87 protein-coding genes, 2 pseudogenes and 1 riboswitch (1 of these 90 only partly in view) are annotated in these 111,742 nt (G+C 51.9%); of the genes and pseudogenes, 59 read left to right on the forward strand and 30 right to left on the reverse strand.

Annotation, left to right across the window (positions count from 1 at the left end):
* From AR333_RS17460 to AR333_RS17485, 6 genes are all read left to right on the forward strand, one after another.
* On the forward strand, nt 1-227 hold the 3' end of the coding sequence (locus AR333_RS17460) for an NAD(P)/FAD-dependent oxidoreductase (RefSeq protein ID WP_068776652.1). It extends 955 nt beyond the left edge of the window; only the last 227 of its 1,182 coding nucleotides appear in the window; its start codon lies off the left edge, out of view; the stop codon is at nt 225-227.
* Nucleotides 228-572: 345 nt separating this feature from the next.
* Nucleotides 573-1,184, forward strand: a complete 612-nt coding sequence (locus tag AR333_RS17465; RefSeq protein WP_068776653.1) for a DedA family protein — start codon at nt 573-575, stop codon at nt 1,182-1,184.
* 299 nt (nt 1,185-1,483) lie between these two features.
* Entirely contained in the window at nt 1,484-2,104 is a 621-nt protein-coding gene (locus AR333_RS17470) for a YitT family protein (protein WP_068776654.1), read from the forward strand.
* A 217-nt stretch (nt 2,105-2,321) separates the two neighbouring features.
* Nucleotides 2,322-4,202 carry an ABC transporter ATP-binding protein gene (locus AR333_RS17475; protein ID WP_068776655.1) on the forward strand — a complete coding sequence of 627 codons (1,881 nt, stop codon included), beginning with the start codon at nt 2,322-2,324 and terminating at the stop codon, nt 4,200-4,202.
* A gap of 154 nt (nt 4,203-4,356) precedes the next feature.
* Nucleotides 4,357-6,144, forward strand: a complete 1,788-nt coding sequence (locus tag AR333_RS17480) for an ABC transporter ATP-binding protein (protein WP_253735899.1) — start codon at nt 4,357-4,359, stop codon at nt 6,142-6,144.
* A gap of 242 nt (nt 6,145-6,386) precedes the next feature.
* Nucleotides 6,387-8,894: an ATP-dependent DNA helicase gene (locus AR333_RS17485; protein ID WP_068776656.1), complete on the forward strand. Its 2,508-nt coding sequence runs from the start codon at nt 6,387-6,389 to the stop codon at nt 8,892-8,894.
* A gap of 59 nt (nt 8,895-8,953) precedes the next feature.
* Here the strand turns inward: AR333_RS17485 and AR333_RS17490 are convergent, their stop codons facing one another.
* Nucleotides 8,954-9,415 (reverse strand): DUF4385 domain-containing protein, encoded by a 462-nt coding sequence (locus tag AR333_RS17490; RefSeq protein WP_068776657.1) that lies wholly within the window; start codon nt 9,413-9,415, stop codon nt 8,954-8,956.
* Between the two features lie 245 nt (nt 9,416-9,660).
* Entirely contained in the window at nt 9,661-9,918 is a 258-nt protein-coding gene (locus tag AR333_RS17495) for a GlsB/YeaQ/YmgE family stress response membrane protein (protein ID WP_068776658.1), read from the reverse strand.
* Between the two features lie 380 nt (nt 9,919-10,298).
* Between AR333_RS17495 and AR333_RS17500 the strand changes: the two genes are divergently transcribed.
* Entirely contained in the window at nt 10,299-10,499 is a 201-nt protein-coding gene (locus tag AR333_RS17500) for a cold-shock protein (protein WP_016423690.1), read from the forward strand.
* 169 nt (nt 10,500-10,668) lie between these two features.
* Here the strand turns inward: AR333_RS17500 and AR333_RS17505 are convergent, their stop codons facing one another.
* Both AR333_RS17505 and AR333_RS17510 read right to left on the reverse strand, forming a co-directional pair.
* A complete protein-coding gene (locus AR333_RS17505) occupies nt 10,669-11,211 on the reverse strand; it encodes a hypothetical protein (RefSeq protein ID WP_068776659.1) in 543 nt (180 codons plus the stop codon).
* Entirely contained in the window at nt 11,208-12,503 is a 1,296-nt protein-coding gene (locus AR333_RS17510; protein ID WP_068776660.1) for a hypothetical protein, read from the reverse strand. Before AR333_RS17510 ends, AR333_RS17505 begins: the two co-directional genes overlap by 4 nt.
* Nucleotides 12,504-12,839: 336 nt before the next feature.
* On the opposite strand from AR333_RS17510, the gene AR333_RS17515 reads away from it, so the two are divergent.
* The 8 genes from AR333_RS17515 to AR333_RS17550 all read left to right on the forward strand — a co-directional run bounded on the left by AR333_RS17515 (nt 12,840) and on the right by AR333_RS17550 (nt 21,819).
* Nucleotides 12,840-13,160: a PadR family transcriptional regulator gene (locus AR333_RS17515; RefSeq protein WP_068776747.1), complete on the forward strand. Its 321-nt coding sequence runs from the start codon at nt 12,840-12,842 to the stop codon at nt 13,158-13,160.
* Complete coding sequence (locus AR333_RS17520) at nt 13,157-13,831, forward strand: DUF1129 family protein (protein ID WP_253735896.1); 675 nt, start codon at nt 13,157-13,159, stop codon at nt 13,829-13,831. Before AR333_RS17515 ends, AR333_RS17520 begins: the two co-directional genes overlap by 4 nt.
* Nucleotides 13,832-14,084: 253 nt before the next feature.
* Entirely contained in the window at nt 14,085-14,825 is a 741-nt protein-coding gene (locus AR333_RS17525; RefSeq protein WP_367584683.1) for a glycerophosphodiester phosphodiesterase, read from the forward strand.
* Entirely contained in the window at nt 14,822-15,505 is a 684-nt protein-coding gene (locus AR333_RS17530; RefSeq protein ID WP_068776661.1) for an MgtC/SapB family protein, read from the forward strand. Before AR333_RS17525 ends, AR333_RS17530 begins: the two co-directional genes overlap by 4 nt.
* Nucleotides 15,506-15,530: 25 nt before the next feature.
* On the forward strand, nt 15,531-16,088 hold the full coding sequence (locus tag AR333_RS17535) for a glycerol-3-phosphate responsive antiterminator (RefSeq protein ID WP_068776662.1): 558 nt from the start codon (nt 15,531-15,533) through the stop codon (nt 16,086-16,088).
* A gap of 219 nt (nt 16,089-16,307) precedes the next feature.
* Nucleotides 16,308-17,945: a glycerol-3-phosphate dehydrogenase/oxidase gene (locus AR333_RS17540; protein ID WP_253735900.1), complete on the forward strand. Its 1,638-nt coding sequence runs from the start codon at nt 16,308-16,310 to the stop codon at nt 17,943-17,945.
* A gap of 224 nt (nt 17,946-18,169) precedes the next feature.
* Nucleotides 18,170-18,634, forward strand: coding sequence for a MarR family winged helix-turn-helix transcriptional regulator (locus AR333_RS17545; RefSeq protein ID WP_068776664.1), 465 nt, complete (start codon nt 18,170-18,172; stop codon nt 18,632-18,634).
* Entirely contained in the window at nt 18,631-21,819 is a 3,189-nt protein-coding gene (locus AR333_RS17550) for an MMPL family transporter (protein ID WP_068776665.1), read from the forward strand. Before AR333_RS17545 ends, AR333_RS17550 begins: the two co-directional genes overlap by 4 nt.
* A gap of 97 nt (nt 21,820-21,916) precedes the next feature.
* Here AR333_RS17550 and AR333_RS17555 read toward each other — a convergent pair whose 3' ends face one another.
* From AR333_RS17555 to AR333_RS17575, 6 genes are all read right to left on the reverse strand, one after another.
* Nucleotides 21,917-22,471 (reverse strand): chorismate pyruvate-lyase family protein, encoded by a 555-nt coding sequence (locus tag AR333_RS17555; RefSeq protein ID WP_068776666.1) that lies wholly within the window; start codon nt 22,469-22,471, stop codon nt 21,917-21,919.
* 620 nt (nt 22,472-23,091) lie between these two features.
* Nucleotides 23,092-23,247 (reverse strand): hypothetical protein, encoded by a 156-nt coding sequence (locus AR333_RS24735; protein ID WP_156430947.1) that lies wholly within the window; start codon nt 23,245-23,247, stop codon nt 23,092-23,094.
* Between the two features lie 12 nt (nt 23,248-23,259).
* Nucleotides 23,260-25,206 (reverse strand): ABC transporter ATP-binding protein, encoded by a 1,947-nt coding sequence (locus AR333_RS17560; RefSeq protein WP_253735901.1) that lies wholly within the window; start codon nt 25,204-25,206, stop codon nt 23,260-23,262.
* A gap of 43 nt (nt 25,207-25,249) precedes the next feature.
* Nucleotides 25,250-26,989 carry an ABC transporter ATP-binding protein gene (locus tag AR333_RS17565; protein ID WP_068776668.1) on the reverse strand — a complete coding sequence of 580 codons (1,740 nt, stop codon included), beginning with the start codon at nt 26,987-26,989 and terminating at the stop codon, nt 25,250-25,252.
* A 32-nt stretch (nt 26,990-27,021) separates the two neighbouring features.
* Nucleotides 27,022-27,474, reverse strand: a complete 453-nt coding sequence (locus tag AR333_RS17570; protein ID WP_367584686.1) for a MarR family winged helix-turn-helix transcriptional regulator — start codon at nt 27,472-27,474, stop codon at nt 27,022-27,024.
* 259 nt (nt 27,475-27,733) lie between these two features.
* Nucleotides 27,734-28,105 carry a helix-turn-helix domain-containing protein gene (locus tag AR333_RS17575; RefSeq protein WP_068776669.1) on the reverse strand — a complete coding sequence of 124 codons (372 nt, stop codon included), beginning with the start codon at nt 28,103-28,105 and terminating at the stop codon, nt 27,734-27,736.
* Between the two features lie 132 nt (nt 28,106-28,237).
* On the opposite strand from AR333_RS17575, the pseudogene AR333_RS17580 reads away from it, so the two are divergent.
* Nucleotides 28,238-28,864 (forward strand): annotated as a pseudogene (locus tag AR333_RS17580) (FMN-dependent NADH-azoreductase); the annotation flags it as partial.
* Nucleotides 28,865-28,957: 93 nt separating this feature from the next.
* Here AR333_RS17580 and AR333_RS17585 read toward each other — a convergent pair.
* The gene (locus AR333_RS17585; RefSeq protein ID WP_068776671.1) at nt 28,958-31,102 is read right to left on the reverse strand and encodes a YhgE/Pip domain-containing protein; all 2,145 of its coding nucleotides are present in this window, start codon (nt 31,100-31,102) and stop codon (nt 28,958-28,960) included.
* Between the two features lie 225 nt (nt 31,103-31,327).
* Complete coding sequence (locus AR333_RS17590) at nt 31,328-32,683, reverse strand: dicarboxylate/amino acid:cation symporter (protein ID WP_068776672.1); 1,356 nt, start codon at nt 32,681-32,683, stop codon at nt 31,328-31,330.
* Nucleotides 32,684-33,173: 490 nt separating this feature from the next.
* Between AR333_RS17590 and AR333_RS17595 the strand changes: the two genes are divergently transcribed.
* Nucleotides 33,174-34,199, forward strand: a complete 1,026-nt coding sequence (locus AR333_RS17595; RefSeq protein WP_068776673.1) for an EAL domain-containing protein — start codon at nt 33,174-33,176, stop codon at nt 34,197-34,199.
* A gap of 151 nt (nt 34,200-34,350) precedes the next feature.
* On the opposite strand, the gene AR333_RS17600 is transcribed toward AR333_RS17595, so the two are convergent.
* The 3 genes from AR333_RS17600 to AR333_RS17610 form a co-directional block, all read right to left on the reverse strand.
* On the reverse strand, nt 34,351-35,667 hold the full coding sequence (locus AR333_RS17600; RefSeq protein WP_068776674.1) for a deoxyguanosinetriphosphate triphosphohydrolase family protein: 1,317 nt from the start codon (nt 35,665-35,667) through the stop codon (nt 34,351-34,353).
* Between the two features lie 136 nt (nt 35,668-35,803).
* Complete coding sequence (locus AR333_RS17605) at nt 35,804-36,160, reverse strand: group 1 truncated hemoglobin (RefSeq protein WP_068776675.1); 357 nt, start codon at nt 36,158-36,160, stop codon at nt 35,804-35,806.
* Between the two features lie 383 nt (nt 36,161-36,543).
* Nucleotides 36,544-37,881: a condensation domain-containing protein gene (locus AR333_RS17610; protein ID WP_068776676.1), complete on the reverse strand. Its 1,338-nt coding sequence runs from the start codon at nt 37,879-37,881 to the stop codon at nt 36,544-36,546.
* A 297-nt stretch (nt 37,882-38,178) separates the two neighbouring features.
* Between AR333_RS17610 and AR333_RS17615 the strand changes: the two genes are divergently transcribed.
* Together AR333_RS17615 and AR333_RS17620 are read left to right on the forward strand one after the other, a co-directional pair.
* Nucleotides 38,179-39,342 carry a YhgE/Pip domain-containing protein gene (locus AR333_RS17615; RefSeq protein ID WP_068776677.1) on the forward strand — a complete coding sequence of 388 codons (1,164 nt, stop codon included), beginning with the start codon at nt 38,179-38,181 and terminating at the stop codon, nt 39,340-39,342.
* Between the two features lie 79 nt (nt 39,343-39,421).
* Nucleotides 39,422-39,952: a PadR family transcriptional regulator gene (locus tag AR333_RS17620; RefSeq protein WP_068776678.1), complete on the forward strand. Its 531-nt coding sequence runs from the start codon at nt 39,422-39,424 to the stop codon at nt 39,950-39,952.
* 182 nt (nt 39,953-40,134) lie between these two features.
* Here AR333_RS17620 and AR333_RS17625 read toward each other — a convergent pair whose 3' ends face one another.
* Nucleotides 40,135-40,758, reverse strand: coding sequence for a DUF3298 and DUF4163 domain-containing protein (locus AR333_RS17625; protein WP_068776679.1), 624 nt, complete (start codon nt 40,756-40,758; stop codon nt 40,135-40,137).
* 65 nt (nt 40,759-40,823) lie between these two features.
* Nucleotides 40,824-42,200, reverse strand: coding sequence for a peptide MFS transporter (locus AR333_RS17630; RefSeq protein ID WP_068776680.1), 1,377 nt, complete (start codon nt 42,198-42,200; stop codon nt 40,824-40,826).
* A gap of 486 nt (nt 42,201-42,686) precedes the next feature.
* Here AR333_RS17630 and AR333_RS25785 point away from each other — a divergent pair, with 486 nt between their 5' ends.
* Together AR333_RS25785 and AR333_RS17640 are read left to right on the forward strand one after the other, a co-directional pair.
* Nucleotides 42,687-43,031 (forward strand): hypothetical protein, encoded by a 345-nt coding sequence (locus tag AR333_RS25785; RefSeq protein WP_068776681.1) that lies wholly within the window; start codon nt 42,687-42,689, stop codon nt 43,029-43,031.
* A gap of 74 nt (nt 43,032-43,105) precedes the next feature.
* Nucleotides 43,106-43,205, forward strand: a riboswitch (purine riboswitch).
* Nucleotides 43,206-43,283: 78 nt separating this feature from the next.
* Nucleotides 43,284-44,726, forward strand: coding sequence for an NAD(P)/FAD-dependent oxidoreductase (locus AR333_RS17640; protein ID WP_068776682.1), 1,443 nt, complete (start codon nt 43,284-43,286; stop codon nt 44,724-44,726).
* 226 nt (nt 44,727-44,952) lie between these two features.
* On the opposite strand, the gene AR333_RS17645 is transcribed toward AR333_RS17640, so the two are convergent.
* Nucleotides 44,953-45,648, reverse strand: coding sequence for a class I SAM-dependent methyltransferase (locus AR333_RS17645; protein WP_068776683.1), 696 nt, complete (start codon nt 45,646-45,648; stop codon nt 44,953-44,955).
* A gap of 126 nt (nt 45,649-45,774) precedes the next feature.
* A complete protein-coding gene (locus AR333_RS17650) occupies nt 45,775-46,746 on the reverse strand; it encodes a methyltransferase domain-containing protein (protein WP_068776684.1) in 972 nt (323 codons plus the stop codon).
* A 386-nt stretch (nt 46,747-47,132) separates the two neighbouring features.
* Between AR333_RS17650 and AR333_RS17655 the strand changes: the two genes are divergently transcribed.
* The 3 genes from AR333_RS17655 (at nt 47,133) to AR333_RS17665 (ending at nt 54,052) form a co-directional block, all read left to right on the forward strand.
* Nucleotides 47,133-48,665, forward strand: a complete 1,533-nt coding sequence (locus AR333_RS17655; protein WP_068776685.1) for a bifunctional ADP-dependent NAD(P)H-hydrate dehydratase/NAD(P)H-hydrate epimerase — start codon at nt 47,133-47,135, stop codon at nt 48,663-48,665.
* Nucleotides 48,666-48,819: 154 nt separating this feature from the next.
* Nucleotides 48,820-52,032, forward strand: coding sequence for a S8 family serine peptidase (locus AR333_RS17660; protein WP_068776686.1), 3,213 nt, complete (start codon nt 48,820-48,822; stop codon nt 52,030-52,032).
* A 358-nt stretch (nt 52,033-52,390) separates the two neighbouring features.
* Nucleotides 52,391-54,052 carry a glutamine--tRNA ligase/YqeY domain fusion protein gene (locus tag AR333_RS17665; RefSeq protein ID WP_068776687.1) on the forward strand — a complete coding sequence of 554 codons (1,662 nt, stop codon included), beginning with the start codon at nt 52,391-52,393 and terminating at the stop codon, nt 54,050-54,052.
* Nucleotides 54,053-54,171: 119 nt separating this feature from the next.
* Here the strand turns inward: AR333_RS17665 and AR333_RS17670 are convergent, their stop codons facing one another.
* From AR333_RS17670 to AR333_RS17680, 3 genes are all read right to left on the reverse strand, one after another.
* Nucleotides 54,172-55,230: a permease gene (locus AR333_RS17670; RefSeq protein ID WP_068776688.1), complete on the reverse strand. Its 1,059-nt coding sequence runs from the start codon at nt 55,228-55,230 to the stop codon at nt 54,172-54,174.
* Nucleotides 55,231-55,414: 184 nt separating this feature from the next.
* A complete protein-coding gene (locus AR333_RS17675; RefSeq protein ID WP_068776689.1) occupies nt 55,415-56,971 on the reverse strand; it encodes a phospholipase D family protein in 1,557 nt (518 codons plus the stop codon).
* A 221-nt stretch (nt 56,972-57,192) separates the two neighbouring features.
* Complete coding sequence (locus AR333_RS17680) at nt 57,193-58,092, reverse strand: LysR family transcriptional regulator (protein ID WP_068776690.1); 900 nt, start codon at nt 58,090-58,092, stop codon at nt 57,193-57,195.
* A gap of 485 nt (nt 58,093-58,577) precedes the next feature.
* On the opposite strand from AR333_RS17680, the gene AR333_RS17685 reads away from it, so the two are divergent.
* From AR333_RS17685 to AR333_RS25790, 5 genes are all read left to right on the forward strand, one after another.
* Nucleotides 58,578-59,606 carry a YeiH family protein gene (locus AR333_RS17685; protein ID WP_068776751.1) on the forward strand — a complete coding sequence of 343 codons (1,029 nt, stop codon included), beginning with the start codon at nt 58,578-58,580 and terminating at the stop codon, nt 59,604-59,606.
* 637 nt (nt 59,607-60,243) lie between these two features.
* Complete coding sequence (locus AR333_RS17690) at nt 60,244-60,930, forward strand: metal-dependent hydrolase (RefSeq protein WP_068776691.1); 687 nt, start codon at nt 60,244-60,246, stop codon at nt 60,928-60,930.
* 210 nt (nt 60,931-61,140) lie between these two features.
* Nucleotides 61,141-62,415, forward strand: a complete 1,275-nt coding sequence (locus tag AR333_RS17695) for a DUF445 domain-containing protein (protein ID WP_068776692.1) — start codon at nt 61,141-61,143, stop codon at nt 62,413-62,415.
* 553 nt (nt 62,416-62,968) lie between these two features.
* The gene (locus AR333_RS17700) at nt 62,969-63,823 is read left to right on the forward strand and encodes a DUF72 domain-containing protein (protein WP_068776693.1); all 855 of its coding nucleotides are present in this window, start codon (nt 62,969-62,971) and stop codon (nt 63,821-63,823) included.
* 192 nt (nt 63,824-64,015) lie between these two features.
* Nucleotides 64,016-64,573, forward strand: a complete 558-nt coding sequence (locus AR333_RS25790) for a CHY zinc finger protein (protein ID WP_367584695.1) — start codon at nt 64,016-64,018, stop codon at nt 64,571-64,573.
* Nucleotides 64,574-64,745: 172 nt separating this feature from the next.
* Here the strand turns inward: AR333_RS25790 and AR333_RS17710 are convergent, their stop codons facing one another.
* Entirely contained in the window at nt 64,746-65,084 is a 339-nt protein-coding gene (locus AR333_RS17710; protein ID WP_068776694.1) for a LysM peptidoglycan-binding domain-containing protein, read from the reverse strand.
* A 200-nt stretch (nt 65,085-65,284) separates the two neighbouring features.
* Between AR333_RS17710 and AR333_RS17715 the strand changes: the two genes are divergently transcribed.
* The 23 genes from AR333_RS17715 to AR333_RS17825 all read left to right on the forward strand — a co-directional run bounded on the left by AR333_RS17715 (nt 65,285) and on the right by AR333_RS17825 (nt 98,193).
* Entirely contained in the window at nt 65,285-67,774 is a 2,490-nt protein-coding gene (locus tag AR333_RS17715; protein ID WP_068776695.1) for a S1C family serine protease, read from the forward strand.
* Nucleotides 67,775-67,916: 142 nt separating this feature from the next.
* Complete coding sequence (locus AR333_RS17720; protein ID WP_068776696.1) at nt 67,917-68,804, forward strand: ROK family protein; 888 nt, start codon at nt 67,917-67,919, stop codon at nt 68,802-68,804.
* A gap of 213 nt (nt 68,805-69,017) precedes the next feature.
* Entirely contained in the window at nt 69,018-70,025 is a 1,008-nt protein-coding gene (locus AR333_RS17725; RefSeq protein ID WP_068776697.1) for an iron ABC transporter permease, read from the forward strand.
* A complete protein-coding gene (locus tag AR333_RS17730; RefSeq protein ID WP_068776698.1) occupies nt 70,022-71,077 on the forward strand; it encodes an iron chelate uptake ABC transporter family permease subunit in 1,056 nt (351 codons plus the stop codon). Before AR333_RS17725 ends, AR333_RS17730 begins: the two co-directional genes overlap by 4 nt.
* A 126-nt stretch (nt 71,078-71,203) precedes the next feature.
* Nucleotides 71,204-72,043 (forward strand): ABC transporter ATP-binding protein, encoded by an 840-nt coding sequence (locus tag AR333_RS17735; RefSeq protein WP_068776699.1) that lies wholly within the window; start codon nt 71,204-71,206, stop codon nt 72,041-72,043.
* Between the two features lie 300 nt (nt 72,044-72,343).
* Nucleotides 72,344-73,693 carry a sodium-dependent transporter gene (locus tag AR333_RS17740; protein ID WP_068776700.1) on the forward strand — a complete coding sequence of 450 codons (1,350 nt, stop codon included), beginning with the start codon at nt 72,344-72,346 and terminating at the stop codon, nt 73,691-73,693.
* Nucleotides 73,694-73,806: 113 nt separating this feature from the next.
* Nucleotides 73,807-74,079 (forward strand): hypothetical protein, encoded by a 273-nt coding sequence (locus AR333_RS17745; RefSeq protein WP_068776701.1) that lies wholly within the window; start codon nt 73,807-73,809, stop codon nt 74,077-74,079.
* Nucleotides 74,080-74,266: 187 nt separating this feature from the next.
* Complete coding sequence (locus AR333_RS17750; protein WP_068776702.1) at nt 74,267-75,097, forward strand: aldo/keto reductase; 831 nt, start codon at nt 74,267-74,269, stop codon at nt 75,095-75,097.
* A gap of 121 nt (nt 75,098-75,218) precedes the next feature.
* Nucleotides 75,219-76,346: an ABC transporter substrate-binding protein gene (locus AR333_RS17755; protein ID WP_068776703.1), complete on the forward strand. Its 1,128-nt coding sequence runs from the start codon at nt 75,219-75,221 to the stop codon at nt 76,344-76,346.
* A 247-nt stretch (nt 76,347-76,593) separates the two neighbouring features.
* A complete protein-coding gene (locus AR333_RS17760) occupies nt 76,594-77,967 on the forward strand; it encodes a cytochrome ubiquinol oxidase subunit I (protein ID WP_068776704.1) in 1,374 nt (457 codons plus the stop codon).
* A complete protein-coding gene (locus tag AR333_RS17765; protein WP_068776705.1) occupies nt 77,964-78,995 on the forward strand; it encodes a cytochrome d ubiquinol oxidase subunit II in 1,032 nt (343 codons plus the stop codon). Before AR333_RS17760 ends, AR333_RS17765 begins: the two co-directional genes overlap by 4 nt.
* A 615-nt stretch (nt 78,996-79,610) precedes the next feature.
* Complete coding sequence (locus AR333_RS17770) at nt 79,611-81,365, forward strand: ABC transporter ATP-binding protein (protein ID WP_068776706.1); 1,755 nt, start codon at nt 79,611-79,613, stop codon at nt 81,363-81,365.
* A 6-nt stretch (nt 81,366-81,371) separates the two neighbouring features.
* Entirely contained in the window at nt 81,372-83,465 is a 2,094-nt protein-coding gene (locus AR333_RS17775) for an ABC transporter ATP-binding protein (protein ID WP_301336127.1), read from the forward strand.
* A 276-nt stretch (nt 83,466-83,741) separates the two neighbouring features.
* Nucleotides 83,742-84,050: a hypothetical protein gene (locus AR333_RS17780; protein WP_068776708.1), complete on the forward strand. Its 309-nt coding sequence runs from the start codon at nt 83,742-83,744 to the stop codon at nt 84,048-84,050.
* Nucleotides 84,051-84,329: 279 nt separating this feature from the next.
* Nucleotides 84,330-85,277, forward strand: coding sequence for a UV DNA damage repair endonuclease UvsE (gene uvsE / locus AR333_RS17785; RefSeq protein ID WP_068776709.1), 948 nt, complete (start codon nt 84,330-84,332; stop codon nt 85,275-85,277).
* 199 nt (nt 85,278-85,476) lie between these two features.
* Complete coding sequence (locus AR333_RS17790; RefSeq protein WP_068776710.1) at nt 85,477-87,792, forward strand: S-layer homology domain-containing protein; 2,316 nt, start codon at nt 85,477-85,479, stop codon at nt 87,790-87,792.
* A 202-nt stretch (nt 87,793-87,994) separates the two neighbouring features.
* Nucleotides 87,995-91,369: an efflux RND transporter permease subunit gene (locus tag AR333_RS17795; protein WP_068776753.1), complete on the forward strand. Its 3,375-nt coding sequence runs from the start codon at nt 87,995-87,997 to the stop codon at nt 91,367-91,369.
* A gap of 227 nt (nt 91,370-91,596) precedes the next feature.
* A complete protein-coding gene (locus AR333_RS25795) occupies nt 91,597-91,791 on the forward strand; it encodes a DUF6199 family natural product biosynthesis protein (RefSeq protein ID WP_068776754.1) in 195 nt (64 codons plus the stop codon).
* 132 nt (nt 91,792-91,923) lie between these two features.
* Nucleotides 91,924-93,180 carry a threonine ammonia-lyase IlvA gene (ilvA, locus tag AR333_RS17805; protein WP_253735897.1) on the forward strand — a complete coding sequence of 419 codons (1,257 nt, stop codon included), beginning with the start codon at nt 91,924-91,926 and terminating at the stop codon, nt 93,178-93,180.
* Between the two features lie 271 nt (nt 93,181-93,451).
* Nucleotides 93,452-94,504 carry a BMP family ABC transporter substrate-binding protein gene (locus tag AR333_RS17810; RefSeq protein WP_068776755.1) on the forward strand — a complete coding sequence of 351 codons (1,053 nt, stop codon included), beginning with the start codon at nt 93,452-93,454 and terminating at the stop codon, nt 94,502-94,504.
* Between the two features lie 117 nt (nt 94,505-94,621).
* Nucleotides 94,622-96,157 (forward strand): ABC transporter ATP-binding protein, encoded by a 1,536-nt coding sequence (locus tag AR333_RS17815; RefSeq protein ID WP_068776712.1) that lies wholly within the window; start codon nt 94,622-94,624, stop codon nt 96,155-96,157.
* The gene (locus AR333_RS17820) at nt 96,154-97,233 is read left to right on the forward strand and encodes an ABC transporter permease (protein ID WP_068776713.1); all 1,080 of its coding nucleotides are present in this window, start codon (nt 96,154-96,156) and stop codon (nt 97,231-97,233) included. The genes AR333_RS17815 and AR333_RS17820 overlap by 4 nt, the downstream gene beginning before the upstream one ends.
* Nucleotides 97,234-98,193: an ABC transporter permease gene (locus AR333_RS17825; RefSeq protein ID WP_068776714.1), complete on the forward strand. Its 960-nt coding sequence runs from the start codon at nt 97,234-97,236 to the stop codon at nt 98,191-98,193.
* 165 nt (nt 98,194-98,358) lie between these two features.
* Here AR333_RS17825 and AR333_RS17830 read toward each other — a convergent pair whose 3' ends face one another.
* The 4 genes from AR333_RS17830 to AR333_RS17845 all read right to left on the reverse strand — a co-directional run bounded on the left by AR333_RS17830 (nt 98,359) and on the right by AR333_RS17845 (nt 101,845).
* Nucleotides 98,359-98,706 carry a hypothetical protein gene (locus AR333_RS17830; RefSeq protein WP_068776715.1) on the reverse strand — a complete coding sequence of 116 codons (348 nt, stop codon included), beginning with the start codon at nt 98,704-98,706 and terminating at the stop codon, nt 98,359-98,361.
* Entirely contained in the window at nt 98,703-100,115 is a 1,413-nt protein-coding gene (locus tag AR333_RS17835) for a radical SAM protein (protein ID WP_068776716.1), read from the reverse strand. The genes AR333_RS17830 and AR333_RS17835 overlap by 4 nt, the downstream gene beginning before the upstream one ends.
* Before the next feature lie 3 nt (nt 100,116-100,118).
* The gene (locus AR333_RS17840; RefSeq protein WP_068776717.1) at nt 100,119-100,895 is read right to left on the reverse strand and encodes a prolipoprotein diacylglyceryl transferase; all 777 of its coding nucleotides are present in this window, start codon (nt 100,893-100,895) and stop codon (nt 100,119-100,121) included.
* Nucleotides 100,896-100,987: 92 nt separating this feature from the next.
* Nucleotides 100,988-101,845: an AraC family transcriptional regulator gene (locus AR333_RS17845; protein WP_068776718.1), complete on the reverse strand. Its 858-nt coding sequence runs from the start codon at nt 101,843-101,845 to the stop codon at nt 100,988-100,990.
* A gap of 186 nt (nt 101,846-102,031) precedes the next feature.
* Here AR333_RS17845 and AR333_RS17850 point away from each other — a divergent pair, with 186 nt between their 5' ends.
* The 3 genes from AR333_RS17850 to AR333_RS17860 all read left to right on the forward strand — a co-directional run bounded on the left by AR333_RS17850 (nt 102,032) and on the right by AR333_RS17860 (nt 105,948).
* Entirely contained in the window at nt 102,032-103,204 is a 1,173-nt protein-coding gene (locus tag AR333_RS17850) for a galactokinase (protein ID WP_068776719.1), read from the forward strand.
* A gap of 64 nt (nt 103,205-103,268) precedes the next feature.
* The gene (gene galE / locus AR333_RS17855) at nt 103,269-104,261 is read left to right on the forward strand and encodes a UDP-glucose 4-epimerase GalE (protein ID WP_068776720.1); all 993 of its coding nucleotides are present in this window, start codon (nt 103,269-103,271) and stop codon (nt 104,259-104,261) included.
* A gap of 79 nt (nt 104,262-104,340) precedes the next feature.
* Entirely contained in the window at nt 104,341-105,948 is a 1,608-nt protein-coding gene (locus AR333_RS17860; protein WP_068776721.1) for a UDP-glucose--hexose-1-phosphate uridylyltransferase, read from the forward strand.
* 175 nt (nt 105,949-106,123) lie between these two features.
* Here AR333_RS17860 and AR333_RS17865 read toward each other — a convergent pair whose 3' ends face one another.
* Nucleotides 106,124-106,546: a hypothetical protein gene (locus AR333_RS17865; RefSeq protein WP_068776722.1), complete on the reverse strand. Its 423-nt coding sequence runs from the start codon at nt 106,544-106,546 to the stop codon at nt 106,124-106,126.
* Nucleotides 106,547-106,774: 228 nt separating this feature from the next.
* Entirely contained in the window at nt 106,775-107,569 is a 795-nt protein-coding gene (locus tag AR333_RS17870; protein WP_084783782.1) for a bifunctional 2-polyprenyl-6-hydroxyphenol methylase/3-demethylubiquinol 3-O-methyltransferase UbiG, read from the reverse strand.
* An 82-nt stretch (nt 107,570-107,651) separates the two neighbouring features.
* Between AR333_RS17870 and AR333_RS17875 the strand changes: the two are divergent.
* The 4 genes and pseudogenes from AR333_RS17875 to AR333_RS17890 all read left to right on the forward strand — a co-directional run bounded on the left by AR333_RS17875 (nt 107,652) and on the right by AR333_RS17890 (nt 111,050).
* Nucleotides 107,652-108,511 (forward strand): annotated as a pseudogene (locus AR333_RS17875) (carbon-nitrogen hydrolase family protein).
* Between the two features lie 76 nt (nt 108,512-108,587).
* Nucleotides 108,588-109,280, forward strand: a complete 693-nt coding sequence (locus AR333_RS17880) for a GNAT family N-acetyltransferase (RefSeq protein ID WP_068776724.1) — start codon at nt 108,588-108,590, stop codon at nt 109,278-109,280.
* A 53-nt stretch (nt 109,281-109,333) separates the two neighbouring features.
* On the forward strand, nt 109,334-110,005 hold the full coding sequence (locus AR333_RS17885; protein WP_068776756.1) for a GNAT family acetyltransferase: 672 nt from the start codon (nt 109,334-109,336) through the stop codon (nt 110,003-110,005).
* 25 nt (nt 110,006-110,030) lie between these two features.
* Complete coding sequence (locus AR333_RS17890; protein WP_156430949.1) at nt 110,031-111,050, forward strand: GNAT family N-acetyltransferase; 1,020 nt, start codon at nt 110,031-110,033, stop codon at nt 111,048-111,050.
* 74 nt (nt 111,051-111,124) lie between these two features.
* On the opposite strand, the gene AR333_RS25040 is transcribed toward AR333_RS17890, so the two are convergent.
* Nucleotides 111,125-111,286, reverse strand: coding sequence for a hypothetical protein (locus AR333_RS25040; protein WP_172798889.1), 162 nt, complete (start codon nt 111,284-111,286; stop codon nt 111,125-111,127).
* Nucleotides 111,287-111,742: the final 456 nt, after the last annotated feature.

Raw genomic sequence — 111,742 nt, forward strand, 5'->3', positions numbered from 1 at the left:
GTGAGACAATCGGCTACAACCTGTTCGCACATTTCAACGGCGCTCCAATGGACAGCTTTACTCCTGTATTCTCCGGTACGCTCGGAAGTCTGGGCCGTAAAGATGCGATCGGTTCGATCGGTGCTAACCAGACCCGCCTGAAGGGTCTGCCTGCTTCCCTCATGAAGGAAGCAAGTAACATCCGTTACCTGTCGCACATTAAAGGCCTGTTCGCACTGGCTTACTAGAACCGGCCAACCCTTCTTGCGAACCTGCCGCTTGTGCCTGGCAGGATGAACTTTCCAAGCTCTCCGAACGGTCATGTAATGATCGTTCGGAGAGCTTTTTTATATGAGATAAAACTAGCTGGTCTCCCTATAAGGAATCTGAATGTGTATATCCGGCGGCTTAGATTATTTAAACAAAGTGGACCCCGGCGCATAATTCCGTTATGATCTTTTCTAGAGTCGGTTATTTAAGCGGTTTACATAATTGTTTACAGCTTGCCTGATTGGAACGTATCTATAATAAAGATGGGGCCGCGCTGACTTTATCGGATTTGGTTCGTCTATAGTTGTAAAGGAGTGGTGTATTTGGAGTCCTGGATTACAGAAATCATGGAGCAGTTCGGGTATTTTGGTATCTTTTTTCTTATTGCCGTTGAGAATTTGTTTCCGCCTATCCCATCCGAGATTATCCTGACATTGGGCGGGTTTATGACCACATACACGAGTCTCAGTGTGACCGGTGTGGTGATTGCAGCTACGCTGGGATCGGTCATAGGAGCGGTGATCCTTTATGGAGTCGGTCGTATCCTGGAAGTCCGCAGATTAGAAATTATCGTAGAAAAGTATGGTCGGATCCTTCGTTTGAAGAAAGAAGATATTCATAAGGCGAACGACTGGTTTACAAAATACGGCGTATGGGCAGTCTTCCTATGCCGGCTTGTTCCGCTGATCCGAAGCTTGATTTCGATTCCAGCGGGCGCAACCAAAATGAATTTTTCGTCCTTCCTTATTCTGACTACCTTGGGCTCGCTAATCTGGAACGTGGTTCTGGTTAACGTCGGCGCCGCGGTCGGAGCTTCATGGGAAACAATCGTTCATTACATGGATATTTACTCTAACATCGTCTACGCACTAATAGCTCTTATTGTAGTTGTAGGCGCAGCCGTGTTCCTGAAGAAAAGGTTTAAAAAACAGTAAATGCCTGACTGCCTATAGAACGAATGAAAAAGCAGCCCCTTTCATAGAAGGAGGCTGCTTTGTTTAGGAGCTTCCCGGATGTGAAGTTCGGTGCCGACGACCTCAATTTCAGCCTTTAAGATCTCCGAGAGGAAAGAAAGGGGCACATACAGGTTTCCGTCTCATGGATTACAGCCGCCCGCTGATGTACCACAGCTGTTCCTCTTGACAGGCATAGCCGAGGTGAAGCACAATTACCCGTGAGTCCGTGCGTAACTTCTTTTTCTCTACTTACCAGACCCCGACGATAGGAGTTCAATATGAGACAAGTTGCTTCCAAAATCGCTTCTTATATTCTGGGCATGGCGCTCATATCTTTCGGAGTTGTCATGATTATCAGAGCTGATGTCGGCGCCGCACCCTGGGATGCACTGAATGTCGGCCTCCAGCAGCAGATCGGCTTGACCATCGGCTCCTGGGTTTTTATTGTAGGCTTTATCCTTATCCTCATTGCGGCTGCCGTTAAGCGGACCTATCCTCAATTGTTGAACTTTATTCCGGTTGTGCTTGTCGGCTCGCTGATTGATTTCTTCAACGGGTACGTCCTTACGTCCTTAAATCCCGTGCAGCCGTTTGCCAAGTATGGAGCCTTTCTGGGAGGTCTGCTTGTGCTAGCAATGGGCATTGCCATTTATTTGAATACCAAGGTGCCGATCAGAACTCCGCACGATGATTTAACGCTGGCTTTGAACAAGAAGCTCAATTGGAGCGTCGGCGCTGCCAAAACTTTAACGGAGATATTGGGGCTCGTTCTTGCTCTGCTGGCAAAAGGTCCGATCAGCTTCGGGACCCTGATCAGTGTCGCTCTGCTGGGACCGCTGATCAATATGTTTATCTTCCTCTTATTTCACCGGACCCGGAATTCCGGGGATGCATCTTGAATCTAAGCCTGTCCAGCGGAAAATATTCCGGAAGGACAGGCTTTTTTAATCTCATCTTAGGTTCAGTGGTTGTGTACAGACGGGGTGCCTTGCTGGATTTTGCGATTCAATAGAGTGCAAAGCTAGTGACTTTTAAAGAACATAGGAGTATGTTGGAAGAAGGGAATGCACGCAATTTATTACAGTTCAGCTGAGTGAGACGGGGTGTGGGATAAGAATGCCTATTGATGGAAAATACATACGCAAGTATTGGAAGCCGTTCAGTGTAGCGGTCGCATTCTTGACGCTTGAGGCACTGTGCGACCTGATGCTTCCGACTCTGATGGCCCACATTATTGACGTGGGTGTCGCTGAGCGGAGGATGGACTATGTGTGGAAAATCGGCGGCCTGATGCTGCTCATTACTGCGCTTGGAGCCGCATCGGCGTCTATCCGTAATGTCGTATCCAGTCACGTGTCGCAGAATTTCGGCGCGGAGCTGAGATCCGATCTGTTCCGCAAGATCCAGTCGCTCTCCTTTGCGGATATCGACAAATTCGACCGGGCTTCGCTGGTAACCAGGCTGACTAATGATGTCACGCAGGTTCAGATGTTTGTGAACGGGCTCATGAGAGTGTTCGTCAAAGCCCCGCTGATCTGTATCGGCAGCCTCATTATGGCCTCCCGGCTCAATCCGCCGCTGGCTGTTATTCTCGTCGTCGTTGTTCCCGTGGTCGCCCTGCTGATCGCACTTAATATGAAAATCGGGTTCCCGTACTTTATTAAAGTCCAGCATGCGCTGGACAAGGTCAACGGCTTGATGCGGGAATATTTATCCGGGGTCCGGGTGGTCAAGGCATTCAACCGCTTTGATTACGAGGTGGATAAGTTCGGTGCAGCCAACGCGGAATACAAGAACCGTTCTGTGACCGCAATGCGGGTCATGTCCGTTTTTAACCCGGGTATTATACTGACTGTGAACTTCGGAATTGTCGCCGTACTCTGGCTGGGAGGCCTCCGGGTGGACCAGAACCAGATGCAGGCGGGAGATATTATCGCCTTCGTTAATTATATGACACAAATTTTGTTCTCTTTGATGCTGATCTCGATGGTGTTCAATATGTTTGTGCGTGCCAGAGCTTCAGCCGGCAGGATTGCCGAAGTATTTTCCCAGGGGAATTCAGTGGAATTGGAAGAAATCCATGTTCATTCTGGCAAAATAGATAGCGGCGCAGGGACAACTGCCGCCAAGAACGGCAGCACTCAAGAAGCTGCTATCCAGACACGAGGCTCAGAACCGGCTGCCGGAAGCGTACGGCACCTTGGAGCCGCCCCGGGTTCTGCCCAACTGCACGAAGATGCAGAACCTGCGGCGGGAGGCAGGGTCGACTTCGAGAACGTCACGTTCGCTTATGAGGGATCGTCCGGCGATCCCGTCTTGAAGAACATTACGTTCTCGTGCCTGCCCGGGGAGACGGTCGGCATCATCGGCTCGACCGGTTCGGGCAAGAGCACGCTGGTCAGTCTCATCCCGCGCTTTTATGACGCTGCTTCGGGCTGTGTCAAAGTGGGGGGAGTGGACGTCACGCTGCTGGACCCGCAGGAGTTGCGGGAGAGAATAGCGGTCGTTCCCCAGAAAACGGTCTTGTTCACGGGAACGGTGGCGGACAACCTCCGCTGGGGCAAGGAAGACGCCACTGCGGCGGAGATAGAGCAGGCCGCGAGGATGGCCGAGGCGCACGGGTTTATCGACGCTTCCCCGGAAGGTTACGAGACGAGGCTCGGACAGGGCGGGGTCAATTTCTCCGGCGGGCAGAAGCAGCGGCTGTCGATTGCAAGGGCTATTGTGCGCAAGCCGGATATCCTGATTCTGGATGACTGCACCAGTGCCGTGGATGCTGCGACAGAAGCCAGAATCAAGGCATCCCTCAAGCAGTATGCACAGGGGCTTACCTGCCTGCTGATTGCCCAGCGAATCACTTCCGTTATGGATGCGGACAAGATCATTGTGCTGGATGACGGCGTAATTGTAGGCATGGGCAAGCATGATGAACTGCTGGCGGGCAGCAGGGTGTATCAAGAAATCTTCCGGTCTCAAATGGGAAAGGAGGCAGATTAGCATGTCCGGTTCCAAGGAAAACTCCGTAAGAGGCCCGGTGAATCCCTCTGCCGGGCATCCGGGCAGTTCAGAGCATCCGGGAAACCCAGGCGCTTCGAACACTCCAGGCAGTCCTCCCGGCAGTGCGGGCCGCCCCGGTTTAGGACACGGGGGCATGAGGGGCAAAGGCCCGGTCGTGAAACCCAAAAATTTTAAAGCAACGCTGCGCAGGCTCTGGGCGTACTTCGGCAAAGAACGCAAGCTGCTGACGCTGATCACGCTCTTTATCCTGGCAGGCTCCGGATTAACTCTGGTCGGGCCCTATCTGATCGGGTCCGCGGTAGATGCCATGTCCGGTTCAGACGGTACGGTAGACTTCGGCCTGCTTGAGATTCTGGTCATCGTGCTGGCTGCCGCTTATGCGGCCGATGCCGTACTCACCTTCCTCCAGGGCTGGCTCATGGCTGGGGTGTCGCAGCGGATTGTGATGCGTCTGCGCGGAGCGCTTTTTGAGAAACTGCAGAAGCTCCCGGTTTCGTATTTCGATACCCGGCCTCATGGGGAAGTGATGAGCAGACTGTCCAATGATATTGATAATGTCAGCAGCACAATCTCGCAGTCCACGACTCAATTAATGAGCGGGGTCATTACGATAATCGGCTCTCTTGTGATGATGCTCGTGCTGAGTCCGTTGCTGACGCTCGCCAGTCTGATTACGGTGCCGATCTTGTTTGTGCTGACGCGTACCATTACGAAGAAAACCAGCGTGCTGTTCAGACAGCAGCAGGTTGAGCTCGGCAAACTGAACGGGCATATCGAAGAAACGATTTCCGGCTTGCAGGTGGTCAAGGCGTTCAACCATGAGGAGAAAGCGATTGCCGAGTTTGAGGAAGTGAATGGGAAGCTGCGCGAGGTTGGGCTCAAGGCGCAGATCCGCTCGGGTTTTCTGATGCCCTTACTTAACGTCATTAACAACATCGGGTTCGTTGCGGTTGCACTCGTAGGCGGGCTGCTGGCAGTCCGCGGGGAAATCGGGGTTGGAGTCATAGCCAGCTTCCTCAGTTATTCCCGTCAGTTCGTGCGGCCTTTGAATGATTTGGCTAATATTTTCAACATTCTGCAGTCTGGTGTAGCCGGAGCCGAACGTGTCTTTGAAGTGCTTGACGAGCGTGAGGAGCAGGAAGACAAGGCTGGAGCTGTGGAACTGAACAATTCGAGGGGGCACGTGGTTTTTGAAAATGTCAGCTTCGGCTATCGTCCGGACGTTCCGATCCTGCGGAATATCAGCTTCGATTCGGCGCCAGGAAGCAGCACCGCGCTTGTGGGACCGACTGGAGCGGGTAAAACGACGATCGTCAACCTGCTGACCCGGTTCTACGATGTGACCGGGGGCCGCATCCTGATTGACGGCCGCGATATCAGGGAATACACCCGCGACAGTCTGCGCAGGACGTTCGGAATTGTTCTGCAGGATACGTACTTGTTCTCCGGGACGATCAAGGAGAACATCAAGTACGGCAGACCCGGGGCCTCTGATGCGGAAGTGGAAGCGGCTGCGGCTATGGCCAACGCAGATGTGTTCATCAACCGGCTGCCTGCCAAGTACGAGACAATGCTGGCTGAGAACGGCGGCAACCTGAGTCAGGGGCAGAGGCAGCTGTTGGCAATAGCACGGGCCATTCTGGCCAAGCCGTCGATCCTGATCCTCGATGAGGCGACCAGCAGCATCGATACCCGCACAGAGCTTCACATCCAGGATGCGCTGCTTAAGCTGATGGAGGGGCGGACAAGCTTTGTAATCGCGCATCGGCTGAATACGATCCGGGATGCGGACACGATCATGGTGATCGACAAAGGCCAGATCGTAGAGAAGGGTGCGCATGACCCGCTTATACAGGAGCAGGGAACGTATTACCGGATGTTCTATAACCAGTTCAAGAACGTGGATATGGCGGCGGAATAGGTATACACGAAAACACGCACGCAATAAAAGCTCTTCCGCGCGTCGCTATGATGCGGGACCGGGAGAGCTTTTATTGCGTATAGAACTTGCTGCCGGATGCAATGATTCGGCACAGGCATCGCGGGCACCCATTGATGAGGTTGGGTTAAGGCGATCCCACATGCTATAATACTGCAAAGAACGCACGTTCGCTGCACTAGAGCCGCGCTGCGTGCGATAACCGAATTCCGGCAGGTGAGGGTATGTCTGATCTTATTAAAATCTCAGTAAGAGCTTTAGTGGAATATGCCTATCGCAGCGGCAGTATAGAAACGGGCTTCCGGACCGCCACCGCGCTGACGGAAGGAACGAAGGCTCACCAGAAAGTACAGCAGACTTACGGAGAGCAGGACCAGAAGGAAGTTTTTCTGCAAATGGAAATTCCTTATGGAGAAATGGTATTTGTCCTGGAGGGCAGATGCGACGGCCTGCTTTTCGACGGGAATGAGATCACCATAGATGAAATTAAATCATCGGCAGGCGACCCTCATTTGATTGAGGAGAACCGGTATCCCGTCCACTGGGCGCAGGCATACTGCTACGCTTACATGTATGCCAGTCAGGAGGGGCTTGGACAGATGCGTGTCCAGTTATCCTATGTGCAGGTGGGGACCGATGAGAAACAGCAGTATGTCCGGGTCCTGTCTCTTGAAGAACTGGAAGCTGCGGTGCTGGAAGCTGTCAGGCGTTATGCGCCGTATGCGGACATGCAGCTTCGCAACCGCAGGAAGAGAGACCTCAGCATTAAGGAGCTGGCATTTCCTTATAAGACCTACCGGGAAGGCCAGCGTAAGTTCGCCGGCGCAGTCTATCAGACCATTGCCGAGGAACGGAAGTTATTTGCCAATGCCCCGACAGGAACAGGCAAGACGATCTCGACGCTGTTTCCTTCCGTCAAGGCGATCGGTGAAGGGCTTCTGCAGCGGATCTTCTACCTGACGGCCAAGACGCTGACAAGAACGGCCGCTGAGGATGCTTTCGCTCTTATGAACGCCCAGGGGCTTCAGATGAAAGTCGTCACCCTGACGGCCAAGGACAAGATCTGCTTCCGTGAGGAAGGACTGTGCAGTCAAGAATCGTGTGAGTTTGCCGAGGGGTATTACGATCGGGTCAACGGGGCTATTCTGGATATGCTGAAGCATGAGACACAGATGAACCGTACCGTGATTGAGACATACGCCCGCAAGCACAAGGTGTGTCCGTTTGAATTCTCTCTGGATGCGGCTTACGCGGCCGATGCCGTTATTTGCGATTATAATTATATTTTTGACCCGAAGGTGTTTCTGAAAAGAATGCCGGAGGAGCTCAAAAAGCAGACGGTGCTGCTGATTGATGAAGCGCACAATCTGGTCGACCGGGGCCGCGAGATGTTCTCGGCCGAGCTTACCAAAGCTCCGTTCCTGCAGCTGCGCAGAGAGTTCAAGGAAAGGAGCCCGGGTGTGTCCGGTGCGGCGAAGGCGGTGAATGACTATTTCATCGCCTTCCGCAAAGCCTGCGGCGAGCAGCGCAGCGCCGTGCTGAAGGAGCTGCCGCAGGAGCTTCTGCCGCTCCTGGAAGCTTTTGTCCAGCATGCGGAAAGAGAGCTCGCCGCGCCCTCAGGAGCCGGTGATGCAGAGCTTCTGCTGGACATGTTCTTCACCGCACAGAGGTTTCTGCGCACAGCCAAGTACTATGACGACAAGTTCGTCACCTTGGCGGAGCTGCAGAAGAACGACGTGCGGCTCAAGCTGATGTGCCTGGATCCTTCGCTGCTGCTGGCTCATATGGGCAGAGGCTTCCGCTCGCATATTTACTTCTCCGCCACGCTTGCCCCATTCTCGTATTATATGGATATGCTGGGGGGCGGAGAAGACGATTACACCATCGCGATTCCGTGGCCGTTCCGGCAGGAGCAGCTCGACGTCTGGATCGAGCCGCTGTCCACCCGCTACAAGGATCGTGAGAAGTCCCTGGAACCGATCGTCGGGATGCTGAACAGGCTGCTTCGCGACAAGCCTGGTAATTACCTGATTTTCTTTCCCTCCTACGATTACATGAGGGAGGTGGCGGCGCTGTTCAGCAGCCCTTATGCCGAAGCTGTCCGGCATGAAGAAGGCAGCGTCCGGCTAGAAGCGTCGCTGCCGGATAAATTGGGCAATGCGCCCGGGGACCGGGACGAAGCTCCTTCTGAAACGGAGCCCTCCGGCGCGTCTCTTCCGCATCTGAGTGAAGAGGCGGAACCGCGGGATACCGAGGCTCCGCTCCAGGAGGAGGGCGGCAGCCGGAGCCAGCTCCTCCGGCTTGCTCCGGATCTGGACATGCTCGTTCAGGAGCCGTTTATGTCCGAAGAGATGAGAGAGAGCTTCCTGTCTGCTTTTCAGGAAGACTCTCCCCGCACCTTGATCGGCTTTGCTGTGATGGGCGGGATTTTCTCCGAAGGAATTGATCTTCGGGGAGAACGTTTAACGGGGGTAGTAGTGGTCGGCGTCGGCCTGCCTCAGATCGGACCGGAGCGGGATAGGATCAAGGAGCATTTTGACCTCGAAGGCCGCAGCGGTTTTGATTATGCATATGTATTCCCGGGAATGAACAAAGTGATGCAGGCAGGCGGGCGGCTGATTAGGACGGAGAACGACTACGGTACGCTCGTGCTGGTGGATGACCGCTTCTTACAGAAGCGTTATCAGGCTCTTCTGCCCCCGGAATGGCGGCATTTTACCGTTCATTATTAGAAGAGTGTGTTATCAAAATTCAGCAGCCCTTGGAGCAGCGGCTGTTTGTCTGTCCGGCCTTATTCCTGTTCGAATTTTTGCTGATGAAGCTGCTTCATTTTCTTGTAATCTTCATCGGTTTTAGCGATTTCCCATTTTGCTTTAAAGATCGCAGCGGCTTCAGCCTTCACTTCATCATTCTGATAAGGCAGAATCGAGCCGTCCTTCTTCGAATATTTGCGTCCGCCCTTGTGATTGGCATAGCGTCTTGCGCGCGTATAGCCCATCTGCAGAAACTTTCTAGCCATATCCATGCCGATAAAGTCGCCTTCTTTCTTATAATTAAGAAATAGCTCATAAATCTTGTTGGATGATTCTTCGGCAATTGCGGGTGTTTTGAAGCGCCAGTGGGGCAGGATTTCACTTTTATAGGGCTGCACAAGCAATACTCCCTGCTCACCGCGCCCTACTGTATACAGTTCGGGGTGTTTGCGCAGATCCAGCTGCTCGTAGTCCAGCGAATAATCAAATTTTTTAGCCATGGTGCTGCTCCTTTACGAAGATTGTTTAACAAATTATTACCCGGATAGGCAGGCATTGGGACACAGCTTACGTACATTTTGTATAGAAAAAGCATTAGAATTGTCGTTGACGGGATCGCAAGAAGCGGATAGTAATCAGGGCAGGCGCCGGAATCGGGATGGGGCACGGAGAAGGACATTTGAACGCAAAAAAAAGGATCGTCTCAGGGTTTTCCCTCAGACGATCCTTTTCTTCATCCTATACGTTACGCTCTTTTACTTCCCATAGAACGAAGGATCAGGCTCACGATAAATACGAGCACGATACCGCCGATCAAAGCCGGGAAGAAATAGAAACCGCCGACTTCGGGACCCCAGCTGCCAAGCAGCAGGCCGCCAAGCCAAGCACCCAGGAAACCAGCGATAATGTTACCGATAATGCCGCCTGGGATATCTTTCCCGATAATCATTCCAGCTAACCAACCGATGATACCACCGATAATTAAAGACCATAAGAAACTCATTCTAACTACCTCCTATTGTTCCGATGTTTTTTTGTTGTAACTCGTGGTTGTTTAGTATTAACCTCGATCTTGTTACTTTAATCAGGTTGGAGAAAGTTACTACAAAAAGATTGTTGCGAGGAAACCTTCTACAGTACGATTTTACAATGTATTATATGAAAGCATTTTTATTTCCAAAAAAATGCATCTCAAAATAGGAAAATAACTTGCCTTTCACAATTGGCTATGATAAGATGAAATCAATCGAGTATATGTCAACCTGGATTCACTTATTATAAAGGGTTAACATTTGTGCGATGGAGCCTTTTATAATATGTGAATTTTTATTTGCTTTAAGAATAAAGAGAACATGTTAAATTTAATTTTTGGAGGTAACACACATGCAAACAGGTACAGTTAAATGGTTCAACGCTGAGAAAGGCTTTGGCTTTATCGAAGTTGAAGGCGGCAACGATGTATTCGTACACTTCTCCGCAATCCAAGGCGAAGGCTTCAAATCCCTTGACGAAGGACAACGCGTTGAGTTCAACGTTGTTCAAGGCAACCGTGGACCACAAGCTGAGAACGTTGTAAAACTGTAATTAGCTAAGAGAAGCTGTTCACAACTTTATGTTGTGAACAGCTTCTTTGTTTTATCCGAGGAAATTTACGGCTAGTCTACAATGGCCGCTTAGATTGATTTTTTACAAAATCCTCAATCCTGTTCAGGATTGAGGGTTTTAAATTTTTGTGCCACCAAGGAACTTTCTCTTAAGACTCCGGTGTGAACGTGTACGTATAACTGTCCAATTCCTGGCTGGAATAGACTTTATCTATTTGTTTCTTCTCATTCGGGTTCAACACGACGTTATCGTATGTCTTTTCATGAATTTTCTTGCCTTCCTTATTCAGGGTAGTTACCAGCAGCTTGCCTCGGAATGTATAGGAATCGCTGTAGTTTCCTGCATAAATTAGAATATCGGCGGATGTGTCGTCCCAGAAAGCAAAAGTACCCGCAGCGAGCTTGTTATTCTCCTCAAAGGGTTTTCCTTTTCGCTGGGCATCGTTAGCCCGTTCGTTGTAGTGAAGATCCATCTGAGCGATTGTTTTCTGCTCTTGGTCATGGATCTCATAAGAAATAACTGCGATTGGAATGGTCGTAATGATGTACAGAAGAAGAGCGGCACCGCCCCCGCTGCGAAGAATCGTTCTTTTGTCATAACCTCCGATATAGAGGGAAGTGATAGCCAGGAGGATCAGACCGAGTGTAATCAGATGCCACTTGGATGCAAACATATCCAGCACTAAATTCATTCGGCTTTTCTCCCCTCTAGTTTGGATGGTTGGCCATGCTCATCTGTGGCCGGTATATACTTCCGTACGAGCCAGATGAGCAGGAATGGGAGCCATATCGTAAACGGAAGCAGGAGAGCGGCCCCTACCGCATTTTCATAAAAAAGCGATCCGATGCCTTCGTCTGTCTGCGGCATCATAGCCCCGGTCATGACCCAGCCGATGAAGGCGATTATGCAGTATCGCAGGGCGAGCATGAATCGCAGCCGCTCCGCAAGAAGGAAATAGACTGCGCCTGCTGCAAGCAGGAAAAGGAGTGAGATGCCCATATTCTCCGGATGTATCCTGCCTTCGATCACCATTAGAACGAGCAGGGGCAGCGAGCCGAACAAGAGACCGAAGATGAAGAAGGAAGAGAGCTTCCAGCTGTCGCGGTTCTGCTTGCCGTAGGGACCCGGCCGGTGGGTAGTGGTTCTCCGCAGTCCGCCGGAAGCCGAGACAGGAGCACTAACTTTGCCTCCGGAGGCCTTGCCCCGCCTGGTTTTTGCAGCTGCGGTCTTTTCCCGCGGGGCAACCAGTCCTAATCTTTCCCGGCGCTTCAGATCGAGCTCTTTCATAATCGAATCGAGTCTTTTGCTGAAGCCTTTGTCCTCCACACTGAAGGGTCTTGCATCTTCCTCCCGATCAAAGGAAAGCAGCTGCTCTTCCTCGGTTCTTTCGGCCAAAAGAAGGTCGGTTGCCCAGACGGGCATCTTTAGCTTGCCGAAGTATTTCAGCCATTTTTTCATCTCAATCAGATTGTGGAAAGGAATTTGCAAGACTCTCGTTTGAGCCGCCTGCTGGTACCGGATGAAGAGCATGGGAAGAACCTCAAAGGTAGGTAGTTGCTTCTTCCAGCGCACTTTTGGCTCATAGGCATAATGGCTCGGCGCAATATAATAGCCCACATATACACGGTTAATTTCTTTCATAGAGATGGAACCTTCCCGTCGGGCAACTCCCTCATAATAAGCAAAGCGGATTTCATTCTCATACAGCTTGTACTCATTCAAATGGTTGTTTTTCCAGACGGCTGCTTTCAGCGTTCGGAACGAGAACCGGACTAACCACAGACCCGGCAGAATTAGAAGTAAAGAAATGAAAGACCAGGCGGTTCCGGAGGTAAAGGTCCAGTATACGGGACCAGCCGCGATAGCGGTTCCTGCGAGCAGAACGATAACCATACATTCAAAGGTAAGAATCCAGAAAAAAGGATTCATTTTCCGATCGCTTCGTTCTTGTACGAGCTTATAATTTGATAACGCATCATCCAATGGGAAATTCCTCCTTGTCGGCTTCTCGTTATGTAAAAATTCTATTACGGACGATATATGATGCGGTTTCATCCCCTTTTCTCCTCTAATGATAAGTTCTGAATTGCATACCCATAAAGAGAAAAAATGAAACAAAAACAATAGTTTTAGGGGCGGCGGCTGATGGCTGATTGACAAAACTTGAAACAGTGGATAGACTAACTTATATAACAAGGTAGTTATCGGTAGTGTGGTGAAGGGAAGGTCCTCGTCCTTTTTTATATTACTAGCTTGTAATGCAATATAGTTACCGGAATATAGTGAAGAGTGGTGAACTGTTTGTCGACGTATACGCAAATGCTCAAAGGTATCCTGGAAGGCTGTATTCTGATGATTATTTCGCAGGATGAAGTGTACGGATATGAGCTATCCAAAAAACTACAGAATAGCGGGTTTGATTTTGTGAGCGAGGGGAGCATTTATCCGCTGCTCCTGCGTATGCAGAAGGAAGAATGGATAGAAGGCTATATGAAATCCGATTCGAAGTCCGGCGGCCCTCCGCGTAAGTATTACAAGCTAACCGGTTCGGGAGAAGAAGTGCTGGTGCAGTTCCGGAATAATTGGAGCCGGATGAAACTTAGCGTGGATGACATACTAACAGGGGGAACGCAAGCATGAGCGTATCAATGAATATTGGGGAAATGGTTGCACACAATACACAACTTCAAAGACAGTTGAATACGAAGAACAAAAAATATTACGGGGATATGATTGTCTATATCCGTTCGAGCGGGATAGATGACGGCCGCGGAGAGGAACTGCTGCTGGAGCTGCTGCTTCATCTGATTCAGGCGCAGAAGGAAGGGCGCTCGGCTCAGGATGTATTCGGCAGCGACCCTTCCGGTTATTGCCGTGAACTCGTCTCTCAACTGCCGCGTCCGAAGATGGCGAGCCGGTTGTCCATGCTGGTGATGATCCCATGGATCGCTGTCACTTGGCTGTTTCTGGCTGAAGGCCTGATGGGCCTCTTGCTGCTCATAACCGGTACGCCTGACGGATACTCGAATCAGATGAGCTTAACTATCCTGCTGGCCGTAGCTGTGACCTCACTCCTGCTGGTGAAGCTGGTTATGCTCCTTATGAATAAAACAGCTTTTACAGAACATAATCGTAAATTCTACGTATTGTTTCTTCTAATTTATATCGTCAGTATTGCTGCTGTTGTCGCAGCCGGATTCTTCCTGAAGTCTTACCTGCCGGTCTTCTCCGTCTCTCCTTGGGCAGCTATTGCAATTTTTGCAGTTGGCTATGCCGGACAGAAATTCTGGCTCCGGTCTGGAGCGAAATAGATAAGGAAAAATCTTGTTGACTCGTCACCCTGCGGCAAGGAACCGGATGAGCTGTCGGTTAAATAGTGAAATATTGGTGGAAAATCCGTTGACAGCAAGTTGAAGCCGTTCTATGATAAGAACAAGTTAATAAAATGTGGCGGAGAACAGGAGAGTCACATAAATTGCGGGTCGGGAGACTGTGCAATTTATGTGATTTTTCTTTTACCCGCCGGGGCGTGTCACAACACCGCCTGGGAAAGGAGTTATTCATATGATGAAAGCAAGTAAACCTATCATTATTGCACACCGCGGAGCCAAGGGGCTGGCACCCGAGAATACGCTGGGGGCCTTCCAGCTGGGGCTCGAGCAGGGATGCGAGGCCATCGAGCTTGATATACACTTGTCGGCTGACGGTGAGCTGATCGTCATCCACGATGCGACACTCGACCGGACAACGGACGGTCAAGGAGAAATCTCGGCGAAGTCCTTAAGTGAAATTAAGGCAGTGGATGCTGGTTCCTGGTATAGTGAAGCCTACAAAGGGGAGAAGATTCCAACACTTGGCGAAGTCTTTGATCTTGTACCTGAATCTGTCATGATTAATGTAGAGCTGAAAGTAGATGGCGCTATCGAGCAAAAGCTGGTTGATTTCGTGCGTGAGCGCGGCTGCTTCCAGCAAGTCGTGGTGTCATGCTTCGATCACAAGTGCCTGCGGAGAATCAAGCAAATGGAGCCGCAAATCAGAATCGGCCTGCTGTATGGCAACAAGATGTGGGATCCGGTTGGTTACGCGCGCTCGTTCGATGTAGACGTATACTCTCTTCATCCATATCACCAGATAATTGAGGCGGAAGATGTCGAGAACGCTATCAAGCACGGCCTTCAAGTCTATCCTTACACAGCCAACACCGAAGAAGAGCTGCACAAACTGATTCATGTAAATGTCTCGGGTATCATTACAAATTACCCTGCCAGACTGAAAGATTTGCTCGATAGGAACGTAAACTTATGAGCCTGATATTCTTACAAAAGCTGTGCATGGCGATGCTGCTCGGTGCAGCCATCGGGATTGACCGCCAGCTCAAGCACAAACCGCTCGGTCTCAAAACAAGCATGGTTATCTCCGTTGCCAGCTGTCTGATTACGATTGTATCCATTGAATCCGTTCACCGGTATGCAGTGCCGGGACTGACCACGATGGACCCGATGCGTCTGGCCGCACAAATTATTAGCGGCGTCGGTTTTATCGGAGCCGGTGTCATTCTGCGCCGGAGCAATGAAATTATATCGGGCCTTACCACGGCAGCGATGGTCTGGGCGGCGTCGGCGCTCGGCATTGCGGCAGGAGCCGGATTCTACAAAGAAGCCTCAACGGCTGTGTTCCTTATTATTATGGCGATTAATATCGTCCCGCTGTTCTTCAAATGGTTCGGGCCCAAGAAACTCAGTGAACGGAATCTGTCGATTCTGATCATCGTAGCCTCGGATAGTGACTTGTCTTATGTTATTGACGAGATGCAGCAGGAATTTATCAAAGTGAAGCATATTAAAATCAAGGATTTAAAAGATGAAATGAAACAAATTCAGCTGGTTGTGGCTGCACCGGAAAGGCATCGAACGACCGTCGTCTATTCGAAAATCAAAAAAATCAAAGATGTAGTTGCGGTGGAAGTGGAAACAATCAGCACGTAATTAAAAAGTAAGGGAGCTGCGGTTCATGCCATTTAACAACCAGAAGGTCCTGCCTGCGGTCCGCAAGATCAAGGATTTGGAGAAGTTGTTGTTCTCTCCGTTTGAGTACATCGTACTGCTTGATTGTCATATCGGTATGCTCAAAAGTCTGGTCGATCTTGCGAAATCGCACGGAAAGAAGCCCCTGCTGCATGTTGATCTCGTGGAGGGGCTCAAGAATGACGAGTACGCAACGGAGTATCTGTGCCAGCACATTAAGCCGACGGGCTTGATCTCTACGCGTGCCAGCGTCATTCTGAAAACAAAGGAAAATGGGCTTCTGGCTATACAGCGGTTGTTCCTTCTGGATTCGAGCGCACTCCGTAAAAGCTATGCGCTGCTGAAACGCACGAAGCCGGACTACATTGAAGTGCTGCCAGGCGTCATGCCGCACATTATCCGGGAGGTCGGGGAGAACACGAATATCCCCGTGGTGGCTGGCGGACTAATCCGCACCGTGGATGATGTCGAGAACGCTCTGGCGGCCGGCGCGACGGCTGTAACCACTTCGGATATGAATTTATGGAAGCATTTTAACGCATAATGATATAAATTGGCATTACGGCTTCCAACAAGATGCAGACTATGGTAAACTGATTGTAACAAGTTCATACATTTGGTTGGAGATCAGGAGAAACCACAACAGCCGTTACGTCCTATTTGGGCGCGACCGGCGTGTTTGTGGTTTTTTTGCTATCTCAGAGGGGAGCACAACATGGAAACGACATTTTCGGGGGATACAAGAAAAGAACTGTTATATAGAATGGAGGATCCGGTCTACGATCTGCTCGTGATCGGCGGAGGGATTACCGGAGCAGGTATTGCACTGGATGCGCAATCCCGCGGCCTGAAGACAGCGCTAGTCGATATGCAGGATTTCGCACAGGGAACATCAAGCCGTTCTACAAAGCTGGTCCATGGCGGACTGCGTTATTTGAAACAATTGGAGTTCAAGGTTGTGGCAGAGGTTGGTAAAGAGCGGGCGATCGTCTATGAGAACGGTCCTCACGTAACAACACCGGAATGGATGCTGCTGCCGTTCTATCAGGGAGGAACCTTCGGTTCGTTCTCCACCTCGATCGGCCTGCGCGTCTATGATTTTCTGGCAGGCGTTAAGAAAAGCGAGCGCCGCACGATGTTCAGCCCTGCGGAAACCCTGGCGAAAGAGCCGCTTCTCAAAGAGAAGAATCTTAAAGGCGGCGGCTACTATGTAGAATACCGCACCGACGATGCTCGCCTGACGATTGAAGTCATGAAGAAAGCCATCTCCTTCGGCGTTCATGCGGTTAACCACGCGAAGGTTGAAAGCCTCGTCTATGACAATGGTCGGATCGTCGGCGTACAAGTCGTGGACCAGCTGACAGGCGAGACGCACCAGATCCGCGCGAAGAGAATCGTCAACGCTGCCGGCCCTTGGGTCGATACGCTTCGTGAGAAGGACGGCTCCAAGCAAGGGAAAACTCTCCGTCTGACCAAAGGTGTCCACCTTGTGTTCGACAGCTCGCGTTTCCCGCTGCGCCAAGCGATTTACTTCGATACACCGGACGGACGGATGGTATTCGCGATTCCGAGAGACGGCAAAACCTACATCGGTACGACGGACACGAACTACAAGGAAGACATCGCCCGTCCGGTCATGACGTCGGAGGATCGCACTTACATTGTCCGTGCGGCGAACGAAATGTTCCCTAGCCTCAAGCTGACGGAGCAAGACGTGGAATCAAGCTGGGCCGGCTTGCGTCCTCTTATCCACCAGGAAGGTAAAGATCCTTCCGAGATTTCGAGAAAAGACGAAATTTTCGTCTCCAACACCGGATTTATCTCTATCGCAGGCGGTAAATTGACAGGCTACCGTAAAATGGCGGAGACGGTTGTGAATCTGGTAGTATCTCAGCTTCAAGCGGATGGCGGCGTCAACGTATCCGGCTGCCAGACCAAGACCATGACAATCTCCGGCGGGGATGTAGGCGGATCCGCGCGTTTCCCGGCTTTCCTGGAGTCCAAAGTAGCCGAAGGCAAGAAGCTGGGCCTGTCGACTGATGAGGCCAAGGTACTTACACACCGTTATGGCTCTAACATTGATGCTATATATAAGCTGATCAAGAGCCGTAAAGCAGAAGCGGAAGCTAACAAAATGCCGGTTTCCCTGTTTGCCTCTCTCGTATATTCCATTGAGCAGGAAATGACATTGAAGCCATCTGACTTCTTCGTACGCCGTACGGGCGCAGTATTCTTCAACATCGATTGGGTCAGAACATGGAAAGAAGCGGTTATCACCTACATGGCTGCACGTTTCAAATGGTCTGAAGACAAGCGCCAAGCCTACACGCAAGAACTGGAACGCGATCTTCACGATGCTGTCGTGCCGATTGACGAGAAGGTTCCGGCAGGCGTCCGCTAAGAAAAGGATACACACAAATGCGAGAGGCTCTTCCCGATTGAGTGGGAAGAGCCTTTATTTGTCGGCCGGGCAACGAAGAGCTATAGAGGTGAAGCTCGTCAGTTGACTGGGCAGGTAATATTTGCTATAGTTCTTCTGTTGAATAATTCTATAGTAGAACTATATGATTGTCGAACAATCTGTATAACCGTATGCATCTGACAGAAAGACAGGAAGGAGAAGTTATGGACGAGAAAATATTAGCCGATGTTATTGTCCGGTATGAGAACGCCTCTTTTACCGTGAACCGCCGGATCAATGCCATGATCAAGGACGGGATGCCGGAGGGATTGACGCTGGAGCAATATGGTACGCTGAAGTATCTGCAAGGCCATGACAGAAGTACCTCCTCCGAGCTTGCGAGTATTTTTTGCGTCGGTAAAAGCTCGATTACCGCAATAATTACGCGCTTATTCGATAAGCAGCTCATCACCAGGCAGCCGGACGATAAAGACCGCCGCGTCACGTATCTGTCTCTGACCGATAAAGGCGGGGCAGCTGTTGATGCGATGCATGACAAAATCAAAGAGATGCTGGGGACTGTCATTCAGCATTTTGAGGAACACGAAGCCATAGCCTTTGTAGAGACATTCGAGAAGCTGGCTCAAGTATTGGTTCAGCCGGATGAGGGGGATATAGAGAAGAAATGAGAACCGTATTGAAATTTAAGTGGCTGGTGCTGGTGCTTTGGATTGCCGTGGCGGCAGGGTTGTTCCTCACCGCACCGAACATGGAGAACCTGGTACGTGAGAAAGGGCAGATTACCGTACCGGATGGGTACTCTTCTACTACTGCCTCCAAACTGATTGAAGAAATGAAGAAGGGCACAAAGGAAGTGGCGGGGGAAGAATCTTCTGTGCTCGTGTTTCATAGCGAGAATAAACTGACGGACGCCGAGCTGGCTGAGATTAAGCGGGGGACGGAGAAGCTTAAGAACGCCAAGGATTCGGCGGGCGTCACTACGGTGAATACGCATTTTGATAACAAAGAGCTGGAAAAGCAAATGGTGTCCAAGGACGGGAAAACAGTTCTTGTTCTGGTGAACACAACCCCGAATGACCGGGAGCCTAAAGAGATCAGCGAGGCGCTGTACAAAGAGGTCTCTGACATTAAGGTAGAGCACTATTACACCGGCAACTGGCTCATTCAAGAGGATGTTATGGCGAGCTCCCAAGAAGGGCTCAAGAAGACAGAATTTATTACCGTATTTTTTATCCTTGGTATTTTGTTTGTGGTATTCCGCTCGGCAGTAGCTCCTTTCATTCCGCTGCTGACGGTCGGATTCAGCTATCTGGCCTCACAATCTGTTGTAGCATTTCTTGTGGAATACGCGGGTTTCCCGCTATCGAACTTCACTCAAATTTTCCTTGTCGCCGTATTGTTCGGTATCGGAACGGATTATTGTATTCTGCTGATCAGCCGGTTTAAGGAAGAATTGGCACATCACCAAGGCGATACGACAGAAGCGATTGTCGCTACGTATAAAACAGCGGGTAAAACGGTATTTTTCTCCGGTCTTGCCGTACTGGTCGGGTTCGCTTCCATCGGCTTATCTACGTTTGTTCTCTACCGCTCCGCGGTGGCGGTTGCCGTAGGCGTTGCGGTCATGCTGGTGGCGCTCAACACTCTCGTGCCATTCTTTATGGCAGTGCTAGGCAAGGCGATTTTCTGGCCTGCCAAGGGCTCACTGGAGCACAAACCAAGCCGATTGTGGGGCGCGGTAGGTAACTTCTCGCTGAAGCGTCCGCTCTGGGCGCTGGCCATTCTGGCGGTTATTATCGTGCCGTTCCTGGTGGCGTATAAAGGAACCACATCTTTCAATTCGCTTGATGAAGTCGGAGACAAATACGATTCCGTCAAAGCGTTCAATATAATCTCCGACAGCTTCGGACCAGGGGATTCTCTCCCATCAACGGTCGTGGTGAAGACCGACAAGCCGCTCGACAATGCGGACGGACTGGCAGCAGCCGAGCAGGTAACGCGGGAGCTTGCCAAGGTCGACGGCGTCAAAAGCGTACGAAGCGTGACCCGTCCAACCGGCGATGCGCTGGATGACCTGCAGGTCACGAAGCAGGCGCAGCAGCTGGAGGACGGAATCGGCAAGAGCGGCAGCGGTCTTGGCGAGATCGGCAAAGGCCTCGCCGAGGCAAGCAGCGCGCTCAGCGCCAATGCGCCGAAGCTGAATGAAGCCGCCAGCGGCGCCGGCAAGCTTGTCGAGGGCACGGATGCCCTCAAGGCGGGCGTCGTCCAGCTCGGCGACGGGCTGAAGCAGCTCGAGCAGGGACTGCGCAGCGGTTCCGCCGGAGCGGGTGAACTGCGCTCGGGTCTCGCGCAGGCCAAGGCAAGCGCCGATCAGCTGGCGGCTGCAGCAAGCGAGCTGCTCGGCAGCTACAAGCAGATCGGCGGCGGTCTGAGCGACCTGTCCAAGGGATACGGGCAGGTTGCCGCGCAGGCATCCGGTCTCGCTCAAGGGCTGGAGGGCGTAGGTCAGGGACTCAGCGGCCTCGCGCAGAAATATCCGGAGCTGCAGAATGACCCTGACTACGCGAAGACTCAGGGTACTGTGACTCAGCTGCAGGCAGGGGCTGTGCAGCTCGGCGAAGGCCTCAAGCAGCTGAATCAGCAGCTCGCGGGTGCGGCGGGCGGTCTTCAGCAGGCGAACGCCGGCTTCGAGAAGGCCGCTGGCGGCCAGACTGCGCTGGCTCAAGGGCTCGGCGAGCTCGTGAACGGCATCGCCAAGCTGCAGGCGGGCATCGACCAGGCCGCTAATGGCCAAGGCCAGATCGTCTCGAAGCTGCCCGCGATGACGAAGGGCTTCGACGAGCTGTCCGCCGGGCAGAAGGAGCTCCAGCAGGGCTTCGCGCAGGTCAATGGCCAGCTGGGCGAATTGACAGGCGGGCTGCAGCAAAGCGCGGATGGCCTCTCACAGGTGGAGGGCGGTTTGAAATCAGCTCAGGATTATTTGAACGAGCTGGCGTCGGCCCCGAACAAGCAGCTTAGCGGCTGGTTTATTCCGAATGAGGCGCTGCAGAATGCCGACTTCCAGTCTGCGCTGGATGCTTACATGTCGGAAGATCGCAAGATTGCCAAGTTCGACGTCGTGTTCGAAGGCAATCCGTACGAGATCGAGACGATGGAGCAATCCGCCCAGCTGACCGCGGCAGTGGAGCGGGCGCTCAAAGGCACGGGCCTGGAGAATGCCACTTACGCGGTAGATGGCGTAACGAGCATGAACAACGATTTGCGTAATATCTCTGCAGCGGATTATTCCCGCACGGCGATTCTGATGATCATCGGAATTGCGCTGATTCTGATCGTGCTGTTCCGCTCTATCGTGATGCCGATCTACCTGATCCTGTCACTTTTATTGACCTTCTACACGTCGATGGCGATTACGGAAGTGATTTTCGTCCGTATGCTAGGCTATTCGGGCATCAGCTGGGCCGTGCCGTTCTTTGGCTTCGTGATGCTGATGGCGCTCGGTATCGACTACAGTATCTTCCTGATGGACCGTTTTAAAGAATACAAGCATTTGTCTCCGCAGCAGGCTATTCTGGAAGCGATGAAGAACATGGGGACGGTTATTATGTCCGCTGCTCTTATTCTCGGCGGTACGTTCGCCGCCATGCTTCCGTCAGGTGTTATGTCCTTGCTGCAGATTGCTACAATCGTCTTGTGCGGGCTGTTCATGTATGCGCTAATCATGCTGCCGTTGTTTATTCCGGTAATGGTCCGTATGTTCGGGCCTGCGAACTTTTGGCCGTTTATGAGCAGTCGTGACCGCGAGAGCGGCACAGGGGATCATTCGGATTCTCACACGCACGGAATGCATTAGTTTTGTAAGTTAAAGAAGCGTCTTTCCCGGTCGGGGAAAGGCGCTTTTTAAATAATTCTCGACAGACTTATTGATCCGTGAAAGTAAGATCCGGTTGTCAGCTTGGAAAAAAGGCGGAAGAAATGCGGGAAGCGGAGCGGACAATCGCATCACGGTCAAAATATTCGATCAGGTAAAACCAGCACGAATCTCCCCCCATAATTTTATATTTTTTCATAAGGTAGGTGGGAGCGCTCAGGGGATGCGCGGAAAATGCCTCCATGTTAATTCTGTGCTCGATTCCTGTCTCCGTTATTTCCCTCCGGGTCGGATAGTCCGCCAGCAGTTTGCCGAGCGGAAACTGCCGGTTATCGAGCTGCCGGGCCAGATCGGCGGGGAGCGCCAGCAGGTTCGCATATACAATATTGTAAGATAACACACTGCCGTACAAAGTTAAGCTTGAAAGGCGTCTGATGAATTGCCTGCCATCCGGAAAAGCTTGCCGGACTTCCTCCGGAATGCATTCCGGAGCTGCCCGGTCATGTTCATAGACATGAATATTGACCTGATTACGGACTATAATCTCAATTGTGCGGGTTGTCGTTCCGTCCGTATGTAATAGAAGATCTGTAATTAAGCTCTGTTCCTGCTCATTGTCCGTGTAGATTGTCATGACCCTCCTTTGCTATCTGTTTCTTACTATTGATTATATATAAAATAGTTAAATTTTCAAATTATTAGTAGGTATCTAGGGAGCGATATTTACTTTTATTAACAGAGAAGCTAATGAGGAGAGGGCACCCATAGGTTTATCATAAATTTTTTGTAAGATTGAGCGCTGAAAAGGTTAGAATATGAGGCCTCCGCCGACTTCATACGGGTGTGGTTTGTATGATTTATCGCGGGGTATTGCCAGAGAGGACTGTTGATAATGAGCGGGTACCCTCTAGCTTTTTAAGAATTTATTAACTCGTGTGAGATTGATAGTTGCGGTCCGTTTATACAATAAAATATTATATTATCCTGGAAAATAATAATTTTATCTATGCATGCAGGTAAAAAGGAGGGATGAACCATGGACACTCCGGCGGGACCGAACGAATTGAATAATTCGAAGTTTCGCTTCTAGCTGCAAAGGAATTCTGGCTCATCTCTTAGCTGCAGGATTTGGTGCTTTTATACATGTGCTTGGGCTTAATGCGAAATTTTTCGCATCGCTCCTCATTATTACCGGGATTAACAAAAAATGACCCGCAAGAGGGTCACTTTTGTTCAAAGTGTTCTTCTTACGGGTCACAGTTCAACCGGAGGGGTTGCGCTTGCTTGTATCCGGTTAAAGAAAAGCTCGTCCGGCACGAGCAGAACTTCTGAGGTCTTGGCCGCGGGTAGAGCAGAGGCAAGTACGAATGAGTCCGGTCTATGGGGCTCTAGTTTAGCTATAAAGGACATTTTTCGCGCATCTTACACGACTTCACGAAATTGGCTGCTATAGAGGTCATAGTAGAATCCCCGGGCGTTCAGAAGCTCTTCGTGAGTGCCCCGCTCGATGATTCTCCCGCTGCTTAGCACCAGAATCAGATCCGCATCGCGGATCGTGCTGAGCCGGTGGGCGATGACGAAGCTGGTCCGTCCTGTCATCAGTAAGCCCATCGCTTCCTGGATGTGCATCTCCGTGCGGGTATCTACGCTGCTTGTGGCCTCATCCAGGATGAGGATAGCCGGATCGGCGAGAATAGCCCTCGCGATCGTGATAAGCTGCCGCTGTCCATGGCTCAGGTTGCTTCCCTCGGCAGAGAGAACCGAGTCGTATCCCTGCGGCAGCTTGCGGATGAAGCTGTCCGCGTTAGCCAGCCTGGCGGCAGCTTCTACCTCTTCGTCGGTGGCATCGAGCCGTCCGTACCGGATATTCTCGCGCAGCGTGTCGGAGAAGAGGTAGGCGTCCTGGAGGACGATGCCCAGCTGGCTGCGCAGGAAGCTTTTATCCAGATGGCGGATATCCTCATCGTCGATAGTAATACTGCCCTGGTCAATGTCGTAGAACCGGGTGAGCAGATTGACAATCGTGGTTTTGCCTGCTCCGGTCGGTCCCACTAATGCGATGGTATCTCCGGGATTTGCCGTAAAGGTCACATCAGAGAGAATAGGTGATTCCTTGTGATAGGAGAAGGAAACGTTCTTGAACTCGACTTTGCCCGCCAGCGGCTGTAACGGAGCGGCCGTACCAGTCGGTGCTTTTCCGTTCTGCACCTCACCCATCCCTGTGGTAAGTGCCGCGGACCGGCCGTCAGCAGACTCTGTAATCGGCTTCGAATCCCTTCCCGTTAATTCCCTTGAGACCGTTCCAGTGTACGTATCTGCTCCGCTTTCACCGCTCGTATATTCCGTCTTTTCATCCAGCACCTCAAAGACTCTTTCAGCTCCCGCAATTCCGGATTGGATCAGGTTGTATTGATTCGCCAATTCGTTGATGGGACGTGTAAATTGCCTGGAATAGTTGAGGAAGCTGACAATGATTCCAAGCGTCGTCCAGCCGTTGATAACCATCCAGCCCCCTATAGCCGCGATGAGTGCGAAGCTGAAGTTGTTCACGACGTTATTGAACGGACCGACCATGCCCGAATAAATCTGGGCTTGAGTACCCGCTTTGCGAAGCGCTGCATTGATAGTATTAAACTGGGCAGCCGCCTGTTCTTCCCGTCGGAGCACTTTAACGACTTTTTGGCCGGATATGATTTCTTCGATAAAGCCGTTCAGTTCTCCTAAATTCTTCTGTTGGCTTTTAAAATGGCTCCGCGTCCGCTTGGAAATTTGTCCCGTGAGGAAAATAATGAGCGGAATAGAAGCCAGGCTGACAAGGGTCAGCCATACATTCATCGCCAGCATGAAGGCCAGAGAGCCGATAATGGTAACCACGCTGGTCATCAGCTGAATCAGGCTCTGGTTCAGAGTATTGGATACATTCTCGATATCGTTCGTCGTCCGGCTCATAAGCTCTCCATGCGTTCTGTTGTCAAAAAACTTAAGCGGCAGCTTCTGAAGATGGGTGAACAGGTCTTGCCGGAGGCTTCCTACGGTACGCTGCGTGACTCCGGCCATCACATAGGCCTGGAACCACAGCATGGCGCTGCTGAACACATAGAGGCCCAGCAGCAGGAAGCAGAGCCGGAGAAGTCCGGGGTAATCCCGGGGAATGATGTAGGCGTCTATGGCTCTGCCGAGCAGATAAGGGGCGATTAAGCCCGCACCGGCACTTAGCACCGTTAGAATGATAACGGTAATCAGACCTTTACGCTGGCGGCCCAGATACCGGCTCAGCCGGCTGAGTGTCGCACCCGTATTCTTGGGGCGGACTTTGGGCAGCACACGGGAGCCGCCGTGAGCGGAGCCGCGCCCGGGTCCGCCCCCCATAGCGTCTGCCGAACTGCCGGATTCGGAGCGGCTGCGGTTAGTTTCATCCGCCATGAATAACTTCCTCCTTTCCCTGCTGGGATTTGTAGATATCCCGGTAAACGGTGCTGGAGCGCATCAGCTCGGCATGGGTGCCTTGAGCCGCAATGCGTCCGTCTTCGAGCACGATAATGTTGTCCGCATCGATAACCGACGAGATGCGCTGCGCGATGAGCAGGCAGGTGCTGCGGCTCATCTGCTCTTTAAGCGCCTTCTGGATGCGCGCTTCCGTTGCCAGATCGACGGCACTTGTGCTGTCGTCGAGAATGAGAATCGCCGGGCGTACAAGCAGGGCGCGCGCGATGGAGATGCGCTGCTTCTGGCCGCCCGACAGGTTGACGCCCCGCTGGCCGAGCAGCGTGTCGTAGCCGTCCGGAAGGCTCGCAATGAAGTCGTGAATCTCAGCAGCCCGGGCGGCTGATTCCATCTCCTCCTGCGAGGCATCCGGCCTGCCGTAACGGATGTTCTCGCGGATTGTCCCGCTGAACAGGATGGCCTGCTGCAGCACAATGCCGGTGCGGCTGCGCAGGTGCTCCAGCGCTATGCCCTTGACGTCTGTGCCGTCGATGAGAACCCGTCCCTCGGTAGGGTCATACAGGCGGGGAATCAGATGGACGAGCGAGGACTTGCCCGATCCCGTGGCTCCCAGAATGGCCAGCTTCTGCCCGGGCCGGGCGATAAAGCTGACATTCCGGAGAGCCAGCTCGCTGCGGTCCTCGCCGTATGCGAAGGAGACGCGGTCGAACACGACTTCTCCCGACTGAATTGCGTCCACTGAAGCGTCCTCCTTGTCCGTAATTTCCGGTTCGGCTTCGAACACTTCATTAATCCGGTCGGCGGATGCTCTGGCTCGCGAGACGAACATCATCATCATGCCGACGGAAAGCAGCGAAGTAAGCACTTGTGTCACATAATTGAGAAAAGCGATCAAATCGCCTACCGGGAGGCTGCCGTTCCAATTCTCGGCACCCCCGTACCAGAGGACCGCGATCAGAATCACATTCATAATGAACGTCATGACCGGCATGTTGATGGCAAGGGTCCGGGCCGCTTTTAGCGCGATTTCGGTGTAGTCGCGGTTAGCCCTGCCGAAGCGGCTCTTCTCGAAAGAGGCACGGACGAAGGCTTTGACGACACGAATCCCGCTCAGATTCTCTTGGAGAACGGTATTTACACCATCAAGCCGCTGCTGCACTTGTACGAACAGGGGCTGGGACAGCCGGATCAGGACGAATAAGACCAGGAACAGGACCGGAACAGATGCGGCGAGAATAAGTGCCAGCCTGGGACTGATGATGAAGGCCATAATAACGCCGCCAATCGCCAGGAAAGGGGCGCGTACGAGCACGCGCAAGGTCATCTGTACAAGGGTCTGGACCTGGACGACATCACCTGTCAGACGGGTAATGAGGGAGCCGGCTTTAAACCGGTCCAGGTTACGGAAGGAAAATGTCTGCGTCTTGTGGAACAGGTCTGCCCGCAGATCGGTACCGAAGCTTTGCGAGGCCATGCTGGAGAAAATCGTGCAGCCTGCTCCGCCGATCAGCCCGATCAAGGCCACGCCGAGCATGAGGAGTCCGGTGCGCTGAATATAGGCAAGATCCCCGGATGCTACCCCGTTATTGACGATATCGGCCATCAGTTTGGGCTGCAGCAGATCCATATAGACTTCAAGCAGCATAAGGAGCGGCGCCAGAAGTGCGGCCTTCCAGTAAGGCCTGATATAACGGCTGAGTTTAAACAGAGCGGTTCACCACCATTTAGTTAGTCGGCTATCTAGTCTAGGCTTTCATCTAATTCGTTTAAATTATCATATACGTGCAGCAAAAAACGCCGGAATAGCAGTCTTTCTTCCAGTGTGAATTTTTCCAGGCTGACGTTCTCGATCTTGGCGAGTGTTTTTTTGACGGCTTCGGTAGCCTGGTGGCCTTTGGACGTCAGATACACCCTTGAGATCCGCAAATCTTTACTGTCTGCTCTGCGCTCCACAAGGCCTGTCTTCTCCATGCGGCTGATCATGACGGTAAGAGTTGCAGGCTTAACGCGCATCTGTCCGGCTAATTCATTCTGGCTCTGTCCGTCTTTCTCGTCCAGGCGGATCAGCAGAGGAGGCTGGCCTGGAAAGACTTCATAGTCCTGAAGCTGATTATGTAAATGTCTGCGGTGAAGCTTGATCACCCGGGACATAATCTGCATCATAGAATCGGATTCATGGATATTCATAGACATAGCAGCCCTCCTTATTTAGTTAGTCGGCTAATGATTATTGTAAAACCGGCGCGGCCGGCAGTCAACGGGAAGTTGTGCAAGACAGCAGAAAAGCCAGCCCGGGGATTTCCGCGGCTGGCTTTGTCACAGCGAATGTGGTTCGAGTATTCACTGCTTTTGTATCAGTGGGGAGATTCAGATACTCGGTGTGGTACCTGCCTGAACTCGTTACGAATCTAAACAGTAGATTCCGTTCCTTTCTACTTACCTACCCCTTATATTATCCCTCGCTTGCAGTCAATGTGTAAGATTCAATTTCTTGCTGTTTGATCCGCATGTGTTCTACATGGGTGGAACCCCATTCATGCATCATTTTCAAAACAGGTTCAAGTGTTCTGCCGTAAGGGGTCAGGGAATACTCGACTTTGGGCGGAACAATCGGGTAGACGACACGCTGCACGATATCCTGGCTTTCCAGTTCGCGAAGCTGGGTGGTCAGCATTTTTTTGGTTATACCAGGCAGGGCATGCTGGAGTTCGCTGAACCGGTTCGTCCCGTTAAAGAGCAGATGGAGCAGAATTTTACACTTCCATTTGCCTACGATAATCTCCAGCGCCGGCTGAACCTGGCAGGATTCTGCATCGGATGACATTGGAATTCCCCCTTAGGTTACTTTTAAGATACTAGGATACTTTAATGTGTCTACTTCCTTCTATTGCACCTTTATGTCATACTAACACAATTAGAGTATTTTCTAAAACCTATCCCAACATTATGGAGGATTACCATGTCACAAGTTCTATTTATCAAAGCTAACGACCGTCCGGCTGAACAAGCTGTCAGTGTTCAAATGTACGAAGCCTTTGTAAAGGCATATAGAGAGCAGAATCCGAACGATGAGATTACTGAACTGGATCTGTTCGAAGCGAACCTTCCGTACTTCGGCAATACGGCCATCACGGCTTTGTACAAAATCAATCAGGGTTTTGACCTGACTGCCGAAGAGCAGCAAATGGCGGACACTGTGAATTCCTACTTGGATCAATTCCTGGCAGCGGATAAAGTTATGCTGGCATTCCCGCTATGGAATTATACAGCACCGGCACCGGTGATCACGTATTTGTCCTACCTGGCGCAAGCGGGCAAAACGTTCAAATACACAGCTGAAGGCCCGGTCGGTCTTGCAGGCGACAAGAAAGTGGTTCTGCTAAGCGCCCGCGGCGGTGTTTATTCTACAGAGCCGATGAGCTCCTTTGAATCCGCAATCCGTTATGTGAAGGCAAATTTGGCTTTGTGGGGAATCAACCCTGAGGAAGTCATCATCGAATCCCATAACCAGTTCCCGGACCGTGCGGGTGAAATCGTTGAACAGGGCTTGGCTGCAACCGTTCAAGCAGCTGTCAAATTCTAAGAATTTGATTCCAGTTTGTTCGTAATACTTGCCACAGAACCGTCCCTCTTTTTTAAGAGAGAGACGGTTTTTTGTGTTTTTTCAGCCGGTTATTTAATGGATCAGCTTACTGTCCTTTGCCTTCTTGACAAGGTTACTGCTGGCCGTGTTGATGGTTTTCTTCAAAGCCAGACCGATTAAAAGTGTAATCCCCACATAGACGGCCATCATGAATAAATCGGAATATACTTTATCCCATAGAATGCCGCCGACGGCTTCGCGCATCAAATCGATCGCATAGGTGAAAGGGAGGTAGGGATGAATCGCTTGGAAAAAAGGCGGTGTAACCTGGATCGGGAAGGTGCCGCCTGATCCGGCCAGCTGGAGCACGAGAAGTACAATTGCCAGCGCTTTGCCCACGTTACCGAATACGGACACAAGGGTATAGACGATGAGCATAAAGACGGCGCTGAGCAGCACCCCGAAGCTGACGAACCCTAGTTTATCCGCCACATAGGCGCCTAGAATATAAACGTCCCCCAATGTCACCATAAGCGACTGCAGGATTGCTAGCGTAAGGAATGTCAGGTAGCGGCCAAAGAACACCTGATAGCTGCGGTAACCCGGCTCATGGACGTCCACGGTAAGCAGGGAGACGAGCAGCAGAGCTCCGACCCATAGCGATAAGGTCGTGAAGAAAGGCGACATAGCGGAGCCGTAGTTGGGGATAGGGAACAGTTTGTTTTCTTTTAACAACACAGGCTCTGCGAAAAATTCGCTTTCTTTCTCGAAATTGTTTTTGAGCAGATCAATAATTTCAGCCAGGTTGCCCTCCTTCTCAAAAGAACGGATGCGTTCAGCCAGTCCTTTGACCTTGGCTTCCACCTCCGGCAGCTGGCTCTGGATCGCATGCAGCTCCTGATCTCCGAGTGTCAGGCCCTTGGCGGCGTCCTGCAGGATCTTCGTCAGATCCGGGATGCTCTTATTCGCTTCGGCCAGCACGTTATGGGCATTCTGGGCCGCGGTGTTGGCTTTTTCCAACGCTTGCAGGATCTGCGGCTGAATCTGGCCGTCATACTGCTGGAGAATATCCCCGAGAAGGCTGTCAGCCTCCTTCGACAACCGGCTGAGGTTATCAACGAGCTCCTTGGCAGGCTGCTCTCCTTTATTGAGCTCTGCTGTTATTTGGTTGACTGCACTCAGCATCTGCTGAAAGCGGTTCTTCGTTTGTTGGAGCTTCCCTGTGACGGCAGTGAGCACCTGTGATCCGCCGGAGCTGTTGAGCTGCCCGAACAAATCGGTCATCCGGTCTGCTGCCCCGACAGCAGATGCTAACCTCCCCGCAGTCCGGTCCAAGGCCGACTTAACGAGGGCAGGGTCAGCCGCGGCATCCTGCAGAATCCCCGTCAGCTCTTCCGCTGATGCGGCGGTATGCCGGAGCAGGACCAGATCCTGCTTGATATCCGGAGCCGCGGCTTTGACCGCCTCAGAGCTTCTACTGAGGTAATCCCCGAGCCGGCTCGTAAATTGTTCGCCGTCTTGGGCCAATCGGGATACGACGGGGAGGTTGTCCTGCGCTTTGCGAATAATCTCATTAGATTTCTTCACATCGGTGAGGGCTGTGGTTAAGGCTGTATTCAATTCCGGGAAAATCGTTTCAAGCTTGAACACAAGAGTCCTTACTTTCTCGATCGTCGGCAGCTCATTTTCCAGCTCTATACCGATCTCATTAAAAATCCGAAAGATTGTTCCGTTCGCCACTTTGACAAAATTGCCGCTCACCTCTTCAATTACACTGGAAGCTCCTTTAGAAGTGATTTTGGGCGCCACTGCATTGATTTTCTCGTTCACGGTGTACAAAATCTCCGCTTTTTGCGGGTCATCCGTCAGCACAGTGGCGATTTTGGCTGAGAAGTCGGCTGGAATAACGAGGCTGGCGTAATAATCGCCGTGCTCAACTCCCCGGAGCGCAGCCTCTTGATCGACGAAGGTCCAGCCGATTTTGTTGTTCTTCTTCAGAGAAGCGACAATTTCCTCACCCAAATTAATTGCTTGTCCGCGCAGATCGGCTGCCTGGTCATTGTTCGCGACCGCAATGAGGACCCCGCTTGTCTGTCCGTAAGGGTCCCACGAGGCTTTAATATTGAACCAGGCATACAGCGAAGGAAGGAAAACAAGTCCCAGTATGACGACAGCCGCGGCCCAGTTGGTCACGATATTCCGGATATCACGGCTATAAATGCTCCCGATTTTGTTCATGGCGTAGAATTCTCCTGTCCAGGTAGGAATGTCCTGTTAGTATGGCATGGCACTCTGCCAGGCATACCCCAGCATCCGCAGATGCGCGGGGCGCCGGGGCGGCCGGCAAATGCAGAAAAAGCGCAGGGTCTATCTGTTCGTTCCAGATAGACCCTACGCTTTGTATTGAAAAGATGATTACAATGCTGACAATGGGCAGCAGTATCTGCCAAGATCAGCGGCTTCTTAAGCCGGGTTCAGTTCCAGTTCATCTTCTTCGTCGCGGTCAAACGAAGCGCGGTCGAATTCGCCTTCGGAATCGGCTACAAGAAGAGTGGATACGGTTGTGCCTGTTGCATTGACAGCTGTACGGCCCATATCGACGATCGCGTCGATGGCAAGCGTCAGGCCAAGTCCTTCCAGCGGAAGGCCGAGTGCGGTTAACACGACAGTAGTCGAGATGGCGGCAGGTCCGGGAACACCGGCTACGCCTACGGAAGAGATCATGCTGACAAGGACGATCAGAATGTAGTCGGACACGCCCAGCTGAATGTTGTATACGCCAGCGACGAAAATAGCTACCATGGCCGGCCACACACCGCCGCAGCCGTTCATATTGATCGTTGCGCCCAGCGGAGCCACGAAGCTCGCGATACGTGGGGATACACGCATGCGCTTGGTCAGAACTTCAAGGTTAACCGGCAGCGTTGCATAGCTGCTTCGTGTTGTAAAGGCAACCGCAATGGTCGGATAAGCTTTACGCAGGAACTTGAGCGGATTGACTCGTGCTACGAAAGTTACAAGGCCTCCGAATGTGATAACGAAGTGGAGCAGGAGTGCCGTATAGGTCGCAATAATCAGCATGATCAGCGGCTTTAAGGTCTCAACGCCGTACCGGGCTGCCATAGCGGCGATTAGTGCATATACGCCGTAAGGTGTTAAGCGGATCACATACTTGATGACCTGGTGAAGGACACTTGCGAGCGATTCGATCAGCTGTTTCACCGGTTGTACAACTTCGGGCTTCTTGGAGCCGATATGCACGATTGCTACTGCGATAAAGATTGCGAAGATAAGAACGGGAACGACTTTGCCGGTCGCCATCTCATTAATAGGATTCGCAGGTACGAGATCCAGAATAACCTGGGAGAAGGTTGGAATCTCTTTGGGCTTGAAGTTCTGGGGCACGCTTTGGGCAATGCCGGAACCCGGGTTGAAAGCCAGAGCAACAAGCAGTCCGATCAGCGCTGCGACACCTGTAGTAGCCAGGAATAGGGAGATTGTCTTGATCCCGATTTTGCGCAGCTGACCCAGATTGGAAATTCCGGCGATGCTGTTGATAACGAGCACCACAACAAGCGGAATAACCATCATTTTAATCAGATTCACATAAATGCTTCCTATAGTTGACACGCTTTTGGCGTCAAGTTTGAAAGCATTCAGGAAAATACCGACGACAAGACCGATTCCGAGACCGATCAGGACGCGATAGCCGAAGCTGACACGTTTTTTGCCGAGAAAATAAAGAAAGCCGATGACGACTAGAGAGATGACTAAGCTGACCCAGTTCGTCTGGAAGGCTTGAATCAAATTGTTGTTCATGGTAATCCCCCTTAATGCCTATGTTTATAGTCGGAAATGATGTATGTATCGTACTACCAGCAGTGATAGGTGTCAAGGCACAAATTTTATTATAGTTGTATGCTGGAAAATAAGGATTTAGAAGATAAGAAGTGAAAATAACTTTTTTTTCCAAATTTTAAGAAAAAATAAACCGGATAAAAACAGGATAAAACTCTCTGATTCGGTGTTGCAAAGAGTTTGCGGGACTCTGTGAATATTTCGTCCGGAGGAGATTGAGAAATGCTTAATTTGGAATAAGTATGAGCGGATTCGAAATATTTAATGGAAGGAAAAGGGGGATTTTGTAGAGGAAGTAAGAAGGAGCGGGGGCAGATCGGGCGGATCGTTATAATCAACGGCTGAATGGCTCATTCCGGACAAAAATATGCTGACATGGCTTGTAATTTATAGCCAATGTTCAGTAATATAAACGAGTATCCATCCAATTTGTGACTTGAGGAGAACGTTCATGGCAATCACTTGCTCAAACTGCTTCGTTGGGGAGCGCGGTTACACGGTCTACTTCAGTCAAAATGAATCTTCCGCGTTTCTGGATGCCTATTTGCCGGAATATCCGCCAGATCATTGGTGCAAAATTAATCCGCGATTATTCTGGATGCACGAATCATTATTTAATGCGATGCTCGATTATATAGCGGTACATCTCCAAGCCAATGGCATTCTTGCTGTGGAGACTGCAAAACAGGATCCGTATAACGGTCTGGATAAACTCAAACCGATCCTGTCCTTTAAAGAAGCAAGGGACGCCCACTGGATCGACGATATTATACGTAACCGGTCTATCCGCACCTTTTACCAGCCGATCGTTTCCTATAATGGAAAGAACAGTTCCATCATAGGCTATGAACTTCTATCCCGTGGAACGTCACAAGCGGGAGAGATCATTCCTCCGGTGCAGTTGTTCCAGGCCGCCAAGGCAAGGGACCGCTTGTTTGCGCTGGATCGTGCCTGCAGATTGGAAGCGGTTAAAAATGCCGCGGGTTTAGGGGATGGACTGGTGTTTATCAATTTCCTGCCGACGTCCATCTATAATCCGCAGCATTGCCTCCAATCTACCGTTGATATGGTAAAACGATCGGGTATCCGTCCGGAGTCTATTGTGTTCGAAGTTGTGGAGAGCGAAGAGATAAAGAATAAACAGCACCTCCGCAGTATTCTGGAATACTACAAAGCACACGGATTCCGTTATGCGCTTGACGATGTAGGAACGGGCTTCAACAGTCTGCAGGTTCTGGCGGAACTGGAACCGGATGTCGTGAAGCTGGCTATCGAATTCAGCCGCGGAATCGCCAAAGATAAAGGCAAGCAGCGTGTCGCCAGAGCCGTGGTGCAGATGACCCAGGAGCTGAATTCACGCGCGCTTGCCGAAGGGATTGAAGACCGGGATGACCTGGAATGCTTAAGGGATCTCGGATATGAGTGGTTTCAGGGATACTATTTCGGCAAACCGGAGCCGGAGCCCCTGCGTGCCTGATACTGCGGTCTGCTCTGCACTTCTTAACGCCGCTTCTGCAGGGTACTGGAGGTGCAGCTCTAGTCTGTCAGGAATCAGCGAGGCTTTATTGATACGCCCGCCTGCTTGACTGCCGGGCTGACGGACTGCCCGAAGCAGAGTGAGAAGCTGGTTAGTCCATCTCATAAATGGTGCCGCTCTTGCTGGCGTAGAGCTCTGCGGCGACTTTCTCCGCGTAGGCATCCGTCATGCCGGAGATATAGTCGGCAACGAGGCGGGGCCATGGCCATACGCTGCGGTGGCGCTCATAATTCTCTATCCAGTCCGGCGGAATGATCAGGCTGCCCTGATCTTGAATCTTGAAGCTGTCCCACAAACGGCGGATGATAATCTCGCTGCGTTTCTGCAGGCGCTGAACCCGGAAATCTTGGATCAGTGTCACCCAAGCGAGCTTCTTGATGATTTCCATTGTCCTCAGCAGATCCAGATCCTGCCGTCCATCCTGTACGAAAGTGACCCGCTTCCAGCCCTTATCCTGATCGTCGATAACCCCGACTTTCCCTGCGAAAGTGCTGACCCAGCGGGCCTTCATCTCTCTGCGCGTCCGTGAAGGCTCACGGTCACACTGGGCGTAGATCACTTCCCACTGTTCCAGGTAAGAGGCAAGCACCCGCTTGACCATAGCCGGAATGTCCACCTGCTCCCAGCCAACCTCCAGATTCCCCTGATCGTTTACAATTTCCTGAACCAGATGTCCGACAAGCCGGTCGTCCTCGAAGAAGGAACGGTTCATTTGGATTTTACCTGCGCGGATTCCGTCTTCGATATCATGCGTAGAGTACGCGATATCATCACACAAATCCATGAGCTGGGCTTCCAGCGTAGAGCACCCCGCAGGCATGTTCCACATATGCCGGAGCTGCGCTATGCCCTGCCATTCCATCCCGTACACACCCTTGAGCCGGCCCGGCTCATCCAGACTGAACGGGTATTTGTTGATCGCCAGCAGAACAGCCGCCGTCAAGTCCAGACCGCTGTCGCTGCCTGCCCGCTTCTCCAGGAATGTGAGAATGCGGAAGTTCTGCGCATTCCCTTCGTAGGCGAAGCCGTGCTCCTCCGCCAGCAGGCGGTCCAGCACTTCCTCGCCCTTGTGTCCAAAGGGCGGATGGCCCAGGTCATGCGCCAAAGATGCGCACTCTACAACCGCGGGGTCTACGATCAGCCCGGGATGTTCGCCCGAAGAGCAGAACGCGTACTGTTTACGCATCCGCCGCGCGACTTCCCGGGCGATTTGCGATACTTCCAGCGAGTGGGTGAGACGAGTCCGGTAGTAATCGCCAGTTCCTGCGCCGAATACTTGTGATTTGCCCTGGAGCCTGCGGAACACAGGAGACTGGATGAGCCGGGCATAGTCCCGCTCATATTCATCCCTCTCTTCACTGAACGTGCCGAGTACAGGTTCGTCCAGCCGGTATTTTCGCAAATCCATATCATGACCCCCTCTTTATATGTAACGTAATCTGACATGATACGTTCCCCAAATTGTAGCACATTCTTTTTTGACACGAAAAGGGGATATTGCCCAGAACAGCAGCAAATAACCCCTAATTGTTCTTGGCTTCTTCTTACTTGTATAGAATATCGTCTTGGAGCGTCGCAACGGTACTTACGACCTGTTCGATATCCTCTTGACCGACCCCCAAATGTTTCAAGGACGCTTTCAAATGAGTTACAATTGCGTCAAAATGCTGCGGCTGCAGGTTCATTCCTTTGTGGGCTTCCGCCATAGATCTTCCGCTATAAACAGCTCCCCCCAGCGCATAGGAAATAAACGCGGTCTGATGGCGCCGTTGCTTGTCCATATCCGTGTGCAAGAAATATGAATTCACCGTTTCATCTGCCAATACCCTTTTATAGAAATCCTCCACGACCTGCGCAATCGCTTCCTTGCCTCCAAGCTTATGGTACAAAGAATCTTTCATAATAAATTCCCCCTTATTTCGGTTGTTTTATAGTATGGACTATTCTTAATCTTACTCCTCATGATCTGCGGTCTGCAAAAAAATGCAAATTTCCCATCATCCAGTCTTGAAACAGACACAAGCGGACTATTCCGGCAGTAATTGTGTGTTCCGGTCCGTAACTTTGCACATGTTCATCCTCACAAATTAACCCGCAACCCGACCCTAGAAACCGAACAAGTATTTTTTGAATAGAAAATCTGAATTTCTGCCTATCTTCGCACAAAAAGTTCGCACAAAAAGTTCGCACAAACGATTTCAAACACAAAAAGCTTCTCCTTCTTACGTGAAATCACGAAAGGGGAGAAGCCCTGAAGCCTGTAAATCCGCAGGCACTCGGAGGATTAACGAAGCGCGGCAAGTTCTTCTGTAAGATCGTCGAGAAAGCTCTCCACCGTCCGGGTGCTTGTAGCGGATTCATAGTATCCGATGGTCAGAGTGAGAACATCCCGGTATGTGCTGGCTCCGAGCGCAAAGTTAGGCGCGTATTGGACAGGCGAGAGCATATAGGCCCGGTAGGCTTCCGCCGATCCGAAGGAGACCGCAGAAGCGGAGAGTCTGCCGAAATTAGTGAGGCCGGGAATCGCTCTGCCCGAGGTTGCTCCCTGCAGGGCCTGCTCGCGGAGCCACTGCAGAGCTCCTTCGTACCCGGCCTGGGCTATCAACTCCATGGAGATCGCGGTCTGAATACCCGGCAGGTTCTGCTTCCACTGCGTGAGCTGGCTCGAAACACGCAGCAGTGTATCCGCGAATGGCTCTGATTCGCAATGTTCCAGCGTCAGGTAGCCCATTCCGGACAGATTGCTGACCGCAGCCATTGTCCCGGAGGGAACGAACCGGCGCAGATCAACGGTGACGCTTGCCGTCTGCGGGAGGCTGCGGTCATAGTCGGCCGTCCGCAGCAGTCCGCGGAACAGTGCTGCGGACAGCAGGTCGTTGACCGTGGCCCCGTGCCCCTTGGCATAGGCGCAGATGCGCTCCAGCCGCTCGCCCTCGAGTTGGCGTATGGCTACACGAGGGCGGACGGGCTCTCCGGGCTGCGAAGGAAACATCCAGGCGGCTTGTTTCATCTGCCCGGGATCGAAAGCCGCATGGATGTCCCGGATGCCGAGTGCGCTGAAGAGCGGCCCGTGATCACGGCATTTGCCGCGTGCTTCTACCAGCCGCTGTTCAGTGCCGGACTGTTCTGCGGCAAGGCCGGAATAAACTTCCGCGAGCAGGGCGATGTATGCTTTCAGGCCGGCACCGTCCGAACAGGCGTGGAAAATCTTCACGCACAGCGTATCTTCCTCGCCGCGGATGAGCCGGGCTTGGACGAGGGGGCTCTGCCGGCGGTCAAACGTTTCGGTGAAATAAGCACAGACGGCTGACCGGCTGCTTTCACCGGCTGCAAGCTCCAGAATTGTACAAAGCTGCAAATCTTCGTCATCATCACGGACCTGCCAATAGGGCTGGTGCGGATCTTCAACGAACCGGCAGCCGAGAACAGGCTCCAATTGAACAGTGATTTTCATCGCTTCTTCCAGAATATGCGGATCGATCCGTTGCCTAAAGTGAAGGATGTATCCGATCTGCTGCTCCGAAACGTGATAGCTCGCTATGTAATTAAATAGGTCGGACGGTGTTACGGGGTAACGTGAAGGTAAAGAACTCCTGTCACAATCATTAAGGGTAAGCGACACAAAGACATCTCCTTTTTATAAACAAAAATAAATTAAATCTACTATATATCAAACATTGTATTAAAAAGTTTGGTAATAAGTCAAATAAAATCAAACAAATTACTGATTTGTTTGTATGTGAGCAATCAGGGAAATAAATCGTTAGAATCTGTTCCTCTGGCAGTAATAGGAAACACAATACAAGTTCATGAGAAAGAGTTGACAAGAGGATCTGAATGAGAGTAATATTTCTAATCAGATTACTTTGTTTAGAGTAATTAAATTGTATTATAAAATTTGTATAGAGGTGGACCGTATATGAAAAGTTTTGTTACCCTGTTAAAAGATAAGAGCGTGATCGGCGGTATTGTTATGGCGCTGTTCTACCAAATTGTGTTCATTAGCGTGTTTATGTATGGATACAGCGCGGTACCCAAAAATATAGATCAATTGTCCGTTTCGATTGTTAATGAAGATACAAAGGCCGGCAAAGACATTGCAGAACAGCTGCAGAAGCAGCTTCCATTTCAAATAACTAGTGATTCCTCTCTTGCTGAGGCCAAAGAAGAGCTGAATAACCGCAAGACCCATATGATCGTCCACATCCCGTCTGATTTCACGGAGCAGCTGTCGAAGCAGGGAGAGCAGGTTAAGATGGATTTCCTGATTAACCAGTCCAATCCCGCGATGGTGACAAGCACCATGCAGCAGGTGGTTTCGCAAATTACGGGAAGCCTTAACCAACAGTTCGCTGTCCAAGGTGTGCAGGGAATTTTACAGGGAATGAACGTACCTGATGAACAGGCCAAACAGCTCTCGGAGCAGGTTCCGGCCAAGCTGGCTGCCAATGTAATCAACAGCAACGAAGTGCCCGCGGGCATGCATAACCAGATGGCTCCTTTCTTCTTATCGATGGTCAGTTATGTAGGTGCGATGATTTTCTCCATGCTGGTAGTCGGGGCGACTCTTGCGCGCAGGAAGGAACTCGGTACTTGGCAGGCGTTCTGGTCGGCACAGGGCATCAATGCCCTGGTGTCGCTGGTAGCTCCGGTAGTCGGATTAACGATTTATTTCCTGGTGCAGGGCGGCTTCGGCGGGGAAATATTTATGAAAGCTTGGATGCTTCAAGCGTTAGAAATGTTTGCCGCTATTGAGTTTATGTCGATTTTCTGCTTGCTGCTCGGCGACAAAGCGATTTTCGTCAACATCACGCTTTTGCTTATGCAAACGATCAGCAGCGGTGCCGTAATGACGCAGGATATGATGCCGGGGCTTTTCAAAGCACTGAGTTATGTATCCGTGATGTTCTACAGTGTCCAGACCAGCTTCAGCATTCTGTTCGGAGGGGGACAGGCGGGTGTCCATTTGCTGGGACTCGCACTCATGGCCGTTATTTCGCTGTTGGTTGGAACCGGTGTTTATACGTTGAAGAACTCCAAAGCTCTTCGCAAACCCGCAGTCGTTACGGATACTGCTTCCTGAGGCATTTTGATGTACACTAGGGTAGGGAGTCCGTGTTCTGACCGGCTCTCTCGATATGCTTCTACAGGAGGGACTTTAAGTGTCACTTCAAGTGTTTATTCTGGGAGTCCTATGCGCAGGCAACCATCATCCGTATGACATCAAAAAAATGTTTAAACGGAAAAATATCGACGAAATCCAGAAGATTAACGATGGAACCTTGTACTACAATTTTGATGTGCTGCTGAAAAAAGGGTACATTGAGAAAATCGAGGTTACGCGGGACGAGAACCGGCCGCAGAAAACCACGTATGGCATTACAGATGCAGGGCGCCAAGCGCTGGAGCAGGAAATTTATACGAAGTTTAAAAATTTTACCGATGTTGAATCCTTGTATTCGGCAGCCCTGTTCATTAAACATGCAGACCCGAACAAGCTGGCCTTTCTTATTGAAGAAGGCATTGAGAAGCTGCAGGGGAAAATTCAGCATCATCACGAGATCTGGCTAACCATCCGGGACGAATCGCCTCCGATCATTCATCTGATTCAGGACCACACGCTCAGCCGGATCAAGCTTGAGCTGGACTGGTTGGAGAAGCTGCTTGTACATGTGAAGAATGAGAGGCAGTAGGACGGGGCGGGCGGACCGCAGTTCGGGAATATAACCGTAAGGATAGCGCTGCAGCGCCGATTTGCGCGAGGCAGGACAGTTCTCCATCTGGTGAGAACAAGCAGACAAAAAGGCAGGCTGAATGTGAATTCAGACTGCCTTTTTGTTATGTCTGTACGCCCTCCGGGGGTCTGTCCGATGACTTAGGCTAAATCCGCTGCCAGTTTCTCGAGCGGTCCGCCTGGTAATGCGATGTTTTGCAGGTCGTAGACCGAGATAGGGAACATCGGGAAACCGACATAATAGGGAGTAATATCGTACAACCGAAAGTACAGCACGAGCGATTTGTCCGCCAGATAGTAAGACTGATCGGGCCAGATCGCATCGAATTTATCAAGCAGGGGGATTTGCCTTTGCCTGATCTGTTCAGCTACGTGCTTAGACAAGACCTCAACGTAGTCGCTTCCGGGCTTAAATAAGTCGGCGAGGCTGTACACCTTGCCGGTGGTCACATCCAGTGACAGGGAATCCGCCACGGTGTAACCGTGAGCCATCGGAGAGGAATAGGCGTAGTTGCTCGCTATGAAGCTGAGCAGTCCTCTCTGATTGTTTTTCAGCTCGTAGTGACCGATCATTTCCTTGAATGTACCGGTCTGGTATTTCTTTTGTTCCTGAGCCAGCGACGTCACTATCTCGGTGATCTTCTGGTTGATCTGGTTCTGTACGCGTACCGGCTTAAGTCCGGTTACGCGGGGATAGTAAATCGTAACGCCGGGAGAGGACACGGATTCGCTCTGTATGTGCACGGGAAGCTCGAAAAGAGCCATTAGTCTTCTTCCTTTCCGGTTGCCGTATTGCTACAGCCTATTGCAGCCGGATGGAATTTAGAAGACTAATCCATGAGCCTCGTAATCTTGCGGCTGAACACGAGAAGGAAACTACCGAGTACAATTGCCATGGTTCCGATGAGAGCAAACACTTCGAAATACCCGAGTGTTTTTGTGAAGGACGCCAGCTGTCCTCCCAGAATATTCGCTACTCCTGTGCTGGCGAGCCAGACACCCATAAGAAGCGAAGCAAGCTTGGCCGGTGCAATACGGCTGACCATGGATAGTCCCACCGGGGATAAGAACAATTCTCCAAGTGTGTGAAACAAGTAGGTGAAGACGATGAACAGCAGATTTGCCCGTCGCTGCACGGATTCGGGATCTTCACCCGTCTGAGAGACGGCAGTGAGGAGAACCATATAGCCGAGTCCGAGCATAATCATTCCGATCGCCATCTTGACAGGCACGCTCAGATCGCCGCGTTTGGAACGCGCCAGTCTGGTCCACAGCATAGACACTAGCGGAGCCAGCAGAATAATGAAGAACGGGTTGACGGACTGGAACCAGGAGGTCGGAATTTCCATTCCGAATACTTCACGGTCCACAAACCGGTTCGTATAAATCGTCAGCGAGCTGCCGGCTTGTTCGAAACCGGCCCAGAAAAAGACGACGAAACTGGCCAGAATCACGATTACGGCCGTACGCCGCTTCTCCAGAGGAGTGAGCGGGGTATCGGACGTCTGGCCGCTGCCGTCGGCCGAAGCCGCTTTTCCGACAGGATCTTTGCCGATATTCCCGAGGTAGCGGGGGCTGAACAAGGTGAAAATCACTTGTCCCAACACCATGCCCAGAGAGGCGGCAAGGAAACCGTAGCGATAGCCGTAGTGAATTGTTCCGTCTATCGTGGTCTTAAAGAGGTCTTCCGCCAGATATCCGGTAAGAAGCGGAGCAAAGAGCGCCCCCAGGTTAATCCCCATATAAAAAATTGTAAAAGCGGAATCCCGCCTTTTGTCATTCTCGCTGTACAACTCTCCCACCAGCGTCGAAATATTCGGCTTAAAGAAGCCGTTTCCGATAATAAGCAGAGCCAGACCCGTATACAATCCCCACTGGCTCTGCTCCGCAAAGAGCAAGAAGTTACCGATCGCCATAATTATACCGCCGATCGTAATGGCCACACGTCTCCCGAGGAAGCGGTCGGATAGATAGCCGCCTATAGTAGGGGTGAAATAACAAGCGCCCGTATAGATGCCGTAAACCATATAAGCGGTCTGCTCCTCGAATCCGAGCCCTCCGCTGACCAATGAAGCCGTTAAATAAAGTACCAGCAGGGCACGCATGCCATAGTAGCTGAAGCGTTCCCACATTTCGGTCAGAAAAAGCAAATACAAACCCGGAGGATGTTTTTTAGTTTGTTCTGCTGCCTTATGTGTAGTTTCCATCCTGCTGCCCCCCTTAGAATCTCTATTCTTGCAGACAACTTCTGACGTAGAAATGAGCAAAGTTGCCACTCGATAGTTTAACCCCTTTATGCACGTTTTTAATCAGTCAATTGCATGTTCGAATTCAATTATTATCCAAATAGTCTGTGCCCTATTTAGTCATTTCCCGGATGTGTGAAGTAAGTATTACGCAGCCCTTTATTCAATTCATCCAGTGAAGCAAACGCATAGGAATTGTGCTTCCAACCGTCCATTCCGTCTGCTTGATCTTCCTTGCACGAATTGTTCGATTTGGCGGGCAAGAGAAATGGACGAGGTTTTGTCCAGCATCCATTCTATATCGGTCATTGGCCGAACACCTAACCCCTTTAAGATTATAAGTCTATTGCACAAATTGGTTGGTCCTTCATCCAACTAATTGGATGAAGGACCAACATCGCCGGACCGTTAAGATAAGAAGATGAACTTATAACGGGAGGAAGCATCATGACCTTCGCTGCCGTACATGGCTTTATTATGGCCCTTGAGCTTATTGTGCCCCTTGGCGTACAGAATGTGTTTGTTTTTAATCAGGGAGCTTTGCATAAGAGATTCAGAGACGTTCTTCCGGTCGTTGCGACTGCATCACTATGCGATAGGCTGCTGATTGCTGCGGCCGTTATCTGGCTGAACAAAGTCTCCGCCATACTCATGTGGGATCGGATCTCCATATCATGTCAGGGATTTAATGTTCGGTTTTTAATGATTTTTTCTGTTTATTCTATAAAATTCAGATCAATAAATAAAAAAAACCGAATGTTTAAAGGAGCGTTCCTTGACAATGGGGCATGAATTAGATAATCTACCTAAGGGGATATTGCTGCCCCGCTCAACACTTTGCAACTGAGAATATACAACGTGTAACTAAACTTCATAAGACAACTATTCGTATATCTTCGGCAATAAGGGCCGGAGGTCTCTACAAGGAACCGATAATTCCTGGCTACGAATGGACGGATTTTCCGTACCATTCGCAGGCCGGGTTTTTTTGCGCGTAAATGGCCCGGAACTAGCAATCATTCGCACTCACTGGGGGATAAGATAATGAATAACCGATACGACGTGATTATTGTTGGAGCTGGACCCGCTGGTATTTTCGCTGCTTATGAATTCTCATTGAAGGCACCGCATCTGAAGGTGCTGCTTGTAGACAAGGGCCATGACATTAACCGCAGAAGCTGCCCGATTCTGGAGGAGAAAATAAAGCTTTGTCCGCCTGCGGCAGGCCGTAAAGAATTCTCGGGCTGCATCCCGGCCTGTTCGATCACAGCCGGGTTCGGTGGAGCGGGTGCTTACAGCGACGGCAAATTCAACATTACTACTGAATTCGGCGGCTGGCTGACCGATTATCTGGCACCATCGCGGGTGCTGGAGCTAATCAAGTACGTCGATGCCATTAACCTGCGCCATGGGGCTCAGCAGACATTGACAGATCCCCTCACAGATGTGGTGGCTGATATTGAAAGCCGGGCGTACGCAGCCGGACTTAAGCTGCTTAGGGCGCAGGTACGCCACTTGGGTACCGAGCAGAATCTGGAGATTATGCGCGACATCAACACGTATCTGAAGACGAAGATTGATATGCGATTTAAGACCGAAGTGGCCGATATTCTGACAACCAAGAGCACAGACGGTTACAAAGTGAGCGGGATCGTTCTGAACAACGGCGAAGAAATCGAAGCGGATTCGGTCGTTGTCGCTCCGGGACGTGACGGTTCGGCCTGGCTGACAACCATTCTGCGCAAGCGGAAGCTGAAAATGTACAACAATCAGGTCGACGTCGGCGTACGGGTCGAGACATCCGATGTAGTCATGCAGGAGATCAACAAGCACTTATACGAAGGTAAATTTATCTATAATACATCCGTCGGCACACGGGTGCGTACATTCTGCAGCAATCCTTCGGGCCATGTCGTGGTAGAGAATCACAGCGGCGTTATGGCTGCAAACGGCCATGCTTACAAAGATCCCGCACTCGGGTCGCAGAACACGAACTTCGCGCTGCTCGTCTCCCACCAGTTCACGGAGCCGTTCGACAAGCCGAACGAATATGCCCGGGAGATCTGCCAGCGCGCGAACGATTTGTCCAACGGTGGCATCATCGTTCAGAAGTACGGGGATATCGTACGCGGGCGCAGGTCTACGGAAGCCCGGATCAAAGAGGGATTCCTGGAGCCGACATTGAAAGAAGCCGTGCCCGGAGATCTGGGGCTTGTGCTGCCTTACAACACGATGAAGAGCTTGGTGGAGATGGTGGAGGCTCTGGAAAAAGTAACGCCCGGTATCGCTTCCGAACATACGTTGTTCTACGGCGTAGAGGCAAAGTTCTACTCGGCCCGCCCAAAACTGACGGAGCAGCTGGAAACAGAGATTGAAGGCTTATTCTGCGGCGGCGACGGTGCCGGCGTAACGCGCGGTCTGGCCCAAGCCGGCGCAGCCGGTGTCTGGATTGCCAGAGCCGTTACAGACCGTATCGGCAGCCGGTAATAAGCGGCGGTCATACGATCCGTATGTTACGCATCTTTACTTGAAGCAAAAGAGAGACCCTGACAAACCGGAGCCAATCCGGTTGTCAGGGTCTTTTTTGCTTTTTAATGAGACAAAAATGAAGAATGAAGCGTCTTATACATAACCGCATAATCAGGAGACGCTCATTTGGCCTCATTTAAAGACAGCTTCCAAGCCTTATCGGCTGATGGCACGGAATACGGAATTAGGTAAGCGGGACATGCAGCCACCAGACTCCGGCGCACTCCGGCAGCTGAGAGAGCTCTTCCCGCCGTACACGAGCCGCAAGTTCGTCCCCGAAGAAGAAAGAGGTTAGCTCTCCCGCCTGCTCCAAGCTGTCGAAGTGATAATCGAGCCGGAATGTGTCATGGCACAGCCCGAATTCTTCGCTCAGCATGGCGTAGTAAGGCCTTAGTGATTCGGGCGGATCAGGCACCTCAGTACCCGTGCCCATTGTCTCGAATACGATAGCGGTCCCCCCGGGGCGCAGTACTCGGGTGATCTCGCCTATGATCCGGCGCAAGTTGTCCTGCCAGCCTTGCACGCCCGAATGCGTGAGGTAGCACATACTCCAGCCGGCAACTACAAGATCGGCGGAGCGGGTATGCAGGGGGAGCTGCCGGAGATCGCAGACGGCGCACTTCCAGTTAGTAAGCCCTGCACCCTCCAGCTTGCGTGAGGTAATATCCAGCATAGCGGCAGAAGCATCCAGCGCCAGGACGGAACGGGCTCTGGGGGCAAGTATGGTTGTTAATCTGCCGGTACCCGCACCCAGATCTACGATATCCAGGCCGGCATAGGGCCGGATACGCGCAATGATGTCTGCAAGACTTTGCTGCTTGGAGACCATCAGGTCGTATTGTAAAGCACCATTCTTGTAAATTTCGGTATGATTTGGCATGTGACCCACCCTCGCTTGTATAGTAGTAGAGAAGATATCTTTACGATAGAGGTTTACGCAGCGTGAAGGTCAATAGTTATCGGCGTTTGTTTGCAGGATGGTTTGTAATAGGCCGTGCAGTATTTACTAACGTTTGCAGGAAACAATCAACACCAGTCCCGGCGTTAGTTCACGGCAGCGATAATCGAATCCATGGGAACCGAACCAGCCGAGATAACCGGGCAGCTCTGTTTCCGTTCCGCTGGTGACAGACGTCCGATCGACTAGACCGATCCGGCCCTGCGGTTTGAGAACCCTTTCCATTTCCGCCAGGGCAAGCAATTGCTGCTTATCGGACAAATGATGGAAAGAAAAACTCGACGCAGCAAAGTCGAACTGCCCGTCCGTATAAGGGACCGCGAGAAAGTTGCCGATTTTGGTAGTCATGTGAGGGTACTTGGCTCTGCAAATGCGGAGCATTTCCCTGGATTGATCGACCCCGGCGATGACAGCGCCCGTATTCTGCAGCAGGCCTGCCAGATTGCCCGTACCGGTGCCCAGATCAAGCCCGTGTTCTCCCGGTTTCGGATTTATTTCCTTAACCAGCTCTTGCAAAGATTGGCTGTAGTGGGGGTACTCGGTGTCCCCGCCGTACACACGCTCATCATGGGTGGAAGCAAGCTGGTCGAAGTTCCAGGCATCCCGCCAATTCAGCCGCAATTCTCTCTGAGATTTGGAGTTGGCCGCAAGCCGGTAGAAATCATCAAGAGGCATTGAACGGTTCTGCTTCAGCAGATGAATCATATGATCCGTCGTGTCCAGTGTGTGCCGCGTATCGAGCCACTGCCCGAACAGCACGGCCCGCTGAAGCTCCAGATAGTGAAGCAGCTCGTCATGATCGCCGCACTCGATCTTATCCAGAGCTCCTTGAATGTCGCTGAGCGTCATACCGGATTCCCGCAGGGCAACGATCGTCTGAAGCCGCCACAATTCCCGCTCCGTAAAAGTCCGGTAGCCGTTATGGCCGCACTTGTAAGGGGAAATCAGCCCCTTTTCTTCATAAAAACGGATCGTACGCGTAGAAATCCTCAGACGCTGGGCCGCATCCTTAATTTGCATGGACATGCTCCTTGTTTTTCTGTTTATCGTAAACCTTTCCGTTACGTAAAGGTAAAGTTTTTTTTGCGAAGAGAGTTGGAAGAGGATACGAAATTACTAGACTCATAGGAAAAGGATGCAGACGGAGCCGAGGATTTCGCAGTACAATAGGGGCGCGGAGATCATAGGGATTCATGACCACGCTGTAGGCGGATAAATAATTTTCTTATTTGATTTTTCTTGCAGCAAGACAAGGGGCTGTCAGGAAGAATCCGGTAGCGATCCGGAATATAACGGTAATATTGGTGTGATAGGCTGAACAGAAGAGCGAAGTAAAGCTCCGCACGATAAGATAGGGTGCCCAAATAAGAGCTTCTTTTCCTGAAAAGTGAAAGGGGATGCATCAGATGCGAATAGTAACCGCTGAAGAGATGTATGAGATTGACCGTAGAGCTGTTCATGAGATCGGAATACGTGAGGATACGCTGATGGAAAGCGCAGGACAAGCCGTGGCCCGTGTGCTTATGGACCGGTTTCCGGCTGAGGCGCGGATTGTCGTGCTGGCGGGAGCGGGAAATAACGGGGGAGACGGCATCGTCATCGCGCGCGTGCTGAAGAGCCACGGGCGCTGTGCCGAGCTGTGGCTTGTGCCGCCCAAAGACAAGCTGAAGGGGGCCGCCGCAGCCGCCCTGAACGTGTATGAGAAGTCTGGATATGACTTCCGCGATTACAATGAGGAGGAAGCTTTGCTGGACCGGGAGCTGGAGCGGGCATCACTCATCGTCGATGCTCTGCTGGGAATCGGCGTCAAGGGTGAGCTGCGCGAACCGTACCGCACGCTGATCTCCAGCCTCAATGGCCGGCGTGCAGCCGTGTACGCGGTTGATCTGCCGAGCGGCGTACCGGCGGACGGCGGCGCTGTGGAGAAGGCCGTGCGGGCGGATGCGACCGTCACGATCCAGTACCCTAAGCTCGGGGCGTTCACGCACCCGGCTGCTTCGTATTTCGGCGAGAGAATCATCGCCGATATTGGCATTCCGCCGGCTGCCGCCGCTGGCCTGCCAAGCCGCCGAAGCACGTGGAGCCTGGCGGATGTGCGGCGAACGCTGCCCCGCCGGACAGAGGCTTCGCACAAAGGCACGCATGGCCGCGCCCTGGTGGCAGGCGGCTCCCGGACGATGCCGGGCGCGGTGGTGCTCGCATCGAGGGCAGCTCTGCGCAGCGGAGCGGGCCTCGTCACGACGGCGCTGCCGGATGCGGTCCACGCCATTGCGGCCGGGCAGTACCCCGAAGCGATGTATATGCCGTCTCCATCGACGGAAGATGGCTTCTTCCGGGACAAGCTGCCGCTTGAAGACGCCGGGGACTTCAATGCCATTGCAGTCGGCCCCGGCCTCGGCAGGACAAGAGGTGCCCGGGCTGTCGTAGAGCAGGTGCTGCGCCAAGAGACTGTCGTCGTCCTGGACGCCGATGCGCTGTTCCACGCGGCGGATCTGCTGCCGCTTCTCCGGCAGAGGAACCGGCCGCTGGTACTGACTCCCCATCCGGGCGAGATGGCCCGGTTGACAGGCCGCACTATCGAGGAAGTGGAGCGCGACCGTTTCGGCGTCTCTGCGCGGCTGGCGGCGGACACCGGCGCATACATCGTGCTCAAGGGACCCTACACGATCGTGACGGGCCCGGACGGTACCCAGCATGTGAACACGTCAGGCAATGCCGCCCTCGCCAAGGGAGGGTCGGGTGATGTGCTTACCGGTATCATCACGGCTTTTGTGATGCAGCACGCGAGTCCCATGGAAGCGATCAGCAACGCCGTGTTCGTGCACGGCCGGAGTGCCGAATTGCTGACGGCCGGGGGTCATTCGCTGCTGGACGTGCTCGCATCCGATGTGATTGAGGGCATTCCGGCTGTTCTTCGTGAAATTCTGGCTGGGATTTAAAGAGCCCCTTTCCTCTTCTATTTAATCTGCTGTTAATCTTTCTCTCAATTTGAATTATTCCGGAAATTTACAGAAGTGGAGGGAAAAGCAGGATATTGCGGGGGAGGGGCGAATGAAACTAGAGATTAGTGATGTGAGGTTTGGAGGTTTTTTTATGCGTAAATGTTGTCTGATAATCGTTGTCTGTCTGATAGTTGGTATTTTTCCATTATCCGCATACGGAGCAGAAACACCTACTCTCAAAAAAGAAGGAGCCTCCCTAAACTATCAACGAAAAGCCGTAACCGATGGGGCCATACCCGGACAAGTGCTTGTTAAATACAAGGACAGCCGGAGAGCTGACTCTATGGGGATTCGGGGCCTGGCTGAGAAAAGCGCACCTGCCTCTCACGATTCTAAATACATACAGCGCGTAGGTCCGAAAGGGCTTGTAACGATGGAGTTTCCGCAAAGCGAACCTGTATCAGACGTTCTCCATGAGCTGAGTCAGGACCCAGATGTCGATTACGTTGAGCCCGTGTATCCCGTATATGCGGCAGGCATCACACCTGGAAACGGTGCTCCGAACAGGGCTTCAACGGATTCCGCAGCCGCGGATATTCCTGTCAAAGCCGCTACCTACCTGAGTGATCCGCTAATTGAACAGCAGTGGTGGTACCGGGCTATTCAGGCGGATTTGGCGGGTACGCCTGCAACTGACGAAGCCATGGCAGGTACCGTGATTGCCGTGATTGACACGGGCGTAGATACCTTTCATGAAGATTTGAAAGAAAGCCGCATCGAGGGGTACAACCTCATCGGCAATAACACCGATACCCGCGACGATAATGGGCACGGCACGAATGTAGCGGGTATAGCGGCCGCTCTCAAGAACAACAAGATCGGAATTGCCGGGGTTGCCAGCGGCGCTAAGATTATGCCGGTTAAGGTGCTGGACAGCGAAGGCTTCGGCAGAAGCGATATTATAACGGAGGGCATTTACTGGGCTGTGGATCACGGAGCGGACGTGCTTAATCTGAGCTTAACCTCTTCAAGCAGTTCGCGTGCCATGGAAGAAGCGATTCAATATGCCTTGCAGAAGGGCGTTGTCGTTGTGTCCGCCTCCGGTAATGACAGCAACCACTGGATCGGCAACGATACGGGCGAACTCGATCATATCAAAGGCAGTGACGATCCGCTGGCGCACAGTTTCGTTAAGGATGTTGCTTTTCCTGCCCGTCTGCCGGGTGTTCTGGCGGTTGGAGCGGTGGACTGGTACCCGCATACCGAATTCATAGCGGCCGATTTCTCGAACACGGGCAACGCCTTAAGCGTTGTCGCTCCAGGTGTAGACATTAATAGTACGGACAAGGGAAACTCGTATACGCATAAAAATGGAACCTCATTGGCGGCCCCCATGGTTTCCGGCTTAGCCGCCCTTATTCTGGCGGCCGATCCGGAACTGCGCAAGCTGCCAGCCGGGGAGAAAAGTGAGCGGATTTCGCGGATTATCGCTGAAACAGCGGCTGATCTCGGTGCTCCGGGATTTGATTCTACCTTCGGATCGGGACTTATCGATGTGAAAAAAGCTATGGAGACCCCGCGGCTGATCTTGGAGCCCCGTAATAACTCTATGGCGAATGCAGCAGGTGAACTGGTGGCAGATATCCGTCTGGTCAATAAGGACGGTACTCTGGCTTCAGGCGCGGCAGGTTCTGGTAAAATAGATGTGTTTGCCTATTCGTCCGGGAACGGACAGCCGCAATTTGTGCGGACGTTAACTTTCAGAGTGAGCGGCGGCAAAGCCAGTTTTACTTATAAACCTGAGAAATCCGGGAAATACTTGCTGGCTGCTTATAATGATGAGCAGACTCCGCTCTGGGTAAGCGGGGAATCTCTCTTCATCAAGCCTCCCGCAGCTCCGGCCGCAAGCATACAAGGAGGGACATACAGCGGTCCTCTGACCGTCTCCCTGTCTTCATCCGAGCCGGGGGCCAAGATTTATTACACGTTAAGCGGCGCGGCTCCTACGGAACAGTCGGCTTTGTACACAGGGCCGCTTGTTCTCTCACAAAGCCGGACGCTCAGTGTCATGACAGCTGTCGGCGGCGCAGTTAGCGAGGTCAGGACCTACCGGTATGAGATTACGGCCGGTACGGGCGGCAGCGGCAGCGGTTCATCTTCAAACGGAGGCGGCAGTACGCTGCAGCCCCTGCCTGCGGGTACGGAGCGATTCGTGAATGCCACTGCGGAACTGGTTCAGGAGAATGGTTATCCCATTCTTATACTGAAAGTCGCGGACAGCGAAATTCAACCGCTGCTGACGGATGCGGCGGTTAAAGAAATCGGCATACGGGCACTTCCGGCTAAGGATGGCGTTCAACTGGGCACTAAAGTACAGCTCCCTCCCGCTTTGTTCGCTGCCGGCCAGAAAAAGCCGGTTGTGATTATCACCGATGAAGCGTCTGTCCGTCTGGAACCGGGCTCTCTGAAGGTTAATTCGGATGAGACTGTGACGGTATCCCTGGTCCGGGCCCACGCTAACGAGAATCTGACAACGGCATATCCGGTCGGAGGCTCGCCGAAATCTCCTCTTCTGCAGATTGGAATTACGGCGGGTCAACGCCAGATAGCCGAGCTTCAGAAGCCGATGACCGTAACGATGGCTCATCAGCCTGCCGACGCCGGGTCAGATCCGGAGAAGATGGGAACCTTCCTGTATTCGGCGGACGAACAGCGATGGTCTTATACAGCCGGCTATGATGCAGACAATCGCACCACTTTTACGGTCAGTGAACTGACCTACGCAGCGGTCTTTGCCGTTAATCGCACATTCATCGATATGAGCGGCCACTGGGCCAGAAGAGCCGTTGAGGTGCTCGCTGCCAAGCAGATCGTCGACGGGATGGACGAGAGCCGTTTCGTCCCTCAGTCGGGAGTGACGAGGGCTCAGTTCGCGGCCATGCTGGCACGGATGCTCCAGCTCCCGGAAGCGCCGGTACAGGGTAACCAGACTTTCCGGGACGTTGCGCAGCGGGACTGGTTCGCGGATGCCGTCGCGCGGGCCTATAAGGCCGGACTCGTCTCCGGCGTGGCCGATGACCGGTTTGCGCCGAACGACCCGATTACCCGGGAGCAGATGGCTGCGATGCTGGTGCGGGCCTACGCCTACCGCAGCGGAATGGAACCGGGCGCAATCGGCGTACCGCCGCACGCGGTCTTTGCCGATGAGCAGTCCGCCGGCGGCTGGGCCGTGCCGTTTCTGCGGCAAGCTCATATGCTGGGACTGATTGACGGCTACGAGAACGGCATGTTCCGTCCGCTTGGCGGCGCTACGCGTGCCGAATCGGCAAGTGTCATTTACAGGCTCGACAGCCGTGCAGATTAGATGCGGAATCTATGTGGTTAAAGCTCTTCTCCCGAAACGGAGGGAGCTTTTTTTCTTTTTGCCAATAAGGAATCAAGATACATCCTGAAGTTAACGCAAGAGCTGTGCTTGCAGATAAAGGGAGGGAAGGCTGAGCATGGAGGAAGCGGATACAAGGGATTCTTTTGAATAAGGGAAGAAGAATTACGCGGATTAAGAGCCCTAAGTGTGCGCACAAGCCGTAAAAAGCTCTGCTAAAAAGGAGGACGTGAAACCTCTTTGCAGGTTGAACTCTCCCTTTGTTATGGGTATGATGGAATACAAATACCAAAATGGAGTACGACAACGATTCCCGGCCAATACAGAAAGGTTGATCCGTATGGAGAACAAGACGAATATCAACACGAATTTTATTAAAAGCATCGTGACCGATGATCTCAAGGAAGGCCGTGTTAACAGCGTTGTGACCCGGTTTCCTCCGGAGCCTAACGGTTACTTGCATATCGGTCATGCCAAATCGATTTGCCTGAATTTCGAGCTGGCGGACGAGTTCGGCGGTAAGACGAACCTGCGATTTGACGATACCAACCCGCTTAAGGAAGACGCGGAGTTCGTAAAGTCCATTAAGGAGGACGTCGAGTGGCTCGGTTTCGAGTGGGACGGCCTGTTTTTTGCATCGGATTATTTTGATTTTATGTATGAGAAAGCCCAGCTTCTGATTCGTAAAGGGAAAGCTTACGTATGCCAGCTGAATGCGGATGAAATTCGCGAGAGCCGCGGTACGCTGACTCAGCTCGGCAAAGAAAGTCCTTATCGCAACCGCCCGGCGGAAGAAAGCCTTGATCTGTTCGACCGGATGCGCAAAGGGGAGTTCAAGGACGGCGAAATGGTGCTGCGCGCCAAAATCGACATGGGCTCGCCGAACATTAACCTGCGTGATCCGATCCTCTACCGTATTTCGCATACGCACCATCATAATACCGGGGATGCCTGGTGCATTTACCCGATGTATGCGTTCGCTCACCCGCTCGAAGATGCCCATGAAGGGGTGACGCACTCGATTTGTACGCTTGAATTCGAAGATCAGCGTCCTTTGTACGACTGGGTGATCCAAGAGTGTGAGACGGAACATGTACCTCATCAATATGAGTTTGCCAAGCTCAAACTGACTGACACTATCATGGGCAAAAGGTACCTCAAGCAGATGGTGGATGAAGGTGTAGTGGACGGTTGGGACGATCCGAGAATGCCAACGGTTTCGGGGCTGCGCCGCCGCGGATTCACGCCGGATTCTATCCGCAATTTCTGCCGCGAAATCGGTGTGACCAAGAGCGACAGCACCGTGGATGTGAAATACTTGGAGCATTTTATCCGGGAAGACCTGAAATTGAAAGCCCCCCGTACCATGGGTGTGCTGAAGCCGCTCAAAGTTGTTATTACGAATTACCCGGAAGGTCAAGTTGAAATGCTGGATGCGGAGATTAACTCCGAGAATCCAGATATGGGCATTCGTCAAATTCCGTTCTCCCGTGAGATTTATATTGAGCAGGACGATTTCATGGAAAATCCGCCGAGCAAATATTTCCGGTTATTTCCCGGCAATGAAGTACGCCTCAAGCATGCGTATTTCATCAAATGCGAGGAAGTGATCAAGGATGAGGCGGGCAACGTGATTGAAATTCGCTGCACCTATGATCCCGAGACGAAGAGCGGAAGCGGATTTACAGGCCGTAAAGTAAAAGGCACGATTCACTGGGTTGAAGCGACGAAGGCGCTTCCGGCCGAATTCCGTCTTTACGAGCCGCTTGTTCTCCCCAAACAGGAAGATGCGGGAGAGGAGCAGTCGTTCCTTGACCGGATCAACCCGAACTCGCTTGAAGTGGTGCAAGGTTTTGTGGAACCGAATATGAAGGATGTTGCTCCGAATGACAAGTTTCAATTTTTCCGTCACGGGTACTTCAACGTCGATCCTAAGTCTACAACGGAAGATAAGCCGGTCTTCAATCAGACGGTTTCCCTTAAAAGCTCTTTCGTTATTTAAGGAACTGTGCAATTCCGATATGCTGCTATAGACAAAAGCCTTGTGACTCCGCTCCCGAGAGACGGACACAAGGCTTTTTCTGCATGATGGGAATCGATTTGAATCGTCGGCGCGGCCGATTATAGGAAGGTCATCGCGATTAATCCGGTGACAATACCGATTAAAGCGACCATGCCTGCCACAAACCACAGCACCCGTGCGGGGAAGGCTTTGCGGACCATGAAGAGTGAAGGCAGACTGACAGCGGGGAGTGTCATCATCAGAGCGGCTGCGGGTCCGCTGCCGAGTCCGAGGGACATCATCGTTTTGGCGATGGGAATCTCGGACGCCGTCGGAATGACGAACAGGGTACCTGCGAGTGCAAGACCGATCAGCACGAGAATGCTGCTGCCGATTGCGGGATCGATGGCCGGGAACAGCCACGCGCGTACAGCGCCGAGCAGAAAGACGGCAATGAAATACACGGGAATGACTGTCCAGAACATCGACCACAATGTCTTCATCCAGCGGACGGCAACGGAGCCGCTATATGGTTTTGGCCCCGGGGTTTGCGGGAGTTCGGCCGTTATTTTGTCGTCGTCTTTGACCAGACGCCCCGCCCAGTGCGAAACGCCGAAGACAAGCACAATCCCCGCAAGAATACGCAGGGCCGCGAATTTCCATCCGAGCACGAAGCCCATGAAAATAATCGTAGCGGGATTCAGCACCGGATTGCCGATCCAGAATGCCAGCGCAGCGCCGACGGAGCCGGACTGCCTGCGCATTCCTACCGCAACCGGAGCCGCGCAGCAGGAGCACATCATGCCGGGCATGGAGCTGATGCCGCCGGCCACCGTGCTTCCGAAGGTACGTTGGCCGAAGAAACGCTTCATCCAGTCACGCGGGAGCAGCACCTGGATCAGCGAGCCGAGGAGGATACCGAGAATGGCCGCCTTCCATACGGCTTTGAAGTAAACAACCGAGTAGTCCCAAGCTGCGGCCAGCGAAGGCTCAGGGGTCTTGGCAAGAATCGAGCCGCCGATGTCGTGATTCGTCGCGGCCAGAATGGCTTTGTGGAAGTAGGGCTCCCACTTCACATAGAATAAGCCGCCTATTAAGACAGCCAGGAACAATAACGGCTTCCAGTAGGCAAAGCGCGGTTTGCCTTCAGGAGAAGCCGGTAGAGGATTTGTATTCACGTAACGTCCACACCTTTCTAGAAAAAACCTGATAGCAACTATAGCATAATTCCGGAGGGAAAAGAACGAATCAGCCAAGGGTAGAATGGGTTTAATAAATGGGAATTCACCCGGTAATCAGCAAGCCCCCAAGGATTTGGAATCCATTGGGGGCTTGCTTTAGTTGGGGCCGCTTTATTCAATTTCAATAAGTCGTGAAGCCGAACATATCCTGCAGACGGTAAAGACCCCGCTTGATCCACACCGTTTTGTCTTCGTAAGCTTCATATTCAAGCGAGTACTCCGCATCCCGGTTGTTCCATATCCGGTCCCAGTACTGATCGAGATCCTGGACGATTTTACTGCCAGCCGGAGCCGTGATTTCCACGTTGGTCTCGAGATTCAGATCGTCCAGATTCCGCGGTGTAAAATTCGCGGAACCGCCGTTGATGACGGCTGATCCGGTTTGGCTGCGGATGTACATCATTTTGGTGTGGAACTGCTCTTCCTTCGTGTTGTACCACTTCACTTCGATTTTACCCTTCGATTTGCGGAGCAGCTCAGCGGCAACCGGACGGTTCGGAATGCCGATCTTGCTGCGGCCGAACGCATTCTCATTGGGATCGAGCAGCAGCTGCACATGGGCTCCGCGCTCGGAGGCGCGAAGCAGACGATCCATCACTTGGCGGTCCGCCAAATAGAACATGCCCATGCGGATTTCATCCCCCGGCTGCGCTTCTTCGATTGATTTCAGCAGGCGGGAGTATATTTTACCTTCGGTCAATAACCGCGCGGTAACCGGATTGCCTGATTCCGCCTCGGCCCGGCTGCTGGAAGCCCCGCCGCCAGATTTATCGCCGCCGCTTACTTTATCCAGAACAGGAAGTTTAGGTCCCCCTGACATATCGGATGCGGCCTGCTCGGTTGCCAGTACCTCGGCAATAAACCCGCTGCTGCCCTTAATTTCGAAGCCGATGTTCGAATTGTTGAAGCTGGCATCATGCGGATTGGCCGAGAGCAGGAGGACTGTCTGGTCCGTTGCGACAACTTTCCGGTGGTTCGCCTTGACGTTGAACAATTTCAAATACGAACGGAGTGTTACCTTAGGTGCATTATCGGCCATCGGATTCGGCAGCCAGCCTTCTCCCGACTGGCCGAACCACTGCAGGCCGATCCGCCAGAAAGCGGAATAAAGAGGCACGGAGTCCCGGAGCGGTACCGTATCCGTGTAGACTACACTAATGCCGGCTTCCTTAAGCCGGTCGATTTCCGGAGCCTGGTGCGAACCGTACGTCGTGTTTACTTCGTCCGTAACGACGGCGATTTGCAGGTCCGGGTTCTTTTGCTTCGCTTCCAGGAGCTGATTCGCCAACTTGTCGCTTAAAGGAGGGAAGGACTGATCCTCGTGGTAGTACCCGTTGAAGAGAAACATGTCGATCACAACAAACTTCTTCGCTTCGGCAATGGCCCGGCCCACTCTATCGAAGATCATCTGTTCCTGTTGATACCCGCCGTCTTTTTGAAAAGATAAATCATACAGAAAGTCCACGTTGTCCACCTGGTGCGCCTCTCCTTCGAATGAAAGTCCGGGCGGCAGAGGTTTATTGGTATGAATCGTTGCTACGATACCGCCCCAAATGCATAAAATCAGGACGACGATACCGATCCACAGCCATTTTGAGGCCAGCCAGCTCGTGCTCTTATCCTGAGAAGGGACAGGCGGATTGCCGGATTGAGGCTCCGTTATTTTAGTAGGCTGCATATGTCTTTACTCCCCGGTCACAGATTGGATAGCGGAATCTGCCCATTGAAGCGATTGAGCCTGCGAGCAACCACCTGGCACGGATTGATGCAAACCCGCGATTCGCTGGTTGAACACTGGCGGTTTCGGTTCAGGGCAGACTAAGCGCTATATATTACCGAGTACTTACCGCAGCGGGGCCACATTGAAGCAGGGGAGTTGTGGAAATTCACAGAAACGTGCTAGTTCTGGAATGGAATCGATTCCGCGGCATGGCGTACCTTTTGTACAAAAACCTCCACTGCCTTGGAACCTTCTAACGATGCAGAACGGACAATCGCGAACGAACGGGTCAGTTTGCTGCCCCCGATTCCGATATTGACAATTTCTCCTGCCTCAAGCTCCCTGCGGACAATCCAGCGGGACAAAAAGGCGATACCCAGACCGGCCGCCACGGCTTCCTTGATGCTCTGGCTGCTGCTGAACATGAAGGATCTTCTGACACGAAGGTTCCACTCGGCGATTAACTGGTCGCTGAAATTGCGAGTGCCCGATCCCGTCTCACGCCATACCCACGTCTGATCCTGCAGAGCATGAAGATTAAAGGGCTTATGGGCAAGCGGGTGATCATGCGGCGCTACGAGAATCATCTCATCTTCCATGAAGGGCTCCACGGACAGATCGCTTGCATCTGTATGGCCTTCGATCAACCCGATATGAAATTGATCGTGCCGGACTCCATGTACGACTTCAACGGTATTGGCGATGGTCGAGTGGATATCGACTTGAGGGTACTGTTTGGCGTAATCCGCGAGCAGACGAGGCAGAATATATTCACCGATGGTAAAACTCGCGCCAATGCGCAAAGAGCCTGTCACGACGTGCTTGAGCGCATCAATCTCTTGGCGTGCCTCATCGTAGAGGCGGAGGATCTTGCGGGCACGGGTGTAAAGAAGCTCGCCGGCTTCTGTTAACTGGACGCGTTTGGGAGAGCGGTTAATCAGTTTCGAATCGAATTCCTGCTCCAGGCTCCGGATATGCTGGCTAACGCCCGGCTGTGAAATATTAAGGGCTTCCGCAGCCCTGGAAAAATTCCTATGCTCGGCAACCGCTGCAAATACGCGCAGATGATCGACAATCATGCGTTCCTACCTCCGTTCGTAAGGCGGGTCCAGCTTTCCTTAAGAGAACTTCCTGTCAAAAGGAAGCCGCCGCTCTTCATAACGATATTGTATCATAAGTAAATGTAATGATTGAGATTGTGTATTCGTATTTCCTATTCCTGAGGAACGCTTCTATAGTTAAGGTATGAAAGACACGAGAAACGCAGAACATCCGGCAGCCAGTCACAAGAATGGAGTGAGTCACCATGAAAACAACGATACAGGTCCGGGCTCTTGGGCTAAAAATAAAAAATGGCATCTTGCACCCTAAGGATGCTGAACATGAAGGCAGCCTGCCTTCAGAAAACAGAGATGCCTGCAAACCATCCGCTCAGGCATCACAGGAACAGTCCGATTCCGGCATCCGCCCGCAAGCGGACCCCGCGGATTCGACAGCGGGTGTCACAGGCCGCTCCCCGGACGGGGACGCCTCTGCTTCCTCGCCGCGGAGCCCGCTGAAACGGATGACCGAGCTCCTGCCCGGAATCGGCATGACCCTGATTATCGCCCTCGTGGCCAAAGCATTGGCACAGCTCCCTGGAGCAGGAATGATCGGGCAGCTCGTTCTGGCACTCCTGCTCGGTATTGTCTGGCGCGCTGCGCTGCCCGTTCCGGCTCCGGCCTCAGCCGGTCTTGCATTCGCCAACAAGAAGCTGCTCCGCTGGGGAATCATCCTGCTCGGCATGAGGCTCAGTCTTGCCGATGTGGTCCAGGCAGGTCCCGCCGTGTTCGCCGCGGCGGCAGTCAACATTGTCTTCGCCATCGCGGTCGTGTACGCCATCGCGCGGCGGATGAAGGTCGGGCCGGAGCTGGCCATGCTGGCGGCCTGCGGGACCGGAATTTGCGGCGCCGCGGCTATAGCCGGCGTATCTCCGCAAATCAAGGCCAGTGACGACGACACGGCTGTCGGCGTCACGGTCATTGCCTTACTCGGCACGCTGTTTACGGTCGCGTATACCCTCGCGTATCCGCTGCTGGGCTTCACGCCTGCCGAGTACGGGCTGTTCTCCGGCGCGACGCTTCATGAGATCGCGCATGTAGTAGCCGCAGCCGCACCGGGCGGCAGCGCTTCGGTCGACGCCGCGCTCGTCTCGAAGCTGACGCGCGTTGCCCTGCTGGCGCCGGTTGCCCTAGCGCTGGGTGTGTGGGCGGCCCGGCGTGAGCGCCGCAGCAGTGCAGGCGGAGCAGGCGCCGCGGGCCAGCCTGACGGCAGACCGCGCAGAGCGGGCGTGCCGGTGCCCTGGTTCATCGGCGGCTTCCTGCTCGCCGCCGGATTGAACACGCTCGGCATCGTGCCGGCCGGAGCTGCCGAAACCGCCGTTCAAGGCGCGTATCTGCTCATTGCGATGGCGATGGCCGGTCTTGGCCTTAACGTAAACCTGGCGGTCTTCCGCCGCCATGGCGTACGCGCCGCAGGTGCCGTGCTTCTCGGCTCGGTGCTGTTGTCGGCGCTCGGCATCGCGGAAGTGTATATCCTGCGAATGGTCGGCTAGACGGGCAGGATGTACGGTTTAGAGCTCGATGTGTCTCGGCAAGAGCCTCATCTGGCGGAACTTTACCGGGCATGCTAATCCTGAGTGTACCGGTGGCGCTGCATGGAGGGGATCGAACACCTATGCGAAGCGGCGTTAAGCTTCAATAGCAGATTGCCGGCATGACAAATTCAGGATGAACATTCCTTTTTATTTCATAAGGGACCTCCCTTTGATGGTAAGACCCCATGTAGAGCAGCGGCGGCAGACTATGAGCCGGATTCTGAGCGGGTCAGGAATACCGGATAAGGGGCGTCTCTTTTTTAACCGAAATTTACCGGTTGTAACTAAGCAGGAAGTAGTGGCTCATAGTGGCTCATCTATCTTCCTTTTTAATTAACAAGTTAGCTGAAATAGTCTATAATTACATATTATACCTTTTTGGCTGTTTGGAATGAAACTCAAATAGATTCTTTGTAATCCTTGCAAGCCCCTTTCGTTTATTGCTGCGGACAGTTGGGAACACTTTCATTGGATAGAGGAAGCTGTAAGACGGGTTTCTATAAACAATTCTTATTTGATAATTAGATCAAAGCTTGTTTCAAATACTCCCTATCTGGGTATAGATCTAGTTGATACTATAAAGGAGGCGTTCAGGTTGCAAATTACTTATCACGGACATTCTTGCTTTTTGGTGGAAAACGATGGACACCGACTGCTTATTGACCCTTATTTAAGTGAAAATACGCAGGCTGTAGCTAATCCGGAAGAGATTCAAGCGGACGCGATCCTGCTTACACACGGACATCACGATCACATTGCAGATGCTGCTGATATTGCGAGAAAAAATGACTGCGTCATTATTGCCAATTATGAAATTGCCGCTTATTTTGCTTCTATGGGGCTAAAAACGTTCGCTATGAATGTGGGCGGAAGTGCTAAATTCGAATGGGGAATCATTAAATATACGCTTGCTTTCCATACATCCGCTATCGAGATTGAGCCCGGCAAGTTTATTAATGGGGGCGCTCCGGCGGGAATCCTGCTGACGATGGGCGATAAAACGTTCTATCATGCCGGGGATACCGCGCTGTTCGGGGATATGAAGCTCTATGGTGAGATGTATAATATTGATGTTGCTGCACTGCCGATCGGCGATGTGTTTACGATGGGACCGGAGGAAGCGGTGCTTGCGGCGACCTGGCTGCGTGCCAAGAAGTATATTCCTATCCACTACAATACGTTCGATGTGATCAAACAGGACGCAAGCGAATGGATTCAAAAGCTGAAATTGGCCTATCAGGATGGAGTACGCCTGGCGCCGGGGGAAACATTAGACGTCTAGTCATCGCCTGAGCCAGCATCTTGCCGGCCGGCCGGGGCTGCCATGTACTTATGAGTACAGAGGCAGCCTTCCTTGTTTCTGTTCTTGATCTGTCCTTGATAAGGGTAGAGAAAACTTGTCGCAAAACTGGTAAACTAAAGAGATCACAAAAGGAAGAAACCGCCATTCACGGTAGACGCGGCAGGTGGCTCTTTCGGAGGAGAATCATACATGTCACCACAATCAGCAGTTAAAAAACCAAGGGAAACCAAACATATTGCGACAATCTCGCTGGGCGTTATGGGAGCGGGCTTCCTGGCCACGCTTCCATTTGCGCCTCACACGGCCGGAGCTTTTCTCCAGAGTGGATTTGAAGCGGGACTTGTCGGAGGTCTCGCGGACTGGTTCGCCGTCACGGCGCTGTTCCGTCATCCGCTGGGAATTCCGATCCCGCATACCGCGCTGCTGCCGAACAACCGGGCGCAGCTTACCAATGCGGTCGTGAACGCGGTGGAAGAGAATTTGCTCGGCAAGGAGAGCATTGCCCTGCGCATCGGACAGATGCGCCTGGTCGAGATGATGCTTGCCAAGGCGGAGGAGGCGCTGCGATCGGAGGGAGCCCGCGAAGCGGTGGGCAATGCCTGCCGGTACGCGCTGGAGCGGCTGCCGGTAGAGAAGACGGCGGCTTTCGCCGCCCAGCAAGTGCGCCGGGCTGCCGGGGAGATTAACCCGGAAGCGGCCATTGCGCTGGTGGTCGATCAGGTGCTGACGCACGGCTATGAGGAGCCTGCGTTCGACTTCCTGATCGACCGGGCTGAGCGCTGGGCTGTACGCGCGGACACGCGGCATATGCTCGGCGAAATCGCCGAGGGGGTGATCCATGGCATCGAGATGAACGGGCTGATGCAGTTCGCCAAGAACGCCTTCCTCGGATTTATGTCCGGGGAACGCCTCGGCGCCCTGCTGCAGAATGCCCTGCTCGATAACTTGGCGGCTATGCGCCTGAACGGCCACCGCAACCGTGAGGCGCTGCTCGGTATGATTCGTCAGGAGCTGACGAATATGAAGGAGAATGAGCGCCTGCATGCCGGAATCGCGGCCTTCGTCCGGGAGCTGCCGGACAAGCTCCAGCTGGAGGAGCGGCTGGAGAAGCTGATCTCCGGCTGGCGTGACAAGCTGCTCCTAGAACTGCAGAACGGCCGCCTGCTTGATGACACCATCATGCCGCTGCTGGAGGAGGGCATCCGCAAGCTCCGCAGCGATGAGGCTACTATCCATAAGCTGGAGGAGTGGCTGAAGATGCAGATTACCGAGTTCGTCGAGCGGAATCACTCCAAGATCGGTGCGCTTGTGCGCGAGAATGTGGACAAGATGGACAACGCTATGCTGATTGAGTTTATTGAGAACAAGGTGGGCAAGGATTTGCAGTGGATCCGGGTCAACGGCGCGGTCTGCGGTTTTGTCATCGGACTGGGGCTTGAAGGAATCCGGATGTTGTTCGGTTAATAGGCCGTTGTTATAGGGTGTGGACTTTCCGTAAAGACTCCTGTGGAAAAAATCATCTTTGTGTAGGCAAAAGAACAGGCACGAATGCCTCTCCTTCCGTATGCTAAATCAGAAATAACCGAAGGGAGAGGTTCGATATGAGTCACCATCATCATCAACACCATAATAAATGTCTCTGTCCGGAAAAACAGGTATTTGATCCGCCGACAAGAGTCTATCGTGATTTCTACCACCCTCAAATCGTAGAGGTTGTTCATCCCGTTGAAATCGTGAATCGTCATCACTGTGTTCCGGTACCCAAACACGTTTATTGTTATACGGTAAGAGATGAGTTCTGCCCGTCTCCAATTCGTTAATGATCACGGGTCCGCTTCTTTAACATCGAACGAAATCCGCCTCCGTGTTTACCCGGACGTGGATTTTTTTTACTTATTAAAAGGAACGGGGAATGTTTCATGAGACGCCGGAATGGCTTAGACTATTAGTAAGGCAGGCTTTAACGGAACTGGAAAAAGAGTGCTTAACGGTGGAATAAGACAAGGAGGAACGCGTCATGATACGGATCGGTTTAGCCGGGTGGGGGGATCATGATGATCTCTATACGACTCCTTCTGAGAAAAGAGACAAACTCCAGACTTATGCGGGGCATTTCCCGGTGGTGGAGTTAGACAGTTCCTTCTATGCCGTCCAGTCTACCCGCAATATGGAGAAATGGGTTCAGGAGACTCCGGCCGGATTCGGCTTTGTCGTGAAAGCTTATCAGGGCATGACAGGACATTTGAGAGGCAAAAATCCGTTTGAACATGAAGAAGACATGTTCCGCGCATTTGTGCAGTCTTTAGAGCCGATGCGACAGGCGGATAAGCTGAAAATGGTGTTATTCCAATATCCGCCCTGGTTTGATTGCAGCCGTGAGAACGTGGAGATCCTGCGCGAAGCAAGGAGCCGGATGCAGAATCTTCCCGTTGCCGCTGAATTCCGGCACCAGAGCTGGTACAGCGCGGATATGCAGGAGAAGACGCTCCGCTTCCTGAAGGAAGAAGGCTGGATACATACGGTCTGCGATGAACCGCAGGTTGGCAGCGGGTCCGTACCCATTGTGCTGCAGGCTGCCAACCCGGACGTCACCTTAGTGCGTTTCCACGGCCGCAACGCGGGGGGCTGGGTAGGGGCTCCACCGGGGAAAAGCTGGCGCGATGTCCGCTACCTCTACCGCTATAACAGAACGGAATTGCAGGAGTGGGCGGATCGTCTCAAGACGCTGGAGCGCAGCAGCAAGGAAGTCTGTGTGATCTTCAACAACAATTCAGGCGGCGATGCGGCGGCGAATGCCAAGGAATTGTCTTCTATGCTGGGGATTAAGCCGGAGGGATTAGCTCCCAGACAGCTGGATCTTTTCGAGGGATAGCTTTCTTGTACGCGGGCAATAAAATAGATTAATTCATAAATAAGAGGCATGCTGCTGCATGGCTCTTATATTTTTGCAGCTTGAATTAGGATGGGTTATTATCCAAATATGTCCAAACGGGGAAGGTTGATATAAGATAGAGCTGAACCTGGTTTTATTAGGATAGGTGAAAAAATCGAGGGGTGTAAATTTGTGATTGCTCTCATTACTTTGACTACTTTTATCGGATTATTGGCTTTAGCGATTTTTGCGGGACCTCCCGGAGGCTTGATTATTGTATCTCTTCTGCTTGGAATCGCATATGCGACTTACCGGAAGGTTCTTCAAATCCATAGCGATCTGCAACGGATCAAGGAGACGTTAGGATTGGCGGAAATCGCGGGAGATAAGCTGCCAGAACCAATCATGGAAAGAAAACTGGAACGGTTGGAGCCTATAGTTACTGTGACAGGAGCGATTGATCAAAACGCAAGGTGCAGGCACTATCACGCAGATAACGATATCGTGGGAATTAAGTTTAAATGCTGTGATACGTATTACGGGTGTTATCAGTGTCACCAGGAGCTTGCGGGCCACCCGTCTGTAACCTGGAAAAGAAGCGATAGGAATGCAAAGGCCGTCTTATGCGGCAATTGCGCATCTGAGATGAGTATCCGCAGCTATTTGGAATGCGGAGATACATGTCCTTACTGCCGAAGCCTGTTTAATCCCGGCTGCAAAAAGCATTATTCGCTTTATTTTGAGGAATAAAACCGGGGGCGGATTGGATAGCTCGTTAACTATCGGCTGCGGCTATGGCGGGGTGATCTGTTTTGAATGGAGATTGGGGCTGTGGGAGCCCTTCATTCAGCAACCCAAAAGCCTGTAGATCCGGCTCCTTACGGAACTTGATCTACAGGCTTTCTTGTGCGGATAGACCTGCCTACCGTTCCAGACGGTTGACCCGCTGCTCCAGACGGTCGATGCGCTGGTCCAAGCGGTTCACTTCGCGGGTCAGACGGTTGACTTCCCTGTCAAGCTGGTTAAACTCGCGCTCCAGGCGCGACACCCGCTGCTCCAGTCCGCCTCCCGGCCCCGGACCGGGTCCAGGTCCAGGTCCAGGTATCGGGCCCGGACCGTACACCGGAATAAGGAGCCGCTGACCCACATAAATGTTCAGGCTTGTTAAATTATTGGCACGGAGTATGGCTTCCACGGTTGTATTATAGCGGTTCGCTATATTGAACAATGTGTCACCGGGCTGCACGACATAAGTAATCATGTAACGTTCCTCCCCATCACGGAGTTGTTGAGATGCCTACCCGCATTGTATGCCGGATATAGGCATCTGGCCCCCGGCATGTGCCCAATCTCAGCAAGAAATATAGGCCCAAAATTTCCATTGCCGACTTGTGGACATTTATGCTAGATTGAAGCGACAGAATTGATTTCCAAATATTTCATGGAAGATGGGGTCTACAAATGATGAAGCGTCATACACTCCAGATGTACCTGCTAGCATTCCTGCTTATCTTGTCTACGGTAGGCATGGGGGCTGCATCCCCGGTTCAAGCCGCCGAGACAGATGAACTGCCGCAAATCATTGCGCGCACATCTCCCTCCGTTGTTGCCATAATAGGCAAGCCCAGCAGCGGGAAAGCCGATAAGGATACAGATAAAGACCGCTATAACTTAGCGCACGGTACGGGAGTTATTATTAAATCAAGCGGAGTTATTATCACCAATGCTCACGTCGTCAAGAGTATGTCCAATCTGGTCATCGTCACCTCCGACGGTAAGTCGCACAACGGCAAAGTGACACACTTGGATGAACAGAGTGATCTTGCGCTGGTCAAGATCGAGGCAACCGGACTCCCTGCGGCTGCATTCGCTAATCCCAAAGACGTTCATGTCGGAGAGACCGTTGTTGCCATCGGCACGCCCGTTTCTTTTGCTCTCCGCAATTCCGTCACCGTGGGGATTGTCAGCGGCATCGATCGCTCGGTGAACAACCAATACCAGCTGATCCAGACGGATGCGGCCATTAATCCCGGCAACAGCGGGGGCGCGTTAGTGAATAAAAAAGGCGAAGTTGTCGGAATTAATACCCTTAAATACGCAGAGTTTGGGGTGGACAACCTCGGTTTCGCCATACCGGTTGATACCATTAATTATGTACTCAAACATTTTGAAGCATATGGCAAGGTGAAACGTCCTTACCTGGGGCTTAAGCTGGAAGAAAGCTGGGAAGCAATCGTGGGCTTGCCCTCTGATGACGGCTTAAGCGTCGATTATGTCGAGCCGGATTCCCCGGCAGCCAAAGCCGGCTTCAAAGAAGGAGACAACCTGATCTCCCTTGGCGGGACTTCTGTGACGACGGCCGTACAATACAACGAGCTGCTCAAACAGTATCTTCCCGGCCAGAAAATCAGCCTGACTGTACAATCAGGCGGTTCTACGGTGAATCGGGAAGTTACGCTTGGCGAAGAAGCTGACAGCCCAGCCAAGGAAACTGTAATTAATGAAGATTCAGGGCTAAATACGGATCGCGGGAAAACAAAGATCGGTGACAGCGTTCAAGGCTGGTCGATGAAATATCCATCAGGACTAAGCAAGCAGTCTCAAAGTGCTGAGGGAGAGAAGGTGCAGTTTGCGGATGCGAAGGGCGAATTCTCTCTGGCCATCCAAGTCGAGTCTCTCGAGGGAAGAGAGTTGTCATCCGCTGCGCTCCTTAAGATGGCCTCCGAAGCTAAGTTTGGCACAACACTGGAGAAGCAGTATGTCAAGAACGGAAACCAGCCTTATGCCAAAGTGGCAGGTAAGCTTGGAGACAGCTATTATCAGATCCGCCTTCATCAGCATAAGGACAAGCTTTATATGCTGCTGCTGACCTATTATCAGGATCCGGAAAGCGGTACTAAGGTAGGAGCGGCCAAGTATAACGACCTGCTCGATAGTTTCAAGACTTCATTTGACAGCAAAGACACGAAGCTTAAAGATATCGCCAGACCATCCGGCAGCAGCGGGCAGAACATATCCAACGATTTTGGAGTGGCGCTCACGATACCGGACAAATGGCGTCAGCTCCCGTATTCTCCGCAAGCCCAGTTCTATAATGATTCCATGACACAAAGCCTGTCGATTGATGTCACTTCATTGACGGAGGGAGATACTCTGGAGGCTTGGATATCTCGGGACAAGAAGAACTTTGAAGAAACTTATACGTCCAAATACAGGGAGATCTCGGATGTCAGAGACGGTAAGATCGACGGAATGATTTCCAAGGAGCAGACCTTCTCATCGACCATGGGAGATAAGTGGGAAAGCGAACACCATATTTATGTAGTCAAGGACAGCTATAAATACAAATTTTCAATTTATTATCCCAAAGACCTGAACGCGGATGAAGCTGACCGTCTGAAAAGCTCCGTGATTGCTTCCATTCGTATAGACGGCAAAAGCATGGACCCTGCTATTGGAATTATTCAGGACGAGAATGAGCTGCTGGACAAAGACAAAACAACAACGGTTGTAAACAAGGACTACGGCTATTCCGTGAAGCTTCCGGAAACTTGGACCGAGGAATATGCTTCCGATTATGAAGATTCTATTCTGGAGAATGGAGAATCGTTCTTGTATAGCTTTGTTGGCGGTTATCTGGCTGTGGATGCGGTTGAAGGAGATGATTGGGAGACGGCTGCAGACGAACGCTCCACAGAGCACGAGGATAGTTCGCAAACCGATTCTGATTACAAATACACATCCAAAGACATACAATTGTTCGGGACAACGGCCCGTAAGCTCACCGTGAATTATTCGATCCGCAAAGTGGCTTACGAAGAGACGGAGTACATTTTCTCCCGGAACGGATACGTTTACCTGGTCAGAACCCGAATCAACGATGCTGTACGGACGGATGCAAATAAGGAACGCCTTGAGAAAGCCCTGCAATCACTAGAGTTTCAGAAATAGACGGCAGGAGCGAATAGAAGAATTGGGATTGCATGTCTATTCCCCTTCTTTTACAATGAGCTTACCAGGAACAGACGGCGGAGAGACGCGTTCTCCCGGCCGTCTGTTTTTCATTTATCCGCATGAAGAGGGGACATAGGACATGCATACACTCGGAGCTATCGAAGCGGGCGGGACTAAATTTGTTTGTGCGGTGGGAAGAGAAGACGGTACAGTTCTAGAACGCATCAGCTTTCCGACAACAACGCCGGAAGAAACGATGGCCTCCGTCATTCATTTTTTCGAGGACAAGGAAGTTGAAGCGATCGGGGTAGGCTCTTTCGGGCCGGTTGATCCGAATAAACAAAGCCCGACTTATGGATATATCACCACGACCCCCAAGCCTCATTGGGCTCATTACGATATGCTTGGCGAGCTGCGGAGGCGCTTTAATATCCCTATGGAGTTCGATACGGATGTAAACGGCGCAGCGCTTGGCGAGATGACCTGGGGGGCAGCCCGCGGGCTGCATAACTGTCTGTACATTACGGTCGGAACGGGCATCGGGGCCGGGGCTATCGCAAACGGCAGGGTCATCCATGGTCTGGCACACCCGGAAATGGGGCACCTGCTGCTCCGCCGGCATCCGCAGGACCCTTACGCGGGCAGGTGTCCGTACCACGGTGACTGCCTGGAAGGTCTTGCCGCCGGGCCCGCGATCGAAGCGCGCTGGGGTGTGAAAGCCAGCGAACTTGCCGCGGATCATCTGGCGTGGGAGATTGAAGCCGATTATTTGGCGAAAGCATTGATGAGCTACGTGCTGGTCTTGTCGCCGGAGAAAATTATTATGGGCGGCGGAGTCATGAAGCAGGAGCAGCTCTTTCCGCTTATCCGCGGCCGCTTCCAGCAGCTGATGAACGCTTATGTCCAGAAGCCGCAGGTACTTGCGGATATTGATGCTTACATTGTGGCTCCGCAGCTGGGAGATAACGCGGGTATTTGCGGCGCTCTGGCGCTTGCTTCCAAGGCGCTCGGATTAAAAATCGGATAGACACAAGGTATTCCGCACCTGTTCCTTAACCGGGACAGGTATTTTTTTATCCTACTTAAGAATGAGTACAATCGTCCTAAATATTGTCACGGGTTAAAGTGATAATGATTATCAACTTCATTGACAATAGTCTGGGCGTATCTTACACTTAGGGTAGAATTGACGGTCATCGGTCTATCCGATACGGCCGTGACAGCAAAGGGGTTTGCCGTCTTGCCTCTCAGAACGAATACCGCCAGAACAATAGGACTTATTGCAGGTGTCGTGCTGCTCATTCTGGCAATGGGCTGCAGCATCGTATACGGATATACAGGAACTACATGGCGGACCGCATGGGATGCTTACCAATCTTTCAATGGCTCTAACGAACATCTGATCATCCGGGAAGCCCGGATGCCCAGAGCGCTGATTGCAGCGGCTGTCGGCTCCAGCCTGGCAGTTGCAGGCGTGCTTATGCAGGCGCTGACCAAGAACCCGCTTGCTTCACCCGGACTGCTCGGCATTAATGCGGGCGCGGGACTGCTGATTGTGATCGCGATGTCCATCTTGTCCATCAGCTCCATGACCTCACTGGCCTGGATCGCCTTTCTGGGGGCCGCCCTCGCTGCGGCTGTTGTGTTCATGCTTGGTTCTGCCGGACGCGAAGGGCTCACGCCGATGAAGCTCACACTGGCGGGTGCCGCAATCGCCGCACTTGCGAATTCGTTGACGCAGGGTGTCCTGCTTTCCAATGAAACACGCATCCAGGATGTGCTCTACTGGCTCGCAGGTTCGATTGAAGGCCGCAAGCTGGATGTGCTGCTGCCGGTTCTTCCTTATCTGGGCGCTGCTTGGATTGTGGCCCTGCTGATCTCCAGTCAGATTAATGTGCTGATGATGGGCGACGATGTGGCCGTAGGTTTGGGACAACGGACCGCGGCTATCAAGCTTACTGCCGCAGTTGTCGTCGTGTTCCTTGCTGGCGGGTCTGTCGCCGTCGCGGGTCCGATCGGTTTTATCGGCATTATTGTGCCGCATTTGGTAAGGTTCATGTCAGGCGTGGATCACCGATGGGTGATTCCTTATGCGGGAGTATTCGGAGCGCTGCTTCTGGTTCTCGCCGACACGCTGGCCCGTTTCATTATTATGCCGCAGGAAGTGCCGGTCGGAGTAATGACCGCATTCATCGGTACACCGTTCTTCATCTATATCGCACGGAGGGGGTTTAAGGCTTCCTCATGAGTCGTTACAAACATATTCGGTTGAATAAGCCTCCCATTTCGTTTGTTCTTGATAAACGCGCTCTTCTCGTTACGGGCGTACTTCTGGCCATTCTCATCTTGCTGATGCTGGTCGCTACTGGAACGGGCGAGATCAAGATGAGTCCGCTTCAGGTCCTGAAGACTCTCCTGGGTATGGGGGCGCCGCAGGATGAACTCATTATCCACACGTTCCGGCTGCCACGTGTCCTGGTAGCCGTCCTGGTCGGAGCGGCCCTGGCTATGTCCGGGGCGATCATGCAGGGCGTCAGCCGCAACCCGCTGGCGTCCCCGGACATCATCGGCATTACCGATGGTGCCGGCGTGTTCGTCGTCGCCTTCATCGTGGCGACGGCCGGTACCGGCAGCGCCTTCCTGGCGAAGGCCGAATACCTGCCGCTTGCGGCATTCATCGGCGCTTCGCTGACGGCACTGGTCATTATGGCGCTGGCCTGGAAGAACGGGCTGCCGCCCGTCAGGCTGGTGCTGATCGGCATCGGTATCGCGGCTTCACTGGCCGCACTGAATACGATGCTGATCCTGATGGCACCGCCGGTCCTGACCACCCAGGCCATCACATGGAAGGTCGGCAGCGTGTACGGCTCCAACTGGAGCCATGTCGGCACGCTGGCTGCATGGATCGCCGTCCTGACGCCGATTCTCGCTTACATGATGCGAGGCATGAACGTGCAGGCGCTCGGCGATTCGGTCGCTACCGGCGTCGGCAGCCGGGTGAACCGGCAGCGCGTCGTGCTGATTCTGCTCAGCACCGCGCTCGCGGGTTCCGCCGTTGCCTTCGGCGGCGGTATCGCCTTCGTCGGGCTGATCGCGCCTCACATGGCGCGGCGGCTCGTAGGCAGCGCGTACGGCGCGCTGCTGCCGGCTTCAGCGCTGTTCGGCGCTCTGGTCGTGCTGCTGTCCGATTATATCGGACGCACGGCGTTTCCGCCGCATGATTACCCCGCAGGTATTTTTACCGCCTGCGTGGGAGCGCCCTACTTCATCTACTTACTGTACAAATCACGGAACATGTAAGGTTGGTTCCCGTCATATAAAATCTACACACGAGACACTGCCGCTACAGACAATAATCGGGGGCGTCATTATTTTGACAGCACCGTCCGCAAGGCCCATCTTTACTTGGCAAAGGAGATTGAGCGTATGTATGGAATCGAAACCAAGTCGCTGACGCTATCATATAATCAAACGGATATTATCGAGGATCTCGATCTGGAGATTCCTAAAGGTCAAATTACCGTCTTGATCGGCTGTAACGGCTGCGGTAAATCGACCCTGCTCCGCTCCATGGCCCGTCTGATGAAGCCAAAGGACGGAGCGGTGCTTCTCAACGGACAGGAGATCGCCAAGCAGTCAACTAAAGAAGTAGCCCGTCAGATGGCTATTCTGCCGCAAGGTCCGACTGCTCCCGAGGGTATGACGGTTTTTCAGCTCGTCAAACAGGGCCGCTATCCTCACCAGAACTGGCTGAAGCAGTGGAGTAAAGAGGATGAGGCCGCTGTTAACCGCGCGATGGAAGCAACAGGCATGGCCTCACTTGCCGAGCGGCAAGTGGATTCTTTGTCTGGAGGACAGCGCCAGCGTGCCTGGATCGCGATGACGCTGGCACAGGGTACGAACACGATTCTGCTCGACGAGCCGACTACGTATCTCGATATGACTCACCAGATCGAAATTCTGGATCTGCTGTGGGAACTGAACGAGCGTGAGAACACGACCATCGTTATGGTTCTTCACGATCTTAACCTGGCGTGCCGTTACGCTCATCACATTGTAGCGCTGAGCGACAAGAAGGTATATGCCGCGGGCAAGCCGGAGGAAGTTGTAACCGAGGAATTGATCCGTAATGTGTTCGGGCTTAACTGCCGACTTGTGCGCGACCCGATTTTTGGTACACCGACTTGCGTACCGTTCGGCAAGGGCCGCAGAGTTCCCGGCTGCGAAGAGAACTGCGAACAGCCATGTATTGAAGTTGCGCTTTAACCTTCACGGGGAATATTTTCTGAAAGCCAGCCTTCCTAATTAAAGGACTGCTGGTTTTTTTGCGTTTAAGTTCACAGCTTATAAGGCTGAAGAGGCAATTACTTAGGCCCGGGTAAGGATATACTATTCATTAGATATCCACCGTTCTTTTTTAAAAGTTGGATAAGGCTTTACCGGAACGGGATGTCCTTCAAGATCTAATCAACCTCCGGTTAATAATACTGGACAGGCAGAATCTTTTTCGTATAGAATAAAACCTTGTTTCCAATAAGGACATTCTTAACATAAGCAGGTGACAACATGAGTGACGTGAGTTCAGACAAAGCAGCAGGTAAAGGCGGCGGGGAACGTTTCTCTTCCCTCGGGTTCATTATGTCCGCAATCGGAAGTGCGATCGGCCTCGGGAATTTGTGGAAATTTCCTTACATTACAGGACTGTACGGTGGCGCAGCCTTTGTGCTGATTTTCATCTTTTGCCTTCTCATCGTAGGCATGCCGGTACTGCTGGCGGAAATGGCAATCGGACGGGCAGGCAGAGGGAATGCTTCTTCTTCTTTCCGCAACCTGGCCTCATCCGGACGCTGGGGCTTTTTTGGCTTCATCGGTGTGTTCGGTTCGTTTATGATTACTTCGTTCTACTCGGTCATTGCGGGATGGACGCTGCATTATGCGTTAAATTCTTTTACAGGCAAGCTCTACAATGGGGTAGACTATAATGTCCAGTTTGAAACCTTCACCTCAGGATACAGCCCGCTCGGCTGGCAGTTTCTTATTCTGGGGCTGTCAGCGTGGGTAATTGCCCGCGGGGTTTCCGGCGGAATCGAGAAATTTAATAAGGTGCTCATCCCGGCACTGGCAGTGGTGCTGCTTATTCTGATGGGTCGCGCACTGACGCTGCCCGGATCGGGTGAGGGCGTCGAATTCTTCCTGATGCCGGATTTTAGCAAGCTGACAGGTGAATCGATACTGGTGGCACTCGGACAAGCGTTCTTCTCCATGTCAGTGGGTATGGGGGTCATGATTACCTATGGCTCTTATGTGCAAAAAGAGCAGTCGCTTGGCAAGGCAACCGTCGCTGTAACCGGCGGGAACCTTCTGTATGCGATTATCGCCGGTCTGATTGTATTTCCCACCACCTTCTCGTTCGGATTGGAGCCTGCGCAAGGACCCGGCCTTGTGTTCGTCGTTCTTCCGGCTGCTTTCTCAGCCATGCCTCTGGGTGCAGCCTTCGGCGGCTTATTCTTCGTACTGCTGGCGATAGCGGCCTTCACTTCGATTCTCTCTCTGCTCGAAGTGCCGGTTGCGTTTGCTATGGATCGCTGGAAGTGGACACGGGCTAAAGCGACTGCATGGACAACAGCTGTCTGTTTTATTGTCGGTGTGCCTTCGGCTCTTTCCGTTGGGGGGGTACTAAGCGGGATTACGATCGGCGGGAAGAATATTTTCGATTCTCTGGACTTTGTGACCTCCAACGTTCTGCTGCCGGTCGGCGGTCTGGTCGTGACCTTGTTTATCGGGTACAAATCCAAACGGGCTATGGAAGAGGCGGGACTAAATGGGCCTATCTTGAAAATATGGGTCTTCCTGCTCCGGGTTATCATCCCGCCAATGATTGTGCTTATTTTCTTGTACTCGATCGGTGTCATTTGAGTGGTGATGTAAATCTGCTCATTTCTTTAGCATAAAGACATTGATGTTGCTTCATCCTATAGGGGTCTCTGACTAGGAATCCAGAACCAAATCAGACCGAGGGAGGCCCCAACATGGCAGACGAAGTACGTGAATACGACTCCAGCTTACAGTCGCAGAATCCAATTTCTCAAGCCCAGAATTCACTGGAAAAAGTGCACAACGCTGTTTCCCAGGCGTTGACGCATCCGACCGAGCAGTTGGAAGCGCAGGCTCATGCGGCAATCGGACATGCGGAGAGAGCTGCCGAGACGGCATCGCTCAGTCTGAATCAGCAGGCTTATGACGAAATAGAAGCCGGATTGCAGCAGGAGAAAGAGGATCTTCAGAACGGTACCCGCTCCTAACTGTCTGTTCTCCCGTGTTCCTTCTGCGCAGGATTCTCTGCCGGAAGGAACACGGGAGATTTTTATAGAAACGTGCTTTAGCTACTGCGTGGTACGTGGCGGGATTTTAGTTCGCGCCCGCTTTTATGATATGATTAAAGGAAGAAGTGTCCAGCAAAACCATCACTTATTGGGAGGGTTTATGAATATGCCTAAACATTTATCCGATTCTACCATTTTGAATAACGACGTCCGCATGCCTTGGTTCGGTCTTGGCGTCTGGAAAGCGACGGAGGGCGGTGAAGTGGAACGCGCTGTCCGTACCGCTATTGAGCTTGGATATAAAAGTATTGATACGGCTGCCGTGTACGGCAACGAAGCGGGTGTCGGCCAGGCGATCAAGGATAGCGGCGTAGCCCGTGAAGAGCTTTTCGTGACCACCAAAGTGTGGAACAGCAATCAAGGGTACGACACGACGCTGCAGGCATTTGAAGAGAGCCGCAACAAGTTGGGGCTGGATTACATAGATTTGTATTTGATTCACTGGCCGGTCAAAGACAAGTACAAAGAGACTTGGAAAGCGCTCGAAAAGCTGTACAGAGACGGAAGTGTCCGCGCCATTGGCGTCAGTAACTTCCAGGTGCATCATCTTGAAGACCTGATGCAGGGCAGTGAAATCGTGCCGGCCGTCAATCAGGTTGAATACCACCCGCGTCTGTCGCAGCGTCCGCTTCACGATTTCTGCCGCAAGAACCGCATTCAGCTTGAGGCCTGGAGTCCGCTTATGCAGGGCCAGCTGCTGAATAACCCGCTGCTCATCGAGATTGGCGAGAAGCACGGCAAGAACCCGGCGCAAATTATTTTGCGTTGGGATCTGCAGAACGAAGTCGTGACCATTCCTAAGTCCGTGACACCGGAGCGGATCGCGCAGAATGCCGATGTTTTTGACTTCGAACTGTCATCGGAAGACATGGAGCGCATTCATACGCTTAACCTGGATCAGCGTGTAGGCGCAGACCCGGACAACTTTAATTTCTAATTGAATTACATTTGCTTCACAGAGCTGCTTGGAGTCTTCGTGACTCAGGCAGCTTTTTTTGTTGCAGATATAAATTCATTTACAAAAAAGGTAAAATGTAGGTATGTCTAGGTGGGCTCGCTTGGAGGGAATTCAAACTTTGCTGATACAAGAAACTAAGAAGAAAAGAGGGATTTTTATTCACCTAAATAAAAATATTTTGTTTGTTCAAGTGCATGTGATTTGTACGATCCTGATTCTTATGAGTACAATCGGCTGCGCCAATCATGTTAATGATGAGCCGCAGCGAGTCCTGCCCGATTCGAATGTTCCCAAATCCAATCCGCCCATTATTGATAATGATGTAAGAATTGAAGGTAAAGCGACTCCTTATCCTCTTAATGTCCAGGACGCCTGCGGTTCAAACTTATTTATTGAGCGTGAGCCTGAGCGTGTCGTGATCCAAGGTGTCCGTGAAAAGGAATTTCTTATCGAAGCAGGGGCAGAGGACAAAATGATTGTTTTTGAAGGAAAAGGGATTGGCGGGTCTATTCATGAGACCGAGAGGAGAATTGCGGCGGAAACAAAGCCGGACCTTGTTATTCTGATCGGTGGAGAGGGTTCGTGTGAAAGTGCAGGCGCACTTGCTAAGCTAGGCATTCCCTCCTACGTGTCCGATCAATCTACCGTTAAGAGAATAGCCCGGGAGCTGCTGACAACCGGTATTGTACTGAATACACGAGAAAGTGCTGAGGAAGCCTCGGATCGGCTGCTGGAATCCATTCGTAACGTCGAAGAATCGGTATCCTCTGTAGAACAGGTATCCGTATACTGGGAGACTGGATTACAAATTGAATTTGAAGAAATCAAAGGATATTCAGCCCTCGGACCTGGCGCACTGGAGCATGACATGCTGACACTTGCGGGAGGAATTAATATAACGCAGGAATCGGCTCGGAATCCGTACAGGATTATAAAGAACCTGGATTCTATTATTCAGTCGGACCCGGATCATATCCTGATTTCGGGTTATGAACGACAGGCTTCCCGTGAATTTAAGGAAGTTGTACAACGTGAAGGATGGGATTCTTTACAGGCCGTTAAATCCGGCCGGGTGAAAGAACTTCCGGCTTCTTTTGGGTCTGTCCGCACACTTTCGTCGGACCTTTGTTTGTTATCGGAAATCCTTCATCCGCAGATCAGCCCGTCATCGGCTCAACAGAATCTGTTTAAGGATAACAATGGAAAACAAGACACCATGAAGAAATAATCCTACTGAGTAAGCTTGTAGAGGATACGGGTAGGAAGGACGGCCTTCTATATTGAGAAGAACAGGCATCCGCTCTTTGGCGTGCATCCCTGCTTGGCAAGAGCTGTGGCGCATATGAAATCCCTCTGTCGCAGTAATAGCATTCGCCCCGCTCAGCGTAACTTTCCGTAAGTGCATAGTTCCCCCTTTTTTGACTCATATTACAGGAAGCAATTGGTCCTATCGTCTAAAAAAGGAGTGTGACTCTATGGATACCGTTATGATGGCCAGGGCACTATTCGGTACGTCGATGGCGTTTCATATTATTTTCGCGACGCTCGGTGTCGGGCTGCCGATGATGATCGTATTTGCGGAGATCATGTATCATGTCAAAAAAGACCGCGATTACGTTCATCTTGCAAGAAGGTGGACGAAGGCTTCCGGCATCCTGCTCGGCGTCGGCATTCCGTCCGGCACGATCGTCGGCGTCATGCTGTCGCTGCTCTGGCCCGGCTTTATGAAGATCGTGGGCCAGGTGATCGCACTGCCGTTCCAGATCGAGATGTGGGCGTTCTTCTTCGAAGCGCTGTTCATGTCGATCTACCTGTATGCGGCTGATCGCCTGCCTCCGGTGATCCGCGTCATCAGCGTGATCTTCGTCGCAATCGGAGCAAGCGCCTCGGCTGTAATGATCACGGACGCGCATGCGTTCATGAACACGCCGCAGGGCTTTAACTTGACTCCGAACGGGGAGATCGTCGATGTGCAGCCGTGGGTGGCGGTGTTCAATCCGAGCCTGTGGTCCACTGCGCTGCATGTCCTCTCGACAGCCTACATGACGGGGGCTTTCGCAGCAGTCTCCGTAGCGGCTTACAGGCTGCTTAAGGCCCGCAGCGCGCCGAGGGAGGCCGCCTATCACCGCAAGGGATTGTTCCTGGCGCTGATCTTCGGCGGAATCATGTCGGCGTTCACAGGTCTGAACGGACATGCCACCGCCCAAATGCTGCATCATCACATTCCGGAGAAGCTGGCCGCAGCCGAAGGATTGTTCGTGACGCAGTCGCATGCGCCGCTTGCGATCTTCGGGAAAGCGAATCCGGATACGCAGATGATTGAGGGGGGCATCGAACTGCCCGGCTTTCTGAGCCTGCTCGCAGGCAACCGGTTTGACACTGTGGTGCGGGGCTTGAACGATTTCCCGCGTGAGAACTGGCCCCCGCTGTACATACACACTCTGTTCAACCTTATGGTGTTCATCGGGGTGTTCCTGCTCGCGCTGGCCTTCCTCGCGCTGCTGTACCGGATATGGCTGAAAAAGCCATATCCGAGGTGGCTGCTCACGGTGCTTGTAGCTGCAGGTCCGCTTTCGATGCTTGGCATCGAACTCGGTTGGATTTTTAGCTGCACCGGCAGACAGCCGTGGACCGTATATCATGTCCAGAAGACAAGTGAAGCGGCGCTCCAAACAAGCGGCATCGGCACCTTGTTCCTGATGTTTATATCCGTCTATGTGTTCCTGCTTGTGGTGACCAGTCTCGTCATGTATGTCTATTTCAAACGGCATCCGATCGGAGATGTGCTGGACAAAAGCGATTCTGCAGCAAGGACTCCGGCCGCTGAAGGGGAGGGAGCAAGCACATGAGCGACGTTACACTGGCGGTGACCGTGCTGTGGGTCTTCCTGTTCACCTACTCGATTCTCGGCTCCATTGATTTCGGTGCAGGCTTCTGGTCTATGCTTTACGGAGGCAAGCATCACTCCAAAGCCGGGGCGCTGGCGAACCGCTACCTGTCACCGACTTGGGAAGTCACGAACGTCTTCCTCGTTCTGTTCGTCGTGGCGCTTGTCGGTTTCTTCCCGCACGCGACTCATATACTCGGCGGTGCGCTTCTAGTGCCCGTCTCGCTCGTACTCCTGCTGCTGCTTATCCGCAGCACCTTCATGGTCTACGCTTACTCGGTCGCCAAGTACGGAAGGCTGCTGAACGTAGTCTCGGGTATTACCGGCCTGCTGATCCCCGGCCTGCTCGTCAGTGTCCTGCCGATTACATTAGGCGGCTTCGTAACCCTGACGGATGGTGTGCCGGAGCTTCATATGCTGGAGCTGTTTACCAGCACGACCGAGTACGCGCATCTGGGCTTCGGCTTGTCCACCGAACTGTTCATGTCGGCGTTGTTCCTTGCCGACTATTCCCGTGAAGCGGGGGATGAGGAGACTTACCTGGACTACCGCCGGCTGGCCATGATCTGGGGGCCTGTCAATCTGGTTATGGCGCTCCTTACGGTCAGCACCTTGTCTACACATGCGCCGTGGATCGTCGAAGGCTTCAAGCGCAATGGGCTGTGGTTCGGTTTCTCGGTCCTTGCGTTCATAGCGGCCTATATACTGCTGCTGATCAAACGGGAGGACGGCCGCAGAGGCTACCCGCGCGCCTCAGTCATCGCCGTTGTTATCCAATACGGGCTTGCGAGTTATGCTTATTTCTCGGCCCATATGCCTTATATGGTGTATCCGCATTTAACTTTTGACGAGGGGATAACCAATCCGGCGATGTTCCGCTCCCTCTTTATCGGGTATATCGTGAGTTCTGCGATTCTGGTCCCGGTGTTCTATATGTTCTGGAGGCTCTTCCTCAAAGACAAGCGGTATCTGCAGCCGGAAAAAAATTAGGAAAGAAAACAAGCTCATATCCCTTGTTTTCCCAAGTGTTCCAAAATAAATAGTATGCGCGGCAGCGGGGTTATGGGTTCGAAAAGGGGCATTACCGACCCGTTTTATGAGCTCCGGGACAGTTGAATTATAATGATTTTCTCCGGTTTGTTCGGTTGACAGTCCTTTCCAAGCGGTGTTACAATCACACCAAGCTAACGCGAGAGCGTAGGAAAATGACCGGAGATGAAAGGGGGGATATCCATGTTTAGAATGTTGCCTGTTTACGGACATATGCATCTGTTCGCAGATCATAAGGGCACAGCTAAATATACGGTATCCCCTTTAAACCGCAATTCCGTGTAATATCGGCTGACATCGGCCGCTTACCTGCCGGAATGTATGCTTTAAGCTGGTTTAAATCAGTGCAGGATTCTTTTGTGCTGTGAGGACGTACCGTTTTGTTTCTGAAAACGGTGCGTCCTTTTTTCATGATCGGATGCAGGGACTCATTTTTCCATACAAAAGAGATAGAGAGTACAGGGTTGGTCGAAGCCCGGTACAAAGCTCTATGTGCAGCTTGCCTGAAATTTATGAAAAATGCTTTTACAAAGAAAAGAAAGAAGGTGACCCCGGTTGTTCAGTATTTTAGGTAAACTCGGCTGGTTCTTCAAAGAAAATTGGATTCGGTACACGGTAGCCGTTACGCTGCTTATTGTGGCGGGCATTGCCGAAATCATCCCTCCCAAAATTCTCGGCTATGCCGTCGATGAAATTCAGATGGGCTCTATTACGGCGGAACGTCTGGTAAGCATGATCGTGTGGACTCTCGTTATTACCCTTGGTATTTATCTGATTACTTACGTCTGGATGTACCAGTTGTTCGGCGGTTCCTTCCTTGTGGAACGCATCTTGCGTTCGCGCTTTATGCGGCATCTTCTTAAGATGACCCCGACTTTTTTTGAAAAATACCGCACCGGCGACCTGATGGCCCGCGCGACCAATGACCTCCGGTCTGTCGCCGGAACAGCCGGATTCGGAATTCTGACGCTGGTCGATTCCAGCGCTTTTATGCTCACGATCTTGTTCACCATGGGTCTCACGATTTCTTGGAAGCTGACATTTGCCGCTCTGCTTCCGCTGCCTTTTATCGCGCTGGCCATGAAGTTCTACGGGAAGACCATTCATGAGCGGTATACGATCGCCCAAGATGCCTTTGGACAGATGAACGATCAGGTGCTGGAAGCGACGGCAGGTGTCAGAGTGCTGCGCGCTTATGTTCAGGAAGCCAATGAGCAGGAGCGCTTCCGGGAGCTGACCGATGATGTGTATCGCAAGAATATTTCGGTTGCGAGAATTGATGCGCTGTTCGATCCCACCATCAAGCTGCTGGTCGGCGCAAGTTATTTGATCGGTCTGGGCTACGGGGCTTATCTGGTGTTCCAGACCGAGCTGACGCTGGGACAGCTGCTTTCCTTCAACATCTACCTCGGGATGCTGATCTGGCCGATGTTCGCTATCGGCGAACTGATCAACATCATGCAGCGGGGGAATGCCTCCCTCGACCGGGTAAACGAGGCGCTCGGCTACCGGCCCGATGTGCAGGACGATCCGCAGCATACTCGTATGGATGCAGGGCCCGGCACAATCGCCTTCGAGAATGCCAGCTTCCGCTATCCTGCGTCTGAAGTCAGCAACCTCGAAGGCATCAGCCTGACACTTCGCCGGGGCGAGACCCTCGGCGTCGTAGGGCGCACAGGCAGCGGCAAATCCACGCTGCTGAAGCAGCTGCTGCGGCAGTATCCGGTCGGCAGCGGAACGATTACGATCGGCGGCGTGCCGATTCAGCAGATTCCGCTTGACCGGCTGCAGTCCTGGATCGGCTACGTGCCGCAGGAACAGATCCTGTTCTCCAGAACCGTGCGGGAGAACATCCGCTTCGGCAAGCCGGGCGCGAGTGATGAAGAGGTGCTTGGAGCCATCGAGCGGGCTGCATTCGCGCAGGATATTCACACCCTCGCAGACGGCCTCGATACGCTGGTCGGCGAGAAGGGTGTGGCGCTGTCCGGCGGCCAGAAGCAGCGGGTATCGCTGGCGCGGGCGCTGATCGCCGACCCGGAAATTCTGCTGCTCGATGATGCGATGTCCGCGGTCGATGCCCGGACGGAAGCGCGGATCATCGAGAACATCCGGCGTGAGCGCGCCGGCAAAACCACGCTCATCACGACACACCGGCTGTCCGCTGTCGAGCACGCGGACCGGATCCTCGTCCTTGACGAGGGCCGGATTGTCGAGTCGGGGACGCACGAAGAGCTGCTGGCGCACGGCGGCTGGTACAAAGAACAGTACGAGCGCCAGCAGGTTGAATCTAATTTGACGGAAGCGGGGTGATGGACCTTGCAGGCAAGTACAGGAAAAAGACTGGTGCAGTATGCACTTCATCATAAGAAACTTTTTATTATCGCACTTATTATGCTTACGATCGCCGTGGCGGCCGAATTAACCGGCCCGTTTATTGCGAAGAGAATGATTGACACACACATCCTCGGGATTGAAAAATCCTGGTACAAAGCACAACCTGGAAGTGAAGATACAGTCTCGTACGGGGGCCAGGTTTACAAACGGGGCGACCGTTTCAGTGAAGGGGAGACGCGCGGTGACGAAGTGAGACTCCTTCAAGTAGGCACGAAATTTGTTTTCGTGGATGGCCCTATCCGTTTTGACGGGGAGCGCTCCCTCCAAGACGGGCAGCTGACGATCAAGAGGGGCGGAGATACCGCCGCGTATGCAGCCGCAGTCTTAAGTCCGTCAGAGCTGTACGCGTTCTACCAGCCGGAATTGATCAAATTGGTCGAACTGGCACTCCTTTATTTTGCTCTACTCGTGGTTTCGTCGATTTTCACGTTCGGACAGCGGTACGCTCTGCAAGTATCCGCCAACCGGGTTATCCAGAAGCTGAGGCTGGACGTATATGCACAGATTCAGCGCCTGCCGATCCCTTACTTCGATAATCTTCCCGCGGGTAAAGTGGTCTCCCGGGTTACGAATGATACCGAGGCGGTGCGGGATCTGTTCGTGACGGTACTGGCGAATTTTTTTACTGGAATCGTCTATATGGCGGGCATCTTCGTAGCTTTGTTCCTGCTGGATCCGAAACTGGGCGCCATCTGTCTGCTCATTGTTCCGATCCTTGTCGTCTGGATCATTGTGTACAGGAAATATGCGTCCCGTTATAACAAAATCATCCGTTCCCGCTTAAGCGATATTAACGGAATGATTAATGAATCGATTCAGGGCATGACCATCATTCGTGCTTTCCGCCGGCAGCGGGAAACATCCGAGGAATTTGAGGCTTTGAATGAGGATTATCTCAAGTATCAGCAGAAGCTGCAAAGCCTGAACTCCTTTACTTCCCATAACCTGGTAGGGGTTCTGCGGAACCTGACTTTTGCCGTCCTGCTCTGGTACTTTGGCGGTCAGGTGACGGGAGTCGGCGCCGTAATTTCTTTCGGTGTGCTGTACGCGTTCATTGATTACTTGAACCGGCTGTTCCAGCCGATTGTAGGAATCGTCAACCAACTGGCTACCCTCGATCAATCCGTGATATCGGCCGGCCGTGTATTTGAGCTGATGGATGAACCGGGCGAAGATATCGAGACGGGCCAGCTGCCTCGGTACAAGGGAAATGTTACTTTCGAACAAGTTTCCTTTGCTTATAAAGAAGATTATGTGCTCAAGAATATTTCTTTCGAGGCCAAACAAGGCCAGACAGTGGCGCTCGTGGGCCATACGGGTTCCGGCAAAAGCTCGATTATGAACCTGCTGTTCCGGTTCTATGACCCGCAGAAAGGAACGATACGTGTCGACGGCCAGGATGTCACGAAGCTGCCCAAACAGCTGCTGCGCCAGCATATGGGGATTGTGCTGCAAGATCCATTCCTGTTCACAGGCACGATCGCGAGCAACGTCAGCCTCGGCGACGATACGATCTCCCGCGAGAAAGTCGATGCGGCTCTGCGGGATGTAGGCGGGCAGCGGATCTTTGCGAATCTTCCGAAAGGCTTCGATGAGCCGGTGCTGGAGAAGGGGAGCACGCTGTCTGCCGGACAGCGCCAGCTGATCTCGTTCGCACGTGCTCTGGCCTTTGACCCGGCCATCCTCATCTTGGATGAGGCGACTGCCAACATCGACACCGAGACGGAAGCGATCATTCAATCGGCACTTGATGTGGTGAAGAAAGGGCGCACCACGTTTATTATCGCGCACCGGCTGTCTACGATCCGCAGCGCGGACTTGATCCTCTTGCTGCACCGGGGCCAGATTGTCGAGCGCGGTTCTCATGAGGAGCTGCTGGAGCTAGGCGGACGATACGCCCAGATGTACCGGCTTCAGCAGGGAGGCGGTTCATCCGCTCCTGCTTCCGGACCGGCGCAGGCTGATCGCTCAACGGTGCGAACCGGTTCCGTTACGTCAGGAAACGCAGTGACTTAGCACCATAACGGGCAGGTATTTTTTCGAAAAGATGGAATATATAGAGGAAACAGGCGGCTGGATGTGAAACGGGATTAATCATCATGCGTATGATAAGATAACCAACCGGAGCCGGGGAGGGCGATTGCCGGATGATAACCAGCTGTTTCACCTGACTGTCATCCGTGTATGTAAGGTTTGTTCTTATGCAGGCGTGACTCCAGGCGGTTTTGGCAAAAATAGAGGAAGAGAGCGTGGGACTTGCGCTTCTCTTATCCAGCGAAAGGTGAGGGTGACATGAGTTCGGATACAAAACGAATTTTGGGCACTGTGCAGCTGATTGTTGAAATTGGTATCGTGATCGGCTTTATTGTCGGCTTAATCCCATTCGGGTTCTTGTGGTCAGGCAGCTGGGTAGTTCCGCTCGTATTCGTCAGCGCCGTTATTGGTCTGATTACAAGTAACGGCACGCTGCTGGCGGCATTGGCCAACATCGTGATGGCTCTGCTTAGCTACGTACCGGTACTTGGCTACGTTACACGTATTGTCGGAATCTTGATTTCGTTCTTTATCATGACCCGTGCCCGGGGAACATCGCGTTACTAAACTGACGGCGATGATTGGCATCTGCTTTAAGATCCTTATGGAAGACCCGCGAATCTTGATGATTTGCGGGTCTTCTTCTGTATGGCTGAGAGTACCGGATGGATACTGGACTGCCCGCAAGATATTTAGCGGGTTGAATAACCGGATGTATGGCAGTGCAGCCCATTAGTTAAGTAATAGACGCATCACAAGCGAAGGAATAGGAGGGGGAAGATTATAACTTCCTTTATAACGGGTAAAAGGCCGCATCAGGGAATACTTCCAAAGGGGGTGTCGTCTATGGAAATTAGAATCGGATATGTATCTCAGTCGTTAGCCATCTTTCATAATACACCGAGTTCGACGTTTACCTTTAAACGGTTCAAAGAAGGGGGATACGAGAGCTCGCTTGCTAAAGCTATCGAAGTAGGACGCCGCAATCTGGAGGCTACCCGCCGGATTCTGTACTTTAATGCCGCCCATGGCATCCGGCTGTACCGGCTCAGTTCATCACTGATTCCCCTGGCTACACATCCCGAGGTCGGCATCGCCCCATCTGCCGTCTACGAGCGGGAACTTGCCGAACTCGGGGAGTTCGCCCGGGGCCATGACATCCGTGTGTCCATGCATCCGAACCAGTTTACCCTTCTCAACGGATCGGAAACTGTGGTGGAAGCCGCCATCCGCGACCTGGAGTATCATGCCGATATTCTGGATGGGATGGGGATGGGCACGGAATGCAACATGAATATTCATGTCGGAGGAGCTTACGGCAATAAGGCGGCATCCGCGGATAAGCTTGTCGCGAATCTGCCCGGCGTTCCGGAGCGGGTCCGGAGACGGCTGACGCTGGAGAATGACGACAAGACCTACACGGCCGAAGAAACATTAGCCGTCTGTGAACAGTCAGGCATTCCGATGGTCCTTGACCTGCATCACGACTGGTGCAATCCCTCCGCTGCGGCTGGAACGGAACTTCTGCCCCGGATTGCAGCGACATGGGGAGAACGACCGATCAAAATCCACGTGTCGTCTCCCAAGAGCGACAAGGACTTTCGCGCGCATGCGGACTATGTAGAACCTGAAGCGGCGCTCGGCTTCCTCAAGGTATGCAAAGCATACGGGCTTCAGCGCGTTGATGTCATGGTGGAAGCCAAACGCAAAGATTACGCTTGCTTGAAGCTGGCGGAAGATCTTGGAGCCGTACGGGGCATCCGGCGTATAGACGGCGGAGTTCTGCATATGTAAACTCCTTCTGCCACACTCCGGTTAAGGCGAATCGGCAGGCGCTAATGCGAGTTTTTCTCCTTGTGATTGTTGAGGAATTTATTTCCTGTGGGGACGTGAATTCCGCAACTTTTCTGCCCATGAGTCCGTCTCAAATGGTGAGAACTGGAATTCCAGATAATTCCGTTCGAACCCTATACTTTTAAGGAGGCAGATCCGGTTGAAAATTATTCGCAAAGCAGGCACGGCGGTGATGACTACTGCACTGCTGCTTGGCTCGGTTACACCCGTTATGGCGGACAAGGCGGTGCCCAGTACATCACCTGCTTCTACGGTCAACTCAAACTCAGTTCAAGGAAAAGAGCAGCTTGATCTCACTCAGGTAGAGCCTAAGATTACGAAGGATAAAGCTATTCAGCTCGCTAAAGGTTACATACCCCAGCCTGAAGGCTACACATTGCAGAGCGCTAATTTATACGTGAACAATGGACCTGACGGAAAGCAGAGGAAGACGTGGAACCTGGAATATTCGCTGAAAAAAAATAAAGAGTCGCTCGGGTACATGAATTATTCACTGGATGCCGATTCCGGCAGCCTGCTGGGGTACAATTTTTATGATAATAACCCCGACCGCAAGCCATCCTATCCGCCTAAGACAGATCTGAATCTGGCCAAATCCATCGCTGTCGATTACATAACGAAGCTAAGCCCGGATTTGCAAAAGCAGGTCAAGTACAATGATCTCCGGGAGGCTTCCTACAAAGTGCCTCTTAATGGCTTGATATCGTATCCGTTCGGGTTTGAACGTGTGGTAGACGGAGTTCCTTTCCCGCAAAACGGCATCCAAATCCAAATCGACGGAGAAGGACGTTTAACCGAGTATCGGGTAAATTGGAAGGAAGATATCAAATTCGATAAGAACGAAGGCGTTATTGCTCAAGAGAAGGCCGCAAAGGCGCTAAATGAGGCTTCCGAGCCTCTGCTTCAGTACGTCATTCCTTATCAGATGAAAGAGAGAAAACCTGTTATTGCTTACACGATGGCCGCTATTCAAATTGACGCGAAGACCGGTAAGCCGGTCCTGCAAAGTGGTACGGTTAAACCTGCGGATCTCCAAACGCTGACGGAGAAGCCGCAGCCTTCTTCGGGACCGATTGCAAATAAAGAAGCTGCGCTCAAGAGAGTACAGGCACTTATTCAAATTCCGGCTAATGCCAAGCTGGAAGAGGCCTCGTATGGCGAGAACAACAACGAAGAAACGAAGCAGTCGGAATCGACCTGGAATTTCCGGTGGTCGCTGCAAGATGAAGAGGGCGACAACAACGGAGCGATCTCCTTGGCCCTTAACGCGAACAACGGTGAATTGAATTATTTGAGTCAATACAACAATTCTGTCCGTAATCCGTTTAAAGCGAGCGACGTGAAGGTTTCTTATGCAGAAGCCAAAGCGAAAGCTATCGAGTTTGTTAAGAAAACTATTCCGGGCAGTACTCATCAGCTCGTACTGGACGAATCCTCAGAGCCGGAAGTAGATCCCAAAGCAACGGAAATTCCGCGCGAGTATTCCTTTAATTTCAGCAGGTATATTGACGGGGTCCGGGTAGAGACCGATCAGGTAGCCGTTTCTGTGGACAAAGGCACCGGCGTGATCTCGAATATGTACAAGAATATCAATACACTTCCTTTCCCTGACAAGAAACCGGAAGTGCTCGGTACTGATAAGGCGAAAGAAAAGTTGTTGTCCCAGTACCAGCTGCGCCTGATTTACCAGACGTCAATGGGTGAGATTCCGCAGGGTATTCCTATTGAAAAATATAAACTCATGATTGCCGCCGGTGATATTGGCGCTATTGATGAAATGAGCAAGAATGCCAGCCTCGTGTATACACTGGAAAACAAGTATAGCAGACAGCAGTATTTCCTGGATGCGGTAACGGGCCAGTGGCGTAATCGAGAGAACGGTGAGGTCATTTCTCTTGAACCGATTAAAGTATCCGATATTGCCGGCCACTGGGCACAAAATGAGCTGCAGTTAATGCTCGATTACCAGGCTCTGGAGGTCAAAGACGGCAAGGTGAATCCGGATCAGTCTATCAAACGGGGCGAGCTGATCAAAATGCTCGTTCTGGCAGACAGTGGCGGCGGTTATTATCCGACAGCGGCCATGAAAGATCGTGCGAACTCATTCGCGGATGTAACCTCATCCAATGAGTATTTCTCTTATGTCGAGACGGCGCTTGACCGTAAATGGATTGACCGCAATTCCGAAGAGTTTAATCCGGATCAGCCGATTACGCGCGAAGAGATGGCCTCTCTTATTGTCCGTGCTTTGAATTACAAGAAGCTGACGGAATATGAGGCGATTTTTAGCCGTAACTTCACGGATGCAGCGGATATCAAGAACATTGGAACGGCCGCGATTGTAACCGGTATGGGTATCATGAGCGCAGAGAACGGCAAGTTTAATTCGAAGGCTGAAGTTACCCGCGCTCAAGCGGCAACGGCATTTTATAGATTTTTGCAAAAGCGGTATTAGAACAATTGGAAGAAAATATATGGAAAGTGGAAGAGACTGCCGATTCGGCAGTCTTTTTTTTGGTAAAAATAGAGAGAAGGATAAATATTAGCTCTATTTTTCCTTGCTAAGGGCAATATTTGATTTTTGCCTATGCGGATAGGTAACATAAAGAGAAGAGTTTGTTCTACAAACATCTAGATCCAGACAGGAGTGGGGAATGGTGAGGGGCATCATCCGGTATTCGTTAAACAACAAACTCGTCATATGGCTGCTCACGATTATTGTGACGGCGGCCGGCATTTATGCAGGCTTGAATATGAAGCAGGAGACGCTTCCCAACTTGGAAGTGCCGATTCTGACTGTAACTACAGTTTATCCCGGTGCTTCTCCGGAGGAGGTAGCTGATCAGGTAACGAAACCGCTGGAACAGCGGGTGAGGAACCTGGAAGGTGTGGATGTTGTCAGTTCTACCTCTATGGAGAATGCTTCGTCCATAATGATGGAGTATTCCTACAATAAGGATATGGACAAAGCCGAAGCGGAGGTTAAAGAAGCCGTAGCGGATTTTAAACTTCCGCGGGGTGCACAGGAAGCTAGTGTCTCAAGAATTAACATAAACGCGTTCCCGATCATATCTTTGAGTATTTCGGGGGACAAGCAGTCTCTGGATGAACTGACGAAGATGGTCGAGAGTGATTTTAAACCATCGCTGGAGGGAATCTCAGGAGTGGCGAGTGTCGCTATTTCGGGACAAAAACAGCAGGAAGTACAGCTGACCTTTGACAGGGATAAGCTGAAGGCTTACGGTGTCAGCGAAGAGACGGTCAAAGGAATCATACAGGGAGCGGCGATCCAGATGCCGCTGGGTCTGTTTGAGGTCGGCCGCACGGAGAAGACGATCGTAGTGGACGGCAACGTGCGGAGCCTGGAAGACCTCCAAGCGCTGGAGATTCCGCTGGTTCCAGGCGGAGCCGGATCTGTCGGCTCCGGCGCGGCCGGCGGCACGGGCATGCCAGCGGGCAGTGGAGCAGCAGGAGGCACGGATGCAGGTGCAGCCGGTGCAGCGGCTCCGGGCGCGTCAGCCGTAGTGCCGGGCGCATCAGGAGGCGCTGCGCAGGGCGGTACAGGCGCAACCGGCGCTACTGGCGCAGCGCCGGGGGTTAACGCGGTACCGCCTGCGGGCGCAGCCGCATCGGCAGCGGGACTGCCGACCGTGAAGCTCAGCGAGCTCGCGAAGATTGAGCTCGCCGACCATGCCGATTCGATCTCGCGCACGAACGGCAAAGAGTCCATCGGTATTCAGGTGGTCAAGTCCACCGAGGCGAATACCGTAGATGTCGCCAGCGCCGTCAAGGAGAAGGCGGCGGAGTTCGAGAAGGCAAGCAGCGGAGTCAGCATCGTAACGATGCTGGATCAGGGTGAGCCAATTGAAGAATCGGTCAACACGATGCTGAGTAAAGCGGTGTTCGGCGCCTTGTTCGCCGTTCTCATCATCATGCTCTTCCTTCGCAACTGGCGGACGACCCTGATCTCGATCGTGTCGATCCCGCTTTCTCTGCTGATCGGCGTGCTGCTGCTTCAGCAGATGGACATCACGCTGAACATCATGACCCTCGGTGCGATGACCGTGGCCATCGGGCGGGTCGTCGATGACTCCATTGTCGTCATCGAGAATATTTACCGCCGCATGATGAGCCCTTCGGAGCCTCTGCGGGGCAAAGTCTTGATCCGCGAAGCAACGCGGGAGATGTTCATGCCGATCTTGTCCTCGACCTTGGTCACGATCGCTGTGTTCCTGCCGCTGGGCTTTGTCAGCGGACCTGTAGGCCAGCTGTTCATGCCTTTTGCGCTGACCATGGTATTCTCGCTTCTGGCCTCCCTGCTGGTAGCGATTACGATTGTACCGCTGCTTGGACATACGATGTTCCGCAAGCGGCTTGACCGGATGGGCGGCAAGGAGACTTCGCAGCCATTGGTCCGGTCACAAGGGGACTCAAATACTGCTGCAAGTGCAGGTGCATCCAAGGATTCCGCCCATGTTTCCGCGGGCCATGATGAAACCGGCCGCCTGGGACGCTTTTACAAGAAAGCTCTTAACAGCACTTTGAACCATAAATTAATTACGTTCGGAGTGGCAATGCTGTTGTTCGTGGGCAGTCTGCTGCTGGCGACTCAGGTTGGTGTCAGCTTCCTTCCGGAGGAAGAGCAGAATTACGTCATGGTGACGTACACGCCTTCCCCTGGTGAAACGCTCGAAGCCGTACAGAAGAAAGCGCAGGATGCGGAGAAATACATTCTTGCACGCGAAGGTGTAAAGAATATGCAGTACTCGGTAGGCGGTCCGAACCCGATGTCTGCCGGTAATTCCAAATCTGCGCTGTTCTATGTGGAATACGCCCCTTCTTTTAAAAATTTTGCAGAGGAAAAAGAGAAGCTTGTAGAGGGGATTGCCAAGGCTTCCCCTGGTGAGTGGAAACCGCTGGATATGGGCGGTGGTTTCGGTGGAAGTAAATTAAGCTTGTTCGTATACGGAGAGAAGCTGGATGAAATTCACGGCGCAGTGGATCAGATTCAGCAGCTGATGACGAAGAATCCCACTTTCGATAAGGTGGATTCCAGTCTTTCCGAAGCTTATGAGCAGTATAAAATTGTTGCGGATCCTGCCAAGCTGAGCAAGCTCGGACTTACCGCGGGACAGGTCGCAATGGCATTCAGCCAGGAACGGGAACGTCCTGTTCTCACGACAGTCCGTGTGGAAGACAAAGACTATGAAGTGTTTGTGCAGGCGGATAAGAAGACCTTCGCGGATATTTCCGCTATTGAGAATACAACCATTCAGTCGCCGCTTGGTATTCAAGTGCCTCTCAAAGATGTGGCTGAGGTCCAGGAAGGCGAGTCACCTAATACCATCACTCACCGCGATATGAAGCTGTATGCGGAAGTAACGGCAGATATTACCGCCAAGGACGTAGGGGCAGCTTCAACTGAGCTCAAGGATCAGATCGATCAGCTCAGTCTGCCTTCCACGGTGCGTGTTGATTTTGGCGGAGTAACCGAGCAGATCAACGAGACTTTCTCCCAGCTCGGACTGGCTATGATTGCGGCTGTTGCAATCGTGTACCTGCTGCTGGTGATGTTCTTCGGCGGGGCATTGACGCCATTCGCCATCCTGTTCTCGCTGCCGTTCACCATCATCGGGGCGATCGTCGCCTTGCTGGTAACCGGAGAGACGTTGAGCGTATCGGCTATGATGGGAGCGCTGATGCTCATCGGCATTGTAGTGACTAACGCTATCGTGCTGCTCGACCGTGTTATTCATAACGAGAAGGCGGGGCTCGGTACCAGAGAATCCTTGCTGGAAGCGGCCGGAACGCGGCTGCGCCCTATTCTGATGACAGCACTGGCTACAGTAGGGGCTTTGCTGCCGTTGGCGTTCGGTTTTGAGAGCGGCGGACTTATCTCGAAGGGACTGGCCGTGACCGTTATCGGAGGCTTGATCAGCTCCACGCTGCTCACCTTGATTATCGTACCCCTGGTGTATGAATTCCTGGCGAGGTATCGTCGCAAACGTCCTATTCTGGATACAGAAGAGTAATCAAACTTAAATCGAAACCTAAATCCAAACAAAAAAGCCGCTGAGAAGCGGCTTTTTTGTTTGTCGAATAAGGGAGTATATTCACTAACAAGTTCTCCTTTCGCTCTCCGTATGAATGGCAGCTGGCCAAAGTACAGCCCAGTGAAACAAAGTTGAGGTATTATACGTATTAGCGGCTAAGGGTTATTTTACCATTTGCCTGTAGGGGGTCAAAAACGATGTTATGGATGGGTTTATTTCTTGTACTTCTGGGGGCATTGATGGTTTTTAAGGCTCAGTTAATATGGCAACTTACGGAGAAGTGGAAATCTAATGACGGTACAGAGCCTTCGGACTTTTATATGCTTAACACGCGCGTTGGCGGTGTAATTTTTACTCTCGTAGGCTCGGCCCTATTCTTGGTTGCTATTTTGTTAGGATAGGGAGGCTTGTAAAGCGGTTCGTTATCGCCTCAGGCCTCTATTATTTTGTAACGCCAAGGCTCTCCTCTTCAACGAAAGTTGTGCTACAATGGTCTGATAAGCATGACCACAGGAGAAAAGGAGATAGCCGACGTGAGTACTGAGAATGGAAGAATCCTTGAAGATATCATCCGCGCGCACCATGCGCTGAGCCGGGTCATTGAGCCTTCGCCGCTCCAGCGTAATGAACTTTTGTCCAGACAGTATGACTGCAATATTTATTTGAAGAGAGAAGACCTCCAGGTCGTCCGTTCTTTCAAAATTCGAGGAGCGTACAACGTGATTCAGAGCTTGTCGGCTGAAGAGCGGAGCAGGGGAGTGGTGTGCGCCAGTGCAGGCAATCACGCTCAAGGTTTCGCTTACTCCTGTAATCTGCTCGGGATTCACGGCAAGATTTTCATGCCTACGACAACGCCCCGTCAGAAAATCTCACAGGTCAATATGTTCGGAGGCTCGTTTGTTGAGGTTGTACTGATTGGCGATACCTTCGACGATTCTTCCGCCCAGGCCAAGGTATATTGCGAAAGTGAAGGCAAAGTATTTATTCATCCGTTTGACGATCTGCGCACCATCGCAGGGCAAGGGACGGTAGGGCTTGAAGTGCTGAATCAGATGCCGGTAACCCCGGATTATGTGTTTGCCTCTATCGGCGGCGGCGGTCTTGCTGCCGGGGTCGGCACCTATATCAAGGGCGTGGCTCACGAAGCTTCTATCATTGGTGTCGAGCCCGAAGGGGCCGCGGGCATGCAGCGCTCGATGGAAGCGGGGCACGTTGTTACGCTGGATACGGTGGACAGATTCGTGGACGGGGCTGCGGTTAAACAGGTCGGTGAGCTTACGTTTGAGATCTGCAAACGCGTCCTCGATGACATTGTATTGGTGCCGGAAGGCAAAGAATGTACGACCATTCTGGATCTTTACAATAACAATGCCATTGTCATCGAGCCGGCAGGAGCGCTGTCTGTGGCCGCACTCGATGCTTACCGCAGCCAGATCGTAGGTAAGAATGTGGTGTGCATTATCAGCGGAGGCAATAATGATATTGACCGTATGCAGGAAATTAAAGAACGCTCGCTTATTTACGAGGGACTCAAGCATTATTTCATCGTGAACTTCCCGCAGCGTGCGGGCGCACTTCGTGAATTTCTTGAGGAGGTGCTCGGCCCTACGGATGATATCACGCGTTTTGAATATATGAAGAAGAATAACAGGGACAATGCTCCGGCACTGGTCGGCATTGAATTGAAGAATAAAGATGATTATGAGGGGTTAATCACCAGGTTATCTCAGAAAGATTATCCTTATATCGAAATTAACGATGATCCCAAGCTTTTTAACCTGCTGATCTAAATAGAAGGGAGCTGAGTCAACATCCGTTGACTCAGCTCCTTTTTCTTTTTGTGTATGCGATGAGAGAAACTTTTCAGCTACTTAGTTTACGCAATAAATAATTAATTAACCTAAGTATAATTAATTATAGATTTTGAACCAGCCAAGAGGTATAATCGTAACGCGGCAATGCTAAATCTGGTCCGGATTTACATTTTTATTCGTCATTTGCCTCATACTAATTTCAGGATCAGGGAGCCACAAACAAATTCAATATAGGGGGTAACAAATGATGAAGAAAATGTTTAAGCTATCACTAATGATGATGATCGCTTTCTCACTTGTATTGGCGGGTTGCGGTAATAAGCCTAGCAACGAGGGCCAAGGACAAACTCCATCTGGCAGCACAGGAAATACAGGCGAAACGAAGAAATCCGAAGCGAAGATCGGAATGGTAACGGACGTAGGCGGCGTTAATGATAAGTCTTTTAACCAATCCGCCTGGGAAGCACTTGAGAAGCTCAAAAAAGAAAACGGTATTACGACGAAATATTTACAAAGTAAAGGGGATTCCGATTATGTTCCGAACCTCAATCAGTTTGTTCAGGGCAAATATGACCTGACATGGGGAATCGGTTTCGTTATTGCGGATGCGATGAAAAAAGTTGCCGACCAGAATCCGAAGTCGAACTTTGCGATCATCGATAACGTGGTGGAAGCGCCGAACGTCCAGTCCGTGACTTTTGCCGAGCATGAAGGTTCCTACCTGGTAGGGGTTGTTGCAGGTCTGACAACGAAGACCAACAAAATCGGTTTTGTCGGCGGCATGGATATCCCGGTTATCAAACGTTTTGAAGCTGGTTTTAAAGAAGGCGTTAAGGCAGTTAATCCAGGCGCAAAAGTACTAGTCAACTATACGGGTGCATTCGATAAGCCTGATCTTGGCAAAGCGGCCGCAGCTACGATGTACAATGATGGAGCGGATATCATTTTCCACTCTTCAGGCGCTACAGGCAATGGTGTATTCAATGAAGCGAAGGATCGTGTTAAGCAGGGTAAGAAAGTATGGGTAATCGGTGTAGATAAAGACCAATCTCTGGAGTTTGGCGACGACGTAACGCTGACTTCTATGGTTAAGGATGTTGAAGGAGCTGTAACCCGCTATTCCAAGCAAGTTATTGACGGTACATTCAAACCGGGCGCTCCAGTAACACTCGGTCTCAAAGATAACGGTGTAGGCCTTCCTGAGACGTCGAAGAAGAATGTCCCGGAAGATGTTCTCAAGAAAGCCGATGAGTATAAAGAGAAAATCATTAAAGGCGAAATCAAAGTCCCTGAGAAATAAGACCGGAAATCAAGATCGTTGTTTATGCAAGGAACCTACAACAAGGCTGGTTGACTAACTGGCCTTGTTCTTACTTTTCGGACTTCTTTTATACTAACCTTCAGTAAGGGTGATCTCATGAGTGCAGCAACCCCTGTCGTTGAGTTAAAGCAAATTACTAAGCGCTTTCCCGGCATCGTCGCCAATGACTCTATCAGTTTGAAGCTACACAAAGGGGAGATCCATGCCCTGCTGGGCGAGAACGGTGCGGGTAAATCAACGCTGATGAATATTTTATTCGGGCTTTATCACCCGGATGAAGGTTCGATCGAAGTCGGCGGGAAACAAGTGCGAATTGACAGCCCTAACCGGGCGATTGAGCTTGGGATCGGTATGGTCCATCAGCATTTCAAGCTGGTGCAGCCATTTACTGTCACAGAAAACATTATACTTGGCATGGAGCCGAGAAAAGGCATCAACATTGATTACAAGTATGCCGCTAAGCAGGTTCAGAAGCTATCCGAACAGTATGGTCTTCAAGTTAATCCCCATGCCCGGATACAAGATATATCAGTCGGTATGCAGCAGCGCGTCGAAATTGTGAAGACGCTTTATCGCGGAGCGGATATTCTGATTTTCGATGAACCGACGGCGGTCCTCACACCCCAGGAAATCGCTGAATTGATGGTTATTATGAAAAGGCTGGTTGCCGAAGGCAAATCGATTATCCTGATTACGCACAAGCTCAAAGAAATTATGCAATTATCCGATATCGTTACGATTATCCGCCGGGGGAAAGTAGTGGATACCGTTAAGACGTCTGAAACTACGACCCGGGAGCTGGCTGAGAAAATGGTTGGCCGAAGCGTTTCTTTCAAAGTGGACAAGAAGCCGGCCGAACCGGCGGCTCCCGTCCTTCAGGCGGATAACCTTACGGCCAAATCCCCAAGCGGCATCCCGGTACTTCAGGGGCTTTCTTTTGACGTCAAAGCCGGTGAAATTCTCGGGATTGCGGGTGTGGACGGCAACGGCCAGAGCGAGCTGATCGAAGCCCTGACGGGTCTTAGGAGAATTGACGGCGGTTCGATCCGGCTGCTGGGCAAAGACATCACAAACCAGTCACCGAGGCAGATCTCAGAAGCAGGAGTGTCCCACATCCCGGAAGACCGGCACAAGCACGGTCTCGTCCTGGATTTTACGATGAGTGAGAATATGGTGCTGCAGACGTACTATAAGCCCGCCTTCAACCGCGGCGGATTCCTCAATTTCGATGCAATCGAAAAACAGGCGTCGCGCCTGATTGAGGCGTTCGATGTCCGTACGCCAAGCACTCAGACCAAGGCCCGGTCCTTATCCGGCGGTAATCAGCAGAAAGCGATTATTGCACGTGAAATCGACCGGAATCCGGATCTGCTGATCGCGGCGCAGCCTACACGCGGGCTGGACGTTGGCGCGATTGAATTTGTTCACAAGCAGCTGATAGCCCAGCGTGATCAAGGTAAAGCGGTGCTGCTGATCTCCTTTGAGCTCGATGAGATTCTAAATGTTTCGGACCGGATTGCGGTTATCTACGAAGGACAAATAGTCGGAGAAGTAAAGCCGGAGGAAACGAACGATCAAGAGCTTGGCCTGATGATGGCCGGCAGTATGAAGCGGGGAGGTGCGGCCACATGAATAAAGTGATGAAATTTTTTATGCGGGATTCCGCTATAGTTCCTCTTGTTGCCATTCTGCTAGGCTTTTTGTTCGGGGCTATCGTGATGCTGATGGGCGGATACAACCCGATTACAGCTTATTCTTCCTTGTTTTCGCGTGTATTCGGGAATATGTACGACTTCGGAGAGACCTTGCGTGAAATCACTCCGCTTATCATGACCGGCCTCGCGGTCGCTTTTGCGTTTCGCTCAGGACTGTTTAACATCGGCGGAGAAGGGCAGTTTATCGTCGGGATGACGGGGGCTTCTTTCGTGGGCATTAAGCTGGCGGGTCTTCCCGCTATCATTCATGCACCGCTTGCCATTATCGTAGGCGCCCTTCTTGGCGGCCTATGGGCGGCGATTGCCGGATACTTGAAGGCAAAAAGAGGCGTCAATGAGGTGATAACCACCATCATGCTGAACTGGATCGCACTCTACTTGGCCAATTACACCGTCAATAATTTCCTGCTTCTTGAAGGCCAGCAGCGTTCCGTGGATATTCAGCCGTCGGCATCCATCGCGCTCGTAGGGTTGTCCAGTTTCTTCGATAATGCTCGTCTTCACTGGGGGACCATCATCGCGGTACTCGGGGCTTTGTTCTTTTATTTTTTCCTCTGGAAGACCAAGCAGGGCTATGAGCTCCGGGCTGTCGGCCAGAATACGCATGCGGCTGAATACGCCGGAATGAACGTCAACAAGAATATCGTGAAGGCGATGTTCATCAGCGGGATGTTTGCCGGTCTGGCCGGTGTGTTCGAAGTACTGGGAGTATTCCAGTACCAGACGGTTATGCCGGCTTCTCCGGGCTACGGGTTTGACGGCGTTGCCGTTGCGCTGCTCGGCCTGACTCATCCGTTCGGCGTTCTGCTGGCCGCGGCGCTGTTCGGAATTCTGACTTATGGATCAGCGGGTATGAGTTTCGGGGCCGACGTGCCGCCGGAGCTGATCCGGATCGTCATCGGTTCCATCATTTTCTTCGTAGCGGCACAAGGAATCGTGCGCTGGATCATTGCCCCTCTCTATTTCAAACGCAAGAAAGAGAAGGTGGTATAGATGGATCTCGTGATTCTGGGCCAAATCATTAACACGACGCTTGTCTTCTCAACAGCGCTCATCTTCGCGGCGCTCGGGGGCATTTTCTCCGAACGTTCCGGGGTAACGAATATCGGGCTGGAAGGCCTGATGATAGCCGGAGCTTTCGCTTCAGCCGTCAGTACATTCTATGCGCAGGAAGCCGGCATGGGCAGCATGTCCCCGTGGATCGGCCTTATCGCCGCACTAGTATTCGGGACCTTGTTTTCCTTGATTCACGCGGTGGCGACGATTACCTTCAAATCGGATCAGGTCATCAGCGGTGTCGTCATCAACTTCCTGGCGGCCGGTACAACGGTTTATCTGGTCAAGCTGCTCTTTGAAGGAGCGGGCCAGACGGAGACACTGACAGAAGTATTCGGCAAATGGGCCATACCATACCTGTCGGACATTCCCGTAATCGGCTATGGAATCTTTACCGCCTATCCGACTACCTACATCGCGCTGATTCTGGTGGCTGTGTCCTACTACGTCTTGTTCAAGACACCGTTCGGTCTAAGGCTCCGTTCGGTCGGTGAACATCCGAGTGCGGCCGATACGGTCGGGGTCAAAGTACTGCGTATGCGCTACATTGGCGTTATGCTGAGCGGAGCACTAGCCGGTCTTGGCGGAGCAACGATTGCGCTGACAACGACCAGTAACTTCTCGCACAACACCATCTCAGGCCAAGGATATATCGCCTTAGCTGCGATGATCTTCGGCAAATGGCATCCGGTCGGGGCGCTTGGAGCAGCGGTTTTCTTCGGTCTCTCCCAGGCTATCCGCAACTACGTGCAGCTGTTTGCCTGGTCGCAGAGCATACCGCAGGAATTCATCTTCATGCTCCCGTACGTGCTGACGATCCTCGTGCTCGCCGGTGCTGTCGGCAGGGCTTACCCGCCTTCCGCTCTTGGAGAACCGTACGATCCGGGTAAACGTTAAAGGTTCGGTATTCACTTTTTGTTGATAGGGCAGCAGGCTGGAGACCACATAGACAAAGATGACTTCTGATTTATCAGAAGTCATCTTTTTAATATCCGCAACTCCTATTAATTCGCTCGCAGCGTCTTTTCCAGAAGATTCCTGTCCATCCGTGTTGTCGTATCGCTAGTGCAGGGTACTGAAATTAATGTAGACATATCCGAAGCAAGCAGCATTTACTAAAAATGTGATTCCGGCTCCGATAAGAATGCCTTGAAAAACGCCTGTCTTCCCTTTAACCTGAGAAATAATAAGCAGTGGTATGACATATATGAGCTGAACAATGCCTATGCCCAGATAAAAAGGTGCGGCAATCAACCAGATGAGATGGCAGGCGGCAACCCAGCCGATTCCTATCGCAACCTGACTGCCCTTCCATGGCTGATGAGGACGGGAAGGCTCAGTCTCTCCTGAAGCGGGCAGAGTAGGGGGTGATTCCCCCGGGACTGACGATTCGTTCTTATTCTCCGTCATCTTAAGCCTCCTGTCTCCGCGCGCAGCCCCTCCAGAATCTCCTCACGGCCATCCCGATAGAAAAGATTATAAGTATCGAAAGGAATTATTCTTCCGTCAGGGTGGGCGATGTGTACACATGATTTCTTGACGGACCGCACATCAAAATTATAAGGATCGAGAAACTGCATGATCAGCACGCGAAACACATTGTCATATCCGATGTGCTCCGGTACAGCTACAGAAGGCAGGCAGCAGAGCAGGTTCTTCAGCGATAAGGCGGATGAAGAAGGGGAATGCGCAGTGGAGAACAGATCGAACACCTGCTCTTTCAAGTTCTGATCCTGCTCGAATACAATCGTGTTGCGGCCGCCGTCCAGCAGAATCTGAGGATCGATCAGGCCGGTTAACGGAATGGCCCCTCCACCGAGTTTCAGGGCATAACCCATAGCCAGACAGTCAGGATGACAAGGAACCGGAATAATATCTTCCGGTTGGAATAGACCGGACTGTTCGATAATGAGCCGTCGCACTTCACTCAGTGTGAGCCGGTCCGTTGCCGGATCGAACGATTCCGTCCGTCCGGCGGCTTGAATGGGCTGGAAGGTGACACCCCGGACGGACGGCTGCTGAAGCCCGTAACGGATAATGTCACCCACTTCGCGGTCATTGAGCCCCTTTTTGAGCGTAACGACGAGTGTGGTTGAGATATTGAACTCATTTAAATGCTCAATAGCACGCTGCCGCACATCTCTTAGATCAGCTCCACGCAGCTCGCGCAATGCTTCTTCCTCGAAACTGTCGAATTGAAGATAGAGTTCGAAGCCCGGCATATAAGTAGCAAGTTTGCGGACGAATTCGCGGTCTTTAGCAATCCGCAGCCCATTCGTATTCACCATGAGATGCTTGATTGGCTTTGTTTTGGCTAAATCCAGAATTTCAAAAAACTGAGGATGTATCGTCGGTTCTCCTCCGCTAATCTGTACGATATCCGGTTCTTCTTCATTGCGGACGACGGCATCCAGCATAGCCTCGATTTGTTCAAGCGTACGCCATGTTTCACGTTTGGGTGAGGATTCCGCATAGCAGATCGGACACTGCAAATTACACTTGTCCGTGACCTCGATGAGAGTCAGGCAGCTGTGCTGCTCATGATCGGGACACAGACCGCAGTCATAAGGGCAGCCATAGCGGATGGGCGTGTTCCAGCGCTGCGGCATTTCCGCAGGTTTCAGAAATTCACGACAGCGCTTGTAATAGTCCACGTCATCGGAGATAAGCACTTTTTCACGGCCGTGATGTCCGCAATATTTTAATAAATATACATGCTCATCTTCAATAATTACTTTTGCCTCTACTTTTCGAAGACATTGGGAGCATATGCTGTTAGTCAGTTCATAGAACACGTAAGAACGATTTTTGATAGGCATAAGTTACATTCCTTTCCGGATCATAGAGGCTGGTCGGATGAATTTTCGGCGGAACAGGAAAGCGTAGTACAGCATCCCGGCAGCACAGGCAAGCTGAATATTGTTCAATCCCCCGTAAGGATGAGGTGTCGGCTTAATAAAATCTACCCCAAAGCGGAACATGAGGTAACTGCTCATAAATAGCATAAACAGGACTCCATCCGGCAGTTGAAGCCGGCCTTTTCTTGTACGCGCTTTCATGGCAGAGAGGACGATGCCGAGCACAAGCAGAAAGACTATTTCATACAGCTGAGTCGGATGGCGGAGAATGCCGTCGCCGAAATCTACTCCGGTAATCCAGCCCGTTGCTGTTCCGTAGGTATGATCGTCAAGGCCGGTGAGGAAGCAGCCGATCCGCCCGATCATCATCCCGGTAATAAGCGGAAGAGTCATATCATCTCCAGTAGACAGCGTGTGACCCAATCGTTTCTTGGTCCATTCGACTCCAATTAGCCCTCCTAGCAGCCCGCCTACAATGGTTTTTCCCTCTAAAAGATATTGAAGGTCATTCCAGTGTGTAAGAGTCATTACGGGATTTTCGATCCAGTAGAGAATTTTAGAGCCTGCTGCTGCGCCGAGAATGGCACCTATCAGAGCCCAGATGGCTTGGCTGGGAGGCATCTTTTCTTTACTGCGTGTATATAGGTATAGCCGGAAGCCGATAAAATAGGCGAGTGTTTCAAAAAGAAGATGAGGATGTATTTCGATAAATCCGATGTTTACGTAAACGGGAAAATCCATAATTCCCTCCCTTATAGTAGTAGGTAAATTATACCACATAATTTATATGGCTAATAAATACCGGCAGCAGGTCTGATATATTTCGACAAGTACTACAAACGTTTCATTTCATTCCGGTATTCGGTAGGGGCTATCCCGTAGTATTTGCGGAACTGTTTGGAGAAGTAAAGCGGATCACGGATTCCTACGGAAAAAGCGATCTGCTCGATCGTGAGCTCCATACGCTCCCGCAGCAGCTGCCGAGCTTTATCTACCCGCAGCCTGGAGAGGAACGAGACCGGTGTCTGACCGGTATGTTCCTTGAACAGCCGCGACAAATAGGCGCGGTTGTATCCGAGCGTCTGCGCCATCGATTCAATCGAGATGTCCTCGGAATACTGCGTGGACAAATAATGCAGCATCTGCTGCACGATCACCTCGGTCCTGGACTGCCCGGACCCGGATTTCGACACGGCGGGCAGTGCCGCATCGGCGTACTCGGCTAGCAGCAGATGCAGATAGCCAAGGGCCCGGCGCGAAGCGGTGCCGCTTTTGTGCCGGAGCGCGCGCTGCAGCCTCCTGAAGAGTCCCGGTACACGGCTGCCGGGTGCCGTGCGGATTACAGGCTGCCCGGGCGTGAACCCGGCGCCGCGGATCAAGGCGGCGGCTTCTGTGCCGGTGAAGGCGATCCAGCAGTAGCGCCACGGTTCGGCGCTGTCCGAGGCATAGCTGACAAGCTGCTCGGGCTCGATGCAGAAGCTGTCCCCGGGACCGAGCTCCAGCTGCCGACCGCCTGACGTGTAATACCCCCGTCCCGATACTACAATGTGAATAAGGAAGTAATCAAAGACCTTCGGTCCCAGACGGTGTGCAGGTTTGGTCTGGCTCTCGCCTGAGAAAAGGACATGCAGCGAAACGTCTCCGTGGGGAGAAGGGTTGGATACGACGTAATAGGTGTGGGCAGGTGCCATGGTAGTTCCCTCCTTCAACCGAGCAATAGTTATTTTCAATATACCACTCCGCCCTCACATTATTCCATGTTGTTCTGACATCATTCCATAGGAGATGGGATGGATTTATTTTATAATACAAGAGAGAAAGTTTCACAATGTATACACCCTAGAATGAAAAACATAGATAGAAAAGGCGGTGCCACAATGGCGGATATCAAGGCCCTTAGACAAAAGTTTGTTGATCTCTACGGAGGGACGGAGGAAGATATCACAGTTTTCCATGCTCCGGGACGTGTGAATCTGATTGGGGAGCATACGGATTATAACGGCGGTTATGTATTTCCGGCTGCACTTACTTTTGGTACAACGCTTCTTCTTCGCGCAAACAAGGACCGGCAGGTACGTTTCGCTTCGACGAATTTTGAAAACCGGGGATCACGGTCTCTCGAAGATATGATATACCGTCAGGAAGATGACTGGATGAATTACCCTAAGGGAATTATCGTCCGGCTCCAGGAGAAAGGGCAGGGCCTGCAATCGGGTTATGACCTGCTCTTTCATGGGGAAATTCCGAACGGAGCGGGTCTATCCTCATCGGCATCTATCGAGGTAGTCACGGCCTATGGACTGCTGCAGGCGGAAGGGCATCCCATTGACCGGGTGGAGATCGCGCTTCTTTCCCAGCAAGCGGAAAATGAATACATGGGCGTCAACTGCGGGATTATGGACCAGTTCGCCGTTGCCAATGGACGTGAGGATCATGCTATTCTGCTCATGTGCGACACGCTTGATTACCGGCATGTTCCATTCCTCAGCGGAAGTTATAAGCTCGTCATCGGCAATACCAACAAAAGGCGCGGACTTGTGGATTCCGCCTATAATGAGCGAAGGAGCCAGTGTGAGCAGGCAGTAAAGGATCTCCAGGTGCGTTTCCCGGATCTTGCTTTGCTTGGCCAACTGAGCTTGGAGCAGTTCGAAGCAAATAAAGATGTCATCACCGATGAGACGGTACGCCGCAGGGCGCAGCACGTTGTAGAAGAAATCGACCGGGTACTCCGGTCCATCGACGTGCTGCAAGCTAATGATCTCGAGGCATTCGGGAAGCTGATGATTGGATCACACGAATCCTTGCGTGACCTGTACGAAGTAACCTGTCGTGAGCTGGACGTGATGGTGGAAGAGGCGCTTAAAGTACCGGGTGTACTTGGCTCACGCATGACAGGTGCGGGTTTCGGAGGCTGTACGGTATCTCTCGTGCACGAAGATAGCATCGACCGGTTCCGTGAGGAAGTCGGACGCGTATATACAGAGAAGACCGGATTGAAGGCTGACTTTTATGTATGCAGTATCGGTGACGGTGTTAACGAAGTGAAGTAAGGCTTGCGGGAACAGTTCGATTACTTTGTACCGCATGATGTAAATACATGGAGGGGTATCATATATGGCAATTATGGTGACAGGCGGAGCGGGGTATATCGGTTCGCATGCAGTGGCAGAGCTACTGGCCAAAGGAGAAGAAGTAGTGATTGTTGACAATCTGCAGCAGGGACATCGTAATGCGGTCCTCGGAGGCAGCCTGTATGTGGGAGATTTACGGGACGCGGATTTTATGGATACGGTCTTCCGTGAGAACGAAATCGACGCGGTTATCCACTTTGCGGCTAATTCTCTTGTAGGAGAGAGTATGACGGACCCTGCCAAGTATTATCACAACAACGTTTACGGCACTCTATGTCTTCTGGACAAAATGAAAGAATACGGTGTTCAAAGAATTGTATTCTCCTCTACAGCCGCCACTTACGGAGAGCCGGAGAACACTCCGATTCTCGAGACGGATCGTACACAGCCTACGAATGCTTACGGTGAAACGAAACTCTCGATGGAAAAAATGATCAAATGGTTCGATCACGCCCATGGGATCAAATCCATTTCACTTCGTTATTTCAATGCGGCGGGCGCGCATGAGAGCGGTCAAATCGGTGAAGACCATCAGCCTGAAACGCACCTGGTTCCCTTGATCTTGCAAGTTGCGCTTGGGCAGCGCCAGCATATCTCCGTCTTCGGTGAAGACTACGCCACACCGGACGGGACCTGCATCCGTGATTACATCCACGTAAGTGATTTAGCCGATGCCCATGTGCTGGCAGTAGAGAAACTGCGTCAGGGCGGTGACAGCGGCGTATTTAACCTTGGCAGCGGCAACGGTTTTTCGGTTAAAGAAGTGATCGATATCGCCCGTGAAGTAACCGGTCATCCGATTCCGGCTGTAGCAGAAGCGCGTCGTGCCGGTGATCCGGCTGTGCTTATCGCTTCATCGGACCGGGCAAGAGAGCAGCTTGGCTGGAAGCCAAAGCGTGATAACCTGCAGGCGATTATCGCGAGTGCCTGGGCGTGGCATCAGGCTCATCCGCAAGGGTACAAAGACAGGAAGTAGACGTGACCCCGGACAGAGATGAATAGAGGATGCAGTACAAGATCCTACTGCGGCCCAGAGGGGCTAGGGAGTGAGAGGAATGGAAGGCTTGGAATCAAGAAGTGAGGAAATGAAAGCGTCAGAGGCTGCGCGAACCGTGGAACAGCTGCTTGCGTTTGCTTTACGTCAAGGAATGATCGGGCCGCTGGATATTTGTTCGGCACGCAATGCGCTGCTTGAAGAACTGGGACTTTCAGAGCCATGGAACGGTCAAGCCGGTGAATTCAGTGAATCCGTACCGGAGGAACCTGTGGGACTGCTGGACGTTTTGCTCGACTATGCTTGGGAGAACGGACGCCTGGAAGCCAATACGGTCACATACCGTGATCTGCTTGATGCCAAACTGATGGGTTTTCTGATGCCGCGACCTTCGGAGGTGGCGCGGAATTTCAGGGAGACCGCTGATCAGCAAGGGGTTGAGTCTGCAACAGATCAGTTCTACCGTCTCTGTATTGACAGTAATTATATCCGAATGGACCGCATCCGTAAGAACGATTACTGGCTCGCACCGACTCCGTATGGGGATATGGAGATTACTATTAATCTCTCCAAGCCGGAGAAGGATCCCCAAGAAATAGCTTTGCTGCGCACGATGAAGCAAAGCGCGTATCCGAAGTGTCTGCTCTGTGTGGAGAACGTGGGATACGCAGGCCGGCTGGACCATCCTGCCAGACAGAACTTGCGGGTACTTCCGCTAATCATCGACGGGGAGCCATGGAATTTTCAGTATTCCCCTTACGTCTATTACAATGAGCACTGCATCATTCTGAATGAGAAGCACGTGCCGATGCAGATATCGGAGCGCACGTTCCGAAGACTGTTCGATTATATCCAGCAGATGCCTCACTATTTCGTCGGTTCCAATGCGGACCTGCCGATTGTGGGCGGCTCCATTCTGAACCACGACCATTTCCAGGGCGGCCGGCACAAGTTCCCGATGGAGCTCGCTCCCGTAGCAAGATGCTTCAAGGCAGCTCCCGTGCCGGCTGTCTCAATCGGCATCGTCCAGTGGCCGATGTCCGTTGTCCGCCTGTCCGGCCGCAGCCGTGAAGACGTGCTGAAGCTTGCCGATCAGGTGCTGGCCTCCTGGCGCGCTTACAGCGACCCGGCAGCCGATATTCTCTCGGCGACGGTTCAAAGCGGAGTCACCGTGCCTCACAACACGGTGACTCCTATCGCCCGCTTCAATGCTGCGGGCGAATACGAGCTTGATCTCGTGCTGCGTAATAACCGCACGAGCGAAGAGCACCCGGATGGGATTTTCCATCCGCACGGGCATCTGCACCACATCAAGAAGGAGAACATCGGCTTGATTGAGGTGATGGGTCTTGCAGTTCTTCCGGGCCGCCTCCAGGAAGAACTGGCCGGTATCGCCCGCTATCTGACGGGCGAAGAGTCATGGGGCGGTGCGGATGGCCTCGAAGCCGGACATCCGCTTCACAAGCACGCTGACTGGATCAGCGAGCTGGTTTTCCGCTCCGACGCCAGCTTGGCTCCGGAGGCCGCAAAAGGGCTGCTTGAGCAGGAAGTCGGCATCAAGTTCAGCCAGGTGCTTGAAGATGCAGGCGTCTTCAAGCGTGATGAGCCCGGCCAGGCAGCATTCGATCGCTTCCTCGGAAGCATGGGATTCGCCTTGGTCGGCAAATGAATCCTCTCCGGCACCCTTTATGCCGGTAATTTCAAAAAAAACCTTACGGATCCCACTGATTGATGTAGAGGGGCCTGTAAGGTTTTTTTACTAGACAAGGAAAGGAGCCGGTAAAGATTGCGTATGGGAAAGGGACCTAATCTGTGTTGCTAGATGGACGGCAATACACGGTTAATTATTTGCATACCCCGAGATCCAGTATATCGCGCACACTTTCCAGGAGAGCCCTGAGTTCCTTGTCGAAAGTCTCTAGTTCTTGAATCCGGCAAGTAAGCAGATCCGTTTGTTCGGATAGGTCATCCGCTGCCTTTCTTAATTCCCCGAGTTTATACCGCTCGTTTTCATAGGCTTCGGAACCTTCGCGGTGAGAGGACAGCAGCGTATCTACTGCCGATATGTGATGCGGCTGCAGCATTGGAGAAGTGTAAGGGGAGGTGAGGCTCTTAATGTATGCCTGCGCCTGTTCATCCTCATCCAAGTGACGGATGTCTTTACTGCTTTTGTCCGGCGGCAGCAGTCCGCTTCTCGCGCAGCTGCATTTGAATTCATCGAACTTTTCATTTTTTTTAGTAGGACGATCCATTACAGTAAGGGACACAGTAGACCAACTCCAAGTCGCTATTCGATAAAATTTGCTCCCGGTTATGTACTGTATTCATACATTTTGTGACTTTATGTGCATTGGGAGTGGACATTCAACTTCTGTTATTATAACTTTTCAATTCGCAGAAACCAACCGGTGTATCATTTTTTCCAATCGAATGGAAAGCAAAAAGACATCCCATTCACCTATAGTGGTTCGGGATGTCTTTCGATTTTAGGGGGCTTAGCCCTTTCTTGCCAGAAGAGTAAACGACTTTGGAATTCCTTTATCATATACATCTGACGAACGGTTAGGCTCTTCATCCAGTCGTTCTACGATTAAACCGGCTGAAGCAGCTGCGGTCACAATCTCTCCAAGGGTCCATTTGCGGTGCTTTACTTTAATGAGAGAAGCTTCGTCCTGACCGGGCAGGAATTTGGAATATGCCACATCAGTTTCTTCTATAGAGGTGTCAAAATAATCGCCCGTCACTTTATGTTTACGTATCTTAGCCGTTGTACCCCGGGATGAAATCAGTTTCGTCGTAATCGGATGGAAATCTTGAAGAATAAGACGTCCGCCTGATGCTAGCAGCTTGCGGATTATTTCGAATAAAGGCTGCAAATCGAGAAAATAATGAAGAATACCAAATTCCATCACAGCCAAATGGTAATCCCCTGTCAGTTCTTTTTCCGGAAGCTCCAGTACATCCGCTATCACGTAACGCACATTCACATCCGCAGCTTGGGCAAGCTCTGTTCCGTATTTGGCGTTCTCGGCTGCTATATCGATCACCGTTACTTCACGGGCGCCGAGCAGTGCTAACGCCACCGCTTTACTGCCGTGTGAGCCCAGAAGATTCACTGCTTTTTGCCCGCTGAGATCCCCGAGATAGCGATAAAAGGACCGCACTGTTCCTTCGGGATTGCGCCGGATTTGCTCAGCAGCCGCTTCCGGCGTCCCGAACCGGTTAATCCAGGCTTCATAAGCGTGCTGATTCCAGGCTGATTGATTATGCTCGCTGAATTGTTTTTGCACGGGGATTCCTCCTTTTGTTCCACAATCATTCATCTTATAATAAAAACAGTGGCAATTCCATCCGATAATCAGATTTTTGCCCATAGGAGGAAGTAGAGTTTCAGCCGTGCGGCATCGATTGCACACCATTGCAAGCTTTCAGGAGTTTGCCGATCAAGCCGAGCACTATGTCAAAACTGCGCAGGAATTTGATTCCGATTTTGTGCTATTTTCTGAATTATTTACAACACAGCTAATGTATATCCCTTCCGAGGAAGGAAAGCTCGGTCTATAGAAGAATTGCCTTGCCTTTACCGAATACTACATGGAACTGTTTAAAGGACTGGCGAAATCAACGAGAATGCACCTTATTGGCGGTACACACATCATCGAGGAAGAGGGGCGCTTCTATAATACGGCTTTCTTATTTTATCCGGACGGCCGGGTAGGCGAACAGCGTGAAATTCATATTACCCCGTCTGAGGTTAAAGAGTGGAATATGGGAGCAGGGGATGACCTTCATGTTTTTGATACGGAAAAAGGCCGCATAGCCATTCTGGTCTGCTACGATATGGAAATTCCCGAAATCGTCCTTATGGCTAAAGCCCGCGGAGCTGACGTTATATTCTGCCCATCCTGTACGGATGACCGTCACGGGTTTCACCGCGTGCGCTATTCCTGTCACGCCCGGACGATTGAGAACCAGGTGTACGTGGTAGTGACGGGAACGGTTGGATCGCTGCCCACGGTCGATTTTATGAGGGGCAACTTCGGACAGGCAGCTGTGCTGACGCCTAACGATGCTCCTTTTCCGCCCCGCGGCATTCTGGCGGAAGGTGAAGTTAATCAGATATGGTGATTACAGCAGATCTTGATTTGGCTTTACTTGAAGAGGTGCGCGAGAAGGGCTCTGTCACGACATGGCGCGACCGCAGGACGGATTTATATACGGATTGGAAATAGAAACAAGAAGTGACTGTTTGATAAGATCCAAGATCCAATATCCTGGTATCCGTCAGAAGCAAAGGAGCTGTATGACATGGCGTATGAAGAATCCGCGAATTCACCCTTTTATTTGAAGAAAATATACGTATTTGATGGGGATAAGCCGGTACCTGCCATCATTAGAAACTATACGAGCGAAGACTTTGAAGGATTGATTGAGCTGCAGCAGGCGAGTTTTCCTCCTCCTTTTCCCGCGGAACTATGGTGGCAGGAAGAACAGCTTCAGAATCATGTTGAGTTGTTTCCGGAAGGGGCAATCTGCATCGAAATCGGCGGCAAAATCGTTGGTTCCTTGACGGCTATGCGGATACAAATAGACCCTCTGCATCTGGAACATACATGGGAAGAGATAACGGACGGAGGGTATATTCGCAATCATGATCCCGCAGGGAATTCCTTATACATCGTAGATATTTGTATTCTGCCTGCATTCCGCAAAATGGGTCTCGGTAAATGGCTCATGTCCTCGATGTATGAAACGGTCGTTTACCTTGGCATAACCCGCCTTATCGGTGGAGGGAGAATGCCGGGGTATGCGGCGCAGGCAGCCCGGATGACGCCGGATCAATATGTGGATGCGGTCGTAGCGGGTCTGCAGCACGATCCGGTTCTTACATTCCTGCTGCGGTGTGGACGTATGCCTGTACAGGTGCTTCCTGGTTACTTAAAAGATGAAGAATCCCTTAACTATGCCTGTTTGATGGAATGGCGCAATCCTTTTCTTTAAGAGGTACGGGATCTGAATATGCGAATGAAAGCACGGATGAAAGGATGATTGAAATGGAATATAGACGCATTACCCATATCCAAGACCCTCTATTTAAGCAAATGCATACATTAATGCAGGAAGTTTTTCCGGCGGAGGAAGTGCTTGATTTTGATCTCTGGAAAGAGCCGCTGGAGGATCCGGGAATCCGTGTATTTGTGGCTGTGCATGAGGGCGAAGTAGTAGGAGCGACGGAATACCGGTATTATACCGATTTAGGAACCGCGATGACAGATTTTACGATCATAGGCCGTCCCGGCCTTGGGATCGGGAGATTCCTAAGCCGTCAGCGGCAGGAGGATCTGGTCCGGTTAGCCCAGTCGGGCGGTAAGCCCATGATCGGCATGTTTGCCGAAATTTACGATCCCTATCGTATCCAGGATCATACCTTCGGCGGGGTCAAACCGATGGATCCCTTTGTCCGGCGAGAGGTCCTTTCCCATCTGGGCTACCGCAGACTGGATTTCGAATATGTTCATCCTTCTTGGCAGAACGACGGTGAGGCGGTTAATGAACTCGATTTGTGCTTTATGCCTTCTGATGAGGATATGAGCGCTCTTCCGTCTTCACTGGTAGCGGATTTTCTTACCCGTTATTATACCGTGCTTGAGAACAAGCCCGATACCTGGCAGCGAATGATCGAGGGACTGCGTGCATCGGAGCGGATTTCCCTTTTGCCCATTTAGATTTTGAAAAGAGGTTTGTTTATTCATGACAGATGTTTTCTCCTCCCGCTCAAGCGGGTTTCAGGATGATATAAGTTCCACTAATGTTGAGATTCGTGCGTTTCGGGGAGGATTAGGACAAAATTATCTCCGGCAGCTGGAGATTCTTGCAGAACAGTGTCGCAATCAAGAACAGCTTGGCGTTAAGTTAAACTGGAACATGCTTAAGGACCGGTCCTTGGAGCGGACGGATGATTTTGCTGCTTTCCATAACGGCAAGCTGATCGCATTTCTCGGGCTTTACAGCTTTCAGGATTCGGAGATTGAAGGAAGCGGACTTGTTGATCCGGGTTATCGCCGTCAGGGCATATTTAGTAGGCTTCTGCAGTTGGCTGCTCAGGAATGTGCGACTAGGAAGATCCCCAAGATGTTACTGATCTGTCCCCGTTCATCATCCGCTGCACTCGGCTTTGTTAAAAGACTCTCTGCTTATGCATTCTCGGAATATGTGATGAAATTTGCTTCGGATGAAGATCGAGATCAGCCTGAACCGGCTTCTTATGCCCGCGCAGTCCAACTACGGCAGGATCATCCTCAAGAAGCGGAACGAAAGATTCGTACCCGTCCTGCACAGCTATCGGATACCGAACGCTTGGTGAAGTTAAACTGCGATGGTTTTGAAATGTCGGAGGCTGATTCGCGTACCTATGTTGAGAGCACTCTTGCTAAGTCACCCGGCAACTATACGAGAATAGTAGAAATGAACGGTGAGGCTGTCGGTAAGATTGGTGTCATTGTGACAGGCTCTGAAGCGTATATTGTCGGTTTCGTAATTTCGCGTGAGTATAGAGGGCGTGGGATCGGCCGTATGATTCTTATGGAGACTGTTGATTATATCAAGCGCGAATTCAAACTAGCTGAAGTTAGATTAGAAGTAGCGGCTGTTAATGATCATGCACTCGGTCTGTATCAATCTTGCGGATTCCATATCTCAGATGCGAATGACTATTATGAAACAATGCCCGAAGCTTGTCTCCGCGATCTGGCTGTTAGATTATATGAATAGATCGTTTGTAAGATTTTGATTAGTAACACTCACAATAAGAAAAGCGGCCGCCCGTCTCCTTGGCGGCCGCATTCTTATTTCTCTCCGTCTGGTTCGGAATTCAGTTTCTCCTGGTTGCGTACAGCATGCTTGTCCTCGGCTAACTCAAGTGTATCGTTTACGAATTCCATATCCTGATTATCGACATTCATATTAGTAGTACCGGTATAGTCGCCTCTATGTGTTGAATTCTCCACGTGATTCACTCCTGTCAGTATTGTTGAAAGTTCAATTTAGTTTATGTCATATTTCGAAGGTTTATACTAGAGGTTAGTTTAGAGTCAGGGAGCAGCATATCGAGGTATAGAATGGGCGGGATTAGGAAATGATGTTAGGGTTATTCATGGTCACAAACAACTGGAATAAAAAACCTGTTGCAATCAAAATTCAGGCGTGGTACATTAATTGAGCTGAAGCGGACAAGTCGTTTGAAACATGAACGAAAACGCGAATCAGCGAAATGAAATAAAAAAAGTGCTTGACTCAGATAACGCAACATGTTATTATGTAATTCCGGCCATGAGAAATGCTGGTACAAACGAGTAACACGCAAGAGATTGTCCTTTGAAAACTGAACAACGAGTGATTGAAACGTCTTGAGCAATCAGGACGCTAAACAGAGAAGAAATTCTCGTCAGCATTAACTTTTTGAG

This window comes from Paenibacillus sp. FJAT-26967, from assembly GCF_001541095.1.
Classification (GTDB): Bacteria; Bacillota; Bacilli; order Paenibacillales; family NBRC-103111; genus Paenibacillus_F.

Excerpts from the sequence above, each read along its gene's own strand:
- AR333_RS17470 (WP_068776654.1), top strand. The coding sequence starts at position 1,484 with ATGAGACAAGTTGCTTCCAAAATCGCTTCTTATATTCTGGGCATGGCG.
- AR333_RS17475 (WP_068776655.1), top strand. The coding sequence starts at position 2,322 with ATGCCTATTGATGGAAAATACATACGCAAGTATTGGAAGCCGTTCAGT.
- AR333_RS17480 (WP_253735899.1), top strand. The coding sequence starts at position 4,357 with ATGAGGGGCAAAGGCCCGGTCGTGAAACCCAAAAATTTTAAAGCAACG.
- AR333_RS17485 (WP_068776656.1), top strand. The coding sequence starts at position 6,387 with ATGTCTGATCTTATTAAAATCTCAGTAAGAGCTTTAGTGGAATATGCC.
- AR333_RS17490 (WP_068776657.1), bottom strand. The coding sequence starts at position 9,415 with ATGGCTAAAAAATTTGATTATTCGCTGGACTACGAGCAGCTGGATCTG.
- AR333_RS17495 (WP_068776658.1), bottom strand. The coding sequence starts at position 9,918 with ATGAGTTTCTTATGGTCTTTAATTATCGGTGGTATCATCGGTTGGTTA.
- AR333_RS17500 (WP_016423690.1), top strand. The coding sequence starts at position 10,299 with ATGCAAACAGGTACAGTTAAATGGTTCAACGCTGAGAAAGGCTTTGGC.
- AR333_RS17505 (WP_068776659.1), bottom strand. The coding sequence starts at position 11,211 with ATGAATTTAGTGCTGGATATGTTTGCATCCAAGTGGCATCTGATTACA.
- AR333_RS17515 (WP_068776747.1), top strand. The coding sequence starts at position 12,840 with ATGCTCAAAGGTATCCTGGAAGGCTGTATTCTGATGATTATTTCGCAG.
- AR333_RS17520 (WP_253735896.1), top strand. The coding sequence starts at position 13,157 with ATGAGCGTATCAATGAATATTGGGGAAATGGTTGCACACAATACACAA.
- AR333_RS17525 (WP_367584683.1), top strand. The coding sequence starts at position 14,085 with ATGATGAAAGCAAGTAAACCTATCATTATTGCACACCGCGGAGCCAAG.
- AR333_RS17530 (WP_068776661.1), top strand. The coding sequence starts at position 14,822 with ATGAGCCTGATATTCTTACAAAAGCTGTGCATGGCGATGCTGCTCGGT.
- AR333_RS17535 (WP_068776662.1), top strand. The coding sequence starts at position 15,531 with ATGCCATTTAACAACCAGAAGGTCCTGCCTGCGGTCCGCAAGATCAAG.
- AR333_RS17540 (WP_253735900.1), top strand. The coding sequence starts at position 16,308 with ATGGAGGATCCGGTCTACGATCTGCTCGTGATCGGCGGAGGGATTACC.
- AR333_RS17545 (WP_068776664.1), top strand. The coding sequence starts at position 18,170 with ATGGACGAGAAAATATTAGCCGATGTTATTGTCCGGTATGAGAACGCC.
- AR333_RS17550 (WP_068776665.1), top strand. The coding sequence starts at position 18,631 with ATGAGAACCGTATTGAAATTTAAGTGGCTGGTGCTGGTGCTTTGGATT.
- AR333_RS17555 (WP_068776666.1), bottom strand. The coding sequence starts at position 22,471 with ATGACAATCTACACGGACAATGAGCAGGAACAGAGCTTAATTACAGAT.
- AR333_RS24735 (WP_156430947.1), bottom strand. The coding sequence starts at position 23,247 with ATGTCCTTTATAGCTAAACTAGAGCCCCATAGACCGGACTCATTCGTA.
- AR333_RS17560 (WP_253735901.1), bottom strand. The coding sequence starts at position 25,206 with ATGGGGGGCGGACCCGGGCGCGGCTCCGCTCACGGCGGCTCCCGTGTG.
- AR333_RS17570 (WP_367584686.1), bottom strand. The coding sequence starts at position 27,474 with ATGTCTATGAATATCCATGAATCCGATTCTATGATGCAGATTATGTCC.
- AR333_RS17575 (WP_068776669.1), bottom strand. The coding sequence starts at position 28,105 with ATGTCATCCGATGCAGAATCCTGCCAGGTTCAGCCGGCGCTGGAGATT.
- AR333_RS17585 (WP_068776671.1), bottom strand. The coding sequence starts at position 31,102 with ATGAACAAAATCGGGAGCATTTATAGCCGTGATATCCGGAATATCGTG.
- AR333_RS17590 (WP_068776672.1), bottom strand. The coding sequence starts at position 32,683 with ATGAACAACAATTTGATTCAAGCCTTCCAGACGAACTGGGTCAGCTTA.
- AR333_RS17595 (WP_068776673.1), top strand. The coding sequence starts at position 33,174 with ATGGCAATCACTTGCTCAAACTGCTTCGTTGGGGAGCGCGGTTACACG.
- AR333_RS17600 (WP_068776674.1), bottom strand. The coding sequence starts at position 35,667 with ATGGATTTGCGAAAATACCGGCTGGACGAACCTGTACTCGGCACGTTC.
- AR333_RS17605 (WP_068776675.1), bottom strand. The coding sequence starts at position 36,160 with ATGAAAGATTCTTTGTACCATAAGCTTGGAGGCAAGGAAGCGATTGCG.
- AR333_RS17615 (WP_068776677.1), top strand. The coding sequence starts at position 38,179 with ATGAAAAGTTTTGTTACCCTGTTAAAAGATAAGAGCGTGATCGGCGGT.
- AR333_RS17625 (WP_068776679.1), bottom strand. The coding sequence starts at position 40,758 with ATGGCTCTTTTCGAGCTTCCCGTGCACATACAGAGCGAATCCGTGTCC.
- AR333_RS17630 (WP_068776680.1), bottom strand. The coding sequence starts at position 42,200 with ATGGAAACTACACATAAGGCAGCAGAACAAACTAAAAAACATCCTCCG.
- AR333_RS25785 (WP_068776681.1), top strand. The coding sequence starts at position 42,687 with ATGACCTTCGCTGCCGTACATGGCTTTATTATGGCCCTTGAGCTTATT.
- AR333_RS17640 (WP_068776682.1), top strand. The coding sequence starts at position 43,284 with ATGAATAACCGATACGACGTGATTATTGTTGGAGCTGGACCCGCTGGT.
- AR333_RS17645 (WP_068776683.1), bottom strand. The coding sequence starts at position 45,648 with ATGCCAAATCATACCGAAATTTACAAGAATGGTGCTTTACAATACGAC.
- AR333_RS17650 (WP_068776684.1), bottom strand. The coding sequence starts at position 46,746 with ATGCAAATTAAGGATGCGGCCCAGCGTCTGAGGATTTCTACGCGTACG.
- AR333_RS17655 (WP_068776685.1), top strand. The coding sequence starts at position 47,133 with ATGCGAATAGTAACCGCTGAAGAGATGTATGAGATTGACCGTAGAGCT.
- AR333_RS17660 (WP_068776686.1), top strand. The coding sequence starts at position 48,820 with ATGCGTAAATGTTGTCTGATAATCGTTGTCTGTCTGATAGTTGGTATT.
- AR333_RS17665 (WP_068776687.1), top strand. The coding sequence starts at position 52,391 with ATGGAGAACAAGACGAATATCAACACGAATTTTATTAAAAGCATCGTG.
- AR333_RS17675 (WP_068776689.1), bottom strand. The coding sequence starts at position 56,971 with ATGCAGCCTACTAAAATAACGGAGCCTCAATCCGGCAATCCGCCTGTC.
- AR333_RS17680 (WP_068776690.1), bottom strand. The coding sequence starts at position 58,092 with ATGATTGTCGATCATCTGCGCGTATTTGCAGCGGTTGCCGAGCATAGG.
- AR333_RS17685 (WP_068776751.1), top strand. The coding sequence starts at position 58,578 with ATGACCGAGCTCCTGCCCGGAATCGGCATGACCCTGATTATCGCCCTC.
- AR333_RS17695 (WP_068776692.1), top strand. The coding sequence starts at position 61,141 with ATGTCACCACAATCAGCAGTTAAAAAACCAAGGGAAACCAAACATATT.
- AR333_RS17700 (WP_068776693.1), top strand. The coding sequence starts at position 62,969 with ATGATACGGATCGGTTTAGCCGGGTGGGGGGATCATGATGATCTCTAT.
- AR333_RS17710 (WP_068776694.1), bottom strand. The coding sequence starts at position 65,084 with ATGATTACTTATGTCGTGCAGCCCGGTGACACATTGTTCAATATAGCG.
- AR333_RS17715 (WP_068776695.1), top strand. The coding sequence starts at position 65,285 with ATGATGAAGCGTCATACACTCCAGATGTACCTGCTAGCATTCCTGCTT.
- AR333_RS17720 (WP_068776696.1), top strand. The coding sequence starts at position 67,917 with ATGCATACACTCGGAGCTATCGAAGCGGGCGGGACTAAATTTGTTTGT.
- AR333_RS17730 (WP_068776698.1), top strand. The coding sequence starts at position 70,022 with ATGAGTCGTTACAAACATATTCGGTTGAATAAGCCTCCCATTTCGTTT.
- AR333_RS17735 (WP_068776699.1), top strand. The coding sequence starts at position 71,204 with ATGTATGGAATCGAAACCAAGTCGCTGACGCTATCATATAATCAAACG.
- AR333_RS17740 (WP_068776700.1), top strand. The coding sequence starts at position 72,344 with ATGAGTGACGTGAGTTCAGACAAAGCAGCAGGTAAAGGCGGCGGGGAA.
- AR333_RS17745 (WP_068776701.1), top strand. The coding sequence starts at position 73,807 with ATGGCAGACGAAGTACGTGAATACGACTCCAGCTTACAGTCGCAGAAT.
- AR333_RS17750 (WP_068776702.1), top strand. The coding sequence starts at position 74,267 with ATGCCTAAACATTTATCCGATTCTACCATTTTGAATAACGACGTCCGC.
- AR333_RS17760 (WP_068776704.1), top strand. The coding sequence starts at position 76,594 with ATGGATACCGTTATGATGGCCAGGGCACTATTCGGTACGTCGATGGCG.
- AR333_RS17765 (WP_068776705.1), top strand. The coding sequence starts at position 77,964 with ATGAGCGACGTTACACTGGCGGTGACCGTGCTGTGGGTCTTCCTGTTC.
- AR333_RS17780 (WP_068776708.1), top strand. The coding sequence starts at position 83,742 with ATGAGTTCGGATACAAAACGAATTTTGGGCACTGTGCAGCTGATTGTT.
- uvsE (WP_068776709.1), top strand. The coding sequence starts at position 84,330 with ATGGAAATTAGAATCGGATATGTATCTCAGTCGTTAGCCATCTTTCAT.
- AR333_RS25795 (WP_068776754.1), top strand. The coding sequence starts at position 91,597 with ATGGGTTTATTTCTTGTACTTCTGGGGGCATTGATGGTTTTTAAGGCT.
- AR333_RS17810 (WP_068776755.1), top strand. The coding sequence starts at position 93,452 with ATGAAGAAAATGTTTAAGCTATCACTAATGATGATGATCGCTTTCTCA.
- AR333_RS17815 (WP_068776712.1), top strand. The coding sequence starts at position 94,622 with ATGAGTGCAGCAACCCCTGTCGTTGAGTTAAAGCAAATTACTAAGCGC.
- AR333_RS17820 (WP_068776713.1), top strand. The coding sequence starts at position 96,154 with ATGAATAAAGTGATGAAATTTTTTATGCGGGATTCCGCTATAGTTCCT.
- AR333_RS17825 (WP_068776714.1), top strand. The coding sequence starts at position 97,234 with ATGGATCTCGTGATTCTGGGCCAAATCATTAACACGACGCTTGTCTTC.
- AR333_RS17830 (WP_068776715.1), bottom strand. The coding sequence starts at position 98,706 with ATGACGGAGAATAAGAACGAATCGTCAGTCCCGGGGGAATCACCCCCT.
- AR333_RS17835 (WP_068776716.1), bottom strand. The coding sequence starts at position 100,115 with ATGCCTATCAAAAATCGTTCTTACGTGTTCTATGAACTGACTAACAGC.
- AR333_RS17840 (WP_068776717.1), bottom strand. The coding sequence starts at position 100,895 with ATGGATTTTCCCGTTTACGTAAACATCGGATTTATCGAAATACATCCT.
- AR333_RS17845 (WP_068776718.1), bottom strand. The coding sequence starts at position 101,845 with ATGGCACCTGCCCACACCTATTACGTCGTATCCAACCCTTCTCCCCAC.
- AR333_RS17850 (WP_068776719.1), top strand. The coding sequence starts at position 102,032 with ATGGCGGATATCAAGGCCCTTAGACAAAAGTTTGTTGATCTCTACGGA.
- galE (WP_068776720.1), top strand. The coding sequence starts at position 103,269 with ATGGCAATTATGGTGACAGGCGGAGCGGGGTATATCGGTTCGCATGCA.
- AR333_RS17860 (WP_068776721.1), top strand. The coding sequence starts at position 104,341 with ATGGAAGGCTTGGAATCAAGAAGTGAGGAAATGAAAGCGTCAGAGGCT.
- AR333_RS17880 (WP_068776724.1), top strand. The coding sequence starts at position 108,588 with ATGGCGTATGAAGAATCCGCGAATTCACCCTTTTATTTGAAGAAAATA.
- AR333_RS17885 (WP_068776756.1), top strand. The coding sequence starts at position 109,334 with ATGGAATATAGACGCATTACCCATATCCAAGACCCTCTATTTAAGCAA.
- AR333_RS17890 (WP_156430949.1), top strand. The coding sequence starts at position 110,031 with ATGACAGATGTTTTCTCCTCCCGCTCAAGCGGGTTTCAGGATGATATA.